This window comes from Arthrobacter sedimenti (assembly GCF_042652025.1).
Lineage (GTDB): Bacteria > Actinomycetota > Actinomycetes > Actinomycetales > Micrococcaceae > Arthrobacter > Arthrobacter sedimenti.
Map to the genome: position 1 here is coordinate 338449 of NZ_JBHSDQ010000003.1, position 114608 is coordinate 453056.

The window sequence follows — 114608 nt, forward strand, 5'->3', positions numbered from 1 at the left end:
GCAGCTTCGGCGCCGGTCATGCGTCCGCCCTGGCGAACTTGGTGGCGGTGAGGCTGAGGACGTCCTCGTACACTTCCGGCACCCCGATGCCGCCCACTACTGAGTCGTCGTGGACACAGCGCGGGGCAGTCCAGCCGACCTGGGTGACGTCGATGCCGCAGGTGGGGCAGGTGGTCACCCAGGAGGCGTGCACGCGGTGCAGGCTTCGGCCCAGGGCACCGGCGTTGATTACATTGCCGGCCCAAAAGATCCCCACCGTGGGCACGCCGAGCGCCTGCGCCAGGTGCCGGGGGCCGCTGTCGTTGGCCACCACGACATCAGCTTCCGCCAGCAGCGCCACCAGTCCTGCCATATCGAGTGCCCCGGCCACGGAGCGGACGCCTGCTGACGCCGCCCGCGCTGCGATGCCTTCCGCCAGGTCCTGCTCGCTGCTGTCCCCAACAATGACCACACGTGAGCCGTCAGCCGCGCAGGCGGCAGCAAGTTCAGCGAACTTGTCCGCCGGCCAACGACGGCGGGGGTCGGTGGCGCCGGGATGGATCACCACCAGCGGCCGGCCGGCGTCGCCGTCGGCAGCTTCCGGGGCTTCTCCCCCTCCGATGGGTGCCAGCCGGGCCTCGAGGTCAACGGGGAAGGCGCCCGCGAAGCCGGCCACCTCCAAGGCCCGCAGCGGTTCGTGCTGGTAATAGAGGTAGGGGATGGTGCGTTCCAGGCTGGCGGCATCGGCTGTCCGGGTGCCCACTGTGTGGCGCGCCCCCAGGCGCAGCAGGAATGGATTCGAATACCGTCCGCCGCCGTGGACCTGGACGGCGAGGTCGAAGTTCCGGCTGCGCATCTGGGCAAAGAACCGCTCCAGCTCTTCCGGATCTTCTTCGCCGGGCCGGACTCCCTCGGCGAAGGGCAGGACCAGCACTTCGTCAACGGGGCTCTGCAGCGCCGCGAGCAGCGCTTTGTGAATGGGCGTGCCCAGCAAAGTGATGGTTGCTGCAGGGTAGGCCGCCTTCAGTGCCGACATGGCCGGGATCGCGAAAATCAGGTCCCCGAGGCCGCCTCCACGCAGGACCACGATCCTGGACACAGCGTCGAACTTCTCCAGCACGGGACCGACACCCACGCCGACTTGTCCCGCACCGCCGAACTCTGCGGTGAGTTGCTCCAAAATCTGCCCCTTCCGTCAAGCAGAGGGAACAGCAACCGGCCGTCCCTCCACTGCCCATACCGCCGCGATACGGTTCCAAACCCGCGGCCGCTCCTTTGAACCTTTACCCAATCGGCGGCGGATCTACGCTTCCTGTTGGGGAATACCGGCTCCATGCTGTACGTTTCATACCCGACAGCCCATCAAAGAAAAGAGAAGCACCCAAAGTGGCAACCGATTACGATGAACTGCGCTCCGACGTCAAGGAATCGCAGGACAACTCACTCGAGCAGCTCCAGTCAGCGAATGCTCCCGATGCCCGCAGCGTCGTGCAGGAGTTGGACGAAGCTGACGGGCTGGACGGCGCCGGGGTCCCTGGTGGCGAATTCGTCGCTGAGGAGCTCGTAGTCCAGGTCATCCCGCAGGCTGAGGACGAGTTCACCTGCTACTCCTGCTTCCTGGTCCGCCACCGGTCCCAGATCGCCCGGCAGAAAGACGGCCACAGCTACTGCACCGAGTGCGAAGGCTAGGGCGACACGCTTCCGCCAGTGGCCAAAACCACGACCTTTGCCCGAAAGGCACGCCGCGCCAGGCGTGCCTTTCGGTTTTAAGCATTCACCCAGTCCGGCTTCGTATCGTTGGGCACAACACTTACGACGTCGGCACCCACTACGCCGGCCCGGCAGCCAGGAGGCAGCGGTGGACAGCCCCGCCAGCTTGTGGAGCGCATTCAGCGCAGCGTTCACCCAAACAAACGTACCCACCGTCACGTGGGTTGAGATGCTCCTGTCCCTGGCAGCCGCCGTCGCCCTGTCCATCCCACGCCGCAGCTGGCGCTACTTCGGGCTCCTCGCCACCGCCACGCACGAACTGGGCCACGCGTTCGCCGCCGTAACCTCCGGGCAGCGGCTGGCAGGAATCCGGCTCCGGCTTGACCATTCGGGGACCACCACCACGTACAGCCGGAGCAGGCTGGCGGCTGCGTGGTCGTGTTTTTGGGGCTATCCGGTCCCTGCCATGGTTGGTGCAGCTTTCGTATGGTGTGGGCTCAACGGTTGGGGTCCGGCAGCCATGGCCACCAGCGCGCTGGTCCTGGCCGCGTCATTGCTCTTCCTGCGCAACGTGGCCGGATTCGCCATCACCGCTGCAGCCATCGCCGGCACCGCGTCCCTGGCGTTCCTTGCACCTGGTTCCGTCGTTGGACACGTGTCCGTCGTCCTCGGCCTGGCACTGCTGGTGGCCGGCGTCCGCGACCTGCTCAAACTCACCAACGTCCACCTCCGCCGCCGCGACCGGCTGGGCAGCTCCGATGCCTACCTCCTGTACCGTGCCACCTCGGTTCCGTCGGGGATCTGGATCGCCTTGTTCACGCTGATTGTCACCGGGGCCTGGATTGTGGCCTGGCAGCCAATTTCGATGATCCTGCTGAAAGGCGCCTAGGCTGGTGGCATGAGCCAGGAAACGGAAAGCACCTCCACAGCGGCCGGCGGCACCAACGGGCACAGCACCCGCGGAGCCTATGTGACAGGCGGCGCGGAATTCACCCGCGATACCAATTACATTGAGGACCGCATCACCAAGGACGCCGCGCCCGGCAGCAACGGCGAGCCGGGCTGGCCGGTGGAGGCGGGGCGTTACCGCCTCGTTGCCGCCAGGGCCTGTCCGTGGGCCAACCGCACCGTAATTGTCCGGAGACTGCTGGGGCTGGAAGAGGCAATCTCGCTGGGCCAGCCCGGCCCCACCCACGATGCACGGTCCTGGACGTTCGACCTCGATCCCGGCGGCGTGGACCCGGTCCTCGGCATCGAGCGCCTCCAGGAGGCCTACTTCAAACGCTTCCCCGGTTACCCGCGCGGCATCACTGTGCCTGCCCTCGTGGACGTGCCCAGCGGCGAAGTGGTGACCAACAACTTCCCCCAGATGACCCTGGACTTTTCCACGGAGTGGACCGAGTTCCACCGGCCGGGTGCACCCCAGCTCTATCCCGAACACCTCCGTGACGAGATCGACCAGGTGAACAAGCGGGTCTTCACCGAGGTTAACAACGGCGTCTACCGCTGCGGCTTCGCGGGCTCCCAGGAAGCCTATGACGCCGCGTACGAACGCTTGTGGACCTCGATGGACTGGCTTGAGGACCGCCTCTCCGGTCAGCGCTTCCTGGTGGGTGACACCATCACCGAGGCGGACGTGCGGCTGTTCACCACACTTGCCAGGTTCGATCCGGTGTACCACGGGCACTTCAAGTGCAACCGGCAGAAACTGAGCGAGATGCCCAACCTCTGGGGCTATGCCAGGGACCTGTTCCAGACCCCGGGATTCGGCGACACCATCGACTTCGTTCAGATCAAGCGGCACTATTACATCGTCCATGAGGACATCAACCCCACCGGAATTGTTCCTGCCGGCCCCGAGTTGGGCGGATGGCTGGAAGAACACGGCCGCGAGTCACTGGGCGGGCGGCCGTTCGGCGACGGTACGCCTCCGGGCCCGGTGCGGCCGGGTGAGGAAGTGGCGCCGGGACACGGCGCCTTCCGCTGAGCTGGACCCACCGAAGGAAACCGCTTTCCTCCTACACTGGGAGGCATGCAGACTTCTCTTGGTTTTGTGGCACCGGGATACGCAAACGTCCTGGCCCTGTTCGAGTCCCTTCTCGCCGAGGATTCCCGCTACAGCGCACAGCTGGCTGCCTACCACCAGGGTTTGCCGGTGGTGCACCTGACCGGCGGGCCGGACATGGCCGCCGACACGCTGACCGGCGCGTATTCGTGTTCGAAAGGCGTTGCCGCCATGGTTATCGCCCTCCTCGTGCAGGATGGAGTCCTTGAACTGGACCGCCCCGTGGCCTACTACTGGCCTGACTTCGCAGTGCATGGAAAAGACCGGCTGCTGGTCAGGGAGGCGCTGTCGCACCAGGCCGGCCTGCCGGGCGTTGAGGGCGGCTTCGCGCTGGAAGAGTTCACAACAGCCGGCGCCGCCGCCAGGCTGGCCGCTGCCGCTCCTGCGTGGGAACCCGGCCGGCAGTTCGGCTACCACGCACTCACCATCGGCATCCTGATGGAGGAGCTGTGCCGCCGGACTACGGGCGAGGCACTGCAGGACCTCTATGACCGGAGGATCCGCAAGCCGCAGGAGGTGGAGTTCTTCCTGGGCCTTCCGGAGGACCAGGAACCGCGGTACCGGGATGTCCTCTACGACGATGCCCCGAACCAGCCATGGGTGGACCCGCTCAGCCTCGAAGGCCTCAACAGCAATGCACCCGTGAGCACCATCATGGAGCTGCCGAACATCCGGTCTGTGCGGGCTGCCGGCATGTCCGCCGCGGGCGGCGTGGGATCAGCGGATGGCCTCGCCCGGCTGTACGCGGCGGCGACCACCGGCGTCGGCGGCGGTGAGCCGTTCCTCACAGGGGGGACCATCGCCGCGATGACGCGGGAGCAGGTGTGGGGACTGGACCGGTCCTCCGGACTGGACAATGCTTTCGCCGTCGTTTTCATGAAACCGCACCCCTCGCGGAACTTCGGCAGCCACCGCGCCTTCGGCCATGAGGGCGCCAATGCGGCCCTCGGGTTCGCCGACCCGTCCTATGGCCTGAGTTTCGGCTACATCCCCCGGCGCGCGGAAGAGGGGCGAACTCCGGGCCGGGCCCACAGGCTGGCAGCTGAGGTAAGGCGCTCAACAGCAGGTTTGTCCTGACGCACCCCCGGCCCTACTGTTATCCGGATGGGCAATACTCAGGCACGGCCGGATGCACGGTGGGCTCGGGGGACCCAACTACTCAAACAATCGGTGGCGGGACTTTCTGCTGCCTTCGCGGCACAGCGGCTGCAACTGGCGGGGAAGGCGGCCATAGCGGCGGGGCTGGCCTTTGCCATTGCGCCGCTCATGCCGGGCGCGGCGTCGCACTACGCTTACTACGCGCCGCTGGGTGCACTGGTGGCGATGTACCACAATGTCGCCGGCTCGGTGAAGCAGGGGGCACAGGCCTTGGCGGGGCTTGCGATGGGTATCGGCCTCGCTTTCGTCCTGGTGAGCATCAGCGAACCCTCACCACTGACGGTCGCCCTGTTCATGGGGGTGGGCGTGTTGCTGGGTGGGTTGCCGGGCATCGGGTCAGGCAGCGATTGGATCCCGACGGCGGCCCTGCTGGTTCTGCTGGTTGGCGGCAGTAATGCGGAAGATTTCTCCTACGGCTACCTGGTGCAGATGGCGGCAGGAGTGGCGGTGGGCATTGCAGTGAATTTCCTGATCTTCCCTCCGTTGCACCTCAACGCGGCTGCCTCAAGCTTGGCTGACCTGCGGCTCGCACTGGGCCGGCAGCTGACGGACATGGGCGCCGCCCTGACGGAAAAATGGCCGCCGGAGCACGAGGACTGGTCGCGCAGATCGGACGAACTGGCGGAAGCGGCACGCTCAGTGCGGCATCTGGTCAAGGAAGCGGACGCCAGCCGCCGCGCCAATCCACGCCGGAAACTGCACCCGCGCGACATCGACCGGGACTACCAGGACCTGAGAAACCTGGAACGGGTCACCTTCCATATCCAGGACATGACAGACGTGCTTTCCGACGTGATCTGGGAAGACGACGTGCCCTACGCCATCCCTTTGCAGGACAACGAACCTCTGGCTGACGCCATCACGGCCACCGGGGAACTGGTGTCTACAGACGACGATGACGCCCAGGAGTGGAAGGACCGCTACGACGCTGCCGTTGCGGCGGTGGAGGCCTGCATGGCCGCCACCGCCGGCAGGCCCGCTTCGCAGGGAACGGTCCCTGCGTCAGAATCGGTCCTGCTCAGCCTTCACCGGATCCTGCGCGCGGTGCGGCCGAAGGACTAAAGCCGGATATCCGGCGACGAACTAAAGGGCAGCAACAGTGCCGGTGAAATGACGCCGCCCGGAGCGCGGACTCCACGCCACAAAGCTGGACTGCTTCCATGCCCCGGAAGCGCTTTGTTCGCTGCCGATCTCCAGGGCCACCCGTGACGGCAGGAAAACGGGCGCCTCGAATTCCACGTCCCAGGTGAAGGAATCGCCCCGGGCCGGACCCACATCTGCAAGGGCCCGCGATGCCAGGTACATGCCATGCGCGATCGAACGGCGCATGCCCAGTGCCTTGGCCGAGAGCACACTCAGGTGGATGGGGTTGAAGTCCCCCGACACAGAGGCATAGGCACGGCCGGCGTCCACACCCAGCTGCCACAGGGCGGTTGGGTCAGGTGCCGTGAAGTCAGCCCTTGCCGGGACGGCGCCGGGCTTGTCAATGCCCGGCAGGAACACCCCCTTGGCCAGGTAGGTGGACACCCCGCGCCAGTGCACCTCGACAGAACCGGCGGGCCGGACCTCCGCCACAACGTCCACCTGGGTTCCCGCACGGTGTCCGCGCAGGTTTTCCACCTTGGCGGTCATGTCCAGAACGTCGGTGAAAACCAACGGCGACCACTGCTCCACGCTGTTGCGCAAATGGATCATGCCCAGCAGGGGAAGCGGAAAGTCGTCCCGGTTCATGACACTCATGGCCAGGGGAAATGCGATCGCGTGGATGAAACCAGCCGGCAGGACGTCGCTGGCCGTCTCACCGATCAGGTGCTGGTACGCGGTGAGGTTTTCGACGTTTACAGCGACGCCCCTGACTTCGTGGCTCTCAGTCGGAAGGACCGAGGTGTCATGGTTTCCCAGGAGCCTGCGCCGTGCAGCCATTGCGGCCGCGTTTACGTAGAGCTTGGACAGGGACGGCATCTCGGTCAGGATTACTGGTTGCTGGAGTGTCATGCCCCCACCAGGTTCTGCCCGCACACCCGCAGCACCTCCCCGTTGATGCCGCCCGCAGCGTCGCTGGCCAGGAACGCGATGGTTTCCGCCACGTCGGAGGGAAGGCCGCCCTGCTGGAGCGAGTTGAGCCGCCGTGCCACTTCGCGCACGGCAAAGGGGATGCGGGCCGTCATCTCGGTTTCGATGAAGCCGGGGGCCACCGCGTTGATGGTGCCGCCACGGGACGCGAACAGCGGGGCGCTGGCCCGGACCATTCCCATCACTCCCCCCTTGGATGCGGCGTAGTTGGTCTGCCCCCTGTTCCCGGCGACGCCACTGGTGGAGGCAACTGAAACGATACGCGGCGCTGGTCCCAAATGCCCGGATTGCAGCAGTGCCTCGTTGATCCGGAGCTGGGCGGCGATGTTGATGTTGATGACGCTGTTCCACCGCGCCTGGTCCATGTTGGCCAGCAGCTTGTCCCGCGTGACACCCGCGTTATGCACCACGATGTCCAGCCGCCCGTGCCGCTGGACGGCGTGGTCGAGGATACGCTGCCCTGCATCCGCCCCGGTGATGTCCAGCTGCAGGGCGGTGCCCCGCACCTCGTTGGCGACCGCTGCCAACTGGTCCCCGGCAGCCGGGATGTCCACCAGGATCAGCGTGGCACCGTCACGGTGCATGGTCCGGGCAATCTGGGCCCCGATGCCGCGGGCGGCGCCGGTGACGACGGCGACTTTTCCTTCCAGCGGCCGTTCAGGGTCGGCCGGAAGCGCGCCGTCCTCCGTTGTGACCGTCAGGAACTGGCCGTCCACGAATGCGGACCGGGCGGAGAGGAAGAACCTGATGGCGCCAAGGGCGCTGGGGCTGGTGGACCTGGTGCCGCCTGCGAGGAGTACTCCGTTTCCTGTTGCCCCGGCCCGCAGTTCCTTGGCAAGGGAGCGTAGGAAGCCATCCACCCCCTGCCGTGCCGCTGCGGCCTGGGGCGAGGACGCCTCCGCCGCGGGACGCGACAGGGTGATGATCCGGCCGCTGGCCCGCAGGTCGCGGAGCGAACCGGCCGCGGCAAGTACGGGCTTTTCCAGGTCCGCCGGGTGCTCCACCTCGTCGAGGACCAGGATGATGGCGCCAAGCTTTTCGGCCGGGACCGCGTGCCGCCTGACATCAAGGTCCCAGGACAGCAGTTCGGCGGCAAGTTTGTCCGCCCCTGCCGTGTCCCCCACGACAACGACGGGGCCCGCCACCAGCGGCTGGCCAGGCTCGTAGCGGCGCAAGACAGCGGGCTGCGGGAGGCCGAGCTTCTTTGCAAGGTTGCGGCCCGGGCCGCTGTTGACCAGTTGCGTGTATGTATCTGCCATGCCGCCCTCCTACAGGGATTCCAGGATCGCGACGACGCCCTGGCCGCCGGCCGCGCAGACTGACACCAGGCCGCGGGCGGGACGGCCGGTGGCGGCGGCCTTGTCGTGCAGCATCTTGGCCAGGGTGCCGACGATCCGGCCGCCGGTTGCGGCGAACGGGTGGCCTGCCGCCAGCGAAGAACCGTTGACGTTGAGGCGCAACCGGTCGATGCTGCCGAACGCCCCGTCCAGGCCCAGGCGGGTCCGGCCGAATTCCTCGTCCTCCCAGGCGGCCAGGGTGCTGAGGACAGTGGCGGCAAAGGCTTCATGGATTTCGAAGTAGTCAAAGTCCGCAAACGTCAGGTTTTGCCTGGCCAGGAGCCGGGGTACCGCGAACACAGGTGCCATCAGCAGCCCGTCCTTGCCGTGCACAAAATCCACTGCAGCAGCCTCGGCGTCAACCACGGCTGCCAGCTTGGGCAGGTCACGGGCATCTGCCCATTCGTCGGACGCCAGCAACACAGTGGAGGCGCCGTCCGTCAGCGGCGTGGAGTTGCCAGCCGTCATCGTGGCATCCGCACCGAGGTTGCGGCCAAAGACCGGCTTCAGGCCGGCGAGCTTCTCCATGGACGTATCAGGGCGGAGGTTCGCGTCACGCGTCAGTCCGCGGTAGGGCGTCATCAGGTCATCAAAGAACCCCGAATCATAGGCGGCTGCAAGGTTGTGGTGGCTGTTCAGGGCCAGCTCGTCCTGGGCTTCGCGGGAGATCTTCCACTGTGCGGTGGTGAGGGCCTGATGCTCGCCCATGGTCAGCCCGGTACGGGGCTCTGCCGTGCCGGGGGCGAGCGGCGCCAGGTCCTTTGGCCGCAGCCGGCTCAGGATCTGCAGCCGCTGGGGAAGTGTCTTGGCCCGGTGGAGGTCCAGGATCACCTCGCGAAGCCCTTCGCTCACAACCACTGGGGCATCGGAGGCCGAATCAACCCCGCCGGCGATGGCGGAATCGATCTGCCCAAGCTTGATCTTGTTCGCCAGTCCCACCACCGTTTCAAGGCCTGTGGCACATGCCTGCTGGAGGTCGTACACGGGGGTCTCGGCCGAGAGTGCCGAACCCAGGACGGCTTCCCTGGTGAGGTTGAAGTCTTTGGAATGCTTGAGCACCGCGCCCGCCGCCACCTGGCCGATCCGCTCTTCCTGAAGTCCGAAGCGTGCAATCAGGCCGTCCAGGGCAGCGGTCAGCATGTCCTGGTTGGAGGACTTTGCATAGGCGCCGCCGGCACGGGCGAAGGGGATCCTGTTGCCGCCGACGATCACCGCCCTGCGGGTTGCCGGGACGGCGGCTGAAACTGATCCATCAGGCGCGGGGGTGGACTGTCCGTCTATGGACATGGAAGGCTCCTCGGGTCACATGCGGTTACCGATACCCAGCGTACCTGATACGCTGGGTATCGTGAACTTTCAGGACACAACCCTCCCTCCTTCCCTTGAGCTTCACCAAACCGCAAGCTCCGATGGGCGTTCCTCGCGCTGGCAGACCCACCGTGAGGAACGGCGCAGGGAGCTGATCAAGCAGGCCCGCCGGGCAGTGCATGCGCTTGGCAGCGACGCATCCATGGAGGACATCGCCAGTGCGGCCGGAACCTCCAAGTCGGTCTTTTATCGATACTTCGGGGACAAGGCCGGGCTGCAGCAGGCTGTGGGCGAAGTGGTCCTGAGCCAGATGCAGCACCGCATCCAGGAAGCCGCGCAAAGCGCCGTCACGCCCCGTGAAGGGCTGCTGGCAATGGTGTCGGCCTATCTGCAAATGGCAGACACCAGCCCCAACGTCTACACGTTCGTCACCAGCTACGCCCCCGCCGACCAGGCCGGCACTGCCCATCCTGCGGCCGCCGGCGGCCCGCTGGGGCACTTCTTCGACGCCATCGCGGACATGATTGCCAAGCCGATGCGCTCGCACCTCGGGGATGTTGGGGAAGCCGTCATCGGCTACTGGCCCAAAGCGGCCATCGGCCTGGTACGTAACGCCGGCGAACAGTGGCTCAGCACCCCCGACACCCCGGCCAAGCCGACCCAGGAGACCATGGCCCGCCAGATCACGGCGTGGCTGTGCGTTGGCATAGTCCCTGAGCTCACCCCCGCTTCACCGACCACCAAGTTATCCGCCAAAGAAGGACAGTGACATGACTGATGTAGTGGAACGCCAAGCCGGCAAGGGCCTCCGCCCCGCGGCAACCCCTGCAGCCACTCCGGACAAAAGTTCCGCACCCGCCGTCGACGTCGAGGCACTGGGCAGGCAGCTCCTGGGAAAGTGGGCCGACGTCCGCCTCCAGGCAAGGGACCTCGCGGCCAAGCCGGAGCTGCACAAAGTGGAGGGCCTGACCCACACGGACCACCGTGCGCGCGTCTTCGGCCAGCTCAAATACCTCGTGGACAATGAGGCTGTGCACCGTGCCTTCCCGTCCAACCTGGGCGGCTCGGACGACCACGGCGGAAACATCGCAGGGTTTGAGGAACTGGTGGTGGCCGACCCATCGCTCCAGATCAAAGCGGGCGTCCAGTGGGGACTCTTCGGGTCCGCTGTGATGCATCTGGGAACGGCAGAACACCACACCAAGTGGCTGCCGGGAATCATGAACCTTGACATCCCCGGCTGCTTCGCCATGACGGAGACCGGCCACGGCTCGGATGTGGCCAGCATCGCCACCACCGCAACCTACGAGCCCGCCACCGAAGAGTTCATCATCAACACCCCGTTCCGCGCCGCCTGGAAGGACTACATCGGCAACGCCGCCAACGACGGACTCGGCGCCGTGGTTTTCGCCCAGCTGGTCACCCGCGGCGTAAACCACGGAGTCCACGCCTTCTACGTCGACCTGCGGGACCCGGACACCAAGGAGTTCCTGCCCGGCATTGGCGGCGAGGACGACGGCATCAAGGGCGGCCTGAACGGCATAGACAACGGCCGCCTGCACTTCACCAACGTCCGCATCCCCAGGACCAACCTCCTGAACCGTTACGGCAACGTCGACGCGGACGGAACCTACACCTCGCCCATCGCCAGCCCCGGCCGGCGCTTCTTCACCATGCTGGGCACCCTGGTCCAGGGCCGGGTATCCCTGGACGGCGCCGCCGTCGCCGCCTCCAAGGTGGCCTTGAAGGCGGCCATCCAGTACGCCACCGAGCGCCGCCAATTCAATGCCTCCTCCCACACGGAGGAGGAGGTCCTGCTCGACTACCAGCGCCACCAGCGGCGGCTGTTCACCAGGCTCGCCACCACCTACGCGGCCGCTTTTGCCCACGAACAGCTCCTGGAGAAGTTCGACGACGTCTTCTCCGGCGCCCACGACACCGACGCAGACCGCCAGGACCTGGAGACCCTGGCCGCAGCGCTGAAGCCACTGAGCACCTGGCACGCCCTGGACACCCTGCAGGAATGCCGTGAGGCATGCGGCGGCGCAGGGTTCCTGATCGAAAACCGCTTCGCCTCACTGCGCGCGGACCTGGATGTGTACGCCACCTTCGAGGGTGACAACACAGTCCTGCTCCAGCTGGTGGCCAAGCGCCTGTTGGCCGACTACGCCAAGGAATTCCGCAACGTGGACTTCGGCGTCCTGGCCCGCTACGTGGTGAACCAGGCTGCCGGTGTCGCAGTCCACCGGACCGGCCTGCGCCAGGTGGCCCAGTTCGTGGCGGACTCCGGATCGGTCCAGAAGGCCGCGAACGCACTGCGGGACGAAGAAAGCCAGCGCGCACTCCTCACGGACAGGGTGCAGACCATGGTGGCCGAGGCGGGAGCCGCGCTCAAGGGCAGCAAGCGCCTCCCGCAGGACAAGGGCGCCGCCTTGTTCAACCGGCACCAGAACGAACTCATCGACGCCGCCCAGGCCCATGCCGAGCTGCTGCAATGGGAGGCCTTCACCGAAGCCCTCCACCAGGTGGCGGACCCGGGAACCAGGACGGTACTGACCTGGCTGCGCGACCTGTTCGGCCTGTCGCTGATCGAGAAGAACCTGTCCTGGTACCTCATGAACGGCCGCCTCTCCATGCAGCGGGCCCGCACCGTGGGCGGATACATCAACCGGCTGCTGGAGAAGATCCGCCCGCACGCCCTGGACCTGGTGGACGCCTTTGGATACGGCGAGGACCACGTCCGTTCAGCCATCGCCACCGGCGCGGAAAAGACACGCCAGGACGAAGCCCGTACGCATTTCCGGAACCAGCGTGCCAGCGGACAAGCCCCGGTGGATGAGAAGGTGCTGATCGCCAGGACCGCCGCGGCGGGCCGTAAAGGCTGACCAGCCAACTCCCGCGCCTTTCGGCAAAGCCGGAAAATAACGACGGCGCCGCTCCCCCGCCAAGGGGAGCGGCGCCGTCGTCGGTTGTACTTGCGGGACGATCAGCCGGCGGCCGGCAGCACCGAACGGTACACCTCGAGGGTGGTCTCTGTGATGGACTCCCACGAGAAGTGCTTTTCGGCCCGCTCCCGGCCGGCGCGTCCCATGGCCCGGGCGCGTTCGGGATCGGACACAACTTCGGTGAGTGCGTCAGCGAATTCCTTGACGAACTTTTCCGGATCCAGGGGTGTCCCGGTGCCGTCCGTAACCTGCTCCAGGTCCACCAGCAGGCCGGTGCGGCCGTGCTCCACCACCTCGGGGATGCCGCCGGTGGCGCTGGCCACCACTGCCGCGCCGCAGGCCATGGCTTCGAGGTTGACGATGCCCAGCGGCTCGTAGATGGAGGGGCAGGCAAACGCGGTGGCGTGGCTGAGCACCTGGATGAGCTCATGGCGCGGCAGCATCCGCTCAATCAGCACCACGCCAGTCCGCTGCTTCTGCAGGTCCTCAATCAGGGCCGCCGTCTCCGCTGCGAGTTCCGGGGTGTCCGCCGCGCCGAGGCACAGGACCAACTGGACGTCCGCCGGCAGCTTCGCCGCCGCACGCAGGAGGTAGGGGACGCCCTTCTGGCGTGTGTTTCTTCCCACAAAGACGACGCTCGGCTTGGCGGGGTCGATGCCCAGGGCGCGGACGGCGTCGTCGTTTTCGTCGCGCTGCCACAGCTCCACATCGATGCCGTTGTGGACCACGCGGACCTTTGCCGGGTCCACGTTGGGGTAGCTGCGCAGGATGTCCTGGCGCATGCCCTCGGACACCGCGATGATCGCGGCCGCAGCTTCGTACGCCGTCTTCTCCACCCAGGAGGAAAGGGCATAGCCGCCGCCGAGCTGCTCAGCCTTCCAGGGGCGCAGCGGCTCGAGGCTGTGGGCGCTGAGAACGTGCGGGATTCCGTGCAGCAGGGAGGCCAAATGGCCGGCCATATTGGCGTACCAGGTGTGCGAATGGACCAGGTCCGCGCCTTGCACGTCCGGCACAATACGCAGGTCCACACCGAGGGTCTGGACTGCCGCGTTCGCTCCGCCAAGGTCCTGCGGGACCTGGTAGGACGTCACGGTCGCGCCGTGGTAATCGGCATCACGGGGAGCGCCGAAAGCACGAACCTGCAGGTCAACGTGCTTACTAAGCACCCTGCTCAATTCGGCCACATGCACCCCGGCGCCACCGTAGATCTCCGGCGGGAACTCTTTAGTCACAATGTCTATTCGCACAAGACCCAAGGTAGTCGTTCACGGATAACTGTTCTAGTGTGAAGGAGTCCGGGCATACCGGACTGTCTTGGGGAGTTACGAAGGCGTACAGGAGCGACCATCATGCCGTTGACCAAAAAAGTCCTGGCCATTGTCCTCGCAGGTGGCGAGGGAAACAGACTGATGCCATTGACGGCAGACCGGGCCAAGCCCGCCGTGCCCTTCGCCGGCAGTTACCGCCTTATCGATTTCGCGATTTCCAACCTGGTGAATTCGCGCTACCTGCAGATTGTGGTCCTCACCCAATACAAATCCCACAGCCTCGACCGGCATATTTCCGAAGCATGGCGTATGTCCACCCAGCTTGGCAACTACGTCGCCTCCGTCCCCGCACAGCAGCGCGTCGGCAAGAGCTGGTTCCTGGGCAGCGCCAACGCCATCTACCAGTCCCTGAACCTGATCCATGACGCCAACCCCGACATCGTCGTCGTGGTGGGCGCGGACCACGTGTACCGCATGGACTTCGCCCAAATGGTGGACCAGCACGTCCGCAGCGGCGCCAAGGCCACCGTGGCGGCCGTCCGCCAGCCGCTGCACATGGCCAACCAGTTCGGCGTCATCGAAACGGACCAGGACGATCCCCAGAAGATCGCTGCGTTCGTGGAAAAACCCGCGAGCACCCCCGGGCTTGCCGCGGACCCCTCCCAGTTCCTGGCCTCCATGGGCAACTACGTCTTTGACGCCGACGCCCTGGTGGCCGCGCTGCACGTGGACGCTGAGCGCCTGGACACCAAGCACGACATGGGCGGGGACATCATCCCCTACTTCGTCAACCGCGGCGAGGCCGGCGTGTACGACTTCACGCTCAACGAGATCCCCGGCTCCACCGAGCGCGACCGCACCTACTGGCGCGACGTAGGCACCATCGACTCCTTCTATGACGCCCACATGGACCTCATCTCGCCGCTGCCGGTCTTCAACCTCTACAACTCCGAGTGGCCCATTTACACCCGGCAAACCATTTCGCCGCCGGCCAAGTTCGTCCGCGGCAAGAACAACACCGTGGGCACGGCGCTGGACTCCATCGTGGCCAACGGCGTGGTGATTTCCGGAGGCGTGGTGGAAGGCTCGGTGCTGTCCAACGACGTCTACGTGGCCACCAGCGGCCGGGTCATCGATTCGGTCCTGATGGACAAGGTGCAGGTGGGTGAAGGGGCAGTGATCAACCGCGCCATCCTGGACAAGAACGTCAAGGTGCCCGCAGGTGCTGCCATCGGACTTGACCCGGACCTGGACCGGGCGCGCGGGTTCAAGGTCACCGAATCCGGAATTACGGTCCTGTCCAAGGGCCAGGAGGTCCCGGAGCCCGGCGAAGAAGAACGGAAGCTTGCCGCGCAGCATGTCAGCGTCCTGCCCAGCGCCATCCGGGCCGCCGCGGAGCAGTATCCCGACATGCGCGAGGCTGCGGACAAGGTTGCCGGCACGCATGCTGCCGCAGCCGCGGAGGCCGCACCAACCGGCAGGCTTTCCTGACGCCCGGGAATCCCCTGCTTTCCGCAGAGCAAGCGAGCAGGCCGGTGTACCACGGTTGGTGCGCCGGCCTGCGGCGTACGCTGTAAAATTTCCCTAATGAGCTCCCCCGATCTGACCCCTGAGGACATCCAGGCCTGCCTCAAGGTCCTGAACACCATCCACGCGTACGACGAGGAGCACCCGGACTACCTCGCGGTGCGCCGTGCGACGGGCAAGATGTTCAAAGCCGTCAAGCGCCACCGCAGGGTCACCAAGCGCGATTCGATCGCCGAGGCTGACAGGGCAGTCATCGCCCAGACCGCCACGGCCGCGCCGGACCGGATCGATGACGAGACCCGCGGCAACAAGCTGGAACCGTCCGCAACCGGCAAGATCGCAGGCCATCTCATCAGGTCCCGCCCCTGCTACATCTGCAAGCAGCACTACACGCAGGTGGATGCGTTCTACCACCAGCTTTGCCCCGAATGCGCCGCGTTCAGCCACAGCAAGCGGGACGCCCGGACTGACCTCAGCGGCCGCCGGGCCCTGCTCACCGGCGGCCGGGCCAAGATCGGGATGTACATCGCCCTGCGCCTGCTCCGCGATGGGGCGCACACCACCATTACCACCCGGTTCCCCAAGGACGCGGCCCGGCGCTTCGCCGCCATGGAGGACAGTGGCGAGTGGCTCCACCGGCTCCGGATCGTGGGCATCGACCTGCGTGATCCTGCCCAGGTCATGGCCCTCACCGATTCCCTCAATGAAGCCGGCCCGCTGGACATCATCATCAACAACGCCGCCCAGACCGTGCGCCGGTCCGGCAATGCCTACAAGCCCCTGGTGGATGCGGAGGACGAACCGCTCCCGGCGGCGCTGGAGCACGCCAACGGCGGCCCGGAGCTGCTGACTTTCGGCCACGCCCATGACAAGCACCCGCTGGCGATTGCCGGCAGCGTCACGGAACATCCCGTCCTGGCAGGCGACGCCGTAACTTCGCTGGCGCTTTCCACGGGGTCCGCGTCCCTGGAAAGGATCGCATCGGGTACAGCCATCGACGCCGGCGGACTGGTTCCGGACCTTGCCACCATCAACAGCTGGACCCAGGTGGTGGACGAGGTGGATCCCCTCGAAATGCTCGAGGTGCAGCTCTGCAACGTCACCGCGCCGTTCCTGTTGGTCAGCCGCCTCCGGGACGCCATGCGGCGCTCCACTGCGCGCCGGAAGTACATCGTGAACGTCTCCGCCATGGAAGGCCAGTTCTCCAGGGCCTACAAGGGACCGGGGCACCCGCACACCAACATGGCCAAGGCTGCGTTGAACATGATGACCCGCACCAGTGCGCAGGAAATGCTGGACACGGATGGCATCCTGATGACGGCGGTGGACACGGGCTGGATCACCGACGAGCGTCCGCACTTCACCAAGGTCCGCCTGATGGAGGAAGGCTTCCACGCGCCCCTGGACCTGGTGGACGGCGCGGCCCGGGTCTACGATCCCATCGTCATGGGGGAAAAGGGCGAGGACCAGTACGGCGTCTTCCTGAAGGATTACAAGCCCAGTCCTTGGTGATGCGCGGTATGCTCACGGCATGAGCAACGAGTCATCTCCCCAAGTGCAGAACCTCGAACACCACGAATGCTGGGCCATGCTGCGGACGGTGTCCGTGGGCAGGCTGGCGGTGCTGGCGGACGGGCGTCCGGATATCTTCCCGGTGAACTACACAGTGGACGGCGGCACGCTGGTCTTCCGGACCGCCCAGGGAACCAAGCTGGCCGCAGCCACCGGCGGTGAGGCCGCCGTTGCCGTCGAGGCGGACGGGGTGGACCCCGACACGGGCCTGGCGTGGAGCGTGGTGGTCAAGGGCACTGCTGCCTTGGTCAAGAGCACCGAAGAAGTGCTGGAAACCTCCCGCCTGTACCTTTTCCCCTGGCAAGCTGGGCGGAAAGACACCTTTGTCCGCATCACTCCGGACTCGGTCACGGGACGCCGCTTCAAGGTCACCGATCCGATGACCTGGTGGACCCAGATCAACGGATCAGCAAAGGCGTCGCAGGAATAGGCCCACGGCCGGTCAACAGCAAATGCACGACAACGGGTTCCCCGGCCTTCCTGGCCGGGGAACCCGTTTGCATCAGGCGAGCTGGGTGATTTCGACGCTCACTTTGAGGGCGGATCCGCCGCCCCCGGACAGGATGCCCTTGAGCGGGGGCACGTCCCGGTAGTCGCGGCCCCTGGCCACCGTGACGTGGAAGTCGCCGGCCGGTTTGTGGTTGGTGGGGTCCCAGCTGCGCCAGTCCCCGTCCCACCATTCGAGCCAGGCGTGTGACTGCCCGGCAACAGTCTCGCCGATGCCGGCGCTGGAGCGCGGGTGCAGGTAGCCGGAAACGTAGCGCGCGGGAATGCCGCAGCTGCGCAGGGCGCCGATGGCCAGGTGGGCAAGGTCCTGGCACACGCCCTTGCGCTGGCCCCAGGCCTCCTCGGCGTTGGTGGTGACGGCCGTGGAGCCGGACATGTACGTCATCTCCCCGCGCATCCAGGCAAAGACGGCCATGGCGGCCTCGTGCGGGTTCTTCCCCGCCACGACCTCCGGAATGATGCCCAGCACTTCGTCGCCCGGGCCGCTCAACCGGGACTGCGGCAGCCAGTCGCTGAAGGCGTCCAGGGTCTCCGGGGACTTCAGGTCCTCCCAGCCCACGATGTCGGCTTCAGCCGGAATCTTCTCCGCCCGGTGCACCTCCACGGTGATGTTGGAGACCACCTCAAGGCTTTCGTGCGGCATCTGCATGTCGAAGGCCGTGACCCTCGTCCCCCAGTAGTCCCGGTACGTGCTCACGGCCGCCTGCGACGGGGCCACCTTCACCACGGATTCCAGGACCACCTGCTGCGAATCGGTCAGCGGTGTCATGCGGGCCTCGTTGTAGGACAGGGTCACCCGCTTGTTGTACTTGTAGGCCGTCCTGTGGACGATGCTCAACCGGGTCATGACACTTCTCCCACCCAGGCAAGTTCATCCGCCTGATTGAAGTACTTACGGGAAATGGCGTCCGAGGCCTGGGACACGGCCTTCTGCACCCGCTCCATGTGTTCGGGCAGCTCGGACATGAGGTCGTCCGTCCGGTGGAATTCCAGGAAGGTCCGGGCCTGCCCCACGATGCGGCGGGCATCGTTGATGAAGCCGACGCGCTGCGCGGACGGATCAAGCTTTGCCAGGCACTCGTCGGCGTCCCGCAGCGCATAGACGATGGACCGCGGAAAGAGCCGGTCCAGGAGCAGGAATTCGGCAGCATGCTGGTCGCCGAATGCCGCGCGGCGGGTGCGGAGGAAGGATTCGTAGGCGCCGGCGCAGCGGAGCATGTTGACCCAGGACATGCCCGCGGAGAGCACGTCGCGGGTAGAGAGCATCCGCGCCGTCATGTCCGCTCGTTCCAGGGAGCGGCCCAGCACCAGGAAGAGCCAGCTTTCGTCGTGGCTCACCGTGGTATCGGCAAGGCCGCTTACCATGGCGGTGCGCTCCAGGGTCCAGTTGCAGAACCGGTACGTCCCCACCACGTCCTTGCGGTGCTGGCTCAGCCCGTAGTAGGTGGTGTTCAGGCTCTCCCACAGTGCAGAGGAGACGGTCTCCCGGGCCCGGCGCGCGTTTTCGCGGGCAGCACCCAGGGAGCCGGCAATGGAGGTGGCGCTGGTCTTGTCATAGGCCAGGGCGTGCAGTAGTTCCGGCAGGCCGAAATCCTCGCTCTGCGGCCTGGCACCCATGACGGCCAGGAGTTCCTGCGCCACGCTCTTGCGCTCCTCCATGGGGAGGTGGTTCAGGCGTTCCAGGTGAACGTCGAGGATGCGGGCGGTGCCATCCGCCCGCTCCACGTAGCGGCCGATCCAAAAAAGGGACTCGGCAATTCGGCTAAGCATTCGCGGCTACCTCCTGCGCGCCCGGAACGTTGGAAAAGAGATGCCCGACGGCGGCAACGTGATCAAGTGCCCCGCTCACTGCTGCTGCTCCGACTGGCGGTCGCGCCAGTTGCTCTCCACCGGCCAGACGGAGACCCGCTCGCGGAGGGTGACGGACTGCCGCGGCACGGTTTCCACCGGCATCTGCGGTGAATCGGCCAGGACCCAAGTGTCCTTGGACCCGCCGCCCTGGCTGGAGTTCACGATCAGTGAACCCTCCTTCAGGGCCACGCGGGTAAGCCCGCCCGGGAGCACCCAGACGTTGTCGCCGTCGTTCACCGCGAAGGGCCGCAGGTCCACGTGCCGTGGGCCGAACTTGTCCCCGCCCAGGGTGGGAACCGTGGAGAGCTGCAGGACCGGCTGGGCGATCCAGCCGCGGGGGTCGGCGATGATCCGCTGGCGGAGGGCGTCCAGTTCGTCGTTGGAGGCGTCGGGGCCGATGACCAGGCCCTTGCCGCCGGAGCCGTCCACGGGTTTGACCACCAGTTCCGCGAGGTTGTCCAAGGTGTACTCCCGGGCTTCCTTCTCCTCGAGGCGGTAGGTGTCCACGTTGGCGATAATGGGCTCCTCGCTGAGGTAGTAGCGGATCAGGTCAGGCACGTAACTGTAAACCAGTTTGTCGTCGGCAACGCCATTGCCCACCGCATTGGCGATGGTGACACCGCCGGCACGGGCCGCGTTGACCAGTCCGGGGCAGCCGAGCATGGAGTCCGAGCGGAACTGCAGCGGGTCCAGGAAGTCGTCATCGATCCGCTTGTAGATCACGTCCACCCGCTGCTCGCCGGCGGTGGTCCGCATGTAGACGCGGTTTCCGCGGCAGATCAGGTCGCGGCCCTCCACGAGCTCCACGCCCATGAGGCCGGCCAGGAGAGTGTGCTCGAAGTAGGCGCTGTTGAACACGCCGGGAGTCAGGACGACGACGGTGGGATCGTCAACCCCGGCCGGCGCGGTTTTGCGCAGGGCAGAGAGCAGCCGGCGGGGGTATTCCTCCACCGGGCGGATGAGCTGCTGGCCAAAGGCTTCGGGCAGGCCCTTGGCCATGGCTCGCCGGTTCTCCAGCACATAGCTGACGCCCGAGGGCACGCGGACGTTGTCCTCAAGGACGCGGAAGGTGCCCGCGGCGTCGCGGACAACGTCGATGCCGGAGATATGCACCCGGACCCCACCCGCAGGCTCGAAACCGTGGACCTGCCGGTGGAAGTGGGCGCTGGTGGTCACCAACTGGCGTGGAATCACGCCGTCGGACACCACCGTCATCTTGTCGTAGACATCGTTCAGGAAGGCTTCCAGGGCGCGCACCCGCTGGGCGACGCCGCGTTCCAGGACATCCCACTCGGCAGCGGGGATGACCCGCGGCACAATATCAAGCGGAAAGGGGCGTTCCTCACCCGCGTAGTCGAACGTGACACCGCGGTCCAGGAAGGTGCGGGCCATGGAGTCCGCGCGTGCGCTGACGTCCGCCAGGGAGAGCTTCCGGAGTGCCTCGGCCACCTGCCCGTACGAGTCCCTGGCCTGTTGCCCGGGGGCGAACATCTCGTCGTAGGCCCCGGTGCGGCCAGCGGCCTCGGAGTAATCCTGGAATAGGTCTGACATGTCCAATAGCCAACCATCTTTTTGTTTCGAATTCATTTACAGCCACCCATCGTGGCGTGTTGACGCAAAAGGCCCGGTTCGTACTTTACTGGCCTCTTCGGGCACAGTAGATGAGTGCCAGTCAGCAGAAGCCTCCCCGAGCCGGGCCATGGCCGTTTCCGGCCCCTCCTGCTGCGGCTGGCGCCGGGCCTGCTGACCGCGGCAGCCGCCGTCGGCGCGGCATTCCTGGTGCATGGACTGCTGCCTGCACTCCCCGCGATGACCCTGGCCGTGGTGCTGGGGGTGCTCGCCGCCAACCTTCCCGGCGCCGCCGGATGGACCGAAGGGCGGGCACGGCCGGGGTTGGACTTCGCGGGCAAGCACCTGATGCGCGCTGGCATTGTCCTCCTGGGATTGAAGGTCAGCGTCATGGACGTCCTCGGTTTGGGGTGGCTGTCGCTGCTGCTCATCGTGGCGGTGGTGGCCGCCAGTTTCGGCGGGACGTACGCCATCTCGCGCCTCTTCCGCCTCCCGCCGGTGACCTCGCTCCTGGTGGCCACCGGGTTCTCCATCTGCGGGGCTTCCGCCATCGGCGCCATGGCCGCCGTCCGCCGGATCCGGCACGCCGAAACCGTCCTGCCCGTGGCCCTGGTGACCCTCTGCGGAACGCTCGCCATTGGTGTCCTGCCCCTCGTCGCCCATCCCCTGGGGCTGACGGCGGCCGTGTTCGGCGCCTGGACCGGCGCGTCCGTGCACGATGTGGGCCAAGTGGTGGCCACGGCGCAAACCGCCGGGACCGCTGCCCTGGCGATCGCCGTCGTCGTCAAACTCACCAGAGTGCTGCTCCTGGCGCCGGTTGCCGCCATGGCGGGCGCGCACCACCGGCGGGCTGCGCGGTCCGTTGGCGCCGCAGAGGGCAGCACGGCGAAGATGCCGCCGGTAGTGCCGCTGTTCGTGGTGGGATTCGTCGCCATGGTGGCGCTCCGCTCCACGGGCTGGCTCCCCGGAGGCTGGCTTGAGGCCGGGGCCACGCTGCAGGACATCCTGTTGGGCGCGGCGCTGTTCGGACTGGGCTCGGCGGTGCGGATCCGCAGCCTCCTCCATACGGGTGGCCAGGCGCTCCTGGCGGCACTGGCCTCCTGGTTCCTGATTGCCGCGCTGGGCCTGGGGGCCGCATTCCTCATCGCCGGATAATCGAGCCCAACAGCCCGTGATTAGATAGCCGGGTGTCGAATGAGAATCTACAGCGCCGTGAAGCCGCCGAACGTTCAGCCCTGATCAGCACCACCAGCTACGACATCTCCCTGGATGTACGGCAGGCAGCTGACCCGGCCGTCCCGGGCTACACAAGCCGCAGCGTCATCACCTTCACGGCAGAGCCCGGCTCCAGCACGTTCCTGGACTTCATCGGCAGCAGCGTGCACAGCGTGCTCCTCAACGGCAAGGGACTGCCGGTGGAGGACGTGGTGCACGGGGCACGGATCCGGCTGGACAACCTGCGGGCCGAAAACCAGGTGACTGTCACCGGAACGGCTCTGTACAGCCGCTCAGGCGAGGGCATGCACCGGTTCGTGGACCCCGCCGATGGCCAGTGCTACCTGTACACCCAGTACGAACCCGCCGATGCCCGACGGGTTTTCGCCAATTTTGAACAGCCCGACCTCAAGGCCACCTACACGTTCCACGTCACGGCCCCCGCGGACTGGCAGGTGGCCTCCAACGGCGCCGAGGCGAACCGCACACTGCTCACCAGCGACCCCGCCACCGCCTGCTGGGACTTCGCCACCACCCTGCCCATGTCCACCTACATCACCACCGTCCTGGCCGGCCCATATTTCAAGGCCGAGGACCGCTGGCAGGCAACGCTCGACGACGGGACCCGCCTCGACGTCCCGTTGGCCCTCTACTGCCGCGCCTCCATGGCCGGATCCTTTGACACGGACCACCTCTTCGATCTCACCAAAAAGGGCCTGGACTTCTTCAACCGGCTCTTCGACTACCCGTACCCCTGGGGCAAGTACGATCAGGCCTTCGTCCCCGAGTACAACCTCGGCGCCATGGAGAACCCGGGCCTGGTCACCTTCACCGAAAGCTACGTCTTCACCTCCCGGGCCACCGACGCCCAGTACCAGGCGCGGGCAAACACGCTGCTGCACGAGATGGCCCACATGTGGTTCGGGGACCTGGTGACCATGCAGTGGTGGGACGATCTATGGCTCAAGGAATCGTTCGCCGACTACATGGGGACGCTCGGCGTTGACCGGGCCACGGACTGGGACACGGCGTGGGTGAACTTCGCCAACAAACGCAAGGCCTGGGCCTACGTGCAGGACCAACTGCCCACCACCCACCCCATCGTGGCGGACATCCCGGACCTCGAGGCGGCCAAGCAGAACTTCGACGGCATCACCTACGCCAAGGGCGCCTCGGTCCTCAAGCAGCTGGTGGCATACGTGGGGTTTGACGCCTTCATCGCCGGCTCCCGGGAGTACTTCCGGAAGCACGCCTACGGGAACACCTCGCTGGCCGACCTGCTGGCCGCACTGGATGCAGCCTCCGGGCGCGAGCTGTCCGGCTGGGCCAGGCAGTGGCTGCAGACGTCAGGGATTTCCACGCTGTCTTTGGACTTCGGTTCGGAAGATGCGGCGGAAGGCACAACAACGGACGACGACGGCACGCTGGGCGGGGTGGCCATCGTCCAGGAAGCAACGGACCCGGTCACGGGACGGGAGGACCTGCGACCGCACCGCCTCCGCGTTGGTTCCTACGACTTTGACGCCGACGACGCACTGGTGCGCACGGGCAGCATCGAAACCGATGTAGCCGGTGCCCGGACGGAGCTCCCCCAGCTCGCCGGACAGCCGAGGCCTGCGCTCCTGCTGGTCAACGATGACGACCTGACCTACGCCAAGGTGCGGCTGGACCCGGCCTCCGAGGCAACGGTCCGTGCATCGCTGGACAGGATTACCGATCCCATGACCCGCGCCCTTTGCTGGACGTCGCTCTGGAACTCCGCCAGGGACGGCGAAAGCCCCGCATCGCTGTACGTGGACGCCGTGGCCGCCTTCGCCCCGGCCGAAACCGGCATCGGCGTCCTGCTGAACGTCCTCGACAACGCGACGACCGCCGTCGAACGCTACACGCCCCTGGACAGCAGGGATGAGGTGCGTTCCGCCTTCCTGGCAGCGGCCGCTGCCGAACTGGACCGGGCCACGCCTGGCTCGGACCAGCAGTTGGCCTGGGCCCGCACCCTGGCCACCCTGAGCCGGCATGACGGGAGCATGCTCCCCCGCCTCCGCGGCCTGTTGGACGGCAGTGCTGCCGTGGAGGGGCTCGCAGTGGACGCCGAGCTCCGCTGGCACCTGTGGCATGCCCTTGCCGCCAATGGGCAGGCCGGCGCGGAGGAACTGGACGCTGAATTGGCCCGGGACACCACCGCGTCGGGCCGGGCAGGACATGCCACCGCCATGGCGTCCCGGCCGGACCCTGCCGTCAAGGCCGCGGCCTGGGACGCGGCAGTCCACGGGACAGAGCTCTCCAACCAGATCCTCACGGCGACCATCAGCGGCCTGGTTACCGCCCCGGCGGCTCTGCTGGAACCTTACGTGGAGCCCTACTTCGACTGCCTGCGCACGGTGTGGGCCGGGCGCAGCATCGAGATTGCCAGCCGGATTGTCCGCGGCCTTTACCCGGCGGCGCAGGACCTGGCAGCGGGCACCCGTCCCGAAGAGCATCCGGTGGTCCAGCGGACGGATGAGTGGCTCGCCGCCAACCTGGACGCGCCGCATGCCCTGCGCCGCATCATCATCGAGCAGCGCAGCCACCTGATGCGCGCACTCACGGCCCAGGCCGCCGTCGTGAACTCATCGACACCGAACCAGCCTGCGCACTGACGCCCGGCTTCGGTGCGCAGGGACAGTCCCCGCGCACCGACCGGGGCCGTCCCTGTACGGGTAAGGTTGCGGAACCTGAACTCAGGGGACGCGGTGGAGCCACTCCTCCGTGCCGAACTTGCTTGCCACCAGTTCCTCTGCGGCTGCCAGCTCGTGTCCGGCCAGCTGTGATGGCGTAGCTCCGTAGCGCTGGCTGAACACCTCGATCATCGCCTCGATGATGGCCATCCGGGCAAGGCCCGTCTGGCGGCGCAGCGGGTCCACACGCTTCTTGGCGCTGCGGGTGCCCTTGTCGGAGAGCTTCTCCTTGCCGATCCGGAGGACCTCCACCATTTTATCGGCGTCGATGTCGTAGCTCATGGTGACGTGGTGCAGCATGCCGCCGTTGGCCAGGCGCTTCTGGGCGGCTCCGCCGATCTTGCCCTGGTCGGTGGCGATGTCATTGAGCGGGATGTAGAAGGCGTTGATGCCGAGTTTTTCCAGCGCGGCCATGACCCAGGCGTCGAGGAACGGGTAGGAGTCGGCGAAGCTCAGGCCGTCCACCAGGGTCTGGGGCAGGTAGAGCGAGTAGGTGATGCAGTTGCCGGCCTCCATGAACATCGCTCCCCCGCCGCTTATGCGCCGGACCACGTTGATGCCATGCTTGGCCACGCCGTCGGGATCCACCTCATTCTGCACGGACTGGAAGCTGCCGATGACCACCGACGGCTCCTGCCAGTCCCAGAAGCGCAGGGTGGGGGTGCGCTCGCCCGCGCCGACAGCCTCCGTGAGCACCTCGTCCAGGGCCACGTTGATTTCGGTGGGCAGCACGGTGGGCGCGATGATGTTCCAGTCGTGGTCTCCCCACGAGGTGGCCTTGGCCAGGGCGCGGCGGACGGTGACGGCCACTGCATCAGCAGAGAAGCCGAACAGCACCGCCCCGGCCGGCAGCGCGGCGGTGACGGCAGCGGCGAGGTCCTTGGCAGGGGTGGTCTCCGGGAGCCCGGTGAGGGCGCGGTTGATGTCCGCCAGTGCCTCGTCCGGTTCCAGGAAGAAGTCGCCGCTGACGGAGACGTTGGCAAGGGCGCCGTCCACGACGTCGAGGTCCACCACCACGAGTTTGCCGCCCGGAACCTTGTACTCGCCGTGCAGGCGCTGTTTGGCGGCGGCATCACGGGCGGGGAAAGCTGACTCAGTCATGCTTCCCATCCTGCCCCAAGAAGGCAGCGTCCCGTTAACGCGGAAAGCCCGCACCGTTTCCGGTGCGGGCTTTCCGTTGAAAGCTTGGGCGAAGGAATTACTTCTTGCCGCCGAAGCCCTTGAAGCGAGCGTTGAAGCGCTCGACGCGGCCTGCAGAGTCCATGATGCGCTGCTTGCCCGTGTAGAACGGGTGGGACTCGGAAGAGATTTCGACGTCGATGACCGGGTAGGTGTTCCCGTCTTCCCACTCGATGGTCTTGGAGGAAGACACGGTGGAGCGGGTCAGGAACTTGGTGCCGGAGGCCAGGTCGTTGAAGACAACAGCTTCGTACTTCGGGTGGGTATCAGACTTCATAATGGGACCTTTGTTCGCGCAGCTGGATTTTGCCAGCTGCCAGGTATGAATGGGATGGCTGGGCTCTGTTGCATCAGCCGAAGCTGAAAAAGCAGGACAACCAGCTATCCATCATAGCCGATGCCAGTGGGGCTGACGAACCCTGCAGCCTGCGCTAGGTCCGCGCGCGGAGTTCCCAAAAGGCTACGGCGGACGCGGCGGCCACATTGAGCGAATCCACGCCGTTGCGCATGGGAATTTTGACGGCGAGGTCGACGGCGGCAAGCGTCTTCGGGCTCATGCCTGCGCCTTCGGTGCCAAGCACCAGGGCGAGCTTGTCCAGGTTGCGGGACGCGACGGCGTCCACGTCCTCCGCATCCGGCGTCAACTCCAACGCCGCAACGGTGAAACCGTGATCCTTCAGCACCTGCAGCTCGCCGGGCCAGTTGTGCAGGCGTGCCCAGGGAACCTGGAACACCGTGCCCATGCTGACCCTGACGCTGCGGCGGTAAAGCGGATCGCCGCACCTCGGGGAAACCAGGACGGCGTCGATATCCAGCGCAGCTGCGGAGCGGAAGATGGCGCCCACGTTGGTGTGGTCCACGATGTCCTCCAACACCGCCACTCGGCGGGCCCCGGCCAGGAGGTCCGGCAGCGGCACCGGGGCGGGTCGCTGCATCGCCGCCATAGCCCCGCGGTGGAGGTGAAACCCGGTGATTTCCTCCAGCAAGGCAGCCGAGCCGATGAACGCCGGAACGTCGGGGTACGCCGTGAAGACGTCGTCGAGGTCCGCCATCCACTTTTCGGCGAGGAAGAACGACCGTGGCTGGTGTCCGGCGGCCAGAGCCCGGCGCAGCACCCGTGAGGATTCGGCGATGTACATGCCTTCCGCCGGTTCGCGGAGCTTCCGCAGGTGTACGTCAGTCAGGGTGGTGTAGTCGCTGACGCGGGGATCGTCGGCGGATTCGAGGTAGTGGAAAGTCACCGGGTGATTATTGCAGCAGGTTGGCGATCATGACGGCCAGGGCCACGATGCCCAGGCTGAAGATCACGGCACGCAGGACCCGGGGCGACAGCTTGCGGCCCACTTTTGCGCCCATGAGGCCGCCGATGGTGGAACTGACAGCGATGAGGAGCACCACCAGCCAGTTGACCCGGTCGAAGGCGAACAGCAGGTAGGAGATGGCTGCCACCATATTCACGCCGAGGACCAGGAAGTTCTTCATGGCGTTGGCGTTCTGGATGGTGCCCTTGAGGAACACGCCCAGGATGCCCACCAGCAGGATCCCCTGCGCTGCCACAAAGTAGCCTCCGTACACGCCGGCCAGGTACACCAGCACCACCAGGAGGATCCCGTGGCGTTTATCCTTGGCGGCCTGCGCCGGATCGGCCTCGCGCCTGCGGACCCAGTCCTGCAGCCGCGGCTGGAACACGACCATCAGCATGGCCAGGACCAGCAGGACCGGGGCCACGTAGTGGAAGACCTTTTCGGGCAGGTGAAGCAGCAGATATGCCCCCGTGATGCCGCCCAGCACAGACGCCGGCAGCAGGCGCATGACCTGCCGTCCGCGGCCGGCCAGTTCCCGCCGGTACCCGAAGGCCCCGGCGCCCGTGCCGAAGACCAGGCCCATGGCGTTGCTCATGGAGGCCGTCACCGGGGCCACGCCCAGGGCGATGAGCACCGGGAAGGTGACCAGGGTGCCGGAGCCCACCACCGCATTGATGGTGCCGGCCCACAGCCCGGCGATGAACACAATGATGCTGCTGAAGAATTCCAAGGTAGTTGCGCAGGCCTCTGCTAGCGGCGTGCTGTGGCGGTGTAGCGTCCCGCGTTCTCGCTCACCGCAAGCGGCAGTCCAAAGGTGGTGCTGAGGTGTTCTTCGGTCAGGACCTCGGTGATGGGTCCGGCAGCCACCACTCCGCCGTCGCGCAGCAGCATGGCGTGGGTGAATCCCGGCGGGACCTCCTCGAGGTGGTGCGTGACCAGGACCATGGCCGGAGCGGCCTCGTCCCGGGCAAGCTCGGCGAGCTTGTGGACCAGCTCTTCGCGGCCGCCCAGGTCCAGTCCGGCTCCCGGCTCGTCCAAAAGAAGCAGTTCCGGGTCGGTCATGAGGGCGCGGGCGATCTGGACGCGCTTGCGTTCGCCTTCGGACAGGGTGGCGAAGGTCCTGTTCAGCAGCGGGCCCATGCCCCAGTCGTTCAGCAGCCGGAAGGCGCGCCGTTCGTCGTCGCGCTCGTAGCCCTCCCGCCAACGGCCCGTGACGCCGTAGGCGGCCGTAACCACGACATTCAGGACGTTTTCGTGTTCGGGAATCTGGGTGGCAAGGGCTGCGGAGGAGAGCCCGATGCGGGGCCGGAGTTCGAAGACGTCAACGCGGCCCAGGATTTCGTCGAGGATGCCGGCCGTGCCACTGCTCGGGTGGAGCCGGGCCGCCGCGATCTGGAGGAGGGTGGTTTTGCCGGCGCCGTTGGGGCCGAGGATGACCCACCGTTCACCCTCGTTGACCTGCCAGTCAACCTTGTCCAGCAGGGTCTTCTTACCTCGGACAACGCTGACGGAGTCCAGTTCCAGAACATCACTCATAGGAGTAGACACTAGGACAAAAAAGAAGATGACTGATAACCGGTGTGAAGGGTGCCTAACGGCCTTGCGGCAGCGGCCCGCAATGAATTCAAGCCGCCCGTTCACCGCTGGCTAAGATTGCAGGCATGACTTCGAACGTGACTGCGGTCAGCTATGGCCTGAATGTGACCTCCGCCGGGTTGGAGCAGCTGCGTTCCGTCCTTGCCTCCCAGGGCGCCGAGGTGCTGGCTGAAACGGCGTCCGGCGACGACCGCTACCAGGTCCAGGTTCTTGAACTGGTCCTTCCCGACGCGACCGCTGCGAGGCTTGCCGCCCTGCGCCGGGCTGTGGCGGAGGCTGCAACGGAGGGTCTTGACACTGCCATCGTCCCCGCCGACCTTCGCACCGCGGGCCGCAAGCTGCTGATCATGGACGTGGACTCCACCCTGATCCAGCAGGAAGTCATCGAGCTCCTGGCCGCCTATGCGGGCAAGCGGGAGGAGGTCGCGGCAGTAACCGAAGCTGCGATGCGGGGTGAGTTGGACTTCGCCCAAAGCCTCCACGCCCGTGTGGCCGTACTCGCGGGGCTGCCTGCCGACGTCGTCCATTCCGTCCGCAAGGAAGTGAAGCTCAGCGAAGGCGCCGACCAGCTGGTGTCCGCGTTCAAGGCCGCGGGCCACGCCGTTGCCGTGGTGTCCGGGGGATTCAACCAGATCCTCGAACCGATCGCCGCCGACCTGGGCCTGGACTACTGGCAGGCCAACGAGCTGGAAATCGTGGACGGGGCGCTGACCGGGAAGGTGCTGGGCGCCGTGGTGGACAGGGCGGCCAAGGAAAAGTACCTGCGGGAGTGGGCTGCCGCCGAAGGGATCGCCCTTGAGCACACCGTGGCGGTGGGCGACGGCGCCAACGACCTGGACATGCTCGGCGCCGCCGGCATCGGAGTGGCCTTCAACGCCAAGCCTGCGGTCCGCGCCGTGGCCGACGCCGCCCTCAACATGCCATACCTGGACGCCGTCCGCCACGTCGCCGGCGTCTGACTCCCCTCTAACTGCAGATGGCCCCGGCCACCGGGTTAACCGGCGGCCGGGGCCATCTGCAAACTACTGTTAGCTGGAAGCTTCCGCGCTCTTGCCGAAGTAATCCGCTCCGCCGGCGTATTCGGTGTGGCCGGACTCGACGTCGGCCGTTGCCATCCCTGCCACAACCTGCGCGAACTCCTCCACTGAGTACAGCTTCCCGGCTTCCGCGCGCCGGGCCTCGATGGCGCCCGGGGTGGAGCGGTCCAGGAGCGTGGCGGTGACCGTGCCTTCGATCATGTCGCCGGACACCACCACCAGGGAGATGCCCTTCTCCGCCAGGTTCGGGATCAGTTCACGCAGGGCGTCCTCGCCGGCGCGCTTGCTGCGGGCCACCGGCTCGTAGGCCGGCATGGTGGGGACGGTGTTGATGAAGTGGGCCTGGTGGCTGGTCACGAAGACCACCCGCGACCCTTCCTTCATCAGGGGCACTGCCGCATTGAGCATGTTGATCTGCGCGTCGCGGTTCAGCTTGAGCGCATAGTCCTCGCCCATGCCGGTTTCCATGCCGCCGGAGGCGTTCAGGACCAGGATGTCCAGGGACCCGAAGTTCTCCATGGCGGCGCTGACAAGGGCCTGCACGCCTTCCTGGGTGGTGAGGTCCGCACCCACGGCAACGGCCCGGCCGCCCGCGGCTTCGATCCCTTGCACCACTTTGTTGGCACGTGGTGCCTTCTGGCGGTAATTGACCACGACGGCGGCGCCCTCCGATGCCAGGATCTTGGCTACGTCAGCGCCAATGCCACGCGATGATCCAGTGACGATCGCCGTCTTGTTATCCAGCAGTCCCATACAAGCTTCCTTTGTTCGAAACATCTAAATCGTTGTGGCCTGCAGTCCATCATGCCAGCGGCCCCTGCCGATATCCCCTGTCTGATTTCGACAAAGAAGGACGCAGAGACTAGTTTCCTGCGGCGCCTGCCCTGCGGAGGCGGAGACCGGCAGGGTCAGTGGCCCATGCCCAGGCCGCCGTCCACCGGAATAACAGCGCCGGAGATGTAGGCGGCCTCGTCACTGGCGATCCAGCGGACCACGTTGGCCACCTCTGCGGCCTCAGCGAAGCGGCCGGCCGGGATGCTGGCCAGGTACTCCTTCTGGGTGGCCTCAGGCAGTTCCGCGGTCATGTCGGTGTTGATGAAGCCGGGCGCCACCACGTTGGCGGTGATGCCGCGGGAGCCCAGTTCGCGGGTAAGGGACCGGGCGATGCCCACCAGGCCGGCTTTGGAGGCAGAGTAGTTGATCTGGCCGGGCGCGCCATAGAGGCCGGAAACCGAGGAGATGAGGACCACACGGCCCTTCCGGAGCCGGATCATGCCCTTAGAGGCGCGCTTGATCACCCGGAAGGCTCCGGTCAGATTGGTATCGATGACAGACGTGAAGTCGTCCTCGCTCATGCGCAGGAGCAGGGTGTCCTTGGTGATGCCGGCGTTGGCCACCAGGACTTCCACGGGACCGTGGGCCGCTTCCACTTCCTTGAATGCGGCGTCCACCGAGGCTTCGTCGGTGACGTCCGCCTTGACGCCGAGGATTCCTTCCGGAAGCTGCGTTTCGCTGCGGTAGGTCACGGCCACTTTGTCGCCATTGGCCAGGAACGCCTGCGCGATGGCCAGGCCAATACCGCGGTTGCCGCCGGTCACCAGGACGCTGCGGGGGGCGGACGCTGTTTCTGTCATAGGGGTGCTCCGGAATTCTGCGGCAGGCTGGGCCGCGGTAGCGGGGTGTGGTTTGGGCTGCCTCCGATCTTAGCGGCAGGGCCGCGGCGGGTTTGGGCAGCACTGCCGATGGTGCGAGAATTAAGGGAAGCCTTTGGAGCGTGATCATCCACCGTGACCCTTGAAAACCATGCGGGACGTTCCGCGCCCGGAGAACCGGGCCGGTTCTCCGGCGACGCCGAGGTCCACAGCATTACGGACGCCGCGGCCGCACATTCGGAAGATATGCGCCAGCGGATGATCAAGTACGCCCTGGCCATGGGGATCCGCATGGTCTGCCTGATCCTGATTTTCGTGGTGGACGGGTGGTTCAAGGTCATACCGGTTATTGGCGCGGTCTTCCTCCCGTGGTTTGCCGTGATTATTGCCAACGGCAGCGACAAGGCGGAGACGCCCAGCGACCTGCTGCTGGATTCGGCTCCGCTGGCCGAGCTTGAAAGCCCGCCTCCCCCGGCCAGCACAGACGAACCGGAAAGCGCCGTGCTCCAGGGCGAGCTGGTGAAGGACGATGACCAGGAGCGCGGAGAGCAGGGGCAGGCTAAATGAGCATTTTCGATTTCGCAGCAGGATCTGACGTCGCGTCGGAGACCGCGCTGTGCTCGCGGAAGGCGTGCAGGGCGCAGGCGTCCTGGCAGCTTCTCTGGAACAACCCCAAAATCCACACGCCGGAGCGGCGCAAGACCTGGCTGGCGTGCGCCGACCACCGGGATTGGCTGGAGGACTACCTGCAGACGCGCGGGCTATGGAAGGAAACCCTTCCCCTGGCCGGGGACGGCGGATCGCTGGAGCAGGACATCTGAATGTATCGTTTCCTTTTTTCCAGCAAGTGGCTGGGCTATCTCCTGCTGGCCGCCATCTTTGCCACCGCCTGTGTTTTCCTGGGCCGCTGGCAGATGGACCGGCGCGCGGAGACCCTCGCCGAAATCAACCGTGTGGTCAGCAATTACTCGGCCGCGCCCGTCCCCTTCGCCCAGGCACGGGACCAGTTCAACCAGCTGGACCCGGCGAAGGAGTGGACCCAGGTTGAGCTGAAGGGAACCTACGACACCGCCGGAGAACGGATTGTGCGCAACCGGCCGCTCAACGGCCAGCCAGGCTACGAGATAGTGGTCCCTTTCCGCCTCACCACGGGTGAGACAGTCGTCATCGACCGGGGTTGGTTGCCCATCGGCAACAAAAATCCGGGCAGCCCCGATTCGGTGCCTTCCCCTCCCCCAGGTGAGGTGACCGCCGTCGTGCGTTTGAAGCACGGTGAGCCCGAGCTTCAGCGCGGAGCCCCCGAAGGGCAACTGGCGTCCATCGACCTCCCCACGTACGCTGCGCAGCTGGGCTACCCGCTGATGACCGGCGCATACGGCCAGCTTGCCTCGGAAACGCCGCCGGCCGCCGAGATGCCCGTTGCCTTCCCTAAACCGTCCACGGATGAAGGGACGCACCTGTCCTACTCCCTGCAGTGGTTCGCTTTCGGCGTGCTCATGTTCGTCGGGTTCGGCTATGCGGCGCGGCAGCAGGCGCGGAACGCAGCGATCGACGCCGAGGATGAGGAGTTGCTTGATGATGGGGCCGTGCACGCCGCGGTGACCCCCCGCCGTCGGCCGCCTGCCCCGCGCAAGCGGAAGAAGGCCACCGCCGAGGAAGAAGAAGACGCCCTCCTGGACGCGCAGGGCTACTGAGGCATGGAGAAGTACGACGGCGGCCCGGTCGCCTTGGTCCGTTCCGCTTTGGTGAGGGCGGGGCTCGACGACACCGTGCGCACCTTTCCGTCGGGAGTGCCCACGGCGGCCGCAGCAGCTGAGGCCCTGGAATGCGACCTCGCCGCGATCACCAACAGCCTGATCTTCGAGCTCAGCGGGGAGCCCCTGCTGATCCTGGCCAGCGGCGCGGCCCGCGTGGACACTGCGCTGGTCGCGGCGCAGCTCGGCACGGGCAGAATCCGCCGCGCCTCCCCTGCCTTCGTGCTGGAACACACCGGCCAGGAGGTAGGTGGCGTGGCACCTGTGGGCCACCCGAAAAAGATCCGGACCCTGCTTGACGAATCCCTGCAGCCCCACGAACTGCTGTGGGCCGGAGCGGGAGACCACAACTCGATGTTCAGCATCACCTACACCCAGCTCCGGAGCATTACCGGGGCGCTGGAACTGCAGGTGCGCTAAGCCAGCGTGATCAGGTCCAGGTAGTCCTCGTTCCAGAGGTCCTCGACGCCGTCCGGAAGCATGACGACGCGTTCCGGGTTCAGGGCTTCAACGGCGCCTTCGTCGTGGCTTACCAGGACGACGGCGCCGGTGTAGTTGCGCAGGGCGCCCAGGATTTCGGCACGGCTGGCGGGGTCCAGGTTGTTGGTGGGCTCGTCGAGGAGCAGGACGTTGGCGCTGGAGGCGACGATGGTTGCCAGGGCCAGGCGGGTCTTCTCGCCGCCGGAGAGCACTCCGGCGGGCTTGTCGACGTCGTCACCGGAGAACAGGAATGAGCCCAGGATGCCGCGCACCTCGGCGTCCTTCATGTCGGGTGCGGCTGAGCGCATGTTTTCCAGGACAGTCCGGTGGTGGTCCAGGGTCTCGTGTTCCTGGGCGTAGTAGCCCACCTTGAGGCCGTGGCCGGGGATGACTTCGCCGGTGTCGGGGGCGTCCACTCCGGCGAGCATCCGCAGCAGGGTGGTCTTGCCGGCACCGTTGAGGCCCAGGATGACCACCTTGGAACCGCGGTCGATGGCCAGGTCCACATCGGTGAAGATCTCCAGGGACCCGTAGGACTTGCTGAGCCCGTCCGCTGTGAGCGGGGTTTTGCCGCAGGGTGCGGGGTCCGGGAACCGGAGTGCTGCCACCCGGTCCTGCTCGCGGACCGCTTCCAACCCGCTGAGCAGGCGCTCGGCGCGCTTGGCCATGTTCTGGGCTGCCACAGCCTTGGTGGCCTTGGCCCGCATCTTGTTGGCCTGGTCCATGAGGACCTGCGCCTTCTTTTCGGCGTTGGCACGTTCGCGCTTCCGGGCGCGCTCGTCGGTCTCCCGCTGCAGGAGGTAGCGCTTCCAGTCCATGTTGTAGAAGTCGATCTGGGCACGGTTGGCGTCCAGCAGGAACACCTTGTTGACGGTGGCTTCCAGCAGGTCCGTGTCGTGGCTGATCACGATCAGGCCGCCCTGGTGGTTTTTGAGGAAGTCACGCAGCCAGGCGATGGAGTCGGCGTCGAGGTGGTTGGTGGGTTCGTCCAGGAGCATTGTCTCGGCGTCCGAGTAGAGGATGCGTGCCAGCTCGACACGGCGGCGCTGGCCACCTGAGAGTGTTTTGAGCGGCTGGTTCAGCAGCCGGTCCGGGAGTGCCAGGTTGGAACAGATTGACGCAGCCTCGGCTTCGGCCGCGTAGCCGCCGGCCGCGAGGAATTCGGATTCCAGCCGGTCGTACCGGCCCATGGCCTTCCGCTGGACCTCGGCGTCCTCGCTGGCCATTTCGTCGTGCGCCTTCCGGAGCTTGCCGACAACGATGTCCAGGCCGCGGGCGGAGAGGATGCGGTCCCGTGCCAACTGCTCCATGTCCGGGGTACGGGGGTCCTGGGGCAGGTAGCCGATCTCGCCGCTGCGCGTGACCTTACCGGCGGCGGGAAGCCCTTCGCCTGCAAGGACACGGGTCAGTGTGGTCTTGCCGGCACCGTTGCGCCCCACCAGGCCGATCTTGTCCCCCTTGTCGATGCGGAAGCTCACCTGGTCCATCAGGAGCCGGGCGCCGGCACGCAGTTCAAGATCCTGGACAGTAATCACAGCAGGTAAGGCCTTTCACAACAGGGAACGCCACGGTCCGCACACGGAGTGCCAGGGGACGCTGGGGCAGAGTGGCCGTGAGAACGGCACAGTCCAGTCTACCGTCCGGCAGGCGGCGGACCATCCATACTGCATCCAGGGGAAGGATGCCGTCGGCTTAACTGCCATTTCGGGCCCGGTCCGTCAAGGACAATGAGGACATGGAATTCGACCGGCTGCTGCAAATCCGCCGCATCTACGCGCAGCCTGCAGCCTTGGAGCTGCCGCGCGGGCGGGAGATCGTGGCACGGTGGCCGGGAGCCGACGTCGTTCCCGTGGAGAACCATTGGAACATCCCCGACCTCCACGGCGACGAAACCAACGTGCCGCGGTGGTCCCGGATCAAAACCGAGGCGCTAGTCCTCGGGGTCAAGAAGTCGCTGACCGTGAAGCCGAACGGCAGGTCAGCGGACTTCATTGCCCCCTCCACGGCCAACGGATGTGCCATGGCGTGCGCCTACTGCTATGTTCCGCGGCACAAGGGCTACAGCAACCCGGTCACCGTTTTCGCCAATATCGAGCAGATCGCCGGGGCGCTGGAACGGCACGCCACGCGCCAGGGACTCAAGCTGGAGCCTAACCAGTGCGACCCCGAGCTCCGGGTCTATGACATTGGTGAAAATAGCGACTGCTCGGTGGACGCGCTGATCAGTGACAACGTGGAGGACCTTGTCATGCTGTTCCGGGAACTGCCCAATGCCAAGCTGTCCTTCGCCACAAAGTTCGTCAACCGGCACATGCTCGGCTGGAACCACGGGGGCCACACCCGGGTCCGCTTCTCGCTGATGCCGGCGGACCTGGCGAAGTCGGTCGATGTGCGGACGTCCCCGGTGGCGGAGCGGCTGGCGGCCATTAACGACTTCGTCGACGCCGGCTACGAGGTACATGTGAACTTCTCCCCCGTGATCATTACTGACACGTGGCTGGCCGACTGGGAGGAGCTGCTGCGCCAGTTGGACGCCGCCCTGACCCCTGCAGCCAAGGCGCAGCTGGCCGCAGAGGTCATTTTCCTGACCCACAATGAGCAACTGCACGAGGTCAACCTGGGCTGGCACCCGCAGGCCGAAAACGTCCTGTGGCGCCCTGACCTCCAGGAGGCCAAAGTCTCCTCGAATGGTTTTAGCAATGTTCGGTACCGGGCGCGTGCCAAGGCAGGCTACGTCCAGCAACTGACTGCGCTGATTGGCAGGATCGCGCCTTACTGCCGGATCCGGTACGCGTTCTAAGCACTGCGCTCCCCGGCCGGCTGGCCCGCCCGCGATGGAACGGAAGACTAATGGCCTGCCGGACCACCGCCGTCGGGCGTTTCTCCTGCCGCGCCGTGCCCGTGATCCTTCGCCTTGCCGAAGGGCAGCACTTTCAGGAGCGGGCCAATTACAGCCATGACCACCAGGCCCCACGCGAGCCCGATCACCGCTGAGCACAGGGTGTCCACGAGCCAGGCCAGGAAGCCGCCAACGACGGCAACGCCCGCCACCGGGTGCTCGAGTGCGTGGATCAAGTCATAGGGCGCGTGCCAGCCAAGGTCGTGTGCCCCCTGCACCATAATGTGGCCGCCTACCCAGAGCATCGCGATCGTTCCCACGAAGGTAATCGCAGCCAGTACGGCCGGCATGCCCCTTACCAGCAGGTGGCCAAAGCGCTTGGCGCGCGCAGAATCCTTGGCGGCAAGATGGACTCCAATATCGTCCATCTTCACGATCAGCCCGACGGCGCCGTACACAAGCACTGTGATGGCAATCGCCACCAGGACCAGAATGAAAGCCCGGACCCAAATGGATTCAGTCGCCACCTCGTTCATGGAGATGACCATGATTTCGCAGGACAGGATGAAGTCGGTGGTGATAGCGCCCTTGACGACAGTGGCCTCCGCGTCATGCCCGCGTTCCACAGCCGGCGCTTCCTCGGCCTCATGGTGGCCGCCGCGCAGCTTGTGCCAGACCTTCTCCGCGCCCTCATAGCAGAGGTAGGTGCCGCCCAGCATCAGGATGAACGGGATGATCCAAGGGATGAAGGCGCTGATCAGCAGGAGCGCCGGAAGAATGATCAGGAGTTTGTTCCGGATGGAGCCCCAGAAGATCTTCTTGATCATGGGCAGCTCGCGCGACGGGTCCGCCCCGGACACATACTGCGGGGTGACGGCGGCGTCGTCAATTACGACGCCGGCGGCCTTGGTACCAGCCTTGGCGGCACCGGCTGCCACATCGTCTACCGAGGCTGCCGCGATGCGGGCCAGGGCGGCGACGTCGTCCAGCAGGGCGACGAGCCCGCCGCTCACAGGTCGCCTCCGCCTGGCTGGGGACCGGACGGTTGTGCGTGGGTGGGTGCGTGCGTGATGGGCATGTTCGGAGTATATGGCAGCAGGGCGTAGGCCCTCTCACCCGCTCGGGGGCGAGGTGCTCAGTTTCCGGTGGACTTCTTGAGTTCCTGGGCGAACATCACAATGATGCCGCTGGGACCACGGACGTAAGTCAGCTTGTAGATGTCTCCGTAGGTTGCGACGCCCCGCAGCGGGCGGCATCCATGCTTCGCCGCGATCTCCAGCGAGGCGTCAATGTCGTCGACCGAAAAGGCAACGCGGTGCATGCCGATTTCGTTCGGCAGTGTGGGGTGTGTGTCGATGGCGGCAGGATGGATGTACTCGAAGAGCTCAAGCTGGCCTCTGCCGTCCGGGGTCTGGAGCACGGCGATTTTTGCGTGGTTGCCGTCAAGGCCCACGGCGGTGTCGGCCCACTCCCCGCTGACGGTGTCACGGCCCAGGACCGTAAGCCCGAGGTCAGTGAAGAACGCGATGGCCTCTTCCAGGTCACGAACCGCGATTCCGACGTTCTCAAGTTTGATCGGCATGTGCCACAGGCTACCAACTCACGAACTCCTGGTCAGTGGACCGAGTACCTGACAAACCGGCCGAAATAATGCGTCTCCGTAAGAACCATTAGCTGATTCAGATCATTCTTCGTCCTGATGATCGCCTGCGTTACGGTGCAGGAAAACATCACCTACGGCTTCGAGAACGCCCTGAACTACAGCAGCGATGACTTCCACGAGCACGGACATGCGAACAGAATACGACGGCGCGCACGGAAGTTGCGCGGAGTCCAGTCCGTACCCGATCGGCATATGAGCAGGCCGTGGGCTCGTGAATTGGACGCTCGCAGGGCCGCGGCTTGCTTGCCGACTAATCTTTGTTCAACGAGAAAAACTTCCTTGGGGGATGTATGCAAAGCCCACTGTTCCCTCGGTCTTCAGGCTGACGGTTATTTTACCGAGGTCCGCGAGGTCTCCACCGAAAACAGCCTCAAGGCATAAGCCCATTCTTTGCCGGACAACCACTCGCTGCCTGCAGCCGGAGGGCAATGAGTTCTGCCCGCCCTCGCGGTCGGTCCAAGACCTGGAACGGGAAAAGCTGCAGCAGCACTAAAGGTCCTCGACTCAGTACTTGTAGAAGCCCTCCCCCGAGGCGACCCCCAGCTTGCCCTGGTCGATGTAGTGCTCCTTCAGGTACTGGGCGAACGCCTGGGAACCGGCATCCGGCGAGGAAGAGGCGATGTTGTACGCCGTGGTGAGGCCGACGACGTCGTAGATCTGGAACGGTCCGGTCGGGGCCCCCGTGGCGATGCGCCATGTCTTGTCAATGGTGTGCGGGTCGGCGACGCCCTGCAGCAGCAGTCCGGCGGCCGCGTTCAGCAGCGGAACCAGCAGCGAGTTCAGGACGTATCCGGCCTTCTCCTTCCTGATCTCGATCGGTTCCAGTCCGCTGTTCCGGGCAAAGTCCACAACAGCGGCGAACACCGCCGGGTCCGTCTCCGCGGTGCCCATGACCTCGGCGATGTTCTGCGCCCAGATGTTGTTGGCGTAATGGAGCGCGAGGAAGCGGTCCGGGCGTCCGGTGAAGTCTTTCAGGTCACTGGGCAGCAGGGTGGACGAGTTGGTCGCGAAGATGGCTTTGGCCGGCGCCAGCTCCGCGAGCTTGCGGTAGACGTCTCGTTTGAGTTCCAGCAGCTCGGGAACGGCTTCGATCACGAGGTCCGCGTCGACGACGGCGTCCCCCAGGTCTGCGGTGAGGCGGAGGTTTGCCAGGGCTGCTTCGGTCTTGCCCCCGGTAGCGCCGGCTACCTGTGCCCGGTAGACCCCGGCGAGGCGGGTGAAACGGTCCCGCGCCTTGGCAAGCGCGTCCTCGTCGACGTCGTAGGCGGTGACTGCGAAACCGTGGAATGCGGCCTGGAAGGCGATCTGGGAGCCGAGCACTCCGGTGCCGAGCACGGTGAGTACCTTGATGGAGGACATTATGATTTCCTTTCGGCGCGGGCCCTAGCGGCCGCCGGGATTGTCGGACCCGTAAATACTGCGGATCCAGATGGTCGACAGGACGTCCAGGGCTGCGGTCTCCGCGATGGCGGGACTCTCCCGGTTGAGGACAGCAGTAATGACCCGTTCGTTCATCAGGTTCAGGCTCACCGCGAGGTCGTGCGCGTCGATGCCCGCCGGCGCCGCCCCGCGGGCCTGCTCGGCACGGATGACGTCGCTTGAGAAGTCCACCCAGGACTGCATTGATCTGGACCACAGCCCGCGCACCTCGTCGTTGCGGGCGCGCGCCCCGATGGCGGCGGTCGACACACCGCGGTGCGAGACAAACACCTCAACGAACATTCCGATGGAACGGGTCCACGCACCCGCGGGGTCGCTCTCGAAATCGCGCGGCAGGTGCCCCACCCGGTGCTCGACCTCGGTGATTACCCGGTCCAGCAGGGCCAGCAGCACGGCATCTTTCGAGGGGAAGTAGAAGTAGAACGTGGGGCGCGATATGCCGGCACCCCGGGCCAGGTCCTCGATGGAGACGTCGTCAAAGGCACGGTTTGCCAGGAGGGCCTCGGCGGTGACCAGGATTGCGTCCTGGCGCTCATCGCCCGAAACCCTCGCGGTGCGTCTTCCTCTTTGAGCCATGCGCCCATCCTAGCCCCGGCTCTCAACACGGTGTTGACTATCTCAACATTGAGTCGATAGCTTGGCGGCATGAGCGAGCACGTAGATGTGTTGATTGTCGGCGCCGGGCTGAGCGGTGTGGGTTTCGCCAGCCGGCTGAAGCGCGAGGTACCCGGAAAAACCTTCACCGTACTGGAGTCGAGGAACGCCGTCGGGGGTACCTGGGACCTGTTCCGGTACCCCGGGATCCGGTCCGACAGCGACATGTACACGCTCGGCTACTCCTTCCGGCCCTGGGCCGGCGCCAAGGCGATCGCGGACGGCGAGTCCATCCGCGAGTACATCGAGGCAACGGTCGCCGACGAGGGCCTGGCGCCGCGGATCCGGCTGAACACCAGGGTCATTTCCGCCTCATGGTCAAGCGAAACCGCACTGTGGACCGTGACGGCGGTCCACACGTCCGGGGGCGAGTTCCGGTCCGGCGACACCGCCTCCTCCCCCGAGCCACTCACCTTCACCTGCTCGTTCCTGTCCGTCTGTTCCGGCTACTACCGCTATGACGAGGGCTTCACCCCGGCCATCGACGGGGCCGATACCTTTGCCGGAACGATCGTCCACCCGCAGCACTGGCCGGCCGACCTCGACTATGAGGGAAAGCAGGTGGTGGTCATCGGCAGCGGCGCCACGGCCGTGACGCTGGTGCCGTCCATGGCAAAGTCGGCGGCCAAGGTAACGATGCTGCAGCGCTCCCCCACCTACATCGCCCCCGTGCCCGCGCGGGACCACCTGGCCGACCGCCTCCGGGGCAAGCTGCCCGCGCAACTGGCGTACGACGTCGTACGTTCCAAGAACATTCTTTTCTCCATGTTCACCTACCAGCTCAGCCGACGGCGGCCCGAGACGATGAAGGCGATCCTGCGCAAGTCGGCAGTAGCCAAACTGCCGGCGGGCTTCCCGGTGGACACGCATCTGGCCCCGTCGTACCAGCCGTGGGACCAGCGGGTCTGCGCGATCCCCAACGGAGACCTGTACCGGGCCATCAGTGTCGGCACTGCCGAAATCGTGACCGACACGATTTCCCGGATCACCCCGGACGGGATTGACCTGGCCTCCGGCACGTCGCTGCCCGCCGACGTCATTGTCACGGCCACGGGACTGAACCTGCTGGTGATCGGCGGCATGAAGCTCTCCGTCGACGGCGAGTCCGTGGACGTCGGCAAGACCCTCACCTACAAGGGCATGATGCTGGAGGGGGTCCCGAACTTCGCCCTCACCATCGGCTACACCAACGCGTCCTGGACCCTGAAGGCGGACCTGGTCGCCGGCTACATCTGCAGGCTGATCAAGCAGCTCGACCGCCGGAACCTCCAGTGGGTGGTACCCGTGGCACCCGCCGACGTCGCCAACGGCACGCTGTCAAAGCTGATCGACCTGAAGGCCGGCTACATTTTCCGTGGCGCCGACCAGTTGCCCCGGCAGGGCGCCGCCTCGCCATGGCGGCTGCACCAGAACTACTTCCGCGACTTCGCCCTGCTCCGGGCCGGCAGACTGACCGACCACGTCCGCCTCGGCCGGCGCGGGCAGCCGGTGCGGAAAACCGCCCGGCAACCCGCGACCCCGGCCCGGGATCCCCTCGCGCTGCCGGGGACGGGCCATGTCACCGTCGCGGGGTCACGGCTGCGCTTCCGGAAGACCGGCAGCGGGGATCCGGTCCTGCTGCTGCACGGCATCGGCCAGAGCCTCGAGGACTGGAACGAACAGCACGATCGGCTCTCGGACCGCCACACGGTCTACAGCGTCGACCTGCCAGGCTTCGCGTACTCCGAACGGCTCCCCGGCACGACCACGCTCGCAAAGCTGGCCGGGATCCTGCCGGCCTTCCTGGACGCCGTCGGGGTTACCGGGCCGCTGCCCGTGATGGGCAACTCGCTCGGCGGTGCCGTGGCCATGAAGCTGGCCGCCGACCATCCGGACCGCGTCTCCGCGCTCGTGCTGGCCAACAGCGCCGGATTCGGCCAGGAAGTGGCACTGGTCCTTCGCCTCCTTGCGGTCCGCCCGCTCGCGGCCCTGCTCCTGCGGCCCGACGAGAAAGCATCACGCCGGACGGTACAGTCGCTCTTCTACGACAAAACGCTGGTCACGGACGACCGCATCGGCCACGCGCTCGCCCTGTCGCAGCGGGAGGCGCACCGCCGGACGCTGGTCGACGTCGCCCGCGACCTAGGAACGATTTCCGGTGTCCGGGCCGAGTGGCGCACCGCTCTGATCGGCTCGCTGGCCAAGTCCGACGTTCCGGCGCTGGTGGTGTGGGGCGACCACGACCACATCCTGCCGTTCAGCCACCTTGAAGCGGCCGCCGCGGCGCTGCCCCGCGCCGAGTCCCACGTCTTCGCCAAGACCGGACACATGCCGCAGATCGAACGGCCTGACGAGTTCGCGGCCGTCGTCGAGGACTTCCTCACGAGGATCTCCGCAGACCGTCAGGCGGCAAGCATCTAAGGGCGCTTCCCGACGACGGCAAGGACTTCGGGCGCCACGTCCAACGCCGGCATTGTGCCCACCCCAAAAGCAACAAGCCTCCAGGTTAGTGGAACCCCTACAAAGTGGCGTGCGTTCTGCCCCGGTAGCGTCGGCTGTACATTAGATTCCGCTTGTACAACCCCGACAGGACCGCCATGAGCAGCACCACAACCAAGACCACTCCCACAACGGACCGCCACCGCTGGAACGGCACTGACCTCGGGCTGATCGCCGTCTTCGCCGCCCTGGTCGCAGCCGCAGCCTTGGTGCCGGGCCTGGCCCTGAACGGTTTCGGCGTCCCCATCACCTTCCAGACCCTGGCGGTGATGCTCACCGGACTGGTGCTTGGCCCCGCCCGCGGGTTCGCCGCCGTCGGGCTTTACACGCTCCTTGGCCTGGCCGGCCTGCCCATTTTCAGCCAGGGCCGCAGCGGCCTGGCCATCCTCGCCGGGCCGTCTGCCGGCTACATCATCGCCTTCCCCATCGCCGCATTTGTCGTGGGATGGCTGGCCACCCTGGTGATCCGGCGCACCACCAAGGCCCGCGCCCTCTGGTTCTTCCTTGCCGCGACAGCCACGAGCATCGTCTTCGTGCACACGCTGGGGATCATCGGAATTGCGATGAACTCCAAGGCCACCCTGGAGCAGGCCTTCATGAGCGACCTCGTCTTCTACCCCGGCGACATCGTCAAGAACGTCCTGGCAGCTGCCATCGCCGTCGCCCTTCACCGGGCCTTCCCGGACGTCCTGGTGCGCCGCGTCCGGCGCCGTGCCCTGCCCGCCGAGAGCGCCTAGGCCGCCATGCCCGCCGTGGCCTTCGCCCAGGCGTCCGTCGCCGTCGAACGGGAGGACACCCCGCACCCCAAAGTGCTCCTTCACCCGGTCGACCTCCGGCTGGAGGAAGCACGCATCGGCATCATCGGTGCCAACGGTTCCGGGAAATCCACCCTGCTGCGCCTGGTCAACGGACTCATCCAGCCCACCACAGGGACAGTAACGGTCGACGGCGACGACACAGTCCGCGCCGTCCGGAAAGTCCGGCGCAACGTGGGGTTCGTCTTCACCGATCCGCTGTCCCAGCTGGTGATGCCCACAGGCCGCGAGGACGTGGAACTGTCCCTGCGTCGATCTGTCCGGAACGCGGCCGAGCGGCGCAGCCAGGCCGAAGCCGCACTGCAAAGACTGGGCCTGCTGCACCTGGCGGACCAGAGCATCTACGAACTGTCCGGCGGCGAACGGCAGCTCATGGCGCTCGCCGCCGTACTGGCCGTCGACCCTAAAGTGCTGGTCCTGGACGAGCCCTCCACCCTCCTGGACCTGCGCAACCGCGAACTGCTCCGCAGGACGCTGGCGGGCCTGGACCAGCAGGTCATCCTGTCCACGCACGACCTCGAACTGGCCCTGGACATGGACCGGGTCCTGGTGATCGCAGACGGACGCGTAGCCTTCGACGGCGCCCCTGCAGAAGCAGTGACTGCCTACCGTTCCTGGTGCATGCAGGGGCTCAACACGGCGCGGGATGTTCCGTGAGGGGCCACGGCTTCCTCCTTGCCAACTATGTGCCCGGCGATTCGCTTCTGCACCGGGCACCGCTGGCACTGAAGTTCCTCCTGGTCGTAGCCTGCGGCCTGGTTTCCTTCATCATTGTGGACTGGCGCATCTCCGCAGCGGTACTGGCTGCGCTGTGCGTTCTCTTTTTGGCTTCCGGAGCCGGAGTGAAAAGGCTCTGGCGCGCCATCCGGCCGCTTGCCCCCGTGCTGTTGGTGATTGGTCTCTTCCAGTGGTGGCAACTCGGCGGCCCCACGGCGGGGCGGATCGTGTTGAACATCCTGCTCTGCGTGGTGGCCGCGTCCCTGCTCACCGCCACCACGCCGATTCAGCGGCTCCTCGACGGCGTGGTCCGGGCTGCCCGTCCCTTTACCAGGTTCGGCGCGGATCCGGAGCGCTTTGCCCTGACCATCGGCATCATGCTCCGCAGCATCCCGTTCATCGCCGGCACCTTCGCCGACGTCCGTGACTCCGCCAAGGCCCGCGGCCTGGAGCGCAATCCGCGGGCCCTGGTCCTGCCCGTCCTCATCACCTCGGTGGCATACGCACGCCAAACGGGTGAAGCGCTCGCGGCCCGTGGCCTGGGCGAAGCCGAGGACTAGAGCCGGCCTAGAGGCGCCGGTACTCCAGCAGTGCGGCCGTCCCCATTCCGCCCGCCATGCTGATCATGGCCAGCGCCAAGGCTTTCGACGTCCCTGCCCTCCGCGCCTGCGCGAGCAACCGGGTCACCAGCACCGCCCCCGAGGCACCATAGGCGTGCCCCAGCGCCAGCGCCCCGCCATCGAGGTTGGCCCGGTCCGGCTCGATTCCCAGCTGGTCCAGGCACGCGAGGGTCTGGGACGCAAAGGCCTCATTGAACTCCACCAGGTCCACGTGTTCTGCGGTCACACCGGCCTCCGCGAGTAGCCCACCGGCGGCCCGCACAGCACCGATCCCCAGCACCCTGGGCTCGACGCCGGCGGTTGCGGTTCCGCGCACCAACAGCGCGTCGCGTGCCCCAAGTTGGCGGGCACACTCCAGGGACGTGATAGCGACGGCGGAGGCACCATCCGCGTCAAAGCAGGAGTTCCCGGCGGTGACAGTTCCTCCTGGCACGAAGGCGGGCGGGAACCGTCGCATGACGGCCGGGGTGAGGCCGCGCCGGGGGCCACTGTCACAGGAGATCATGCCTGCGGCCGTGGCCAGCGGGACGATTTCGCCGGCAAAGCGTCCGTCCCTGATTGCCGCCAGGGCTTTCCGGTGGCTGGCCAGCGCGAAGTCATCCTGCCGCTCCCTGCCGATGCCGTATTCCTGCGCCACCGTCTCCGCCGCAACGCCCATGTCCGGATCGCCGAAGCTTTCCGGCACAAACTGGGCGCGCCGGTAGAAGTCCGCGCCGCCGTCGTCCGTCCTGTGGGCCCGCAGGGGTGCGGTGCTAGTGCTCTCCACTCCCCCGGCCAGGTAAAGCGGGTTGCCGCCTGCTGCAACCAGCCGGCCGGCGAGGACAATGGCGTCCAGCCCGGAACCGCACTGTCGGTCGACGGTGATCCCGGGGACACTAACTGGGAGTCCGGCCTCGAGCAGGGCCAGCCGGGCCACGTTGCCGCCGCCGCCTACTGCGTTGCCGATGACAACGTCGGAGACGGAGGCGGGATCGAGTGCAACCTCCGAGACCAGCTCCCGCAGGACGGGTGCCAAAAGTTCATGGGCGCGCAGGCTCCGCAATGCGCCGTTGACGGGGCACACCGGGGTCCGGCGCGCGGCGATGATGACGGGCTGGCGTTCCGGCGGCAACAGGTCAGCCGGCAAGGAGCCGCGCCCTTGGATCCCGGGAACTGATCCACTCCAGCAGCAGGCTCCGGCTGACCTTGCCGCGGTCCGTGGTGGGCAGTTCCGGCAGGAGGTAGTACTGCAGGGGACGCTTGTGCCGGGACAAGAGGTCTTCCAGGCCAGCCCTGAGCTGGGTTGCCGTGATCCCGCCGTGGGACGCAACCACGCCGGCCACCACCCGCTGGCCGCGCAGATCGTCCGGCATTCCGGCGGCGAGGGCAGCCGCCACACCGGGGACTGCGGCCAGAGCCAACTCCACCTCGTGGGGGTACACGTTCCGGCCGGCGGTAAGGATCATGTCGGCGCGCCGGCCGAGGATGTGCAGTTCCCCGTCCTCGAGATAGCCCTGGTCCCCCACCGTGTACCAGTTGCCGAAGGACCGCAGAGCCTGGCCGTCATCGCCCCACAGGTAGCCGTTGCTGACCATGCCGCTGCTGACGCAGATGTTGCCGTAGCCGCCGTCCGGGACCTGGGTGCCGGAGTCGTCCAGGATCCGGACTTCGACGCCGGGAAAGGGACGCCCGATTCCGGTTCCACCGGGGGCCGCAGCCTGGCCGGGTGCCAGTCCCAGGCCGGAAACGAAGCTCAGTTCGGAGGCGCCGTAATACTCGTAGATGGTGGCGTTCGGGGCCCAGCGCCGGGCCGCTTCCAGTGTGCGGGCATCCAGCTTCGAGCCGGCGCAGATGATGCTGCGGATCCCCGACGCATCCACGCAACCCGTCATGCCGCGTTCGCTGAGCATCCGCAGCATGGTGGGCACCAGGACCAGCCGGGTGACGCGGTCGTGCGTGATGGCGGCGTGGACGTCGCCGACGTCGAACGTCTCCAGCGTCTGGAACTCGGAACCGGCGTAGAGGCATTCAGCCAGGGCGTAGAGATTGAGGCTGGCGGCCAGCGGCCCCGGGGCAAGGGTGACGTCATCCTGGCGAAGGCCGAAGAACTCAATCGAGGCATCGAAAGACTGCTGCCAGGACTGGCGGGAGCGGGTGAAGGCCTTGGGTACCGACGTGGTCCCGGAAGTGAGGCCGATCAGGAAGGTGGACTCCGGCGGTCCATCCACGAGGTCCTCGTCCGGGGACACCGGCGCCGCAATACTGTTCGCCTCCACATGCCTGACGATGTCCTCCTGCAGGGGCGCGGGCCAGTCCGGATCGAGGACCGCGCACTGCCGGTTGCCGGCCACAGCAGCGGCGAACCTCACGGCAAAATCCACGGAATTGGCTTCGCGGAGCGTGGTCACCGACTTCGTCCCGGCCACCAGCCCGGCGGCCGCATCGCACAGCCCTGCCCAGTCAAGCCGGCGCCCGCCAACCACGACGGCGGTCTCGTGCGGCCGGTGATCAGCCCAGCGCTGGATCTTGTTCAGGAATGGCACGGACCAACTTTACCGGCCGGCACGGATTGAGGACCGGGCCCGCGGGTATTGTGACGATATGAGTTTCAATGACAACGCGCAGCTTGATCCCAGCCAGGTCCAGGACCGAAGGGGCATGGGGACCGGTGTGAAGGTCGGCGGCGGAATCGGCGGCGGCCTGGTCTTGCTTGTTGCGCTCCTCCTGGGCATCAACCCGAACATGCTCGGCGGCCTGACCGACGGCGGCACCGCCGGGCAGTCCCAGGGCACGGCTCCGGCCTGTAAAACCGGAGCGGATGCGGATGCGCGGCTTGACTGCCGGATCACCGGCACGGTGAACAGCCTCAACGCGTTCTGGCCGGGCTACCTCCAGCAGTACAAGGTGCAGTACCCGCGGCCGGAGGCAGTGATCTTCAACGGCAGCACCAACACCGGCTGCGGGCCCGCCACTTCCGACGTGGGTCCCTTCTACTGCCCGACGGACACCACCGCCTACTTCGATCCCGGATTCTTCCAGGAACTCGTGGACCGGTTCGGCTCCTCCGGTGGTCCCCTGGCCCAGGAATACGTGGTGGCCCACGAGTTCGGCCACCACGTGCAGAACCTGCTCGGTGACCTGAAGCGGGCGCAGCAGGATCCGCAGGGACCGGAGTCCGGGTCCGTCCGAACCGAGCTGCAGGCCGATTGCTATGCCGGGCTCTGGGCCAAGTACGCTTCCACCACCAAGGACCCCGCCACCGGGCAGCCCTACCTGGAACCCCTTACCCCGCAGGATGTGAATGACGCCCTCTCTGCGGCGGCCTCCGTGGGCGATGACCGGATCCAGAAGGCAGCCACCGGCCGTGTCTCCCCCGAAGGCTGGACCCACGGATCCAGCGAGGAACGCCAGCGCTGGTTCTCCCGGGGCTACCAGTCGGGCGACATCAAGCAGTGCGACACCTTCTCCGCCGCCACCCTCTAACCCCCGGTTCACCCCATCGATTGCTCCGCACTTGTCGTTTAGATCGCTGAAAACGACAGTTACGCAGCAATCGATGAGCCAACGACGACGGCGGGCCACCTTTCCTGCGAAAGGTGACCCGCCGTCGTCGTACTTATTTAGATGTTGAAGCCGAGGGCCCGCATCTGGTCCTTGCCGTCGTCGGTGATCCGTTCGGGACCCCATGGCGGCATCCATACCCAGTTCAGGCGCCAGTCGTCCACGACGCCGTCCAGGGCCTGGCCAACCTGCTCCTCGAGTACATCGGTGAGCGGGCAGGCGGCGGTGGTGAGCGTCATGTCGATCAGGAGCGCACCGTCGTCGTCGGAGTACTTGAGGCCGTACAGCAGGCCCAGGTCCACAACGTTGACGCCAAGCTCAGGGTCGATGACGTCCTTGAGCGCCTCTTCGACGTCCTCCAAGGCCGTGCGGCCCGGCGTAATTTCGGTCATGACAATGAGTCCTTACTAAGCCTGTACTGGGGCCGGAGCCGCGACGGTGGCTGCGCCGGCGCCCTTGGCGTAACGGTCGTAGCCTTCTTCTTCGAGGCGGTCGGCCAGCTCGGGGCCGCCTTCCTCAACAACCTGGCCGTCCACGAACACGTGCACGAAGTCCGGCTTGATGTAGCGCAGGATACGCGTGTAGTGCGTGATGAGCAGCGTGCCCATGTTCCCCTCGGAGTGTGCACGGTTGACGCCCTCGGAGACGATCTTCAGCGCGTCGACGTCCAGGCCGGAGTCGGTCTCGTCCAGCACGGCGAACTTGGGCTTGAAGAGTTCAAGCTGCAGGATCTCCACGCGCTTCTTTTCGCCGCCGGAGAAGCCTTCGTTAACGTTGCGCTGGGCGAAGTCGGCGTCGATGCGCAGCTTCTCCATGGCGTCCTTGACGTCCTTGGTCCAGGTACGCAGCTTGGGTGCTTCGCCGTCGATGGCGGTCTTGGCGGTGCGCAGGAAGTTGGTCATGGTGACGCCAGGAACCTCCACCGGGTACTGCATGGCCAGGAAGAGGCCGGCGCGGGCGCGCTCGTCAACGCTCATGGCCAGCACGTCTTCGCCGTCCAGGGTGATGCTGCCGCTGGTGACGGTGTAGCGGGGGTGGCCCGCGATGGTGGAGGCCAGGGTGGACTTGCCGGAGCCGTTGGGGCCCATGATGGCGTGCGTCTCGCCGGTCCTGATGGTCAGGCTGACGCCCTTCAGGATCTCCTTGGTGCCCTGTTCCGTCTCAATGCTGACGTGCAGGTCCTTGATCTCAAGAGTTGACATGCTCTTCTTTCTTTTTCGCTCGTAAGTCTGGTGCTGCGGGGCGCTCAGTTGACTGCTGCGCCGTTCAAAACGTTGGTGACGTCCACGTAGACGTCGTCTCCGTCGAGTTCGACGGCGAACACGGGGACAGGATCGTAGGCGGGGAGCTGCAGGGGCTGGCCGCTGCGCAGGTCGAACTGGGAGCCGTGGCCCCAGCACTCGATGGCGCAGCCTTCCACGTCGCCCTCGGAGAGGGAAATGTCCGCGTGCGAGCAGGTGTCACCGATGGCGTGGATCTCGCCCATCGAGTCCCGCACCACAGCAACGGGGTAGCCGTCGATCAGGATCCGCAGTGCCTGCTTGACCTGGATGTCATTGGCGCTGCAGACCAGTTCGCCCTTGGGTGTGCCGCTCATCCGTTCCTGCCCGTTCCTAGTTCTCGGTTGCCGCGAGTTCGCGCTCAACAGCCTCGGTCAGGCGCTCTTCGAGGGCCGGGACCTTGATCTGCTGGATGATCTCGTTGAGGAAGCCGCGGACCACCAGGCGGCGGGCAACATCCTCGGGGATGCCGCGGGCCATCAGGTAGAACAGGTGCTCGTCGTCGAACCGGCCGGTAGCGCTGGCGTGGCCGGCACCCTCGATCAGGCCGGTCTCGATCTCGAGGTTGGGCACGGAGTCCGCACGGCAGCCGTCGGTGAGGACCAGGTTCTGGTTCTTCTCGTAGGAGTCGGTGCCTTCGGCCTGCTTCTGGATCAGCACGTCACCCACCCACACCGTGTGCGCACCCTTGCCCTGCAGCGCGCCCTTGTACAGGACGTTGGACTTGCAGTTGGCCAGGTTGTGGTCCACGAAGGAGCGGTGCTCCAGGTGCTGCCCCGCGTCGGCGAAGTAGAGGCCCAGAAGCTCGGCCTCGGCGCCTTCACCGGCGAACCGGACGTTGGAGTTCAGGCGGACGATCTTGCCGCCGAGCGTTACTGCGATGTGCTTGTACACGGCGTCCTTGGCAACCTCGGCGTCGTGCTGGGCCAGGTGCTTGGCGTCGTCTTCCCACAGCTGCACGGAAACCACCGTCAGCTGGGCGCCCTCGCGGACCAGGACCTCGACGTTGCCGTTGTGGTCGGCGATGCCGCCGTGCTCCAGGATCACTAGGCCGCGGCTGTTGGCCCCGGCCTCGATCACCACGTGGGAGTTGCTGCGGCGGCCCGCGCCGTTGCCGGTCAGGACGACGCGCACGGGAGCGTCCAGCTCGGCGTTGGCCGGGATGGAGATCAGCTGGGCGCCACTGGCGTTGGCGGAAGCGACGACGGCGGCACGGTCGGCGGGGACCAGGGTGGCACCACGGGGGGCCTCGCCTGCGCCGAGGGTACGCTGCACGACGGCGGCGGGCGCCTCGACGGAAACGTCCAGGCTGCCGTCTTCCGACGGAGCGTCGGACAGCAGGTTGGCGAGTTCACGCACCGGGGTGAAGCGCCATTCCTCTTCCCGGCCGTTGGGCAGGGCGAAGTCGGCCACGTCGTGGCTGGTGAGGCGTTCGGCGCGGGAGGCCATGACCTGCGTGCCGTGGCTGTGGTGGCGGTCAACCTTGGAGGCGACCAGGTGTTCGCCTTCCTCGGTGAAACCGGCGATCGACGGTGCGCCGATGCGCGCCTTTTCGGTAGTTGCTTCGGCAGTCATTAACCGACGGATCCTTCCATCTGGAGTTCGATGAGGCGGTTCAGCTCAAGGGCGTATTCCATGGGCAGTTCGCGGGCGATCGGCTCGATGAAGCCGCGCACGATCATGGCCATGGCCTCGTCCTCGGGCATGCCGCGGGACATGAGGTAGAAGAGCTGCTCCTCGCTGACGCGGGAAACGGTGGCCTCGTGTCCCAGCTGGACATCGTCCTCGCGGATGTCGATGTACGGGTAGGTGTCTGAGCGGGAGATGGTGTCCACCAGGAGGGCATCGCAGCGCACGGTGTTGGCCGAGTGCTTGGCGCCTTCACGGACCTGGACCAGGCCGCGGTAGGCGGCACGGCCACCGCCGCGGGCAACGGACTTGGAGATGATGGAGCTCTTGGTGTTCGGAGCGATGTGCACCATCTTGGAGCCGGTGTCCTGGTGCTGGCCCTCGCCGGCGAATGCGATGGACAGGGTCTCGCCCTTGGCGTGCTCACCCACCAGGTACACGGCCGGGTACTTCATGGTGACCTTGGAGCCGATGTTGCCGTCAACCCATTCCATGGTGGCGCCGGCTTCGCAGACAGCGCGCTTGGTCACCAGGTTGTACACGTTGTTGGACCAGTTCTGGATGGTGGTGTAGCGGACGCGGGCGCCCTTCTTCACGATGATCTCCACGACGGCGGAGTGCAGCGAGTCCGAGGTGTAGATCGGAGCCGTGCAGCCTTCGATGTAGTGGACGTAGGAGTCCTCGTCGGCGATGATCAGGGTGCGCTCGAACTGGCCCATGTTTTCCGTGTTGATGCGGAAGTAGGCCTGCAGCGGGATGTCCACGTGGACGCCCTTGGGCACGTACACAAAGGAGCCGCCGGACCACACTGCGGTGTTCAGCGACGCGAACTTGTTGTCGCCCACCGGGATCACGGTGCCGAAGTACTCCTGGAAAATCTCCGGGTGTTCCTTCAGGGCAGTGTCGGTATCCAGGAAGATGACGCCCTGGGCCTCGAGGTCCTCGCGGATCTGGTGGTAGACCACCTCGGACTCATACTGGGCGGCAACGCCCGAGACCAGGCGGCTGCGCTCGGCTTCCGGGATGCCCAGCTTCTCGTAGGTGTTGCGGATGTCTTCGGGGAGGTCTTCCCAGCTGGCAGCCTGCTTCTCGGTGGAGCGGACAAAGTACTTGATGTTGTCGAAGTCGATGCCGGAGAGGTCTGCACCCCAGGTGGGCATGGGCTTGCGGTCGAAGTACTTCAGGCCCTTGAGGCGGAGGTCGAGCATCCATTCCGGCTCGCTCTTCTTGGCCGAAATGTCCCGGACTACCTCTTCATCGAGACCACGCCGTGCATTGGCGCCAACGTCGTTCTTGTCGGCCCAGCCGTACTCGTAGTTGCCGATGCCGTGGAGCTCGGGATTCTTTTCCAGAATCTCCGAGATCACAGTGTTTTCAGCTACTGCTTTCTCTGATAGTTGGTCCGTCATCACGGCCTTTCTTGCTGATGGTTGATTACTTCGTCCAGGCCGGCGGGGGCTGCCGCCGGCGCGGGCGCCGGTTTGGCAGACAGCCTGCCTGTAGGTATGTGGGTGGTGCAGACGTGGCCGCCCCGCGCCAGGGTGGAAAGCCGACGCACGTCCACTCCCACCAGCCTTGAAAAGACTTCGGTTTCGACGTCGCAGAATACCGGGAACCGGGCTGCGAGCTGTTGGATGGGGCAATGGCCCTGGCAGAGCTGCACGCTGGACAGCGCCGCCGGAAGCGGTGCCTTCGCTTCGATGGTCGCGGCGGAAGCCACGAAGTTGTCCCGGCTCAGTGCGGCTGAAAGTGCGGTGGCACGGTCGCGGATGTCCGGCCCGGCCTGTTCGATTTCAGGCGCGTACCGGCGCTCCATGTCCGCGAACCGCTCCTCGGCGAAGGCCCGCACCGCATCCGGGCCGGCAACCTTCTGCAACTCCTGGAGCGCCAGCGCGGCGATGTCCAGGTAGTCATTGCCCAGGCTTGACTGGCCCTGCGAACTGAGGACGTAGCGGCGGGCCGGGCGGCCGGCACCGGCACCGGGCTTGGCAACCCGTTTGACTTCGATGACGCCGGCGCGTGAGAGGTGGTCCAGGTGGCGCCGGACTGCCGCCGGGGTGAAGCCCAGCATGTCCCCCAGTTCGGCGGCGCTGACCGGTCCGTGTTCCAGGACGGCAGCAAGCACCCGGTCCCGGGTGCGCTCGTCCGCATCAGCCACAGGGCTGGATGCGGCACGACCGGGCCCGGCCACGGGCACAGCGGTGGTGTTGGTCATGGAATACACAACACAATCATGTCGTAATTTAGTCCCGGGCTCCAGTAAGGGCAGGCTGACCTGGGGCGTTTGAACCGATTATGACTGGGCAACATTTCGCGCGCCCACGCCCGGTACCCGCGCAGGGTTGGCGGGACAGCGCTAAATACTACATCCCGTAGAATACTGTGGTGCGATCCCCCCAGTCCCCCGTCCTGTCCATCCATGGGCTTATCAAGGACGTAGGCCCCTTGTCCAGCATGGACGGCAAGATGCTTCGGGTTGTCAGCGGCGTTTCCCTCGTTGCGGAGCGCGGACAGGTAACTGCCCTGCTCGGCGCGAACGGCGCCGGGAAGACGACAACCCTCGAATGCGCACAGGGCCTGCAGAAGCGAACCGGCGGCAGCATCTCGCTGCTGGGCCAGGACCCGGCGACGGCCGGCGCTGAACTGCGCTCCCGCGTAGGTGTGATGCTCCAGGACGGCGGCCTCCCGCCGTCGGCCAGGCCCCTGCCGCTGTTGCGGCACATCGCCGGGCTGTACGCCCGCCCCTGGCCGCTGGAGCACCTGGTGGGCCGGCTGGGGATCGATACCTTCAGCCGCACGAGCGTCCGCAGGTTGTCCGGGGGCCAGAAGCAGCGGCTGGCGCTTGCGGCCGCCCTGATCGGACGGCCGGAAGTCCTGTTCCTTGACGAGCCCAGTGCGGGCCTGGACCCACAGTCGCGGCAGCTCGTGTTCGACCTGATCGCCGAACTGCGCGACGGCGGGATGGGGATCATCCTGACCACCCACCTCATGGATGACGCCCAGCGCCTGGCGGACTACGTGTACATCATCGACGGCGGCCGGAACGTCGCCGAAGGAACCGTCCAGGAACTGCTGCAGCGCAGCCCGGCCACGGAACACGGCGCAGACCACGTCCGGACGCTCGTGTTCGAGGCCCCGGCCGGACTGGACCTGGCCGCGGTGCTCCCGGACGACGTGGACTTCTCCGAAGCCCGGGCCGGCAGCTACACCGTGACCGGCGCGCTCACGCCGCGCCATCTGTCTGCGCTGGCGCAGTGGTGGGAGGCGAAGGGCATCATGCCGGCATCACTGAGCCTTGAGGCGCGTAGCCTTGAAGACGTCTTTTTGGATATTTCGGGAAAGGACATCCGATGAGCGGGGCAGCATTGCAGGAGACGCAGCAGCCGGCGTCCCTGGCGCGCCGCGTCCTGCTGCAGGGCAAGTACGAGGCACTGACCATGCTGCGGAACGGCGAACAGCTGATCCTGGCAATCGTGCTGCCGCTGCTGGCACTCGTCGGCCTGACCGTGACTCCCTTCCTGGACGGGATGGGGTCCAGCCGCATCAACGTGGCCGTTCCGGGAATCCTGGCCCTGTGCGCCATGTCCACCGCCTTCACCGGGCAGGGCATCGCCACCGGTTTCGACCGCCGCTACGGTGTGCTCCGCTTTCTGTCCACCACGCCCCTGGGGCGGAGCGGCCTGATTGCCGGTAAGGTCCTTTCGGTCCTGGCCGTCCTGTCCATCCAGGTGGTGGTGGTGGGCCTTGTCGCCCTGGCCCTGGGGTGGCAGCCGACGGCGGCCGGCTGGCTTCCGGGGCTGGCCCTGCTCGCGCTTGGGGCGGCGGCGTTCACCGCGCTGGGGCTGCTGGTGGCCGGGACCGTCCGGCCGGAGGCGACGCTGGCCATCACCAACCTGCTGTGGATCCTGCTGGGCGCCATGGGCGGCATCGTGATCCCGGCCGAAAGGCTGCCCGCCGCGGCGCAGGCGGTGGTGCATTTCCTGCCGTCCGGCGCTTTGGGCGAATCGATGCGCGCCGCCTTCCTGGGCGGGGCCGTGAACGGCGGCGCCGCCCTCATCCTGCTGCTCTGGACGGTTATCGCCGGGGCTGCAGCCATCCGTTGGTTCAAGTGGAATTGAGATAATCGTGACCACGGCTTCACGCCTTCCCAAGCTCGCCGGCCGCCTGGCCTCGCGGCTCCCCCGCACCGTGGATGTCCGCATCCGCCGGCTCGCCGTAGCTTCCCTGATCGGCCAGACGCTTTTGGTGGTGACCGGAGGCGCAGTCCGCTTGACCGCATCAGGCCTGGGCTGCCCCACGTGGCCGCGCTGCACCTCGGACTCGATCGTGAACACCCCCGAGATGGGCATCCACGGCTTCATCGAGTTCGGGAACCGGCTCCTGACCTTCGCGCTGGCTGCCGTCGCCGCCCTCATGCTGATGTACCTGTGGAACCTGCGGAAGGAACGCAAGGACCTCTTCCTGCTGGCCCTCGGACTGCTCGCCAGCATCCCGGCCCAGGCCATCATCGGCGGGGTCACGGTCCTCACCAACCTCAACCCTTGGGTGGTGGGACTGCACTTCCTGGTGTCGATGGCCCTGGTGGTGTTCGCAACCCTGCTGGTGAACCGCGCGTTCGGCCGCACCGGCCGCTTCCCTGCCGCCCGGCCCGTCGCACTGCCTTCCGTACTGCGCCCGGTGACGGCCGCCGTCGCCCTTTTCTCAGCCGTCGCCGTGATGCTCGGCGTGGTGGTCACGGGGGCCGGGCCGCACGCGGGTGACGCCAATGCTCCCCGCAACGACCTGGACTGGGACCTGTTTTCGCACATCCACGCCGTGCCGGCCTACCTGGTCACCGCCGGAACCGTGGTGGCCCTGGTGGTGGTCTTCAGGCGCCGCATCGCCGGCCCGTTCCGCACCGCCGTGCTGATGCTCCTGGGCGTCACCATCCTCCAGGCCATCATCGGCTTCACGCAGTACTACAACGGCATCCCGGCGCTGCTGGTTGCCGCCCACATGCTTGGCGCGGCACTGCTGATGGCCGCCTCCACCAACGCCTGGGACATCGCACATTCCAGCGCGGTGGAAACGCGCAGCTCCGCAAGGTAGACGGTTGCAGTAAGCGGCCCGCCCAGGATTAAGCGGCAGGCGCCCCGGCCCCGATTGGGACCGGGGCGCCTGCCGTTAATGTGCTGCCCGTGCTACCGGTCGGCCAAGGCCCTCCCCTGCAGCCCGGCGTCGAACTCCGCCTCCAGGTCCTCGAGACCGTCGGCATTGATGCGCAGAACCTTCGCCGTGGCAATGTCGTAGAACAGACCCACGGCCTGCACCTTTCCGGCCGCCAGCGCCGGCCCGGCCACCGGGTGTTCCTGCAGCTTGGCCAGCTGCAGGGCCACGTTGACCATGGCCAGCTGGTCCACCCTGCTGTAGCCGGCCGCCGCAGCCTGCCTGCCCACCGGATGTCCGGCCAGCAGTTCCGCGTAGCTCGGGCGGACGTGATCCAGCCAGCCCGTGAAGGCCTGCCCCAAGGCGCTGTTATCGCCGCCGTCAGCCTCTGCAAGCATTGCCTTCATGGCACCGCAGTTGGAATGGCCGCAAATGACCAGGGATTGCACGCCAAGGCCGTTGACGGCGAACGAAAGGGTGGCGTCGATCGAGGCCTCCCGGCCTTCGCCCGTGCACACCACATTGCCAATATTCCGCAGGGTGAGCAGGTCCCCCGGACCACTGGTGGTGATCAGGTCCGGATTGACCCGCGAATCGACGCACGCCACGAACAGGCTGTCCGGGTTCTGCCCTTCCGTGAGTTTGTGAACCAGCGGCCGCACCTGGTGCGCGAACCGGCGGTGGTACCTGTTGACGCCCAGCAAGAGCGGCACCTTGCGTGGCGGCAGCGGCAGTTCGACGGGGTCCTCACGGCGGGGAGCCTGGTTGGCGGCGTCCCGGAACACGGTGTTGCCGTGCTCTTCAAGCATCACGGCGCCGGCCGTGGCCTGGTGCTGGGACTGCCAGGCCAGCAGGGCCTCGCGAAACGAGTGGTCCACGTAGTCGGCGTTCAGCTCCACCACCACATCCGCGCCGGCGGGAACGGACTGGAGGACACCGCTGAGCTTTGGCAGCGCGAAGAAACTGCACGAGCCGCCGATAGTCACCCGCCAGGGCGACGACGGCGCTGCTGGGCGGTGGGCACGGATGGGGCTGCGGAGGACACGCCACAGGACGTTGGCGGCGGCCAGGGCCAGGCCAATGATGACACCTTCAAGCAGGTTCAGGAACACGACGCACACGAGGGTCACGGCGTAGATTGGGAGGTCTCCGGTCCGCAGGCTGGTGCGGATGTCCGCCAGTTTGATGAGCCGCGCGCCGATCACCACCAGCAGCCCGGCCAGGACCGCCAGCGGGATCAGCTGGAGCAACCCGGCGAAGAGGGCCGAAAAAGCGAGGACCCAGACGCCATGCAGGATTGCGGAACTGCGGGTGGCGGCCCCCGCCTCCACATTGGTGGCGCTGCGGACAATAACTCCTGTGACAGGCAGTCCACCGAGTGAACCCGAAACGACGTTGGCGGCGCCCTGGCCAATAAGTTCCTTGTTGAAGTTGGTCCGTGGGCCCGTTTGCATCTTGTCCACGGCTACCGCCGACAGAAGCGATTCAATGCTCGCGATCAGGGCCATGGTCAGGATGGCGAAAGCGAAGGCACGCCAGTTCCCGTCGGGGAGTTGCGGCAGCGCGATGGCATCGATGATGGAGCCGTCCAGGGAGATCCGCTCAACCCCTGGAGCGAAAGCCACGGCGAGGGCAGTACCCGCAGCGACGGCGGCAAGGGGGCCGGGGACACGCCGCACAACGGCCGGCAGGAACTTCCAGCAGAGCAGGATCGCCACCACGGCCAGTCCCAGCAGGGCTGCATGTAGTTCCAGGTTGGTAATGGCTGCCGGCAGCGCCGCGAGGTTTTCAAGCGCAGATCCAGCGGGCTTGGAGCCAAGGAGCACGTGCAACTGTTGCACGATGATCGTGACGCCGATTCCGGCGAGCATGGCCTTGACCACCACCGGCGAGACAGCCAGGGCGGCGCGGCCCACACGGCTGATCCCGAGGAGGAGTTGTACGACGCCGGCCGCTGCGGTGATGGCGCAGGTCACCTGCCAGCCGAATTCCTGGACCAGGCCCGCCACGACGACGGTCAGCCCCGCTGCCGGCCCGCTTACCTGCAGGGGCGAACCGCCAAGGCTTCCGGCGACAATGCCGCCAATGGCGGCGGCGATCAGGCCCGCCATGATCGGAGCGCCGGAGGCGGCCGCAATGCCAAGCGAAAGCGGGAGGGCCACCAGGAATACCACCAATGACGCCGGCACGTCGGCCCCCAGGTGGCGATAAAAGTGCCGGGGCCCGAAGGGGAAGCGGCCACGGCTCTCTTGACCCGGCGGCGTGTTATCCCCTGGCGGACTGTGGCTTGGAGCGGGGACTGCGGAGGGATGGGCTTCCATGGAGTTTCCTTTGCGTCAGCGTACGGGTCCGACCCACCGTAAGCAGGATTTCCGCTCTAATGACAGGAAACGTGATTGATGTGACAAATATGTCATATGGTTGACTGGGGCAACAGAAGTTTTGTGCACCCCGCCCATCCGGACCCGCTCCGGGGATCTGGGCAAGCCGTTGGGATCCGGGGCGGCAGGCTTAAACAGAACAGCGGCCCCCACGCAAAGTGGGAGCCGCTGGTCCAGTCCGGGCTGGATAGCGGTGTCAGCCGATAATGGCATGCCCGATAAAAGGGTCCACCGCGAGGGCGATGAAAAGCAGCGTGAGGTAGCTGATGGAGCCGTGGAACACCTTCATGGCGCGCTTGTCCGGGATGTCCTCACGCTGGGCGCGGCCGTAAAGGGCGTGGGACTCGTAGAGGAACCAGGCACCTGCCAGGACGGCGGTAAGGGTGTAGACCCAGCCGGCGCCACCTGCCGGGATCATCAGCAGCGAGCAGGCCACCATGGCCCAGGCATACAGGACCACCTGGACGGACACCACCTTTGCGCCGGCGATGGCGCCGAGCATGGGGACGTTGGCGTTCCGGTAGTCCTCGCCGTAGCGCATGGACAGAGGCCAGTAGTGCGGCGGGGTCCACAGGAAGATCACCATGAACAGGATGATGGCGGGCCACTCCACGGAATTCGTAACAGCGGCCCACGCAATCAGCACGGGGAAGCAGCCCGCTGCACCGCCCCACACAATGTTCTGCGCGGTGCGGCGCTTAAGGATCATGGTGTAGATGACCACGTAGAAGAAGATGGCCCCCAGCCCCAGCCAGGCAGACAGCGGGTTGGCGCCGAACCAGAGGATCGCGATGGCGGCCGCGCCAAGCAGCCAAGAGAACACCAGTGCCTCGCGCGGGGTGACCTCACCGGTGACCAGCGGCCTGTTTTCCGTGCGGTGCATCAGCTTGTCGATGTCACGGTCGATGTAGCAGTTAAAGGCCCCGGCACTGCCGGCGGCGAAGGCTCCACCCACCAGGGTGGCGAGAATCAGCCCGATGGACGGGAAGCCACGCTCCGCGTAGATCATGGTGGGCAGGGTGCTGACCAGGAGCAGCTCGATCACCCGCGGCTTGGTGAGGGCGAGATACGCCTTGGCCTTACGGGCAAACCCGGTGCCCGAGGCCCGGGATGCTTTCAGCGGCGTATCTGTTGTGCTCACGGTGGCAGTCACCCGTTCTGTGTGGCAGTTTGAGGCTGGCGGTGCAGCTCCGGTCGTGCGGCCCGGGCCCGGGCACGACACTAAGGAAGGAAATGCATCAGGTGCGTGCAACAGCCGGGGAACCCCGGACGGCGATAGAGATGCACGCCCGGCGTTGGCCTCCAAATATCATACCGCGCCGAGGGCCGTGTCCCCGCCCGGTGATATGCGCATTTGATCGCTCACGCGCCCATTCGAGCAGATTAACTCACGGCGCCGAGATGGTGATTCACAAAAGGGGAAATTGCGTCCACAACGTGAGATTTGGCCTGCCCGGAGTATGGATAAGAGCTAAGCTGTCACCAGATCAGCACACAGCAAGAAAGCGGTGGAAAACGCATTCCCGCAGCTGTCCGTGACTGAATGCAAGGATCAACGTTTCGATGGTGGACGGCTGGTACACACCGCAGCGGGCGCCACATGCGCGCCTTCAACCGGACCGGTGTACCGCCGCCGCCAGCACAGAGAGGGGCCCGGTTTTCGTGCCACATTTGGAAGAGCAAGAACTGTCATGGACCAGCTTGGACCAGAAGGCGGTGGACACCATCCGCGTCCTGGCTGCCGACGCCGTGGAGAAGGTGGGCAACGGACACCCGGGAACCGCCATGAGCCTGGCCCCGGCCGCCTACCTTCTCTTCCAGAAGCTGATGCGCCATGATCCGCGCGATCCGCAGTGGCTGGGCCGTGACCGCTTCGTCCTGTCCCCCGGCCACACGTCGCTCACCCTCTACATCCAGTTGTTCCTCTCCGGCTACGGGCTGGAACTGAAGGACCTGGAGGCGCTGCGCACTTGGGGCTCGCTGACTCCCGGACACCCGGAGTACAAGCACACCGCCGGCGTGGAGATCACCACCGGCCCGCTGGGCCAGGGCCTGGCATCCTCGGTCGGCTTTGCGTACTCGCAGCGCCGCCAGCGCGGCCTGTTCGACGCCGACGCTCCCGCCGGCCAGTCGCCGTTCGACCACACCATCTGGGTCATCGCCTCCGACGGCGACCTCCAGGAAGGCGTCACGGCCGAAGCCTCGTCGCTGGCCGGGCACCAGGAACTCGGCAACCTCGTGGTCATTTACGACGAGAACCACATCTCCATCGAAGACAACACAGACATCGCCTTCACCGAGGATGTCCTGAAGCGTTACGAAGCCTACGGCTGGCACACCCAACGCGTGGACTGGACCCGCACCGGCGAATACAAGGAAGACGTCCAGGAGCTTTACAGCGCCCTGCTGGCGGCCAAGGCCGAGACCTCCAAGCCGTCCATCATCTCGCTGCGCACGATCATCGGCTACCCGGCCCCCAAGAAGCAGAACACCGGCAAGATCCACGGCTCCGCCCTCGGTGGCGACGAGGTCGCGGCGCTGAAGGAAGTCCTCGGCTTCGACCCGGCCAAGTCCTTCGAGGTGGACCAGGAAGTCCTGGACCACGCCCGCCAGGTGGTGGAACGCGGCGCCGCAGAACGCAAGGAATGGGAAGAGTCCTTCACCGCATGGCAGGAAGCCAACCCCGAAGGCGCCGCACTCCTGCAGCGCCTCGAGGCCCAGGAACTGCCCGACGGCGTCGACGCAGCCCTCCCGGTCTTCCCGGCCGGAAAGGACGTTTCCACCCGCGCGGCGTCGGGCAAGGTCCTGAACGCACTCGGCCCGGTCATGCCCGAACTATGGGGCGGTTCGGCCGACCTCGCGGAGTCCAACAACACCACCATCGAGGACTCGCCGTCCTTCGTCCCTGCCTCCAAGCAGACCGATGCCTGGTCCGGCAACCCTTACGGCCGCGTCCTGCACTTCGGCATCCGTGAGCACGCTGCCGCCTCGATCGTGAACGGCATCACCCTGGCCGGCAACACCCGCGCTTTCTCCGGCACCTTCCTGATCTTCTCCGATTACCAGCGGCCCGCCATCCGCCTCGGCGCCCTGATGGGTGTGCCGTCCCTGTACGTCTGGACCCACGACTCCATTGGGCTCGGCGAGGACGGCCCCACCCACCAGCCGGTTGAGCAGCTCGCCTCACTGCGCGCCATCGTGGGCCTGGACGTTGTCCGCCCCGGCGACGCCAACGAGGTGGCAGCGGCCTGGAAGACGATGCTGGAAAACCACGCCAACCCGGCAGGCATCGTCCTGACCCGCCAGAACATTCCCACCTGGGAACGCGGCGAGGGCGACGCCGACGGCAATACCTTGGCATCCGCCACGGGTGTGGCAAAGGGCGGCTATGTCCTGGCCGAGGCATCCAAGGACGGCGCCACCGTTCCGGCCGACGTCATCCTGATTGCCACCGGTTCCGAGGTCCAGCTCGCAGTCCGGGCCCGCGAAGCGCTGCAGGCCGAAGGCATCGCAGCGCGGGTCGTGTCCATGCCATGCGTTGAATGGTTCAAGAAGCAGGACGCCGCCTACCGCGAATCCGTCCTGCCCGCCGCCGTCAAGGCACGTGTTTCGGTTGAAGCCGGACTGGCCTTGGGCTGGCGCGAATTCGTCGGTGACGCCGGCCGTTCCGTCAGCCTTGAGCACTACGGCGCTTCCGCCGACTACAAGCGGCTCTTCCAGGAGTTCGGCATCACGGCAGAGGCAGTTGCCGCCGCCGCCAAGGACTCCCTCGCCGCCACCCAGGCCTAAACCCAAATTTCAGGAGAAACAGCAATGACTACTCCCACCCAGCAGCTCTCCGACGCCGGAGTTTCCATCTGGCTCGACGACCTTTCCCGCGGACGCCTGGAAACGGGCACCCTCCGCAAGCTCATCGAGGAGAAGAACGTGGTTGGTGTTACCACCAACCCGTCGATCTTCCACGCCGCCATCACGTCCGGCACTGACTACGACCAGATCATTGCCGGCAAGGCAGCAGAAGGTGCCAGCGTGGAGGACACGATCTTCGAGATCACCACCACCGACGTCGCTGACGCGTGCGACCTGTTCGCCCCCGTTGCCGCCGCCACCAAGGGCGTGGACGGGCGCGTTTCCATCGAAGTGGACCCGCGCCTCGCCTGGGACACCGCAGGAACCATCGCAGAGGCCAAGCACCTCTCCCAGCGCGTCAATAGGAACAACGTCCACATCAAGATCCCCGCAACCATCGAGGGCCTCGAAGCCATCACAGCAACCCTGGCCGAAGGCATCAGCGTCAACGTGACCCTGATCTTCTCCCTGGAGCGCTACCGTGCGGTCATCAACGCCTTCCAGTCCGGACTGGAACAGGCCAAGGAAAACGGCCATGACCTGTCCAAGATCCACTCCGTCGCCTCGTTCTTCGTCTCCCGCGTGGACACCGAAATCGACAAGCGCCTCGACAAGATCGGCACCGACGAAGCCAAGGCCCTGAAGGGCAAGGCCGGCCTGGCAAACGCCCGCCTGGCCTACCAGGTCTATGAGGAGCTCTTCGCCACCGAACGCTGGGCCCTGCTGGCCGACGCCGGCGCACTCCCCCAGCGCCCGCTGTGGGCCTCCACCGGCGTCAAGGACCCGGCCTACCCGGACACCCTGTACGTCACCGAACTGGTCGCGCCCGGCGTCGTGAACACCATGCCGGAGAAGACCCTGGACGCCACGTACGACCACGGTGTGGTCACCGGCGACACCGTCAAGGGCACCTACGAAGACGCCAACGCCACGCTCGATGCCCTGGAGAAGCTCGGCGTCTCCTACAACGAGGTCGTCGCACTCCTCGAAACCGAGGGCCTGGACAAGTTCGTGGCCAGCTGGAAAGAACTGCTGGCCGACGTCGAAGGCGCCCTCGCCTCTGCACGGAAGGCTTCCTAACACCCATGAGCACTCTCAGCTACGACGCCACCGGCGCAGCGCAGAAGGCGCTTGAACAGCACCTTCCCGCCCTCGTTGAGGACCGAATTGCCACGCGGATATTCGCCAAGGACCACACGCTGTGGGGTCCCGACGCGGAGTCCGAATCGGCAATCCGGCTCGGATGGGTGGAGGCAGCCACAGTCTCCCAGCCCTTGGTCAAGGACATCCTGGAACTCCGTGATGCCCTGCGTGCCGAAGGAGTCAGCCGGATCGTGCTTTGCGGCATGGGCGGATCCTCGCTGGCCCCCGAGGTCATCGCAGGCACCGCCGGCGTCGAGCTGACAGTGCTGGACAGCACTGACCCGGACCAGGTCAGGGCTGCCCTCGCGGACCGGCTGGCCCAGACCGCCATCGTGGTCTCGTCCAAGTCCGGTTCCACCCTGGAGACCGATTCCCAGCGGCGAATCTTCGAACAGGCCTTCACCGAGGCCGGCGTGGATGCCAAGAGCCGGATCATCATTGTCACGGACCCGGGGTCGCCGCTGGACAAGGCCTCCCGGGAGGCCGGCTACCGGGCCGTCTTCAACGCCGACCCCAACGTCGGCGGCCGCTACTCCGCCCTGACCGCGTTCGGCCTGGTCCCCTCCGGCCTGGCCGGCGTGGACATCCAGGCCTTCCTGGACGAGGCCGAGGAAGCTGCGGAAATCCTCAACGATGACGCACCCGAGAACATCGGGCTGGCCCTCGGCACCGCCCTGGGCGGTACCAATCCGTTGCGGAACAAGATCGTCATCGCCGAAGACGGGTCCGGCATCGTTGGCTTCGCCGACTGGGCGGAACAGCTCATCGCCGAATCAACCGGCAAGCTGGGCACCGGCATCCTTCCGGTGGTTGCAGGTCCGCAGGCCCCCGAGGTCACGTCGGGCGCGCCCGACGTCCTGGTGGTCCGGCTCGTGGCAGCGGACGCCGACGTCGAACTCGGCGAAAACCAGGTGGCCATCGCCGGCGGCCTCGCCACCCAGATGATGGTGTGGGAGTTCGCCACCGCCGTGGCCGGCCGCCTGCTCGGCATCAACCCCTTCGACCAGCCCGACGTCGAGGCCGCCAAGGTGGCAGCCCGCGGACTTCTGGACGCGCAGCCCGAACCCACTCCGGCCGCGTTCGTTGACGGCGCAATCGAGCTGCGCGGCGGCGACTGGCTCGGCGACGCCGCCACGGCGGAAGCTGCCGTCAAGGCTCTGCTGGACACGCTGGCCTCCGACAGCTACCTGAGCGTCCAGGCCTACTTTGACCGTCTGGCGTTCGCCGGGCTGGAGGGCATTCGTGACGAACTGGCCGCCACCACCGGCCGCCCGGTCACCTTCGGCTGGGGCCCGCGCTTCCTGCACTCCACCGGCCAGTTCCACAAGGGTGGTCCGGCCATTGGCGTCTTCCTCCAGGTCACCGCCGCTCCCGCCGAGGATCTGGGGATCCCGGACCGCCCGTTCACCTTCGGCGAGCTGATCGCCGCGCAGGCTGCAGGCGACGCCCAGGTCCTGGGCGAACACGGCCGTCCCGTGCTGCGCCTCCACCTCACTGACCGTGCCGCCGGTGTGGCCCAGCTGCAGGACGTCGTCGCTGCACTGTCCACCCGCGCATCCGCAACCGAAAACTAAGGCGCAAAAGCAATATGCCAGAAACTGAATACGGCCGGAAGGGCGCAGGCCGCGGGCGTAATCCGTTGCGTGATCCTCGTGACCGTCGTTTGAACCGGATCGCAGGTCCGTCGTCGCTTGTGTTGTTTGGGGTGACGGGGGACCTCGCCCGGAAGAAGCTGATGCCGGCGGTGTATGACTTGGCCAATCGTGGGTTGTTGCCGCCGAGTTTCGCGTTGGTGGGTTTCGCCCGCCGGGAATGGGACAAGGAGGATTTCGCCGCTGAGGTGAAGGCCTCCGTGCAGGCACACGCCCGGACGCCGTTTGATGAGGCGGTCTGGAACCAGTTGTCCGAGGGCATCCGGTTTGTCCAGGGCGAGTTCGACGACGACGCAGCCTTTGAGCGTCTGGGTGAGACGATCAAGGAACTCGACGACGTCCGCGGCACCCGCGGGAATCACGCGTTCTATCTGTCGATCCCGCCCAAGGCGTTCGAACAGGTCTGCCGGCAGCTGTCCAAGCACGGCCTGGCGCAGGCCGAGGGCGACAAATGGCGGCGCGTGGTGATCGAGAAGCCGTTCGGCCACGACCTGGAATCGGCGCGGAAGCTCAACGACATCGTCGAATCGGTGTTTCCGCCGGATGCAGTGTTCCGGATCGACCATTACCTGGGCAAGGAAACGGTTCAGAACATCCTGGCGCTGCGGTTCGCGAACCAGTTGTTCGAGCCGTTGTGGAACGCCAACTACGTGGACCATGTCCAGATCACGATGGCCGAGGACATCGGCACCGGCGGCCGGGCAGGGTACTACGACGGCGTCGGAGCGGCACGGGACGTGATCCAGAACCACCTCCTGCAGCTGCTGGCGCTGACGGCGATGGAAGAGCCGATCTCGTTCAACGCCGATGACCTGCGCGCGGAAAAGGAAAAGGTCCTCGCCGCGGTCAAACTCCCCGAAGACCTCTCCACGCATTCGGCGCGGGGACAATTCAGCGGTGGCTGGCAGGGCGGGGAGCAGGTCCTGGGCTATCTGGAGGAGGAAGGCATCCCGGCGGACTCCACCACGGAAACCTATGCGGCGGTGCGGGTGGACATCCACACGCGGCGCTGGTCAGGAGTGCCGTTCTACCTGCGTGCCGGCAAACGCCTGGGCAGGCGGGTGACGGAGATTGCGGTCGTATTCAAGCGCGCCCCCAACCTGCTGTTCCGTGACCATGGTGAGGACGACTTCGGGCAGAACGCGGTGGTCATCCGTGTACAGCCGGACGAGGGCGTCACCATCCGGTTCGGGTCCAAGGTCCCGGGCACCCAGATGGAAGTCCGGGATGTCACGATGGACTTCGGCTACGGGCACTCCTTCACCGAATCCTCCCCCGAGGCCTACGAGCGGTTGATCCTGGATGTGTTGCTGGGTGAGCCGCCGTTGTTCCCTCGGCATGAGGAAGTGGAGCTGTCCTGGAAGATCCTCGACCCGTTTGAGGAATACTGGGCGTCGCTGAACCAACAGCCTGAACCCTACGCCCCCGGCTCTTGGGGCCCCGCCAGCGCTGATGAGCTGCTGGCCCGTGACGGACGAACCTGGAGAAGGCCATGATCGTTAACCTGCCCGATACCACCACGTCCAAGGTCTCCAAGAAACTCATGGCCCTGCGCGAGCAGGGTGGAGTGATCGCCCTGGGCCGGGTCCTGACCCTGGTGGTGGTCACCAAGTCCGGGCTCGAGGAAGAAGCGATCGAGGCCGCGAACGACGCCTCCCGTGAACATCCCTGCCGGATCATCGTGCTCGCCGACGCCGGGAAAGACGCCAAGGATCGGCTGGACGCGCAGATCCGCGTTGGCGGGGATGCCGGGGCCTCGGAGGTCATTGTGCTGCGCGGCTACGGTCAGCTCGCGCACGAATCCGAGTCCCTGGTCGCGGCGCTGCTGCTCCCGGACGCACCCATCGTGGCCTGGTGGCCGCACGGCGCCCCCGAGAACGCCTGCGAAACCTCCATCGGCGCCATCGCACACCGCAGGATCACCGACTCCGCGAACGAACCGGATCCCCAGGCCGCCCTGGAACGCATCCACCAAACCTACAAGGCCGGCGACACCGACCTCGCTTGGACCCGCCTTACCAACTGGCGCATCCAACTCGCTGCGGCCCTTGATGAAGTGGACTCCTCCCCGGTGACGGCCGTCGCCGTCGAGGGTGCCTCGGACTCACCCTCCACCATCCTGCTCGCGGCCTGGCTCACGCTGACCCTGGATGCCCCCGTGACCATCGTGGCGGACCCGGCTGGAACCGGAATCCGGCGCGTCCGCCTCACCCGCCCAGGCGGCGATGTCCAGCTGTTCCGGCCGGGACTGTCCGTGGCGGAACTGACCCAGCCTGGCCAGCCGGCCCAGCGGATCTCCCTCCCGCGCCGCAGCCTGCGCGACTGCCTCGCAGAGGAACTCCGCCGTCTGGACCCGGATGAAGTGTTTGGTGAAGTGATTACTATTGGACTGCCACGTACCAATCTAAGGAGCGTCCGACCCAGTGAGCGTTGACCCACGAGTAAGCATCCATCCTGATTCGTCCGTCCTCATGGCCGCCATCGCCGCACGCCTGATCACCAAGCTCGTCGATGTGCAGGACAAGTACGGCGAAGCCACCGTGGTGCTCACCGGGGGAACCGTGGGGATCGGCACACTGAAGGCCGTTGCGGACTCACCGGCGGCGCCCGCCGTCGACTGGTCCAAGGTCAACTTCTGGTGGGGTGACGAACGCTTTGTTGGTTCTGCTGATCCGGACCGCAACACGAAGCAGGCGTTTGATGCGTTGCTCTCCCATATTCCGGTGGACCCGGAACGCATCCATTCGCCCGGCTCGTCTGACGATTTCGACACTCCCGAGGAGGCCGCGGATGATTACGCCCGGCAACTGAGGGAAGCGGCAGCGGCCGAGCATGCGGCCGATATGTCCGACGACCGGCCAGAGGAGCCTTCGTCGCTGCCCCGGCTCGACGTGGTGCTGCTCGGTGTGGGACCCGACGCCCATATCGCATCGCTGTTCCCGGAACAGGCTGGGATCCGGGAAAAAGACCGCACGGTGGTGGGCGTCCGGAACTCTCCCAAGCCGCCGCCGCTGCGAATCTCCCTTACCCTTCCCGCCATCAACACGGCGGCCGAGGTGTGGATGGTAGTAGCCGGCGAGGACAAGGCCGGCGCCGTGGGACTTGCCCTGGCCGGGGCCAACCCGGTGCAGGTGCCTGCCTCGGGCCCCCGCGGTACGTCCCGCACTCTGTGGCTGATTGACGAGAACGCGGCCTCACGTGTCCCGCAGCAGCTGGTCCGGAAGGACGCCGCGGGCGCGTAGCTTTTCCAGCGCTCCGGCCAGGACGTCTTCGGCGTCCTGGCCGGAGCGCCGCTCTTTAACGTATTCCAGATGGCTCTTGTAACCGTCGTCGAAGGGGTCGTCCGGAGCTACCGCCTGGCTGTCACGGGTAGCAGTGCCGCCGCAGCGCCGGCAGTCCCATGTCCGGGGAATCTGGTCCTCAGGCATCTTCAAGAACACGGGCTGGGTCTCGTGGCCCTTGGCGCACCAGTAAGACACCCTGATGCGCGGCAAAGGCTGGGAGGACGAGTCATCATTCGATTGCAGCGTCGAGCCGGAACCTGCGATCACGCCCGCGCGGGTGCCCCGGAAGCCTGATGCTGGGTGGACCATGGCAACTCCTGCCTCATGTCTGCGTTCAGGAACAAAAAAAACTGTGGCTGACGGATTCCGTCAGCCACAGTTTAGTTGGCAGTCCCAGCGGCCGGCAGGGCCGAAAGGACCTTGTGTCGCGTTGCCCAGCGCCTAGGAGTCCCCGCCGCTGAACCGCATGATCAGGCCGAGCGCGATGATCACCACGCCCCAGGTGACGCCCAGGATGATGGTGAAGCGGTTGAGGTTCCGTTCTGCCACACCTGAAGAGCTGAGTCCTGAACTCATGCCGCCGCCGAACATATCGGACAAGCCGCCGCCGCGTCCCTTGTGCAGGAGGATCAGCAGCGTCAGCAGGAGGCTGGTGATGCCCAGGAGGATCTGCAGAATGACATGAAGAACGTCCACGACGGCCTTTCAGAAGTTGGATTTGCGGGAGTGTGCGCTGGTTGCGGGTTAGTCCGCGACCAGGTGGCTCTCGAACCTGACAATATTAGCAAACTCCGCCGGGTCAAGGCTGGCGCCGCCCACCAGGAGGCCGTCCACGTCGCGCTCCTGGAGGATGGCAGCGGCGTTGTTGGCCTTGACCGAACCGCCGTAGAGGAGGCGGGTCTTGGCGGCCACGTCGGCGCCGAAGAGGCTTTCGAGTTCTGCCCGGATGGCGGCGCACATTTCTTGTGCGTCCTCCGGTCCGGCGACCTCGCCCGTGCCGATGGCCCAAACGGGCTCGTACGCAACCACCAGTTCGGCGGCCTGTTCGTTGGTTAGCCCAGCCACTCCGGCCCGCAGCTGCTGCAGGGTGTGGTCAACGTGGGTTCCGGCCTGGCGGATCTCCAGGCCCTCACCGACGCAGAGAACCGGGATAACGCCGTGCTTGAAGGCGGCCTTGACCTTGGCATTGAGGACGTCGTCGGATTCGTTGTGGATGGTGCGGCGTTCGCTGTGGCCCACCAGGACGTACTTGCAGCCGAGCTTGTTCAGGAACTGGCCCGAAATGTCGCCGGTGTAGGCGCCGGAATCGAACTGCGAGAGGTCCTGGCCGCCGTAGGCGACCTGCAGGTCGTCACCCTGGACCAGGGTCTGCACGCCGCGGAGGTCGGTGAACGGCGGGAAGACGGCAACCTCCACGCGGCTGTAGTCGTGCTTGGCATCGGAGAGGGTCCACGCCAGTTTCTGCAGGAGGGTGATGCCCTGCACGTGGTCCATGTTCATTTTCCAGTTACCCGCGATGAAGGGTTTGCGGTCGAAAGCGCCGTTCGTTGACGTAGTCACGTAATCTCCAAAAGGTTCTTGATATGTGTGCGGCCGGCAGGCTGCCGCGGGCAACCTGCCGGCCGGAGGACTGCGGGGCCGTACTACCGGTCCAGGACGCTGAGGCCCGGGAGTTCCTTGCCTTCAAGGTATTCCAGGCTTGCGCCGCCGCCCGTGGAAATGTGGCCGAACTGGTCGTCGGCGAACCCCAGGGTGCGTACTGCTGCAGCGGAGTCGCCGCCGCCCACCACTGTGAAGCCGTCGGTTTCGGTCAGGGCCTGCGCAATGGCGCGCGTGCCTGCCGAGAATGCTTCGAACTCGAAGACACCCATGGGGCCGTTCCAGAAGACGGTGCGTGCGCCCTTGATCTGTTCAGCAAAGGCGGCGGCGGTATCGGGTCCGATGTCCAGGCCGATGCCCTGCGCGCCGAAACTGCTGCCCTCAATGGCGTCGGCGGCAACCGTTTCGTGAGCGGCGTCGGCGGCAAACTTCTCCGCCACGACCACGTCCGTGGGAACCACGAACACGGTCCCTGCGTCCGCGGCCCGCTTCAGGTAGTCCTGGACCACGGGGATCTGGTCTTCCTCGAGCAGGCTCGAGGCGACCTTGTGGCCCCGGGCTGCCAGGAAGGTGAACAGCATGCCGCCGCCCACCAGGATGGTGTCAGCCTTGCCGATCAGGTTGGCGATGACCGCGAGCTTGTCCGAGACCTTCGAGCCGCCGAGCACCACGACGTAAGGGCGCTGGGTGTCGGTGGTCAGCTTCCGGAGGACCTCCACCTCGGTGTGCACCAGGTCGCCCTGGTACGACGGCAGCCGGGTGGCGACGTCGTAGACACTGGCGTGCTTGCGGTGCACGGCGCCGAAGGCATCGTCCACGTAAGCGCCGTTGCTGCCGGTGAGGGCTACCAGTTCATCGGCGAAGGCGCCGCGTTCGGCGTCGTCCTTGCTGGTTTCTCGGGCGTCGAAGCGGACGTTCTCGAGGACCAGGGCTTCGCCGTCCTGCAGGGACGCCGCCGCAGACTTGGCGGCATCACCGACGGTGTCGGCGGCAAGGGTCACCTTGAAGCCGGCCAGTTCGGCGAGCCGGTCCGCTGCGGGCCGCAGGGAGTACTTGTCTTCCGGAGCGCCCTTGGGGCGTCCAAGGTGGGCTGTTACCAGCACGCGGGCACCGGCGTCCGTGAGCTTTGCCAGCACTGGCAGTGAGGCCTTGATACGGCCGTCGTCAGTGACTGTAGAGCCGTCGAGCGGCACATTCAGGTCACTTCGAACCAGAATGTACCGCCCGCGGACACCTTCAGCGATCAGTTCGTTGAGGGTGTGAGATGTCATGTGTCTAACCCTAGCCCAGCTTGGATGCCACAAGCTCCGTGAGGTCGACGAGACGGTTGGAGTAGCCCCATTCGTTGTCATACCAGGAAACAACCTTGACCTGGTTGCCAATGACCTTGGTCAAGCCGGAGTCGAAGATGGAGGACGCGGGGTCGCCCACGATGTCGGAGGAGACGATGGGCTCGTCCGTGTAGGTCAGGAAGCCCTGGAGCTCTTCGGACTCCGCGGCGCGCTTGAGGGCAGCGTTGACTTCCTCAACGGTGGTCTCGCGGGACACGGTGACGGTGAGGTCGGTGGCGGAGCCGGTGGGCACGGGAACACGGATGGCGTAGCCGTCCAGCTTGCCCTTGAGTTCCGGCAGCACCAGGCCGATGGCCTTGGCGGCACCGGTGGAGGTGGGAACCATGTTGATGGCGGCAGCGCGGGCGCGGCGCAGGTCCTTGTGCGGTCCGTCCTGGAGGTTCTGGTCGGCGGTGTACGCGTGGACGGTGGTCATGAGGCCACGTTCGATGCCGAATTCGTCGTTGACCACCTTGGCCAGCGGGCCGAGGCAGTTGGTGGTGCAGGATGCGTTGGAAATGATGTTGTGCTTGGCGTTGTCGTAGAGGTTGTGGTTGACACCCATCACGATGGTGATGTCCTCGTCCGAGGCCGGAGCGGAGATCAGGACCTTCTTGGCCCCGGCGGCGATGTGCTTCTGCGCGTCGGCCGCCTTGGTGAAGAAACCGGTGGATTCGATGACGATGTCCACGCCCAGTTCGCCCCAGGGGAGGTTGGCGGGGTCGCGCTCGGCCAGGACCTTGACCACGTTGCCGTTGACGACGATGTTGCCGTCCTTGACCTCGATGGTTTCCTTCAGGCGGCCGCCGACCGAGTCGTACTTGAACAGGTGCGCCAGGGCTTCGGGGCTGGTGAGGTCGTTGACTGCAACGATCTCCAGGTCCGCGCCTTGGGCAAGCGCTGCGCGGAAGTAGTTGCGGCCGATACGGCCAAAGCCGTTGATACCAATACGGGTCGTCACTTTTACAGTCTCCTTGGTGCTTTGAGAAGCACTACTAGTTGAGCGGGCGTTGAAGCCAACTAACAGATCCCGCACGCCATTGGGCAGAGATGATTTACACGGAGGGCGACCAGCCTCATTGCTGAAGGCTAACCGCCTTCCGTGACCTATCTTACGTTCAACTGGGTCCGCCCCCGCAAGTGCGGGGGCGGACGGTCCACATCCCGGCCGGTTTAAGTCGGAATGTGAAGTTTGTTACAGCGATGTATAACGCGCATCACTACGGGAGGGTGATGAGTCCCGTGGCGTTGGCGCGTGCTGCCTCGAAGCGCTGGGCAACATCTGCCCAGTTCACGATGTTCCAGAACGCCTTGACGTAGTCGGCCTTGACGTTGACGTAGTCCAGGTAGAAGGCGTGCTCCCACATGTCCAGCATCAGCAGCGGGATGGTTCCCAGTGCCGTGTTGCCCTGCTGGTCGTAGAGCTGCTCGATGACCAGGTTTCCGCCGATGGGCTCGTAGGCCAGGAAGCCCCAGCCCGATCCCTGCAGGCCGAGGGCTGCGGCGGAGAACTGGGCGCGGAAGGCATCGAAGGAGCCAAAAGCGTCATCGATTGCGGCAGCCAGCTCACCTTCGGGCTTGTCGCCGCCGTCCGGGGAGAGGTTCTTCCAGAACACGGAGTGGTTGACGTGGCCGCCGGTGTGGAACGCGAGGTCCTTGGAAAGCCGGTTGATGTTGGCGAAGTCGCCCTTTTCACGAGCCTCGGCCAGCTGGGCCAGCGCGTTGTTGGCGCCTGCCACGTAGGCGGCGTGGTGCTTGCTGTGGTGCAGCTCCATGATCCGCGCAGAAATGTGCGGTTCAAGGGCGGCGTAGTCGTAGCTGAGTTCCGGCAAAACGTACTCGGTCACAAAATCCTCCAATATCGTGGACCCGGAGGTCCGGTTGGTAACTCTCGGATTGTGCATCCGGGCAGCTGGTGCCCGGAATTCTTCTTGATTCTATGGGGCGCTTACTCGTCCAGCATTTCGGGCGTCACATTGGCGTCCGTTCCGGGAACGCCGAGGTCAAGTGCGCGTTTGTCAGCCATGGCCAGCAGCCGGCGGATGCGCCCGGCAATGGCGTCCTTGGTCATGACGGGGTCGGCCAGCCGGCCAAGCTCGTCGAGGCTGGCCTGCTTGTGCGCCACGCGAAGCTCGCCGGCGTATTTCAGGTGGTCCGGAACGTCGTCGCCCAGGATCTCGAGCGCCCGCTCCACGCGGGCACCGGCGGCCACGGCGGCTTGGGCAGAGCGCCGCAGGTTGGCGTCATCGAAGTTGGCAAGCCGGTTGGCGGTGGCCCGGACTTCCTTGCGCATGCGGCGTTCCTCCCACACCATCAGCGCGTCGTGCGCGCCCATGCGTGTCAGGAGCGCCGCGATGGTGTCCCCGTCGCGGATGACCACGCGGTCCACTCCCCTGACCTCCCGCGCTTTGGCCTGGATGTCCAGCCGGCGGGCGGCGCCAACCAGGGCCAGGGCAGATTCGGGCCCGGGGCAGGTGACCTCCAGCGACGACGATCGGCCAGGTTCGGTCAACGAGCCGTGGGCCAGGAACGCACCGCGCCACACGGCTTCGGCGTCCGCCGCGGAACCATTGACGACGGCGGATGGCAGCCCGCGCACGGGGCGGCCCCGTCCGTCCAGGAGGCCGGTCTGGCGGGCCAGCGCCTCGCCGTCACGGACAACCCGCACCACGTAACGGCTGGCGCGCCGCAGTCCGCCGGCGGAGACTACGATGATTTCGCTCTGGTGGCCATAGACCTCGGCGATGGCGGCGCGGAGCCTGCGGGCAGTGGACGCCAGGTCCACTTCCGCCTCGATGACGATCCTGCCGGAGATGATGTGCAGTCCCCCGGCGAACCGGAGCATTGCGGAGACTTCAGCCTTGCGCACTGATGACTTCTTGATGTCCAGACGGGACAGTTCTTCCTTGACTGATGCTGTCAGTGCCATGGCACCTTCCTAACTGTTCCCAAAAATGTCCTGGTACGCCGTGGCCAGCCGAAGCGGCTCGTGGACGGGCCGGCGTCCCGACGCCCCTACTTTACCCAAGACAACTTCCGCTCCTAGCATGCCGGCAGCCTTCTCGAACTCCTGCCTGTCCGGCACCGACGCCGGATCGGCCAGGACCACGTCCACGCTGAACTCCGGGGCGTAGCGCCGAAGGACGTGCAGGTGGTCCGCGGCCGTCATGCCGCTGGTTTCCTTGGTGTCCGTGGCAAGGTTCATGGTCAGGCAGCGCTTGGCCGGCGTGCTGCACAGGGCCTGCCGCATCTCCGGCAGGAGCAGGTGCGGCAGGACCGACGTGTACCAGGAGCCGGGGCCGAGGACCACCCAGTCCGCCAATTCGATGGCCGTCAGGGCATCAGTGCACGCCGGGGCTGCCTCGGGCAGGAGCCGGACTTCCTCCAACGAACCGGCCACGGCACAGCGCGCCTGGCCGCGGATGGTCTGGAGGCTGGTGCCACCGTCCGGGGCGGTCACGCGCACATCGCCTTCGATGGTGAGCGGAACGGTTGACATGGGCAGGACCTGCCCCCGTGCCCCGAGCAACGCTCCGGCCCACTTGAGCCCTGCGACGGCGTCGCCCAGCAGTTCCCAAAGCGTCACGATCAACAGGTTGCCCATGGCGTGCTCGTCAAGGGAGCCGCCCGGGCCCTTCCCGGCTCGGAACCGGTGCTGCATGACATCGCGCCAGGTGCGGCCCCAGTCTGTGTCGTCGCAGAGCGCGGACAGTGCCATGCGGAGGTCTCCCGGCGGAAGGACGCCGTACTCCTCGCGCAGACGCCCGGACGAGCCGCCGTCGTCCGCTACCGTGACCACCGCGGTGAGCTCGGAGGTGAGCAGCCGCAGTGCCGAGAGCGAGGCCGCCAGGCCGTGGCCGCCGCCCAAGGCCACCACGTTGGGACCCTTGTCCTGCTGGCCCGGGCCCTTACCAGCGGCCGGCGGCACCAGGGGCAGGGCTCCGGTGAACAGGGCCATTACTCGCGGCCCAGATCCCGGTGCGCGGTGGTCACCGTGACCCGCGGATACTGTGCGAGTTTCTTCGAAAGTTCCACGGCCACGGCAACGGAGCGGTGCTTCCCGCCGGTGCAGCCCACGGCGATGGTGGCGTAGTGCTTGTTTTCCCTGCGGTACCCCTCCAGGACGGGTTCCAGGGCAAGGACGTAGCGGTCCACGAAGTTCTTGACGCCCTCGGCCTCCAGCACATAGTCGCTGACGTCCTTGTCCAGGCCGGTCTGCGGGCGGAGCTGGGGCACCCAGTGCGGGTTGGGGATGAACCGGACGTCGGCCACGTAGTTCGCGTCCACCGGCAGGCCGTACTTGAAGCCGAAGCTCATGACGTTGAGCCGCAGGGCGACGGGGCCAGTTTCGCTGAACAGTTCCGTAATGGCGGTGGCCAGGCCGTGGACGTTGTAGTTGGAAGTATCCAGGACGACGTCGGAGCTGTCGCGCAGTTCCTGCAGCAGCTCACGTTCGGCCGCTATACCGTCAAGGATGCGTCCACCACCCTGCAGCGGGTGCGGACGGCGTCCCTGTTCAAACCGCCGGACCAGGACGTTGTCGCTGGCGTCAAGGAACAGGACCCGGAAGGTGACCCCGCTGGCGGCAAGTGCATGCAGAGCCGAACGGATATCGGCAAAGAGACCTTTGCTGCGGACGTCGATGACCACTGCCAGCCGGGGAATGGACTGCGGTGCGTGCGAGACCAGTTCCGCCAGCGTGCCCAGCATCTGCGGCGGCAGGTTCTCTACGACATACCAGCCGTGGTCCTCCAGTGCGTCGGCTGCCGTGCTTCGTCCGGCGCCGGACATTCCGGTGACCACCAGCAGCTCCGCTTCGACCGGTTTGACGGGTTCCATCCCGTCGTGGCCGGCCCCGGATTCCGCCGTCGTGTCTGCCATGAAGCCTGCCCCGTTTCCTCGTTGTCCCCTTGGGCGGCGATGGCGCTGCCCCGCCCTTTACCCTAGCTAAGATTCAATGATTTCGCCGGTGGTCATGTTGATCGCCGGCACTGTGACCGCTTCGGGCCCGTCGGCAGCGAAGTGGTGCACGATGGCATTGGCCAGTGCCGGGCCAATGCCTTTCGCCTGGGCAAGCTCTTCCACGGTGGCAGCCTTCACGCCCTTGACCGAGCCGAAGTGCGCCAGCAGGGCCTTGCGCTTGGAGGCACCCAGCCCCGGAACGGCGTCCAGCGCCGAGACGGTCATGGCCTTGCCGCGCTTTTGGCGGTGGAACGTGATGGCGAAGCGGTGCGCCTCGTCACGGATCCGCTGCAGCAGGTACAGCCCCTGGGACGTGCGGGGCAGGATAACCGGGAAGTCGCTGTCCGGAAGCCACACTTCCTCCAGGCGCTTGGCCAGCCCCACGACGTACACATCATCGACGCCAAGATCCTTCAGGGCTCGGGCCGCGGCGTTCACCTGGGGCTGGCCGCCGTCCACCACCACCAGGTTGGGCGGGTAGGCGAACTTTGCCTTGGGCGCCGGGGTGGTGGTGTCGAGGGCGGCAGCTTCGGTTTCGGCCGCCTGGTCAGCCTCAGGCTGGCCATCCGCCACCAGCCCGTCCACCGCCAGCCCGTCCGCCGCCAGGACGGACTCATCCACCTGCGCGGACTTGTCCTGCAGGTAGTGGCGGAACCGGCGGGTGAGGACGTCGTGCATGGCGGCCGTGTCATCGGACGCCGCGGGACCCGTGATGGAGAACTTGCGGTAGTCGGACTTCTTGGGGAGTCCGTCCTCCACCACCACCATGGAGGCCACCACGTTGGTGCCCTGTACGTGGGAAACGTCGAAGCACTCGATCCGCAGCAGCGGAACGGGCAGGTCCAGCGCTTCCTGGAGTTCCTGGAGGGCCTGGGACCTGACGGTGATATCGCCCGCGCGCCGCGTCTTGTGGAGCCGCAGCGCGTGCTCGGCGTTCTCGCGCACGGTGGACATCAGCGCCGCCTTGTCCCCCCGCTGGGGTACCCGGATGTCCACCTTGGCGCCGCGGATGCCGGCCAGCCACTTCGCCAGGTCCTCCATATTGCTGGGCGCCACAGGCACCAGGACTTCGCGTGGGAGCCGACCGTGCGTATCGCCGTCCTCGCCGTAAACCTGCTGGAGCAGGTGCTCCACCAAATCAGGGGTGCTGAAGTCCTCCACCTTCTCCACCACCCAGCCTCGCTGGCCGCGGATCCTGCCCCCGCGGACGTGGAACACCTGGACGGCGGCCTCGAGTTCGTCCTCATGCAGGGCGAAGACGTCGGCGTCGGTGTCCTCTGACAGGACCACCGCGTTCCGTTCGAAGACCTTGCGCAGCGCGGTGATGTCGTCCCGGAGCCTGGCAGCGTGCTCATAGTCGAGCTTCGCCACGGCGTCGCCCATCTGCTTCTCGAGCTTGTTGATGAACCTGGTGGCCTCACCGCCCATGAAGGCGCAGAAGTCGTCAGCCAGTGCCCGGTGGTCCTGTGGCGAGATCCGGCCCACGCAGGGCGCTGAGCACTTATCGATATATCCCAGCAGGCACGGCCGCCCGCTGGCCTCAGCCCGTTTGAAGACACCGGCGCTGCAGCTCCGGACAGGGAAAACGCGGAGCAGGGTGTCCATGGTTTCCCGGATGGCCCCGGCTGTGTACGGACCGAAGTAGCGCGTCCCCTTCCGCTTGTCGCCGCGCATCACCTGCACCCGGGGGTACTTTTCGCTCATGGTCACGGCAAGGTACGGATAGGTCTTGTCATCCCGGAACACCACGTTGAACCGGGGCTTGAATTCCTTGATCCAGGTGTATTCCAGCTGCAGCGACTCCAGCTCACTGCCCACTACGGTCCACTCGACGCTGCTGGCGGCGTGGACCATCGCATAGGTCTTGGGCAACAGCCCGGCCGGGTTGGCGAAATAGGAGTTCAGCCGCGACCGCAGGCTCTTGGCTTTGCCTACGTAGATGACCCGGCCGTGCGGATCGCGGAACCGGTAGACGCCTGGGTTGGTGGGGATTTCACCGGTTTTGGGGCGGTAACTTGCTGGATTTGCCACCTATCAAGTCTACCGAGTCGCGCCGGGTCTCCCTGCCAGCCCCGGCTATTCGGCGGACTTGCTCTGGTTGTAGCTCGCAGAGCGTTCCTGGCCGCTGAGTTCGGCGATGGCGTCCATGATCCGATCCGTAACCTGACGGCGGGCCGGAAGGGAGTGGTCCGGACCCGTCTTGTCGAAGTACAGCGGCTCCCCCACCTTCATGGTGAAGTGCTGCGGCCGGACCCCTTTTTCGCCGGCGCGCTGGAGCTGCTCGGTCCCGATCAGGCCCACGGGAATCACGGGAGCCCCAGTGGTGAGCGCCAGCCAGCCAACCCCGGTGCGCCCCCGGTAGAGGATGCCGTCACGGGAGCGGGTGCCCTCCGGGTAGATGCCGATGCCGCGCCCGGCTTCCAAAATGTCCAGCAGGGTCTTGAGGGCCTGCACGCTGGCAGCCTGTTCCCCGCGCTCCACCGGGATGGAGCCCACGGACTCGAAGAAGGCCTTCATGACCTTGCCCTTGACGCCGCCGGTGGTGAAGTATTCAGCCTTGGCGAAGAAGGCGACGGGCCGGGGCATCAGCGCCTGGACGATCACGCTGTCGAAAAAGGACAGGTGGTTGGGTGCAACGATAAAGGGGCCATCGGTAGGGACGTTGTCGAGGCCGACGACGGTGGGCCGGCAGGTGCCGGCGATCAGGTTGCGGGTGGTCCAGCGGACGGCATCAAACATTTCCATCGTTGCTCACCCCGCTCATGGCCGCAGTGTGGATCGACTGGAGCCGCTCGATCACGGCTACGAGTTCCTCGCCGGTATTGACGACCGCCACGGAGCCGGCTTCCTCCAACTCCCCGTCCGGCGCGAAGCCCCAGACAACCCCGATGCAGTCCAGCCCGTTGGCGATTGCACCGGAAACGTCCTGGGCACGGTCCCCCACCATGATGGCGTGCCGGGTGTCCAGGTCCCGGAGGGCGGCGGCGATGATCTGCGTCTTGCCGAGCGGGACGCCTTCCACCAGCGTTTCGTCGTCGGCGGACCCGTGGATGCCGTGAAAGAAGCCGTCGATGCCGTGGTGGGCAAGGACCTTGTGGGCAAGCCGCTGCGGTTTTTGGGTGGCAACGGCCACGGGGCGTCCAGCCTCTGCGAACGATTCGAGGATTTCGCGGATGCCCGGGTACAGCCGGCTCTGGGCGATGCCTGTGGCGACGTAGTAGTCGCGGTAGCGGCGGACCACCTCTTCCAGGCGGTCCGCCGGCACCTTTGCCACGTTGAGCAGTGAATCGCTCAGCTTGGGGCCGATCATCGAGTCCAGCAGGTCCTGGCCGGGAACGGGGAGCCCCAGCCCGCGGAGGGCCGACGCAATCCCCCCGGTTATTCCACCGGCCGGGTCGACAAGAGTGCCGTCCAGGTCAAAGATCACGGGCACTGTTGTTGAAGTCACCGGGTTAGTTTCTCACGACAGCAGGAGTGCCTGAAACTCGCATTCCCGGCGAGGAATACTTCTCTTGTAATTCCTTCGCTCAGCCCAGTATTTCGGCGAGGAACTTCCCCGTGTGGCTGGTGCTGGACTTCGCCACCTGTTCCGGCGTCCCTGCGGCGACAATCTGGCCGCCGCCCGAACCGCCGTCAGGCCCGAGGTCAACCAGCCAGTCCGCGCTCTTGATGACATCCAGGTTGTGCTCAATGGTGATCACGGTGTTGCCCTTGTCCACCAGGCCCTGCAGGACCATGAGCAGCTTGCGGATGTCTTCGAAGTGCAGGCCGGTGGTGGGCTCGTCCAGGACATAGATGCTGCGTCCGTTGGAGCGCTTCTGCAGTTCCGCCGCGAGCTTGACCCGTTGCGCTTCGCCGCCGGACAGGGTGGTGGCCGGCTGGCCCAGCCGCACGTAGCCCAGTCCCACGTCCACCAGGGTGTTCAGGTGCCGTGCGATGGGTGAGAACGCCGCGAAGAATTCGGCGGCCTCTTCGATGGGCATGTTGAGGACATCCGCGATGGTTTTGCCCTTGTAGTGCACTTCCAGGGTCTCCCGGTTGTAGCGGGCCCCGTGGCACACCTCGCAGGGGACGTAGACGTCAGGCAGGAAGTTCATCTCGATCTTCAGCGTGCCGTCGCCGGAGCACGCCTCGCAACGGCCGCCCTTGACGTTGAAGGAGAAGCGGCCGGGGAGGTAGCCACGGACCTTGGCTTCGGTGGTTTCCGCGAAGAGCTTGCGGATGTTGTCGAAGACGCCCGTGTACGTGGCCGGGTTGGACCGCGGAGTCCGGCCGATGGGGCTCTGGTCGACGTGCACCACCTTGTCCAGCTGCTCCAGGCCCTGGACCGTCTTGTGCCGCCCGGCCACCTGCTTGGCACCATTGAGCTTGTTCGCCAGGACTTTGTAGAGGATCTCGTTGACCAGCGTGGACTTGCCCGAACCGCTCACGCCGGTAACCGCAGTGAAGAGGCCCAGGGGGAAAGCGGCATCGACGTTCACGAGGTTGTTCTCCCGCGCGCCCACTACCTTGATCTCGCGCTTCTTGTCGTACTTGCGGCGCTTCTTGGGTACCTCGATGGCCTTGCGGCCGGACAGGTAGTCACCGGTCAGCGATTCCCTGTTGTCCAGCAGTTCCTTGTATGTGCCGGAGTGGACCACCTGGCCGCCGTGCTCGCCGGCGCCGGGTCCGATGTCCACGATCCAGTCGGCCACGTGGATGGTGTCTTCGTCGTGCTCCACGACGATCAGGGTGTTCCCCATGTCGCGGAGCCGGGTGAGGGTTTCAATGAGCCGGCGGTTGTCGCGCTGGTGCAGGCCGATGGACGGTTCGTCGAGGACATAGAGGACACCCACCAGGCCGGACCCGATCTGTGTGGCCAGCCGGATGCGCTGGGCTTCTCCGCCTGACAGGGTGGCCGAGGGCCGCTCCAGGTTGAGGTACTCCAGGCCGACGTCCAGGAGGAAGGTCAGCCGTGCCTGGATCTCCTTGAGGACCTGGTGGGCGATCTGGGCTTCGCGTCCGGTCAGCACCAGGTTGTTCAGGAAATCTGCGCATTCCCGCATGGGGAGGGCGGCAACCTCGGCGATGGACTTGCCGTTGATGAGGACGGACAGTGATGCCGGGTTGAGGCGGGCACCATTGCACGCGGGGCAGGGAACCTGCCGCATGTACTCTTCGTATCGGTCGCGGGCCCAGTCGGAGTCGGTCTCGCCGTGCTTACGGTGGACGTACTGGATGGCACCTTCGAATCCGGTGCTGTACTTGCGTTCACGGCCAAAGCGGTTGCGGTACTGCACAACCACTTTGTGGTCCTTGCCGTGCAGGACGATCTGGCGCACGTCCTTGCCCAGCTTCTCCCACGGCGTGGTCATGGAGAAACCGACTTCCTTGGCCAGGCCCTCCAGCAGCCGGTTCCAGTACTCCGCGGTGGCGGTTCCCATGGACCATGGAGCGATGGCGCCCTCGGACAGGGACAGTTCCGGGTTGGGAACGATGAGTTCCTCATCCACCTCCAGCCGGGTGCCGATGCCGCTGCAGGCCGCGCAGGCGCCGAAGGGATTGTTAAAGGAGAAGGAGCGGGGCTCGATCTCGTCGATGGCGAGCGGGTGCTCGTTGGGGCAGGCGAGATTTTCCGAGAACGCCCGGATCCGCTCGGGGGCATCCGCATCAACGTCAACGAACTCCGCCAGGACGCGGCCCTCGGCCAGTCCCAGGGCGGTCTCGATGGAGTCTGTCAGCCGCTGGCTGATGCCTTCCTTGACCACCAGGCGGTCCACCACCACCTCGATGGTGTGCTTGAACTGCTTGCCCAGCTTGGGCGGATCGCTCAGCTGGATGAGATTGCCGTCCACGCGCGCCCGCGAGTAGCCCTTGGCGGTGAGGTCATTGAAGAGGTCAACGAACTCCCCCTTGCGTCCGCGCACCACCGGGGCCAGGACCTGGAAGCGCGTGCCCTCGTCGAGTTCAAGGAGCTGGTCGACAATCTGCTGCGGGGTCTGCTTGGACACCGGTTCACCACAAACGGGGCAGTGCGGCCGGCCGACGCGCGCCCAGAGCAGGCGCATGTAGTCGTAGATCTCGGTGATGGTGCCCACCGTGGACCGCGGGTTCTTGCTGGTGGATTTCTGGTCGATGGAGACCGCCGGGGAGAGGCCCTCGATGAAATCGACGTCGGGCTTGTCCACCTGGCCCAGGAACTGGCGTGCATAAGCGGAGAGTGATTCGACGTAGCGCCGCTGGCCCTCGGCGAAGATGGTGTCGAACGCCAGGGACGACTTGCCGGATCCGGAGAGGCCGGTGAAGACGATCATGGCGTCGCGCGGCAGGTCGAGGTCCACGTTGCGCAGGTTGTGCTCCCGCGCGCCCTTCACCACGAGGCGGGAGAGGTCCGGGCGTTCCAGGGCGGCCGCGGAGGGTACGGCGAGGGAAGCGGAGGGGGCAGGGGTTTCTTCAGCTAAGGCTTTAGGCACCCCATAATGCTAATCGAAAACTTTTTCGAACACTGACCGTTCCGCCCTCAGGGAACATCGTAGGCGGCGGCCAGCAGCTTGACCGCTTCGGCGAAGCTGGCGCCCTGGGATTTTGCGACGGCGGCATATGCGGCCGCGGCGTCGGAGAGGCCTCCCAGCCGCTCATCACGGGCACAAACAACCGTGCCGTTGCGGCCACGGGTGGCGACGACGCCGGCCGCCTCCAACTCCTTGTAGGCCCTGGCGACGGTGTGCGGGGCGACGTCGAGTTGTTCCGCGAGGGCCCTTACCGCAGGGAGCCTGGTTCCGGGCGCCAGTGCACCGCTGTCCGCCAAGTGGATGACCTGCAGCCGAAGCTGCTCGAACAGCGCTACGCTGCTGGCCTGGTTGGGCCGCCAGGACCCCGGGAAGTCGGTAGCAGCTTTCACAGGCCGCCCTCCAGGACGCCCGCCTTGCCTTCGCGTTCTGCAAACTGGGCGTTGTACAGCCTGGCGTAGTAGCTGTTGGCGGCAAGGAGCCTTCCATGCGTGCCCTGCTCGACGATGCGTCCGTGGTCCATGACGAGAATTAGATCAGCGTTACGGATGGTGGACAAACGGTGGGCGATCACGAAGCTTGTCCGCCCGTGGCGCAGCCGCTGCATCGCCTGGCGGATGAGCAGCTCAGTCCTGGAGTCCACCGAACTGGTTGCCTCATCCAGGACGAGTACGGAGCGCCCGGCGAGCTGCGCCCTGGCGATGGTCAGGAGCTGCCGCTGGCCCTGGCTGAGCGGATCCCCTCCGTTCTCCAAAACAGTGTCGTAGCCGTGCGGCAGGGATCTGATGAAGCGGTCCGCATGCGTGGCCTCTGCCGCGGCGACGATGGCAGCATCCGGGGCGTCGGGCCGGCCGTAGGCGATGTTGTCGCGGATGGTGCCTCCGAAAAGCCAGGAATCCTGCAGCACCACGCCAAACCGGGCACGAAGGTGGTCCCGGGGGATGTCCGCGATGTTGAGTCCACCCATGGTGATCCTGCCGGACGTGGGCTCCAGGAACCGCATCAGCAGGTTCACCACTGTGCTCTTGCCCGCGCCGGTGTGTCCCACGATTGCCACCGACTGTCCCGGTTCCACGGTGAAGGCGAGGTTGCGGACCGCGGGAACGGAGCCGGGGTAGCCGAACGTGACGTCGTCGAAAACGATGGCGCCCCCGGCCGCAGCGCCGGAAGGCCGCCCGTCCTGCTCCGGCGGGTCCTGCTGCTGCAGGTTTGGCTCCTGCGGATCCTCACGTGCATCCAGGAGCACGAAAACCCTGCCCGCGGACGCCGCGCAGGACTGCATGACGTTGAGGAGCCCCCCGATCTGGCCCACCGGCTGGGTGAACAACCGGCTGAACTGGATGAAGGCCTGGACGCCCCCGATGGTCATGGCCCCCGCGATGACCTGCAGGGCTCCCACCACTGCAACCGCTATGTAGTTCAGGTTGGACATCAGCACCATCAGCGGCTGGACCACTCCCGCCGAATACTGCGCTTTGGCAGCTGCCCGTGCCAGGCGCCCGTTGCTGCGGCTGAATACTTCCACCGCATGTCCCTGCCGGCCGAAGGCCTTGATGACCTCGTGCCCGCTGACGAATTCCTCTACGTGGGCGTTGAGTTCGCCGGTCTCCTTCCACTGCACCGCGAAGTGTTCCTGCGACCGCCTGGCCACCAGGAACGTGATCCAGGTGGAGATGGGAACGGTGGCAACGGCAATGGCTGCAAGCAGCGGCGAGATCCACAGCATCATGGCCAGCGAACCGAAGAGCATCAGCACCGACACGATCAGCTGGGTCAGGACCTGGTTGAGGGCCTGCGCAATGTTGTCGATGTCGTTGGTGGCCCGGCTCAGGACGTCACCCCGGGAGCGCTCCCGGAAGTAGGTGGAGGGAAGGCGGTGAAGTTTGTCCTCGACCGAGGCGCGCAGGCCATACATGAGACCTTGTACGGCATGGGCTGTCAGTGCGCCCTGCACCCAGTTGAACAGGGAGGCGAAGACATACATTATGGCCACGGCCGCCAGCAGGATTCCAAGGCGCTGGTCCAGGGTGCCTTGGAAGACGCCCTCCACCACCACGTCGGTGGCATCACCCAGGTACTTTGGGGCGGCAACGTTAAGGCCCGCGAACGCGCAGGTGGCCGCCACTGCCCCCAGCACGTGCAGCCGGAAGGGGCGCAGGAGGCCAAGGAGCCTGCCGGCAGTCGGCCAGAACTTCTGCGCCGCCTCCCCGGATTCCTCCCCGGCCGTCACAGCGTGCCGTCCAACGCGAGCTGGGATTCGGCAATCTCCCGGTAGGTGGCTGAGGTTTCCAGCAACTCCTGGTGCGTCCCCTGCGCAACGAGCCCGCCGTCGTCGAGCACCAATATGAGCTCCGCGTCCTCCACGGCGGAGATCCGCTCGGCAACCAGGATGGTCGTTGCCGCGGCGAGCTGCTCGTCCAGGGCCTGCCGCAGCCTGGTGTCCGTGTCGTAGTCCAGCGCCGAAAAGCTGTCATCGAAGAGGTAAAGGGGCGCTTTGCGCAGCAGGGCCCTGGCAATGCACAGCCTTTGCCGCTGCCCGCCGGACAGGCTGGCGCCCCCCTGGCCAACAGGGGTGGCAAGCCCCAGCGGGAGGTCACGCATGAAGCGCATGGTCTGCGCCGCCTCCAGGGTGGCCCAGAGTTCTTCGTCCGTTGCGTCGGGGGCGCCCATCCTCAGGTTGTCGGCGATGGTTCCGGTGAACAGGTGGGAGTGCTGGGGCACGATGGCCATGGCGGCGCGGAGCTGGTCCAGGGGCAGGTTCCGGATGTCCTGGCCGGCCAGCGTGATCCGGCCTTCCGTGGGGTCAAGGAAACGCGGAACCAGGTTCAGCAAGGTGGTCTTGCCGCTGCCCGTGGAGCCGACAATCGCGGTGGTGGTACCGGGAGCGGCGGTAAAACTGATGCCGGCAAGCACAGGGGCTTCTGCACCCGGATAGGAAAAGCCCACGTCCTGGAATGTCAGCGGCGCCGGGCGGGACGGGTCCAAACGGGTGTGGTCCAGCCGGGGGTGATGGAAACGGGGCTGGTCCAGCAGGGCGTGCGGCTGCGCTGAGCTGCTGACGGACGGCTCGGTGTCGAGGACCGCCTGGATCCGTTCGGCGCAGACGGCGGCGCGGGGCGCCGTCATCAGGACGTACATGGACATCATGATCGCGAGCAGGATCTGCATGATGTATGCGATGAACGCCGTAAGCGCCCCGAGGTTCATCAGTCCTGCCTGGATGCGGTGGCCGCCGAACCAAACAACGGCAACCGAACTGATGTTGACCACCAGCATGATCATCGGCAGCATCCCGGCCACCAGGAGCGCGGACTGAAGATTGTTGGCCGTCAGGCCCGCGTTGGTCGCCGCGAACCGCCGCACTTCGTGGCCCTGCCGGACGAAGGCACGGATGACATCAGCGCCAATGATCTGCTCGCGGAGAATACCGCCGGACCGGTCCAGCAGGTCTTGGCCTTCCCGGTAGAGCGGAATCAACCGGCGGACGATCAAGTACATGATGAGCAGGAGCAAGGGCACGATGACGATCACGACCACGGAGAGCGCCACGTCCTGCTGCACGGCAAGTACGATCCCTCCGATGCCCATGGCCGGCCCGGCAAAGAGCATGGTGAAGACCAGCACGGCAAACGCCTGGACCTGCTGGACATCGTTCGTTGCGCGGGTGGTCAGGCTTTGCGTTCCAAACAGGGCCACATCCTGCGAGGACAGCGACTGGATCCTGCTGAACACCTCCGCCCGCAGGCGGTGCCCGATCCTCATGGCCACCACGGCGCCAAGGTAACCCGCGGCGATGGCCGAGACGGCCTGCACCACGGCGATGACGGCCATGAGCACCCCGAGCCGCGAGATCACCTCAGGCCTTCCGGCGACGATGCCGTCATCGATGATGGCTGCGTTCACCGTGGGCAACAGCAGGTTCGCGGCCGCCTGGACCAACTGGAGGAAGACGATGGCGCCGACCCGCCCGTATTGGCCCGCAAGCTGCCGCTTCATGAGTCCGACCAGCAAAATACCCCCTGTATGTGCGTTTGGCCGAAGAGGGGGCCAGCAGCTTGACCCCTAAACCACAGACGCCATTGTAAGCCACATCACTTTTCATCGCTGTCACGGCATGTGACGGTTTTGAAAACTATCAGCCCACAGCCTTGCGGCCTACTGCGAAGATCCGGCGGAACGGGAAGACCGTGCCGTGGACGCCCTGGGGATAAGCGTCCCGAAGGGCGGCGGCGTACTCGGATTCGAAGCGCTTGGCGTCATCCTCGCTGAGGGCGCCCATGACCGGGCGCAGCGCGGTGCCCCTGACCCACGCCAGCACCGGGTCCTGGCCATGCAGCACCTGCTGGTAGCTGGTTTCCCATGCATCCGCCGCGAAGCCGGCGTCGAGCAGGATGCCCAGGTAGTCTCCGGGCTCCCCCACTGTTTCCCCGCCCCGCAGCACCCCGTCCAGCTTGGACGCCCACCGGTCCGAGGCGGCCAGTTCCCGCATCAGGGCGTGCGACGGGGCGTTGAAGTTTCCGGGCACCTGCATGGCAAACCAGGCGCCGGGCCGGAGGGCTTCGAGCCACTTCCGCATCAGGTCCTGGTGGCCCGGGACCCACTGCAGGGCGGCGTTGCTCACCACGACGTCGGTCACGGGAGCGGGCATCCAGGCGGCAATGTCCGCCTGCTCGAATGCCAGGGCGGGGATCTTCGCCGCCAGCGGGGCAGCCTGTGCCAGCATCTCCGCGGACGAGTCCACGCCAACCACCCGCCCGTCCGGCCAACGTTCGGCCAGGGTTGCCGTGAGGTTTCCGGGCCCGCACCCAAGGTCCACCACGTGCGCCGGCCCCTCCGCATGGATCCGGGCCGTGAGGTCGAAGAACGGCCTGTTCCGGTAGTCGCCAAACTCGGCATACTTTGCGGGGTCCCATTTCATGAATATCTCCAGGTTCTGACGCGCACACGGGCAAGCCGTAGCGTAACCCGGCAGCACCGCCCTGCCGGTATGCCACGTGGCACTAAGGTTGAAGTCAATGAAACTCGTTGACCAGCTGAGCGACCTGTCCACCCCCAACCCGGCCGCCGCCGTCGACCCCGACGCCCTGTACACCCGGTTCGTGGAGTGGACGGAAAGCCGGGGCCTGTCGCTGTACCCGGCGCAGGACGAGGCCATCATGGAGCTGGCAACGGGGGCCAACGTCATCCTGGCAACGCCCACGGGATCGGGGAAGTCGCTTGTGGCGATCGCCGCGCACTTCCAGGCCATGGCCCAGGGTCGCCGCAGCTACTACACGGCGCCCATCAAGGCCCTGGTCTCCGAAAAGTTTTTTGCACTGTGCGACATTTTCGGTGCGGAGAACGTGGGCATGATCACCGGCGACTCCGGGGTCAACCAGGACGCGCCCATCATCTGCTGCACCGCAGAGATTCTGGCCAACATCGCATTGCGGGAAGGCTCGGCCGCGGAGCTCGGCGCGGTGATCATGGACGAGTTCCACTTCTACTCCGACCCGCAGCGCGGCTGGGCCTGGCAAGTCCCCCTCCTGGAGCTTCCGCAGGCGCAGTTCCTGCTCATGTCCGCCACCCTGGGCGACGTGACCCGGTTCGAGGAGGGGCTGACCGCGTTGACCGGCCGCGCCACCACCACGGTGAGCTCGGCGGAGCGGCCCATCCCGCTGCACTACTACTACCACCAGACTCCCGTCCACGAGACCCTGGAGGAGCTGCTGTCCACCAAGCAGGTGCCTGTCTACGTGGTGCACTTCAGCCAGCTCGAAGCCATTGACCGCGCCCAGAACCTGATGAGCATCAACGTGTGCACCAGGGAGGAAAAGGACAAGATCGCGGAGCTGATCGCCAACTTCCGGTTTGCGGCGGGGTTCGGGAAGACGCTGAACAGGCTGGTCCGCCACGGGATCGGCGTGCACCACGCCGGCATGCTGCCAAAGTACCGCCGGCTGGTGGAGCAGCTGGCACAGGCGGGACTGCTGAAGGTGATTTGCGGGACGGACACACTGGGCGTGGGCATCAACGTGCCCATCCGGACGGTGCTGCTCACGGCCTTGAGCAAGTACGACGGCGTCCGCACCCGGCTGCTCAACTCACGTGAGTTCCACCAGATTGCGGGGCGGGCCGGCCGGGCGGGCTACGACACCGCCGGGACCGTGGTGGTGCAGGCGCCCGAGCACGTGATCGAGAACGTGAAGGCCATGGCCAAGGCCACCGCCAAGTTCGGCGACGACCAGAAGAAGCTGCGCCAGGTGGTGAAGAAGAAACCGCCCGAGGGTTTCGTGTCCTGGGGCGAGCCCACGTTCAACCGGCTGGTGGAATCAGTCCCGGACCCGTTGACGTCAAGCTTCACGGTGACGCACGCCATGCTGATGAACCTGATGGAACGGCCGGGCGACCCGTTCGCGGCGGCCCGGCGGCTGCTCACCGAGAACCACGAGCCGCGCCCCAACCAGCTGCGGCTGATGAAGAAGGCGCTGGGCATCTACCGGGAACTGCTGGCTGCCGAGGTCATCGAGCGGATCCCGCCGGACGAGCAAGGCCCCGATGGCCGCACTGTCCGGCTGACCGTGCACCTGCAGCCAAACTTCGCCCTCAACCAGCCGCTCTCCCCCTTCGCACTTGCTGCGCTGGACCTCCTTGACCCGGAGTCGCCGTCGTACGCCCTGGACGTGGTGTCCGTCATTGAGGCGACCCTGGAGAAACCCCGCCAAATCCTCTCCGCACAGCAAAAGAAGGCCCGCGGCGAAGCGGTGGCCGCCATGAAGGCCGACGGCATCGACTACGACCAGCGGATGGCCATGCTGGATGAGGTGACCTACCCCCAGCCGCTGGCAGAGATCCTGGGTGAGGCGTTCGAGGTGTACCGGAAGGCTGCGCCATGGGTGGGCGACTTCGAGCTGGCACCCAAGTCGGTGGTCCGCGACATGTACGAACGGGCCATGAACTTTGGTGAATTCGTCCAGTTCTACGGCCTGGCGCGCTCGGAAGGCATCGTGCTGCGGTACCTCGCCGACGCCTTCAAGGCGCTGCGCCAGACCGTCCCGCAGGACGCCCTCCGAGAGGACCTGGCGGATCTCATCGCCTGGCTCGGCGAGCTGGTACGGCAGGTGGACTCCAGCCTCCTGGACGAGTGGGAGGAACTCACGTCCGGGAAGGCCCCGACGCCGCACGACGCACCGCCGCCCCCGCCGCCGTCGCTCACCTCAAACATCCGCGCATTCCGGGTGATGGTGCGCAACGAGATGTTCCGCCGGGTGGAGTTGTTCGCCGACGAAGATTCCGCGGCTTTGGGAGAGCTCGACGGCGGCTCCGGCTGGGGTGCCGACCGCTGGGAAGATGCGCTGGACGACTACTTCGACGAACACGACGACATTGGGACGGGCCCAGATGCCCGCGGCCCCGGCCTGCTGATGATCACCGAGGAACCCGGCACCTGGAAGGTTCGCCAGATCTTCGACGATCCGGCGGGCAACCACGACTGGGGGATCTCGGCGGAGGTGGACCTGGCGGAGTCCGATGCGACCGGAACGGCCATGGTCAGGGTGACGGAGGTAAACCGCCTCTGACGCGGGCCGCCTGCGCTCCTGCGGGCTCTCCACGGCCCTGCGGTGGGCGTGCCGGTACCGGCGGTAAGCTCGAATCATGAGTGTAATCCGTCCCGCAACCCGGCATGACGTCCCCGCCATCCTCCGTATGATCCACGAACTGGCTCATTACGAGAAGGAACCCGACGCCGTCCGGAATTCACCCGAGCTGTTGGACCAGGCGCTCTTTGGCGACAACCCCAGCGTGTTCGCTGTCATGGCCGAAGATGATGCGGGGGACGTGCAGGGCTTCGCACTGTGGTTCCTGAACTACTCCACCTGGGAGGGCGTGCACGGGATCTACCTGGAGGACCTCTACGTCAGCCCGGAAGCGCGCGGCGACGGGCACGGCAAGGCGCTGCTGCAGCACCTCGCCGCGACCGCCGTAGAGAACGGCTACGCCCGGGTGGAGTGGAGCGTGCTGGACTGGAACGAGCCCTCCATCAATTTCTACCGCCGCCTCGGGGCCCGCCCCATGGACGGCTGGTCCACCTTCCGGCTCACCGGCGAGGCGCTGGATATGTTCGGCCGGGCAGCCTCCCTCCCGGCTCCCGCCCGTGGTTGACGTGCAGCGCGGCACTGCCGCGGCGGTCCGGCACGAGGTCAGGGCCAGGCACGAGTTCCGCGGCATGCGCACCGTGGAGCACTACTTCACGGTCCCACTGGACCATTCGGAGCCGTCCGGCGAGTCCATCACAGTTTTCGCACGCGAGTACGTCTCCGCGGCACACAGCGAGGAAGCCGCCGGCGCGCTGCCATGGCTTCTGTTCCTGCAGGGCGGACCCGGCGGACGCGGGAACAGGTGGGGTTCCCTGGGCGGCTGGAGCAAGGCCGCGGCCCAGGACTTCCGGATCCTGATGCTGGACCAGCGCGGCACTGGGCTCTCCACACCCCTCGACCGCACCACCCTGCCTGGCCGCGGCTCCGCGCCCGCCCAGGCCGCCTACCTGGAACATTTCAGGGCAGACTCGATCGTGGCGGACGCGGAGCTGATCCGAGCGGCCCTTGGCTCCGGCCCCTGGACCATCTACGGCCAAAGCTACGGGGGCTTTTGCGCCCTGACGTACCTGTCCTTCGCACCGGAGGGACTGCGCGAAGTGCTCATCACCGGCGGCCTTGCACCGCTCACCGGCAGCGCGGACGACGTGTACCGCGCCACCTACCAGCGCGTGGCGGCACGCAACGAGGAATACTTCGGCTGGTATCCGGAGGACCGGAAGACGGTGGAGCGGATTGCCCGGCACCTGCGCTCAACAACCGAGATGATGCCCGACGGCGTGCCCCTGACGGTGGAACGGTTCCAGATGGCGGGGGCATTCCTGGGCGGCAACACCCGGGTGGACAGCCTCCACTACCTGCTGGAGGACGCCTTCGTGCAGACCCCCGGCGGGCCAAGGCTTTCGGACACGTTCCTGGAGCAGCTCCAGGGCGTCGTTTCCCGCCGTTCCAACCCGCTGTATGCCCTGATGCACGAATCCATTTACGGCCAGGGGCAGGCCACCAATTGGTCCGCCTGGCGGATGCTCGCCGAGAACCCCTGGTTCAGGCCGGATGCCGAGCCGCTGCTGCTGACCGGCGAGATGGTGTATCCGTGGTACTTCGAGCAGGACCCGGCCCTCGAGCCCTTGCGGGAGGTCGCGGAGCTGCTGGCTTGCAGGCAGGATTGGCAACCGCTCTACGATTCCCGGGTGCTTGCCACCAACACCGTCCCCGTGGCGGCGGCGGTGTACTCGGACGATATCTACGTGGACCGGGACCTCTCCTTGCGCACCGCGGCAGCAGTGCAGGGCCTGCAGGTGTGGGAGACCGCCGACTTCCATCACGACGGGATTGCCGACGACGGTGAGAGGATCTTCGCCCGCCTGTTGGGAATGGCCCGGTCAAGCGGCCGCTGACTGCCGGTGCGACGTGCGGGTGACAACGGCGGCGGCCAGGACAGCAGCGCCGATGGTTCCGCCCAGGAGGTTCAGGCCCAGGTAGCCGGCGTAGCCCAGGACCAGTCCGGACAACGCGCCGCCCAGCGCTCCCGCGGCGCCCATCAGCATGTCGGAGACGCCCTGCACCGCCACTTTGGCGTCCCGCCCGACGCTGTCAGCCAGCAGCGTGGACCCCGAGATGGTGGCCGCAGACCAGCCCACGCCCAGCAGGACCAGCCCGATGGCTACGGCGGTGGTTGAGGACTGCCCGAATCCGGCAACCGCGACGGCGGCCACCAGCACCGTGAAGCCGATCATGATGGTCTCGATCCGGCCTGCCCTGTCCGTCAGCCAGCCCATGACCGGGGAGAGCGCGAACATCCCGGCGATGTGCAGCGAAATGGTGAAGCCGATGATGACCAGCACGTCACCCTCGGCATGTCCGGTATGCGGACCGGGCCCCTCCACGAGGTGCTGCAGGTGCAGCGGAGTCATGGACATCACGCCCACCATGACGGCATGGGCAGCGACGATTCCGGTCACGGCCAGCAGCGCCGTCCGCGAACTGCGGATGGCCCGTAGTCCACGGCCAAGGGAGCCTCCGACGGCCGGTGGCGCGCCGGGGACGCCCTGCCCGGGGACATCTGCCGAAGGGCCGCCGGTGTGCGGGGCGTCCAGATGGCCCGTCGCGACGTTCTTGCCGGCAGCGGCAAGTTCGCGTGCCAGCAGCAGCGGGTCGGGACGGAGGCCGGCGAACACGAGCACGGTGGCGATCAGGAGCCCGGCCCCGGAGATCACGAAGGGGCCTGCGATGGGCGGCAGGCCCAGTGCGGTGCCAACAGCCGTACCGGGCTGGATGAGATTGGGCCCGGCGACGGCGCCGACGGTGACCGCCCAGACGACGGTGGACAGCGCCCGGCCACGGTGCTCGGCGGCAGCGAGATCGACGGCCGCGAACCTGGCCTGCAGGCTCGCGGCAGTCCCCACGCCGATGCCTGCCGCCCCCAGGACCAGCAGGATGAAGGAACCGGATATCACTGCCAGGACCATGAGCACTGCGCCGGCAAGGGCGGCGGAGAGTCCGGCCACCTGACCGGTGCGGCGGCCGCGCCGTTCGGCCAGGGACGCCAGGGGCAGCGCTGCGGCTGCGGCGCCGAGGGTCATTACGGTGGCAACGGATCCCGCCCACGCGCTGGACCCCGAGAGTTCGACGGCCAGGATGGAGCCGATGGACACGGTTGAACCCGTCCCGAGTCCACCGAACACCTGGGCCGCGCTCAAGAGCACAACGGTGCGCCGCTGCACCTGGCGCACGCCCTGATCCTTCACAAGTGTGCGGGCCATGTTCCGAGCATAGACCCGTGCCGGGGTGCCCTGCAGGGGGTTTTGGTCGCTGTTTCTACCAGGGTTTAAAACGGGTAGTCCCGGCCGCGAAGAAGGCCGGGACTACCGTGATGGGATCGTGCGGCGCGGCCCTATTCGGCGTCGCTGTGGCTCTTCCTGGCGTCCTCTTCGAGCCGGGGATCAACTTCCGCAGCCTGCGCTTTGGAGCTGAGCAGGCTCGCGGCCACGGCAATAATGATGGTGCCCACAATGACCGCAAGCGATACGAAGGTGGGGATCTCCGGCGCCCACTCGATGTGGTGCCCACCGTTGATGAAGGGCAGCTCGTTGACGTGCATGGCGTGCAGGACCAGCTTGACGCCGATGAATGCCAGGATGACGGACAGCGCGTGCTTCAGGTATATCAGCCGGTTCATCAGGCCACCGAGGAGGAAGTACAGCTGCCGCAGGCCCATCAGGGCAAAGAGATTGGCGGTAAAGACGATGAAGGGGCTCTGGGTCAGGCCGAAGATCGCCGGGATGGAGTCCACCGCAAACAGGAGGTCCGTCAGGCCGATGGTGATGAAGACAATCACCATTGGGGTGAAGACCTTCTTGCCGTTGACCACGGTCCGCAACTTGCCGCCGTCGAACTTCTCCGACATGGGGATGACCTTGCGGATTTTGGCAATCAGCGGGTTCTCGCGGTCTTCTTCCTCTTCGCCCTCGTCCTGGGCCTGCTTCCACGCCGTCCAGAGCAGGAAGGCGCCGAAGATGTAGAACACCCAGCTGAACTGGTTGATGACCACGGCGCCCAGCAGGATGAAGATGCCGCGCAGGATGAGCGCGATGATAATGCCTACCATCAACACTTCCTGCTGGTATTTCCTGGGCACGGAGAACCTGGCCATGATGATGATGAACACGAAAAGGTTGTCGATGCTGAGGCTGTACTCCGTGACCCAGCCGGCAACGAACTGGCTGCCAAATTCAGGGCCGGTGAAAGCGAACATGGCGCCGGCGAAGGCCAGGGCCAACGTGACGTAGAAGGCCACCCACAGTCCGGCCTCCTTCATGGACGGCTCGTGCGGCCGCCGCACCACCAGGAGGAGGTCGATCAGGAGAATCAGGCCGAGGACGGCAAATGAGCCAACCTCGAACCATACAGGCAAGTCGAGCACAGGGCAGCCTTTCGCAGGGTACACAAAAATGGTGTAAGTCTCTCCGGCCTGCCTGTGCACTTGGTGCTGATGTGGCGGCCCGCTACGCCCGGCGGGGCAACTGTGCCCTGCGTGTTGACGATCGTAGCGCTTGGGATACTCCCCTACGTGCCTTTAACTGTACCCCAGCGCATACAACCTGATGTTTCACGCAAACCGCCCCGGCCGTTTCGGATAACGGTTTCCCATACCCTATTGACCCGCCCTGCGGTGCTTGTAATAATCATCCGCAGTGAGAAAGCGCTTTCTCACCTCGACCTAGTATTCGTCCAGAAAGTCAAGGTTGGTCAATGAAGACTCCGCTTCGCACTGGCATGGTGGCCAAGGCCCTCGCCACCGCCGCCGCCGTGGCCCTGCTGGCTACCGGCTGCTCCTCCGCCTCCTCATCCAGCGACAGCGGCGGCAACGTCACCGTCCGGTTCACGTGGTGGGGCAACGACCTGCGGAACAAAGAGACGCAGCAGGTTATCGACGCTTTCCAGGCCTCACATCCCAACATCAAGATCCAGGCCGAGCCCGGCGTCTGGAGCAGCTATTGGGACAAACTGGCCACCACAACCGCCGCCAATGATTCCCCCGACGTGATCCAGATGGACCAGGCCTACATCGCTGAATACGGTGGCCGTGGAGCACTGCTGGACCTCTCGAAGCAGGGCAACATCGACACCTCCAAGATTGACCAGGATGCCCTGAAGTCCGGCCAGGTGGACGGCAAGCAGTATGGCCTGAGTACGGGCCAGAACGCCAAAGCGGTGATGATCAACACCAAGATGTTCCAGGACTACGGGGTCCCCATCCCGGACGACAAGACCTGGACCTGGGACGACTACACAAAGACCGCCGCCCAGATTGCTGCTGCGGCATCCAAGGCCGGCCAGACGAACTACGGCAGTTCCTACTCGCTGACCGACTCCGACCTCAACACCTGGGCCATGCAGCACGGCGAGTCGCTGTACTCTGCGGACGGCGGCCTCGGCTTCAAGGAAGGCACCGCCACGTCCTTCTTCGAGAACGTGCTGAACCTGCGCAACAAGGGGGCAGCCGCTCCTGCCAACATCGCCACGGAGGACATCAGTGCCCCGGTTGAACAAACCCTCTTCGCCACCGGCAAGACTGCCATGTCGTGGTGGTGGACCAACCAGGTCAACGCGCTCCAGTCCGCACTGAAGAGTGAGGTGAAGATCCTGCGCGCGCCGAGCTCCACCGGCAGCGCCAAGGACAACGGCATGTCCTACAAGCCGTCCATGTTCTGGTCCGTTTCCTCGCGCAGCAAGCATCCGAAGGAAGCCTCCGAGGTGGTCAACTACCTGCTCAACAACCTGGACGCGGCGAAGACCATCCTGACGGAACGCGGCTTCCCCACCAACTCCGAGGTCCAGACGGCGATCGACCCGCAGCTGACGCCCGCGGATAAGGCAGCCGCGGCATTCCTGAAGGACATCAAGCCGGACCTCAAGGACGTTCCTCCCGTACCTCCCACGGGTTCCTCCGGGGTACAGGCACTGATCCAGCGGTACAGCAGCGATGTCCTTTTCGACCGCAGGTCACCTTCGGACGCGGCCAAGGGCCTCATGCAGGAAGCAAAGGACATGATCGACTCGGCCAGGAAGAAGTAGGACCCGGGACCGGCTCAAACAGCGAAAACGGCGGGCATCCCCTGATGGGATGTCCGCCGTTCCCGGTGAAGCAGTTGCCCAGAAACCAAGCCGCTGCCCGAAGGTAATTCCGGGCCTAGGCGTGGCCTGCGGCCTGCATCTGGCGCAGCTCCTTCTTCAGTTCGCTGACTTCGTCGCGGATCCGGGCCGCCACCTCAAACTGCAGGTCGGCGGCCGCTCCGTGCATTTGTTCCGTCAGCTGCGCGATCAGGCCCACCAGGTCCTCGGCCGGAGCGGCGGCCAGGCCGTCCGCCCGGACGGTGGCCGCGGCCTTCTTGGCCCCCTTGGCACCGGACTTGGTTGCCCCGGTGATACCGCGCTTGCCCTTGCCGTAGTCGAAGCTGTTCAACAGCGCATCGGTGTCGGCGTCTTCCTTGGCCAGTTGGTCGGTGATGTCGGCGATCTTCTTCCGCAGCGGCTGCGGGTCCACGCCGTGTTCCTTGTTGTAGGCCACCTGTATGGCGCGCCGCCGGTTGGTCTCGTCGATGGCGTTGGCCATGGAGTCGGTGATGCGGTCCGCGTACATATGCACCTCGCCGGACACGTTGCGGGCGGCACGCCCGATGGTCTGGATGAGCGACGTGGATGACCGCAGGAAGCCTTCCTTGTCCGCATCCAGGATGCTGACAAGGGATACCTCGGGAAGGTCGAGTCCTTCACGGAGCAGGTTGATGCCTACCAGTACGTCAAAGGACCCCATGCGAAGTTCGCGCAGCAGCTCCACGCGGCGCAAGGTATCCACGTCCGAGTGCAGGTACTCGACCTTGACGCCGTGGCCCAGCAGGTAGTCCGTGAGGTCCTCCGCCATGCGTTTGGTCAGGGTAGTCACCAGGACCCGCTCATCCTTCTCCACCCGCGTCTTGATTTCACCAAGCAGGTCATCGATCTGGCCCTTGGTGGGCTTGACCACCACCTCGGGATCGACAAGGCCGGTGGGCCGGATGATCTGCTGGACGAACCCGTCCGCCTTGCCCAACTCGTATTTGCCAGGGGTGGCCGAAAGGTAGACCGTTTGGCCCACCCGTTCCAGGAACTCGTCCCACTTCAGCGGCCGGTTGTCCATGGCCGATGGCAGCCGGAACCCGAAGTCCACCAGGTTCCGCTTCCGCGACATGTCGCCTTCGTACATGGCCCCGATCTGGGGAATGGTCACGTGGGACTCGTCCACCACCAGCAGGAAGTCGTCCGGGAAGTAGTCCAGCAGGCAATGGGGGGCGGTGCCCGGCCCGCGCCCGTCAATATGGGATGAATAGTTCTCGATGCCGTTGCAGAACCCCATCTGCTGCATCATTTCAAGGTCGTACGTGGTGCGCATGCGCAGTCGCTGTGCTTCCACCAGCTTGTTCTGGCTTTCCAGCACCTTGAGGCGGTCGGCCAGTTCATCCTCGATCCGCTTGATGGCGCGCGCCATCCGCTCCGGCCCGGCCACATAGTGCGAGGCCGGGAAGACGTACATCTCCTCTTCGTCGCGGATGACCTCGCCCGTGAGCGGGTGAAGGGTGTGGATGTTCTCGATCTCATCGCCAAAGAACTCGATCCGGATGGCCAGTTCCTCGTACATGGGAATGATTTCCACGGTGTCGCCGCGCACCCGGAACGTTCCACGGTGGAAGTCCATGTCGTTGCGGGAGTACTGCATGGCGACGAACTTGCGGAGGAGGTCGTCCCGGTTCATCTCCGCACCCTTCCGCAGGGTGACCATCCCGGCGATGTACTCCTCAGGGGTACCCAGGCCGTAAATGCAGGAGACAGTGGCCACCACAACCACATCGCGGCGGGTCAGCAGCGCGTTGGTGGCCGAGTGCCGGAGCCGTTCGACTTCCTCGTTGATGGACGAATCCTTCTCGATGAAGGTGTCCGTCTGGGCCACGTAGGCCTCAGGCTGGTAGTAGTCATAGTAGGAGACGAAGTATTCCACCGCGTTGTTGGGCAGGAGTTCGCGGAACTCGTTGGCCAGCTGCGCGGCGAGCGTCTTGTTCTGCACCATCACCAGGGTGGGGCGCTGCACCTGCTCGATCAGCCAGGCGGTAGTGGCGCTTTTACCAGTTCCCGTGGCACCGAGCAGCACCACGTCCTTCTCGCCGTTGTTGATGCGCTCCGTCAGCTCCTTGATGGCGGCCGGCTGATCGCCCGCAGGCTGGAATTCGCTGATGACTTCGAAGGGCGCTACAACACGGTTGACTTCCTGCGCAAGGCTCATGGATCTAATTTACAACCGGGCACTGACAGTGGACTGCCACGTCCGTTACCGGCGAACAACCTCCCGTGTGGGGCCCGGCTTCAGGACGCGTACGACGGCGGTTCCCACCCGGTTGCCTCGGCCCAAGCCGACATCCGCGGCCAGGCTTCGTCCGTGAACCAGGGTTCCTTGGCGTCGGCGTATGCCCTGGTGGTCGGCGAACCGGCGTACCGTGCTGCGAGGTCCGCCTTGTGCTCGGCGTAGAGCTCCAGCGCGGAGGGGTCGTTCCGCAGCCAGTCCCGGAACATCAGGGCGTAACGCCAGCCTGCCGAACCGGCCGCACGGACATGCACGTTGACGGCACAGCACGGGTCCGCGTTGGCGTGGAACCGCTTCAACCAGGCCGACCGGTCAGGATCGCCGGGCTTCGGGGTGTCGGCCTCCACTCCCCGGACGGCTGGAAAGCCTGCCGCGGCAAGGAGCGGGGCAAGTCTTTCCGCCGCTTCGAGATCCGGCACGGCCACCTGCAGGTCGATGACGTCCTTGGCGGCCAGGCCGGGCACGGAGGTGGATCCGATATGCTCCACCGCCAGGATGAGGTCCGGCGCGGCCGCAGCAATCCTCGCTGCAATCCTGCCTGCCTCCTGCGCCCACCTTGCGCGGTGTGGCTCCAACACCGCTCCCCCGCGCCGCGGCGCGCGTTTCCCTTCCGCCAGGTTATGGGCGAACGGCACCAGGCGCCCGTCCCAGAGCCCATCAACCTGGTCCAGCAACTGCTGCACGGTCCCTGAGTTGTCAAGGACGGCGTCGGCGGCGGCCAGCCGTTCCTCCCTGGTGGCCTGGGCAGCCATGCGGGACAGCGCGGCCTCCGCGGTCATCCCCCGCAACTCCTGCATCCGGTGCAGCCGCACGTCGTCGGGGGCGTCCACCACGACGACCAGGTGGAAGGCGGCCCCCTGCCCGGTTTCCACCAGCAAGGGAATGTCCTGGACCACCACGGCGTCAGCGGCGGCGGCCGCCGTGATGGCAGCGGCGCGGGCACGCACCAGGGGATGGACGATGGCGTTCAGCGCAGCCAGCCGCTCGGGGTTGCCGAACACCGCCTCCCCGAGCCGCGGCCGGTTAAGCCGTCCCCCGCCGTCGAGTATCCCTGCGCCAAATTCCGCGACGATGCGCTCCAGCCCCTCGGTCCCGGGCTCCACCACCTCACGGGCCAGGGCGTCCGCGTCCACCAACACGGCGCCGCGTTCCTTCAGGCGCGCAGCCACCACCGATTTCCCAGAGGCGATTCCGCCTGTCAATCCGATCTTCAGCATCCTCCCACCCTAGGGCACGCCTTCCGGACCGCCGAGGGGTCCGGGCTGCCGCCGCATGCGATCATGTGCGTCTCTCCGCGCGGGTTCTGATCCCCTGAAGCATCCGCCGCGACATGATGTAGCTTGCCACCTCCACTGCTTCGACCATCCAGACTGTCCACCATCGACGGTAGGCATACCGCTCCCGCACCAGCAGCCGGGTACTGCCGTCGGGCTGCGGCCGCAGTACGAACGCCCAGGTGAAGTGGAAAGGCCCGGGAGGTGTATCAGGTGGAACGCCCAGGACCAGTGCGCTTCCTGTGTCAACGCGGACCACCTCCAGGTCCGAGGACGCCGCCGGGGCCAGGTGGACATGGTCCCCCGCCTGGATGTCCTGCCACTCCTGGTGGATCCGGTCTGTGCTGTGGATGTCGAGGCCCAGGAGGTTTTCCAGGAAGTCGTAACTGTAGAAACCGCCACGTCCCTGGCCTATTTGCGCCAGCCAGGGCCACACAGCCCCGGCCAGCGCCACTGCCGGCGCGGCCAGCTGCCTGAATTTGCCTGACATGGGTCGATTTTCCAGCCGGCCGCCTGCGCTGTCATGGGCCGTTAGCCCCAACGTGCTTCTCCACTAGACTGAAGCGGTGTTGAACCCGGCGGACCCACCACAGGACCCGGACAGCCGGGCCACGTCCTACACCACCCTGGCTGCGGGGCCGGACTTCCGGCACGAGCTCGAGGTCAAACGGTCCAGATTCATCACCGTACTCCGCCGGGCCGGCACCGAGGACGAAGCCCGCGACCTGGTGGCAGGCCTGCGCCGCGAGTTCCATGACGCCCGCCACCATTGCTCCGCGTTTGTCATCGGCCCCGACCGGAACGTCCAGAGGTCGAGCGACGACGGCGAACCCGCGGGTACCGCCGGCATCCCCATGCTCGAAGCCCTGCTGAAGAGGGAAACCGGTCCCGGGGTGACGGACCTCAGCGACGTCAGCGCCGTCGTCGTCCGTTATTTCGGCGGGGTTCTGCTCGGGGCAGGAGGGCTGGTCCGGGCATACTCTGAATCAGTATCGACGTCCCTGGACCTTGCCCCGCTGGTCAGGCGCAGGCGGCGGCGCGTGTGTTCCACCGCCGTGCCGCACGCCGCAGCAGGGCGGCTGGAGAATGACCTGCGCGCCGCCGGCATGGTCATGGCGGACACCACCTACCAGGACCGGCACACCGTGCTGCGGGTTGCCGTGCCCGACGACGCCGACGCCATCGCCGCCGCGTCCGATCGCATCCTGCAGCTCACGGCAGGGTCCGCCAGGCTGACACCCGACGGAACGGAATGGGTGGATGAACCCCTCGGCTGACGTGACCCTCGTGGACGTCGACCGGGCAGTGGCGGACCAACTGCTCGAGCTGGCCAAACGTGACGCCTCGCCCGATGAGGTGGCGCCCCCGCTGGGCGGCCCCGGCTGGAACCTCGAACGGACCGCCTGGTTCTTCAGCTACCATCACGCTGCAGCCGGCGGGCTGGACGGCCCCGCGGCGGAAAAGTCCTGGGCTGTCTACGCCGGCGGCCACATTGCCGGTTCCGTGCGCCTGAAGCGCGACCCTGACGCCGGCATCCCCTCGGCGGAAACCGGCATCTGGCTTGGCCGCAGCTTCCGTTCCCGGGGTGTCGGCAGCGCCGCGCTGGAGCTGGTGCTGGCGGAGGCCCGCCGGGCGGGCCTGAAGCGCGTCACTGCCCGCACCCTCGTGGGAAACCGGGGCGCCCAGCGGCTGCTGGCGGCCGCCGGGGCGGAACTGACGCAGGACGACGGCACCGTCCTGGCCGTCGTCGAGCTCTAGCGCCGGCACGCCGGAAAGCCAGTAAGCCGTCACGCCGGAAAGACCGGCGGTACCTTTCAGGTGAACTGGCCGCATGTCCGGCATCCGCGCAACGGTTTAAAACAACAGACCCCCTGCCTTGTGGCAGGGGGTCTGTTGCTTTCAGCCCGGGAATCCGGGCCGGCGGCAATTAGTTGCCGGTCAGCTTCTCACGCAGGGCAGCAAGTGCCTCGTCCGAAGCCAGGGTGCCGGCACCGGAATCCGTGGCAGCAGGCTCGGAGGAGTAGCTGGTGGCGCCGGAATCGCTGTCACCGGACGTTGCAGCTGCAGCGTCGTCGGCAGCGTGCTGGGCAACCTGCTTCTTGTGTGCTTCCCAACGGGCCTGGGCGTCAGCGTACTGCTGCTCCCAAGCTGCGCGCTGGTTCTCGTAGCCCTCGAGCCATTCGTTGGACTCGGGGTCGAAGCCCTCGGGGTACTTGTAGTTGCCCTCTTCGTCGTACTCTGCGGCCATGCCGTACAGAGCGGGATCGAATTCGGTGCTGTCGGCGTCGACGCCCTCGTTGGCCTGCTTGAGGGACAGCGAGATGCGGCGGCGTTCCAGGTCGATGTCGATGACCTTGACGAACAGTTCGTCGCCAACGGAGACAACCTGCTCGGCCAGCTCAACGTGGCGCACGGCGAGCTCGGAGATGTGGACCAGGCCTTCGATGCCGTCTTCGACGCGGACGAACGCACCGAACGGAACCAGCTTGGTGACCTTACCGGGAACAACCTGGCCCAGGGCGTGGGTGCGGGCGAAGGTCTGCCACGGATCTTCCTGCGTAGCCTTGAGCGACAGGGAGACGCGCTCGCGGTCCAGGTCGACCTCGAGGACCTCGACGGTGACTTCCTGGCCAACTTCGACAACCTCGGACGGGTGGTCGATGTGCTTCCAGGACAGCTCGGAAACGTGAACCAGGCCGTCTACGCCGCCCAGGTCCACGAAGGCACCGAAGTTGACGATGGAGGAAACGACGCCGGGACGGACCTGGCCCTTTTCCAGCTTGTTGAGGAAGGTGGAGCGGACCTCGGACTGGGTCTGCTCGAGCCATGCACGGCGGGACAGGACCACGTTGTTGCGGTTCTTGTCCAGTTCGATGATCTTGGCTTCGATCTGCTGGCCGATGTACGGAGCCAGGTCGCGCACGCGGCGCATCTCGACCAGGGATGCGGGCAGGAAGCCGCGCAGGCCGATGTCGAGGATAAGACCACCCTTGACAACCTCGATGACGGTACCGGTGACGACGCCATCTTCTTCCTTGACCTTCTCGATGTCGCCCCAGGCACGCTCGTACTGAGCACGCTTCTTGGAGAGGATCAGACGGCCTTCTTTGTCTTCCTTGGTGAGCACCAGGGCTTCGACCTGATCGCCAACGGAGACAACGTCCCCGGGGTCAACGTCGTGCTTGATGGACAGCTCGCGGGAGGGGATGACACCTTCGGTCTTGTAACCGATGTCGAGCAGGACTTCATCGCGGTCGACCTTGACGACGGTACCTTCGACGAGATCTCCGTCGTTGAAGTACTTGATGGTGGCGTCGACAGCTGCGAGGAAGTCCTCAGCGGTACCGATGTCGTTAATGGCGACCTGCGGGGTACCGGGCTTCTCGGTGGAGGTGATGGTCATGTAGTAGGGGCTCCGTTGTGGATAGTTAGTCGGTCAGGCAAAACCGGCGCGCCCGCGTCATGGAACGCAGGCGCGATTCGCGGTGAATCCGAACGGATCCTCCGGGTCATCCTGATTTGTGGATTGCTTTTCAATGCCGCCCCCAAGGAGCAGCAAGCGCGTGCACGTGGTACACGCCCGTTTATTCTAGTCGCTGCCGGCAACGCGGGTCAAAGCGGAAGCCGGGCAGGTACGGGGCCGCTCAGAAGTGCGTCAGGCAATGGGTGGGCCGCTCCACGGAGAACATCTGCTGCGCTTTGAAGGCGGCCCCGGGTGTTGCTTCGGAAACCGCACCTGCCGCCTTGAGCGTCACGGGGCTGATTCCGCCGAGGTAGATTGAGGACAACGCCGAGACGTCCAGGACCAGGTCCTCTGGGTCCCCGGCGGGAACGCGTTCGACGGCGGCCTGGCCGCCCTTGACCTCCAGGATGAAAGTTCCAGCGGTGAGGCCCAGCGGGTCCGTCACCTCGAGGACCAGCCGTCCATCCGCAGGATAGTGCCGGGCGGCCAGCGCCCGCGGGACGTCGAGGATGCGGAGCCAGAGCATGTCGCGGCTGTCCGACGCGTCGATGCAGCGCGGGTCCGCCAGTGCCCAGGCCAGGGGATCGTCCACCGGGGCCTCGTTCCAGGAGACCCGTTCCACGAGGTCGATGGCGGCAAGGTATTGCCACAGCTCCAGGTAGGCGTGCTCCGTTGCGGCAACAAGGTCCACCACCTCCACCGTGGCGGGCGTGGTGTCCCAGCCGGCGAACTTGTAGGAGACGTAGCCGTCCACGCCGCCGTCCGGGCCGTAGTGCAGCGCCGCCTTGATGGCGGGGTCCTCCTTGCCGTCACGGCCCATCGACCCCGAAGCGAGCAGCCAGTACCACTCCTGCCGCCCGAGGGAGCCGGGTGTGTTGCGATGCACGCGGTCGAAGACTTTGGGGGCAACGTCGAGCAGGACTTTGGGATCCGCAACCTCCACCGTCCCCGTGGCCTGGTGCCGCAGGTTGAACCGGGCCGTGGTGTCCACTTTGATGGTCCGCTCCAGGCTGGCCACCCCGTACCCGAACCGCCCGTAAATACTTCCCTCGGAGGCGGTGAGGGCGGCCACCGCGACGCCGTCATCCTTGGCCGCCTGCAGGTCCGCGGTCATCATGCGGCGCAGCAGTCCGCGGCGGCGGTGCGAGGTCCGCACGGTGACGGCGGTAACCATCTGGGCTTCCAGCATCCGGCCAAAACCGATGTTGAGGGTTTTCCGCAACGTCCCAAACGTGGCTACGGGGACCTCGGCCGGGAGCGAGTGCTGCGCCGGTGTTCCCGTCTGGTAGGCGCCGGTAAAAATCCTGCCATCGGCCTCGTAGGTGGCCATTGACCGCGCCACATGCTCAGGGGTCCGGGTGGAGTCGTGGAAACCGAAACCTACCGCCCTCCCCCAGGTTTCGGCTTCGGCGTACCCGTCCTTGCCTTTGGACACAGCAGGAAAGCGCCGGATTTCATAGTTTCCGCTCAGATCACCCATTTACCCGAGCCTAGTCAATGAATCCGGCGCCTGACCAGCAAAAACGCTGCGGCATATCCCCAGCGCCCGCAGCGGACCTAGTGGCCGGCGTCGTACCAGCTAGGTCCCACGCCGATCTGGACCTCCAGGGGGACGCTGAGGTCTGCCGCAGCAGCCATCTGCTCGGTCACCAGCTTCTCCACGGCAGCCCGCTCCCCCGCAGCCACCTCGAGGACCAGTTCGTCATGGACCTGGAGGAGCATGCGGGACTTCAGGCCCTGCGCCTGCAGTTCGGCGTGGACCCCCAACATGGCGCGTTTGATGATGTCCGCGGCCGAACCCTGGATGGGGCTGTTCAGTGCGATGCGTTCTGCGTTCTCACGCAACTGCCGGTCCGTGCTGGTGAGGTCCGGCAGGTAGCGGCGGCGCCCCTCGATGGTGGCCGTGTACCCATCCACCCTGGCCTGGTCCACCACGCCGCGGAGGTAGTCGCGGACGGCGCCGAAGCGGTCGAAGTAGTCCTTCATGAGGGTACGGGCCTCATCCACGGAGATTTCGAGCTGCTTGGACAGGCCAAAGGAGGTCAACCCGTAGGCAAGGCCGTAGGACATGGCCTTGACCTTGGAACGCATGGCGCTGGTGACCTGGTCCGTGGGGACGTGGAAGATGTTGGAGCCGACGAACCGGTGCAGGTCCTCGCCGTCCTTGTACGCCTGGATCAGCCCCGCGTCTCCGGAGAGGTGGGCCATGATGCGCATCTCGATCTGGGAGTAGTCGGCAGAGAGGAGGCATTCGTAGCCGTCGCTGACGACGAAGATGCCGCGGACCCGCCGGCCTTCCTCACTGCGGATGGGGATGTTCTGCAGGTTGGGGTTGTTGGATGAGATCCGGCCCGTGGCGGCAACGTTTTGCGCGTACGTGGTGTGGATGCGGCCGTCCTCCGCCACGGACTTCTTCAGCGACTCGATCATCTGCCGCAGCTTGGCGGCCTCGCGGTGCGCCATGAGCTGGACCAGGAACTCGTGCCCGGTTTTTTCCAGGAGGTTCTTGAGCGAGGCGGCGTCCGTGGTGTAGCCGGACTTGATCTTCTTGGTCTTGGGCAGCTGCAGCTCCTCGAACAGGACGGTCTGCAGCTGTTTGGGCGACCCCAGGTTGACCTCGTGCCCGATGGCGGCGAAGGCCTGTTCCTGGGCCTGGTCGATCACCCTGGCGAGGTCGGCAAGCTGGTCGTCCATCTTGTCCATGTCGATGGCGATGCCCGCGAGCTCCATGTCCGCAAGGACGCGGCTGACCGGCAGCTCAAGGGTGGACAGCAGTTCCTCTGCCTTGCGGCTCTTGAGTTCGTCCTCGAAGTAGCGGCTCAGGGCCAGCACGACGGCGCCGGCCTGGACCAGGGAATCGGCTGCGGCGTTGTCGTCGCCGTCGAAGGACAGCTCCAGCTGCCCGGCTTTGGCAGTGGCCGCGGGGATCCCCACATTGAGGTGGTGCTGGGCGAGCTCGGCGAGTTCGTAGGTGCGGCGGTCGGGCTGGATGAGGTAGCCGGAAATGGACGTATCGTCCACCACGCCCTCCAGCTCCAGGCCGCGGGCCGTCAGCGCCTTGAGCGCAGCCTTGAAACCGTGCATGACCTTGGGCGCTTCAGGATCGCGCAGCCATGCCGCGAGCACGTTCTCGGTCTCCGCGTCCTGACCTGACAAGCTGACGTAGGCTGCGGCGTCGCCACGGACGATGGCCACCGCATCGGCGTCCTCGCCGATGCGGCCCGGCACGAGGTCGACGGCGAGGGCGGACCGCTGCCCGGCGCCTGCAGCCAGGAAGGCGGCCAGTTCAGCGGCATCGGCAGGAACGGTGTAGTCCGGGGTGTCGATGCTTTCGCGTTCGGCGGCGGGGGTGTCGGCGTCGCCGTAGAGGGCGAACAGGCGGCCGCGGATGGCTTTGAACTCAAGCTGGTCGAAGAGGTCTTCCATGGCTGCCTGGTCCGGGCGGGGCTGGTGGAGGTCCTCCAATGTGACCGGGAGTTTGAGGTCGGTGTGGAGTTGGTTGAGCCGCCGGTTGCGTTTGACGTTTTCGATGTTCTCCCGGAGGGCGTCGCCCACCTTCCCGCCGATGGAGTCGAGGTGTTCCAGGACGCCTTCCAGGCCGCCGTACTGGTTAATCCACTTGGCCGCTGTTTTGGGTCCGACGCCGGGCACGCCCGGGAGGTTGTCCGCCGTCTCCCCCACCAGCGCTGCGAGGTCGGAGTAGCGGGACGGGCTGACGAAGTACTTTGCTTCGATGGCTGCGGCGTCCATCCGGGGGATGTCGCTCACGCCCTTCCGCGGGTACAGCACGAAAACGTTGTCCGTGATCAGCTGGAAGGCGTCCCGGTCGCCGGAGACGAGCAGCACCTCGAAACCTGCCCTTTCCCCCATGGCGGCAAGGGTGGCCAGGATGTCGTCGGCCTCGTAACCCGGCATCTTGATGGTCTTGATGCCCCAGGTTTCCATGACCTGGGCGATGAGGTCGATCTGCCCGCTCATCTCGCGGGGAGTTTCGTTCCGGCCACCCTTGTATTCGCTGTACTCGGTCTTCCGGTGGGTGGATTCGTCCGAGACGTCGAAGGCCACCGCGATGTGCGTGGGCTGCTGCTCCTTGATGAGGTTGATCAGCATGGAGGTGAAGCCGTGGATGGCGTTGGTGTGCTGGCCGTTGGAGGTGGAGAACTTGTCCGCGGGCAGCGCGAAGAACGCACGGAACGCCATGGAGTGGCCGTCCAGCACCAGCAGCCGCGGCTGGTCCGTAATGGGAATGACGGGCGCTTCGGTAGCTGAAACAGACCCTCCGGCAGCGGGGGCGGCGCTCTTGGCAGCAGGCTTCGGGGCGGCGGAGCGGGGCTGGGCGGCAGCCCCCTCATCGATGGCCTGGGACGGGAAGGGAGCCGGTTTGGTTGTTTCACTCACAGGTGCCAGCCTAGTTGCCATGACAGACAATTTCACGCCGGGCGCTTTCGCCGAAGAGCTGGCAGCCGCCGGCATTCCCGACCACATGCACGGCTGGCTGGGCAGGTTCGGCGTTGGCGCATTGGTGGTGAAGATGGGGATCCATTTCCTGGAGATGAGCCCGGAACGCACGGTTGCCACCATGCCCGTCGAGGGCAACACGCAGGTGGCGGGAATCCTGCATGGCGGTGCACACGTGGTGCTGGCAGAAACCCTTGGCTCCTTCGCGGCGGGAATGCACGCCGGCCCGGACCGCCACGCAGTGGGCATCGAAGTCAGCGCCACCCACCACCGGTCCATCGCCGGCGGCCTGGTGACCGGCACCTGCAGCGCCATCCACCTGGGACGTACCCTGACCACGCACGAGGTGGTCATGACCGACGGGCAGGGACGCCGCCTTTCAACGGCCCGGATCACGAACATGCTCCGGGACAACGCCGGCTGAGCCAGGCCGGCCCCAGGGCTTGCCTCAGGCCTGCGGGGCCGATGCCGCGGGAAGCAGATAGCGCAGCTCGACGATCCCCCTGCCCAGGGTGCGGCAAGCAGCCAACTCAAGTGCCGGCGTCGGGCCCTTCATCGGCAGCAGCCGCTTCCCTGCGCCCAGGACCACCGGAATGACGGAGAGGATGATCTCATCCAGCAGTCCGGCGTCCGCAAACTGGGCCGCGAGGCTGCCACCGCCCACCACCCAGATGTTCCTGTCCCCGGCGTCGCGCCGGAAGTCCGCCATGAATTCCTGGACGTCCCCGCGGACAAAGGTGATGTCGGCGCCGTCCGGGGCTCGGTATTCGTGGTGGGTGAAGACGTAGCTGGGCGTGCCGGTGTAGGGCCACTTCCGCGGCTCGTGTTCCATCAACCATGCGAACGTTTCCCCGCCCATGACGATGCAGCCCACACCGGACATGAAGTCGTTGTAGCTTTCCGCCCCGCCTTCGAAACCGTCGAACTGCAACAACCAGCCCAGGTCGTCCGTGGTGGTGGCGATGAAGCCGTCAAGGGACGCTGCAACGAAGTACTGGATGCGTGGCATGGGCCCAGCCTAGCGAGCCCGGGTAACCCCGCCAATCAGCAGGCCCGGCGAACCGTCCGGCAGTGCTGCGTGGGGGGCGCTACTTCGTGAAGTACGGGATGATCAGGTACAGCCCAAAGAGGACTGCCACACCGCAGAACCCGAAGCATACGTAGGCGAAGGAGCGCTTGACGCCGGGAGACGCCTGCTGGGCGTCAGCCGCAATGGCCGTAAACCGGACCCCAAGCGAGTAGAGGGTCACCACAATTGCCGCGGACACCAAAGTGGCGCCTGCAACGGTCAGGAGTTCCAACCACTTCATCGTTGAGTCTCCTTGCGGTTGTTTGCTGTTGCTCTTGCTTCTGCCCTGGCCCTGGCGTCGGCCTTGGCTTTCGCTTTGGCTTCGGCCCGGGCCTTCTTCTTGGCAAACCGGACGGCCTGGCCGGCTTCCTCCACCTCGACGGCGTTCTGATGGCTCACGGAGGACTTGCGTGAGTAGAAGAACATGAACAGGACAGCCGCGCTGCCTGCCACGGCGGCGATGAGGACGCCCACGGCGCCGGTCTTCACCAGGAGGGCGGTCAGGGCGCCGACGACGCCCGCGGCCGGAAGGGTGAAGAGCCAGCCCAGCGCGATCTTACCCACCATGTTCCAGCGGACCGTGGTCCCGCGGCGGCCCATTCCGGAACCGATCACTGAGCCCGAGGCCACCTGCGTGGTGGAAAGGGCGAAGCCGAGGTGTGAGGACGCGAGGATGGCGGACGCGGTGCTGGTTTCCGCCGCGAAGCCCTGGGCAGGCTTGACCTCGGTCAGGCCCGAACCCATGGTGCGGATGATGCGCCATCCGCCGGCGTAGGTGCCGATGGCGATGGCCATGGCGCAGGCTGCTATCACCCAGAGCTGGGGGCCGGAGCCGGGAGCCTGGGTTCCGGCGGCGATCAGGACCAGGGTGATGATGCCCATGGTCTTCTGGGCGTCATTGGTGCCATGGGCCAGGGCCACCAGGCTGGAGGTGAAGACCTGGCCGGCGCGGAAGCCGCCGCGCTTCTGCGTGAGCTTGGTGCCCGTCTCGGGGTCATGGCGGGAAGTCAGGGCGTAGGCCAGGCGCGTGCAGACATAGGCAGCAAGGCCGGCAATGACCGGGGCGAAAACAGCCGGAAGGATGACCTTCTGGAGCAGGGTTTCAAGGTTGACGGAGTTGAATCCCGCGCCGACGACAGCTGCACCGATGAGGCCGCCGAACAGTGCGTGGGACGAGCTGGACGGCAGGCCCTTGAGCCAGGTGATCATGTTCCAGAGGACGGCTCCCATCAGCCCGGCGAAGATGATTTCCGGGGTGATCTGGACGCCGCCGGATCCCTCCCTGATGATGCCGCCGGAGATCGTCTTGGCAACCTCGGTGGAAAGGAATGCGCCAACGAGGTTCAGGACCGCTGCCAGGGCCACCGCCGTCTTGGGCTTGATGGCACCTGTCGCAATGGGCGTTGCCATGGCGTTAGCGGTGTCGTGGAAGCCGTTCGTGAAGTCGAAAAATAGTGCCAGTGCGATGACCAGCGCCACCATGAAGGTGATATCCACCTGTTGCCCAATCTGCAGAGACGACGTTCAGCAGTTTCACTTGCCAGGCTGCCTTGCACAGCATAGTTCACCAGCTGTTTGCGTGGAATGACTTGCGGCGCTGGCACAACCGGCGGGAAACCCTATCGATCGTACGCGTACCGGGCATGAGGTCAAAACACGGGTTGGAGCCGGAAAGACCGGACCCGGTCCAGTTCCGGCGGGGATATTCCACACCGGGGATGCAGCGGGACGTGCACCCGGAGGGATTCAGCCCTGGTGGAACTGGGGCGGCCGCGGCCCGGCATCCAGTTCCGGCGCGATCTTCTCTTCGAGGGCCGCCACGGTGACGTCGGGCAGGACGATGAGGCCGTCCAGCTCCCGGCGCGCCCGTTTGTAGGCGGCCTGCCGTTCTGCCGGGGTGGCAGCGTCGTTCTCGGCAATCATCAGCAGTTTCCGTGCCGTGGCCAGCCGTTCGCGTTCGGGCCCACTGAACTTGCTGTCCCTGACGCGCCGGGCTTCGCGCTCGGCCACGTCAAGCGCCACCGCGAAGTTGTTGACCGCCTGCCGGTAGGCGTCAAGGCCGGACACCGACCGGAGGTCTTCGGCGGAGGCGGGGCGTTGGCCGTCCGCTTCCCGCTTGGCGCGAAGGAAGGCCACCGTGAGGGGTTCGCGGACGTCGGTCATCATGGGGAAATCGATAAGCTTGCCGACGTCCAGCTCGTATTCGAGCCACCGCCGGTTGGTGGCCTCATGGGTATTCATCAGCGCCTGCACCTCTGCCACGGAGGCCTTTTCGGCCTCCAGTGCCTGGTTCCTGAGTGTGTACAGTTCAACCCGGCGCCGGTGCCGGCGTTCGCCTGCCCCCCGCCAGCCGCTTGCCCAGCGGCCGGCGAACGCCATCAGCGGAAACACCATCCACCATTTGTCGGACAAGAACTCCATGACGGGCCTCACCCCTTAATCCTCGCAGTCCGGCGGCCCGGCCTCAAGAAGCACGGGAAGATCGCCCGGCCAGCCGGCAGGCGCACGGACGTCAAGAGGCCGGTGCCACCTGGGCGGCATTGACGTTGACCAGCCACGAGACACCGAACCGGTCGGTGCACATGCCAAAGACATCGCCCCATGGAGCCCTTTCCATGGGAACAGTCACTGCTCCCCCATCGCCGGTGAGCTTCTGGTAATAGCCGCGAAGCTCAACCTCATCCTCGCCGCTGAGCGAAATGGATATGGAGGAGCCAGGGTGGTACTGCATGTTGTTGGGAGTATCGGCGCCCATGAGCACCAGGCCATGGGTGGTGACCAGCATGGCGTGCATGATTTTCTCCGCTTCCGCGGGATCGTCGCTGGCCTGGAAGTCGCCAAAGGTACTGAGCGTCAGTTCGCCGCCGAACACGGACTGGTAGAAGTTCATCCCCTCGCGGGCATTGTCGCGGAAGCTCAGGTAGGGGTTGAGGACTGTTGGCATGGCAGGGTCTCCTTCTCAGGGGCCGGAACCGCATCGGCCGGAACTGGGGCAGACAACATCCTGCCCCATCCGGCGCCCGGCAAGGGAACGCTCCCCTGTCGATCCCCGGGTTCACGGCACGAAGCGGTAGCCCGCGCCGGCCTCGGTCAGCAGGTGGCGGGGGTTGCCGGGATCGTCCTCCAGCTTCCTTCTCAACTGGGCCATGTACACGCGGAGGTAGTTGGCTTCCTTGCCGTAGGCCGGGCCCCAGACATCGGCCAGCAACTGCTGCTGGGAGATGAGTCGGGACGGGTTGCGGACCAGGATTTCCAGGATGTTCCATTCCGTGGGGGTGAGCCTCACCGGCTGCCCGGAACGCAGGACCTGCCTCGCCAGGAGGTCAACGGTAAAGCCGGCGGAGCTGACCAGGGGGTGTGTTTCGGCTTGGGGCACCCTCCGCAGCAGGGCACGCAGCCGCGCCAGAAGCTCATCCAGGCCGAAGGGCTTGGTGATGTAGTCGTCGGCGCCCGCATCAAGGGCACCCACCTTGTCCGGGGATCCATGCCGGGCGGACAGGACCAGGACGGGCGCAGCGCTCCAGCGGCGCAGGTTCCGCAGGACCTCGGTCCCGTCCATGTCCGGCAAGCCGAGGTCCAGGACCAGCACGTCCGGCGCCAGCCGGGAGGCCGCCGTGAGGGCGGAAGCGCCGTCCCCGGCCGTCTCCACGGCGTAGCCGTGCGCGGCGAGCGTGATCCGGAGCGCCTTCAACAGGTGCGGATCGTCGTCGATCACCAGCACCTTCGCCTTGGCCTGGCCACTGCCGGGAGTGCCGGCGTCGTTCCCCCTCATGGCCGGGCCCCGGCGGCTGCGTGGGCCACGCCGGGTCTGCCGCCGGCGGGGTCGCCTGCCGGTACGCCGGTGGAGAGGGGCAGGCGGATCACCATGGTCAGGCCGCCGTCCGGGGTTTCCCTGGCGGTGAGGGTTCCCCGCATCGACTGGACGAAGCCCTGCGCCACCGAAAGTCCCAGCCCAATCCCCGTGGACGGGGAGGTGTCGTCGAGCCGCTGGAACGGACGGAACATCTCCACTACTTTGCTGGCCGGAACGCCCGGACCGTGGTCAATGATCTGCAACTCCCCGCAGGGATGACCGTCCAGGACACTGCCGCCGGCACCGCCCGTCACCACCACAGCCGTCCCGGCGGCATACTTCAGCGCGTTCTCCAGGATGTTGGCCACCGCCCTCTCCAGCAGGCCGGGATCGGCGTCCACTGGGGGCATATTGGCGGGCAGCGCCACCCGCACCGTTCCTTGGGGCAGGCCCCGCAAGGCGGCCTCAACGGCCTCGGACCAGCGGACCGGGCCCAGCAGCGGTTCCACCGATTGCGCGGTGATCCGCGACATGTCCAGGAGGTTGGCCACCAGCAGGTCCAACCGGTCCGTGCAGGCATCGATGGTCTCCAGCAGGTCATGCTGCTCGGCCGGGGTGTAGGAGACGCCGTTCTGCAGGAGTCCGCCGGCAGCCAGCTTGATGCCGGCCAGGGGCGTGCGGAGGTCGTGCGACACGGCCCGGAGGATGGCCGTACGCATGGCGTTCCCCTCGGCGAGGCGGAGCATTTCGGTCCGGGTGGCTGCCAGCTGGCGGCGCTCGAGCTGGGCTTTGACGTGGACCGCGAACGCAGCCAGCAGCCTGCGCCCGGACGGTGGAACGTCCCGGCCCAGCAGCACCAGCGTGGTCTCCTCATCCACCTGCTCGACGGTGGTTCCAGGAGCCCCGGTGCCAGGGAGCCCGCCAAGTGGCCCTCCCAACCGGCCCACTGCATTCCCGGCCGCGGCAAGCACCTGCCAGCCGCCCGGCCCAAGGTCCGCTCCGGCGTCGTGCTTCATCCCGGTGTCCGCCCCATCACCGCTCCCCGCGGACCCGGTGGCTGCAACGGACCCGGCGCTGGGTCCGGCACCGGGCCGGGCCAGGACAGCGGCGCCCGTAACGCCGAAAACACTGACCGCTTCCGCCAGGAGCCCTGTCAGGTTGTCCTCGTCCCGGGACGCCGCAAGGGCCAGATCGGCCAGGGTGGCGGCTTCTGCCCGCGCCGTGGCAGCCTCCTTGGACCGCCGGGCGGAGCGGTCCACCACCCCGGCCA

At 66.2% G+C, this 114608-nt stretch carries 102 protein-coding genes (2 of these 102 only partly in view); 39 read left to right on the top strand and 63 right to left on the bottom strand.

Annotation, left to right across the window (positions count from 1 at the left end):
- Positions 1-20 carry the beginning of a glycosyltransferase family 9 protein gene (locus ACFO0G_RS09670; protein WP_286404157.1) on the bottom strand. The gene continues 952 nt to the left of window position 1, outside the view, so the window shows 20 of its 972 coding nt (coding positions 1-20); the start codon lies at positions 18-20; its stop codon lies off the left edge, out of view.
- Positions 17-1159, bottom strand: a complete 1143-nt coding sequence (locus ACFO0G_RS09675; RefSeq protein ID WP_286404153.1) for a glycosyltransferase family 9 protein — start codon at positions 1157-1159, stop codon at positions 17-19. Before ACFO0G_RS09675 ends, ACFO0G_RS09670 begins: the two co-directional genes overlap by 4 nt.
- A gap of 206 nt (positions 1160-1365) precedes the next feature.
- Between ACFO0G_RS09675 and ACFO0G_RS09680 the strand changes: the two genes are divergently transcribed.
- The 5 genes from ACFO0G_RS09680 to ACFO0G_RS09700 all read left to right on the top strand — a co-directional run bounded on the left by ACFO0G_RS09680 (position 1366) and on the right by ACFO0G_RS09700 (position 5974).
- Positions 1366-1668, top strand: coding sequence for a DUF4193 domain-containing protein (locus ACFO0G_RS09680; RefSeq protein WP_018761323.1), 303 nt, complete (start codon positions 1366-1368; stop codon positions 1666-1668).
- A gap of 169 nt (positions 1669-1837) precedes the next feature.
- The gene (locus ACFO0G_RS09685) at positions 1838-2578 is read left to right on the top strand and encodes a M50 family metallopeptidase (protein ID WP_286404146.1); all 741 of its coding nucleotides are present in this window, start codon (positions 1838-1840) and stop codon (positions 2576-2578) included.
- A gap of 9 nt (positions 2579-2587) precedes the next feature.
- Positions 2588-3676 (top strand): glutathione S-transferase family protein, encoded by a 1089-nt coding sequence (locus tag ACFO0G_RS09690; RefSeq protein WP_376977264.1) that lies wholly within the window; start codon positions 2588-2590, stop codon positions 3674-3676.
- A gap of 45 nt (positions 3677-3721) precedes the next feature.
- Positions 3722-4831: a serine hydrolase domain-containing protein gene (locus ACFO0G_RS09695; RefSeq protein ID WP_286404143.1), complete on the top strand. Its 1110-nt coding sequence runs from the start codon at positions 3722-3724 to the stop codon at positions 4829-4831.
- A 93-nt stretch (positions 4832-4924) separates the two neighbouring features.
- The gene (locus ACFO0G_RS09700) at positions 4925-5974 is read left to right on the top strand and encodes an FUSC family protein (protein WP_286404140.1); all 1050 of its coding nucleotides are present in this window, start codon (positions 4925-4927) and stop codon (positions 5972-5974) included.
- A gap of 21 nt (positions 5975-5995) precedes the next feature.
- Here the strand turns inward: ACFO0G_RS09700 and ACFO0G_RS09705 are convergent, their stop codons facing one another.
- The 3 genes from ACFO0G_RS09705 to ACFO0G_RS09715 are packed head-to-tail and all read right to left on the bottom strand — an operon-like array spanning position 5996 to position 9609.
- Complete coding sequence (locus tag ACFO0G_RS09705; protein WP_286404137.1) at positions 5996-6907, bottom strand: MaoC family dehydratase; 912 nt, start codon at positions 6905-6907, stop codon at positions 5996-5998.
- Positions 6904-8244, bottom strand: a complete 1341-nt coding sequence (locus ACFO0G_RS09710; RefSeq protein ID WP_286404134.1) for a 3-oxoacyl-ACP reductase — start codon at positions 8242-8244, stop codon at positions 6904-6906. The genes ACFO0G_RS09705 and ACFO0G_RS09710 overlap by 4 nt, the downstream gene beginning before the upstream one ends.
- A 9-nt stretch (positions 8245-8253) precedes the next feature.
- Complete coding sequence (locus ACFO0G_RS09715) at positions 8254-9609, bottom strand: acetyl-CoA C-acetyltransferase (RefSeq protein ID WP_286404131.1); 1356 nt, start codon at positions 9607-9609, stop codon at positions 8254-8256.
- Positions 9610-9628: 19 nt separating this feature from the next.
- Here ACFO0G_RS09715 and ACFO0G_RS09720 point away from each other — a divergent pair, with 19 nt between their 5' ends.
- The gene (locus ACFO0G_RS09720) at positions 9629-10399 is read left to right on the top strand and encodes a TetR/AcrR family transcriptional regulator (RefSeq protein WP_376977269.1); all 771 of its coding nucleotides are present in this window, start codon (positions 9629-9631) and stop codon (positions 10397-10399) included.
- Between the two features lies 1 nt (position 10400).
- The gene (locus ACFO0G_RS09725; RefSeq protein ID WP_286404126.1) at positions 10401-12515 is read left to right on the top strand and encodes an acyl-CoA dehydrogenase family protein; all 2115 of its coding nucleotides are present in this window, start codon (positions 10401-10403) and stop codon (positions 12513-12515) included.
- Positions 12516-12616: 101 nt separating this feature from the next.
- Here the strand turns inward: ACFO0G_RS09725 and glgA are convergent, their stop codons facing one another.
- The gene (gene glgA / locus ACFO0G_RS09730) at positions 12617-13822 is read right to left on the bottom strand and encodes a glycogen synthase (RefSeq protein WP_286404123.1); all 1206 of its coding nucleotides are present in this window, start codon (positions 13820-13822) and stop codon (positions 12617-12619) included.
- Positions 13823-13924: 102 nt separating this feature from the next.
- Here glgA and glgC point away from each other — a divergent pair, with 102 nt between their 5' ends.
- The 3 genes from glgC to ACFO0G_RS09745 all read left to right on the top strand — a co-directional run bounded on the left by glgC (position 13925) and on the right by ACFO0G_RS09745 (position 17372).
- A complete protein-coding gene (gene glgC, locus ACFO0G_RS09735; RefSeq protein WP_286404120.1) occupies positions 13925-15334 on the top strand; it encodes a glucose-1-phosphate adenylyltransferase in 1410 nt (469 codons plus the stop codon).
- A 96-nt stretch (positions 15335-15430) separates the two neighbouring features.
- On the top strand, positions 15431-16882 hold the full coding sequence (locus tag ACFO0G_RS09740; RefSeq protein WP_376977273.1) for an SDR family NAD(P)-dependent oxidoreductase: 1452 nt from the start codon (positions 15431-15433) through the stop codon (positions 16880-16882).
- A gap of 19 nt (positions 16883-16901) precedes the next feature.
- Complete coding sequence (locus ACFO0G_RS09745; protein WP_286404115.1) at positions 16902-17372, top strand: pyridoxamine 5'-phosphate oxidase family protein; 471 nt, start codon at positions 16902-16904, stop codon at positions 17370-17372.
- A gap of 72 nt (positions 17373-17444) precedes the next feature.
- Here ACFO0G_RS09745 and ACFO0G_RS09750 read toward each other — a convergent pair whose 3' ends face one another.
- The 3 genes from ACFO0G_RS09750 to ACFO0G_RS09760 all read right to left on the bottom strand — a co-directional run bounded on the left by ACFO0G_RS09750 (position 17445) and on the right by ACFO0G_RS09760 (position 20851).
- Entirely contained in the window at positions 17445-18296 is an 852-nt protein-coding gene (locus ACFO0G_RS09750; protein ID WP_286404112.1) for a transglutaminase family protein, read from the bottom strand.
- Positions 18293-19219 (bottom strand): alpha-E domain-containing protein, encoded by a 927-nt coding sequence (locus ACFO0G_RS09755; protein WP_142133862.1) that lies wholly within the window; start codon positions 19217-19219, stop codon positions 18293-18295. Before ACFO0G_RS09755 ends, ACFO0G_RS09750 begins: the two co-directional genes overlap by 4 nt.
- Positions 19220-19294: 75 nt before the next feature.
- Complete coding sequence (locus ACFO0G_RS09760) at positions 19295-20851, bottom strand: circularly permuted type 2 ATP-grasp protein (RefSeq protein WP_286404109.1); 1557 nt, start codon at positions 20849-20851, stop codon at positions 19295-19297.
- Positions 20852-20965: 114 nt separating this feature from the next.
- Here ACFO0G_RS09760 and ACFO0G_RS09765 point away from each other — a divergent pair, with 114 nt between their 5' ends.
- Positions 20966-22024, top strand: coding sequence for a YeiH family protein (locus ACFO0G_RS09765; RefSeq protein ID WP_376977276.1), 1059 nt, complete (start codon positions 20966-20968; stop codon positions 22022-22024).
- Positions 22025-22056: 32 nt separating this feature from the next.
- Positions 22057-24723 (top strand): aminopeptidase N, encoded by a 2667-nt coding sequence (pepN, locus tag ACFO0G_RS09770; RefSeq protein WP_376977278.1) that lies wholly within the window; start codon positions 22057-22059, stop codon positions 24721-24723.
- 81 nt (positions 24724-24804) lie between these two features.
- Here pepN and ACFO0G_RS09775 read toward each other — a convergent pair whose 3' ends face one another.
- From ACFO0G_RS09775 to ACFO0G_RS09795, 5 genes are all read right to left on the bottom strand, one after another.
- Positions 24805-25902 (bottom strand): lipoate--protein ligase family protein, encoded by a 1098-nt coding sequence (locus tag ACFO0G_RS09775; protein ID WP_376977280.1) that lies wholly within the window; start codon positions 25900-25902, stop codon positions 24805-24807.
- Positions 25903-25999: 97 nt separating this feature from the next.
- Complete coding sequence (locus ACFO0G_RS09780; RefSeq protein ID WP_018761303.1) at positions 26000-26257, bottom strand: type B 50S ribosomal protein L31; 258 nt, start codon at positions 26255-26257, stop codon at positions 26000-26002.
- 154 nt (positions 26258-26411) lie between these two features.
- Positions 26412-27221, bottom strand: a complete 810-nt coding sequence (locus ACFO0G_RS09785; protein ID WP_376977283.1) for a TrmH family RNA methyltransferase — start codon at positions 27219-27221, stop codon at positions 26412-26414.
- A 7-nt stretch (positions 27222-27228) separates the two neighbouring features.
- The gene (locus ACFO0G_RS09790) at positions 27229-28014 is read right to left on the bottom strand and encodes a sulfite exporter TauE/SafE family protein (RefSeq protein ID WP_286404094.1); all 786 of its coding nucleotides are present in this window, start codon (positions 28012-28014) and stop codon (positions 27229-27231) included.
- Positions 28015-28034: 20 nt separating this feature from the next.
- Complete coding sequence (locus tag ACFO0G_RS09795) at positions 28035-28820, bottom strand: ABC transporter ATP-binding protein (RefSeq protein ID WP_286404092.1); 786 nt, start codon at positions 28818-28820, stop codon at positions 28035-28037.
- A 125-nt stretch (positions 28821-28945) separates the two neighbouring features.
- On the opposite strand from ACFO0G_RS09795, the gene serB reads away from it, so the two are divergent.
- Positions 28946-29839 (top strand): phosphoserine phosphatase SerB, encoded by an 894-nt coding sequence (gene serB, locus ACFO0G_RS09800; protein ID WP_376977285.1) that lies wholly within the window; start codon positions 28946-28948, stop codon positions 29837-29839.
- Positions 29840-29908: 69 nt separating this feature from the next.
- Here serB and ACFO0G_RS09805 read toward each other — a convergent pair whose 3' ends face one another.
- Together ACFO0G_RS09805 and ACFO0G_RS09810 are read right to left on the bottom strand one after the other, a co-directional pair.
- The gene (locus tag ACFO0G_RS09805; protein ID WP_376977287.1) at positions 29909-30670 is read right to left on the bottom strand and encodes an SDR family oxidoreductase; all 762 of its coding nucleotides are present in this window, start codon (positions 30668-30670) and stop codon (positions 29909-29911) included.
- A gap of 155 nt (positions 30671-30825) precedes the next feature.
- Positions 30826-31551: a beta-ketoacyl-ACP reductase gene (locus tag ACFO0G_RS09810; RefSeq protein ID WP_376977289.1), complete on the bottom strand. Its 726-nt coding sequence runs from the start codon at positions 31549-31551 to the stop codon at positions 30826-30828.
- A gap of 153 nt (positions 31552-31704) precedes the next feature.
- On the opposite strand from ACFO0G_RS09810, the gene ACFO0G_RS09815 reads away from it, so the two are divergent.
- Genes ACFO0G_RS09815 through ACFO0G_RS09830 form a run of 4 tightly spaced genes read left to right on the top strand, consistent with a single transcriptional unit; the run spans position 31705 to position 33743 of the window.
- Positions 31705-32136 carry a DUF3099 domain-containing protein gene (locus ACFO0G_RS09815; protein ID WP_286404082.1) on the top strand — a complete coding sequence of 144 codons (432 nt, stop codon included), beginning with the start codon at positions 31705-31707 and terminating at the stop codon, positions 32134-32136.
- A complete protein-coding gene (locus ACFO0G_RS09820) occupies positions 32133-32390 on the top strand; it encodes a hypothetical protein (RefSeq protein ID WP_286404081.1) in 258 nt (85 codons plus the stop codon). The genes ACFO0G_RS09815 and ACFO0G_RS09820 overlap by 4 nt, the downstream gene beginning before the upstream one ends.
- Entirely contained in the window at positions 32391-33263 is an 873-nt protein-coding gene (locus ACFO0G_RS09825; protein ID WP_286404079.1) for an SURF1 family cytochrome oxidase biogenesis protein, read from the top strand. It abuts the gene before it with no gap.
- Between the two features lie 3 nt (positions 33264-33266).
- The gene (locus tag ACFO0G_RS09830; protein ID WP_286404076.1) at positions 33267-33743 is read left to right on the top strand and encodes a YbaK/EbsC family protein; all 477 of its coding nucleotides are present in this window, start codon (positions 33267-33269) and stop codon (positions 33741-33743) included.
- On the opposite strand, the gene abc-f is transcribed toward ACFO0G_RS09830, so the two are convergent.
- A complete protein-coding gene (gene abc-f / locus ACFO0G_RS09835; RefSeq protein ID WP_286404074.1) occupies positions 33740-35338 on the bottom strand; it encodes a ribosomal protection-like ABC-F family protein in 1599 nt (532 codons plus the stop codon). The genes ACFO0G_RS09830 and abc-f overlap by 4 nt on opposite strands.
- A gap of 200 nt (positions 35339-35538) precedes the next feature.
- Between abc-f and ACFO0G_RS09840 the strand changes: the two genes are divergently transcribed.
- Positions 35539-36603 carry a spore photoproduct lyase family protein gene (locus tag ACFO0G_RS09840; protein WP_376977295.1) on the top strand — a complete coding sequence of 355 codons (1065 nt, stop codon included), beginning with the start codon at positions 35539-35541 and terminating at the stop codon, positions 36601-36603.
- 47 nt (positions 36604-36650) lie between these two features.
- Here the strand turns inward: ACFO0G_RS09840 and ACFO0G_RS09845 are convergent, their stop codons facing one another.
- From ACFO0G_RS09845 to ACFO0G_RS09860, 4 genes are all read right to left on the bottom strand, one after another.
- On the bottom strand, positions 36651-37655 hold the full coding sequence (locus tag ACFO0G_RS09845; protein WP_236802673.1) for a DUF808 domain-containing protein: 1005 nt from the start codon (positions 37653-37655) through the stop codon (positions 36651-36653).
- Between the two features lie 122 nt (positions 37656-37777).
- Positions 37778-38224, bottom strand: coding sequence for a VOC family protein (locus tag ACFO0G_RS09850; protein ID WP_286404066.1), 447 nt, complete (start codon positions 38222-38224; stop codon positions 37778-37780).
- A gap of 585 nt (positions 38225-38809) precedes the next feature.
- The gene (locus ACFO0G_RS09855; RefSeq protein WP_286404065.1) at positions 38810-39664 is read right to left on the bottom strand and encodes a 3-hydroxyacyl-CoA dehydrogenase; all 855 of its coding nucleotides are present in this window, start codon (positions 39662-39664) and stop codon (positions 38810-38812) included.
- A 24-nt stretch (positions 39665-39688) separates the two neighbouring features.
- Complete coding sequence (locus ACFO0G_RS09860; RefSeq protein WP_286404063.1) at positions 39689-40321, bottom strand: TetR/AcrR family transcriptional regulator; 633 nt, start codon at positions 40319-40321, stop codon at positions 39689-39691.
- Between the two features lie 69 nt (positions 40322-40390).
- On the opposite strand from ACFO0G_RS09860, the gene ACFO0G_RS09865 reads away from it, so the two are divergent.
- From ACFO0G_RS09865 to ACFO0G_RS09880, 4 genes are all read left to right on the top strand, one after another.
- Positions 40391-42799, top strand: coding sequence for an alpha/beta fold hydrolase (locus ACFO0G_RS09865; protein ID WP_286404060.1), 2409 nt, complete (start codon positions 40391-40393; stop codon positions 42797-42799).
- A 176-nt stretch (positions 42800-42975) separates the two neighbouring features.
- Complete coding sequence (locus tag ACFO0G_RS09870) at positions 42976-43614, top strand: biotin transporter BioY (RefSeq protein ID WP_286404059.1); 639 nt, start codon at positions 42976-42978, stop codon at positions 43612-43614.
- A gap of 6 nt (positions 43615-43620) precedes the next feature.
- Positions 43621-44349, top strand: coding sequence for an energy-coupling factor ABC transporter ATP-binding protein (locus ACFO0G_RS09875; RefSeq protein WP_286404058.1), 729 nt, complete (start codon positions 43621-43623; stop codon positions 44347-44349).
- The gene (locus ACFO0G_RS09880; RefSeq protein WP_286404056.1) at positions 44346-44969 is read left to right on the top strand and encodes an energy-coupling factor transporter transmembrane component T family protein; all 624 of its coding nucleotides are present in this window, start codon (positions 44346-44348) and stop codon (positions 44967-44969) included. Before ACFO0G_RS09875 ends, ACFO0G_RS09880 begins: the two co-directional genes overlap by 4 nt.
- Before the next feature lie 7 nt (positions 44970-44976).
- Here ACFO0G_RS09880 and ACFO0G_RS09885 read toward each other — a convergent pair whose 3' ends face one another.
- Complete coding sequence (locus ACFO0G_RS09885; RefSeq protein ID WP_286404055.1) at positions 44977-46155, bottom strand: thiolase family protein; 1179 nt, start codon at positions 46153-46155, stop codon at positions 44977-44979.
- Positions 46145-47551 (bottom strand): class I adenylate-forming enzyme family protein, encoded by a 1407-nt coding sequence (locus ACFO0G_RS09890; RefSeq protein WP_376977299.1) that lies wholly within the window; start codon positions 47549-47551, stop codon positions 46145-46147. The genes ACFO0G_RS09885 and ACFO0G_RS09890 overlap by 11 nt, the downstream gene beginning before the upstream one ends.
- Positions 47552-47609: 58 nt before the next feature.
- On the opposite strand from ACFO0G_RS09890, the gene ypfJ reads away from it, so the two are divergent.
- Positions 47610-48491 carry a KPN_02809 family neutral zinc metallopeptidase gene (gene ypfJ / locus ACFO0G_RS09895; protein ID WP_236802647.1) on the top strand — a complete coding sequence of 294 codons (882 nt, stop codon included), beginning with the start codon at positions 47610-47612 and terminating at the stop codon, positions 48489-48491.
- Between the two features lie 137 nt (positions 48492-48628).
- Here ypfJ and ACFO0G_RS09900 read toward each other — a convergent pair whose 3' ends face one another.
- The 6 genes from ACFO0G_RS09900 to ACFO0G_RS09925 are packed head-to-tail and all read right to left on the bottom strand — an operon-like array spanning position 48629 to position 53693.
- Positions 48629-48961: a metal-sulfur cluster assembly factor gene (locus tag ACFO0G_RS09900; protein ID WP_058267279.1), complete on the bottom strand. Its 333-nt coding sequence runs from the start codon at positions 48959-48961 to the stop codon at positions 48629-48631.
- A 15-nt stretch (positions 48962-48976) separates the two neighbouring features.
- Positions 48977-49771 (bottom strand): Fe-S cluster assembly ATPase SufC, encoded by a 795-nt coding sequence (gene sufC / locus ACFO0G_RS09905; protein ID WP_286404049.1) that lies wholly within the window; start codon positions 49769-49771, stop codon positions 48977-48979.
- Between the two features lie 44 nt (positions 49772-49815).
- Entirely contained in the window at positions 49816-50166 is a 351-nt protein-coding gene (locus tag ACFO0G_RS09910; RefSeq protein WP_376977302.1) for a non-heme iron oxygenase ferredoxin subunit, read from the bottom strand.
- A gap of 16 nt (positions 50167-50182) precedes the next feature.
- A complete protein-coding gene (gene sufD, locus ACFO0G_RS09915; protein ID WP_376977304.1) occupies positions 50183-51424 on the bottom strand; it encodes a Fe-S cluster assembly protein SufD in 1242 nt (413 codons plus the stop codon).
- Positions 51424-52887, bottom strand: a complete 1464-nt coding sequence (gene sufB / locus ACFO0G_RS09920) for a Fe-S cluster assembly protein SufB (RefSeq protein WP_286404038.1) — start codon at positions 52885-52887, stop codon at positions 51424-51426. Before sufB ends, sufD begins: the two co-directional genes overlap by 1 nt.
- Positions 52887-53693 (bottom strand): helix-turn-helix transcriptional regulator, encoded by an 807-nt coding sequence (locus ACFO0G_RS09925; protein ID WP_286404036.1) that lies wholly within the window; start codon positions 53691-53693, stop codon positions 52887-52889. Before ACFO0G_RS09925 ends, sufB begins: the two co-directional genes overlap by 1 nt.
- A gap of 170 nt (positions 53694-53863) precedes the next feature.
- Here ACFO0G_RS09925 and ACFO0G_RS09930 point away from each other — a divergent pair, with 170 nt between their 5' ends.
- From ACFO0G_RS09930 to ACFO0G_RS09940, 3 genes are read left to right on the top strand one after another with little or no spacing between them, the layout of a single operon-like run.
- A complete protein-coding gene (locus tag ACFO0G_RS09930) occupies positions 53864-54832 on the top strand; it encodes an ABC transporter ATP-binding protein (protein ID WP_376977306.1) in 969 nt (322 codons plus the stop codon).
- A complete protein-coding gene (locus tag ACFO0G_RS09935) occupies positions 54829-55596 on the top strand; it encodes an ABC transporter permease (protein ID WP_286404031.1) in 768 nt (255 codons plus the stop codon). Before ACFO0G_RS09930 ends, ACFO0G_RS09935 begins: the two co-directional genes overlap by 4 nt.
- A 7-nt stretch (positions 55597-55603) precedes the next feature.
- Positions 55604-56566: a COX15/CtaA family protein gene (locus ACFO0G_RS09940; protein WP_376977308.1), complete on the top strand. Its 963-nt coding sequence runs from the start codon at positions 55604-55606 to the stop codon at positions 56564-56566.
- A 92-nt stretch (positions 56567-56658) separates the two neighbouring features.
- Here ACFO0G_RS09940 and ACFO0G_RS09945 read toward each other — a convergent pair whose 3' ends face one another.
- Entirely contained in the window at positions 56659-58944 is a 2286-nt protein-coding gene (locus tag ACFO0G_RS09945) for a SulP family inorganic anion transporter (RefSeq protein WP_376977310.1), read from the bottom strand.
- 256 nt (positions 58945-59200) lie between these two features.
- The gene (locus ACFO0G_RS09950; protein WP_286404024.1) at positions 59201-60157 is read right to left on the bottom strand and encodes a heme o synthase; all 957 of its coding nucleotides are present in this window, start codon (positions 60155-60157) and stop codon (positions 59201-59203) included.
- Positions 60158-60675: 518 nt separating this feature from the next.
- Here ACFO0G_RS09950 and tkt point away from each other — a divergent pair.
- From tkt to pgl, 6 genes are read left to right on the top strand one after another with little or no spacing between them, the layout of a single operon-like run.
- Positions 60676-62793: a transketolase gene (gene tkt, locus ACFO0G_RS09955; protein ID WP_376977312.1), complete on the top strand. Its 2118-nt coding sequence runs from the start codon at positions 60676-60678 to the stop codon at positions 62791-62793.
- A gap of 24 nt (positions 62794-62817) precedes the next feature.
- Positions 62818-63933: a transaldolase gene (tal, locus tag ACFO0G_RS09960; protein WP_376977314.1), complete on the top strand. Its 1116-nt coding sequence runs from the start codon at positions 62818-62820 to the stop codon at positions 63931-63933.
- Positions 63934-63938: 5 nt separating this feature from the next.
- On the top strand, positions 63939-65570 hold the full coding sequence (locus ACFO0G_RS09965; protein WP_376977316.1) for a glucose-6-phosphate isomerase: 1632 nt from the start codon (positions 63939-63941) through the stop codon (positions 65568-65570).
- A 14-nt stretch (positions 65571-65584) separates the two neighbouring features.
- Complete coding sequence (gene zwf / locus ACFO0G_RS09970; RefSeq protein ID WP_376977318.1) at positions 65585-67144, top strand: glucose-6-phosphate dehydrogenase; 1560 nt, start codon at positions 65585-65587, stop codon at positions 67142-67144.
- Positions 67141-68082 carry a glucose-6-phosphate dehydrogenase assembly protein OpcA gene (locus ACFO0G_RS09975; RefSeq protein ID WP_286404011.1) on the top strand — a complete coding sequence of 314 codons (942 nt, stop codon included), beginning with the start codon at positions 67141-67143 and terminating at the stop codon, positions 68080-68082. Before zwf ends, ACFO0G_RS09975 begins: the two co-directional genes overlap by 4 nt.
- A gap of 37 nt (positions 68083-68119) precedes the next feature.
- A complete protein-coding gene (pgl, locus tag ACFO0G_RS09980) occupies positions 68120-68890 on the top strand; it encodes a 6-phosphogluconolactonase (RefSeq protein WP_235009573.1) in 771 nt (256 codons plus the stop codon).
- On the opposite strand, the gene ACFO0G_RS09985 is transcribed toward pgl, so the two are convergent.
- From ACFO0G_RS09985 to ACFO0G_RS10065, 17 genes are all read right to left on the bottom strand, one after another.
- Positions 68843-69241, bottom strand: a complete 399-nt coding sequence (locus ACFO0G_RS09985) for an RNA polymerase-binding protein RbpA (protein ID WP_286404006.1) — start codon at positions 69239-69241, stop codon at positions 68843-68845. The genes pgl and ACFO0G_RS09985 overlap by 48 nt on opposite strands.
- 132 nt (positions 69242-69373) lie before the next feature.
- Entirely contained in the window at positions 69374-69628 is a 255-nt protein-coding gene (secG, locus tag ACFO0G_RS09990; protein ID WP_142133911.1) for a preprotein translocase subunit SecG, read from the bottom strand.
- Positions 69629-69676: 48 nt separating this feature from the next.
- A complete protein-coding gene (gene tpiA / locus ACFO0G_RS09995; RefSeq protein WP_286403999.1) occupies positions 69677-70492 on the bottom strand; it encodes a triose-phosphate isomerase in 816 nt (271 codons plus the stop codon).
- An 83-nt stretch (positions 70493-70575) separates the two neighbouring features.
- Entirely contained in the window at positions 70576-71802 is a 1227-nt protein-coding gene (locus tag ACFO0G_RS10000; protein ID WP_376977321.1) for a phosphoglycerate kinase, read from the bottom strand.
- Positions 71803-71812: 10 nt separating this feature from the next.
- Positions 71813-72823, bottom strand: a complete 1011-nt coding sequence (gene gap, locus ACFO0G_RS10005) for a type I glyceraldehyde-3-phosphate dehydrogenase (protein WP_142133914.1) — start codon at positions 72821-72823, stop codon at positions 71813-71815.
- A 259-nt stretch (positions 72824-73082) separates the two neighbouring features.
- Positions 73083-73709 (bottom strand): superoxide dismutase, encoded by a 627-nt coding sequence (locus ACFO0G_RS10010; RefSeq protein WP_286403994.1) that lies wholly within the window; start codon positions 73707-73709, stop codon positions 73083-73085.
- 101 nt (positions 73710-73810) lie between these two features.
- Positions 73811-74791: a DNA-binding protein WhiA gene (whiA, locus tag ACFO0G_RS10015; protein WP_142133916.1), complete on the bottom strand. Its 981-nt coding sequence runs from the start codon at positions 74789-74791 to the stop codon at positions 73811-73813.
- A 9-nt stretch (positions 74792-74800) separates the two neighbouring features.
- Positions 74801-75820, bottom strand: coding sequence for a gluconeogenesis factor YvcK family protein (locus tag ACFO0G_RS10020; protein ID WP_376977324.1), 1020 nt, complete (start codon positions 75818-75820; stop codon positions 74801-74803).
- Entirely contained in the window at positions 75820-76743 is a 924-nt protein-coding gene (rapZ, locus tag ACFO0G_RS10025; protein WP_142133918.1) for an RNase adapter RapZ, read from the bottom strand. Before rapZ ends, ACFO0G_RS10020 begins: the two co-directional genes overlap by 1 nt.
- Positions 76744-76809: 66 nt before the next feature.
- Positions 76810-78855, bottom strand: coding sequence for an excinuclease ABC subunit UvrC (gene uvrC / locus ACFO0G_RS10030; RefSeq protein WP_376977326.1), 2046 nt, complete (start codon positions 78853-78855; stop codon positions 76810-76812).
- Between the two features lie 45 nt (positions 78856-78900).
- Positions 78901-79569, bottom strand: coding sequence for a lysophospholipid acyltransferase family protein (locus ACFO0G_RS10035; protein ID WP_286403985.1), 669 nt, complete (start codon positions 79567-79569; stop codon positions 78901-78903).
- A complete protein-coding gene (locus tag ACFO0G_RS10040; RefSeq protein WP_286403983.1) occupies positions 79556-80272 on the bottom strand; it encodes an HAD hydrolase-like protein in 717 nt (238 codons plus the stop codon). Before ACFO0G_RS10040 ends, ACFO0G_RS10035 begins: the two co-directional genes overlap by 14 nt.
- Before the next feature lie 79 nt (positions 80273-80351).
- Positions 80352-83276 carry an excinuclease ABC subunit UvrA gene (gene uvrA / locus ACFO0G_RS10045; protein WP_376977329.1) on the bottom strand — a complete coding sequence of 975 codons (2925 nt, stop codon included), beginning with the start codon at positions 83274-83276 and terminating at the stop codon, positions 80352-80354.
- A gap of 47 nt (positions 83277-83323) precedes the next feature.
- A complete protein-coding gene (locus ACFO0G_RS10050) occupies positions 83324-83704 on the bottom strand; it encodes a GntR family transcriptional regulator (protein WP_286403977.1) in 381 nt (126 codons plus the stop codon).
- Complete coding sequence (locus tag ACFO0G_RS10055) at positions 83701-85542, bottom strand: ABC transporter ATP-binding protein (RefSeq protein WP_376977331.1); 1842 nt, start codon at positions 85540-85542, stop codon at positions 83701-83703. The genes ACFO0G_RS10050 and ACFO0G_RS10055 overlap by 4 nt, the downstream gene beginning before the upstream one ends.
- Positions 85539-87308: an ABC transporter ATP-binding protein gene (locus tag ACFO0G_RS10060; protein WP_376977333.1), complete on the bottom strand. Its 1770-nt coding sequence runs from the start codon at positions 87306-87308 to the stop codon at positions 85539-85541. Before ACFO0G_RS10060 ends, ACFO0G_RS10055 begins: the two co-directional genes overlap by 4 nt.
- A gap of 139 nt (positions 87309-87447) precedes the next feature.
- Positions 87448-88230, bottom strand: coding sequence for a trans-aconitate 2-methyltransferase (locus ACFO0G_RS10065; RefSeq protein ID WP_286403969.1), 783 nt, complete (start codon positions 88228-88230; stop codon positions 87448-87450).
- Between the two features lie 97 nt (positions 88231-88327).
- On the opposite strand from ACFO0G_RS10065, the gene ACFO0G_RS10070 reads away from it, so the two are divergent.
- The 3 genes from ACFO0G_RS10070 to ACFO0G_RS10080 all read left to right on the top strand — a co-directional run bounded on the left by ACFO0G_RS10070 (position 88328) and on the right by ACFO0G_RS10080 (position 92784).
- Entirely contained in the window at positions 88328-90871 is a 2544-nt protein-coding gene (locus ACFO0G_RS10070; RefSeq protein ID WP_286403966.1) for a DEAD/DEAH box helicase, read from the top strand.
- Positions 90872-90947: 76 nt separating this feature from the next.
- Entirely contained in the window at positions 90948-91454 is a 507-nt protein-coding gene (locus tag ACFO0G_RS10075; RefSeq protein WP_376977336.1) for a GNAT family N-acetyltransferase, read from the top strand.
- 64 nt (positions 91455-91518) lie between these two features.
- Complete coding sequence (locus tag ACFO0G_RS10080; protein WP_376977479.1) at positions 91519-92784, top strand: alpha/beta fold hydrolase; 1266 nt, start codon at positions 91519-91521, stop codon at positions 92782-92784.
- On the opposite strand, the gene ACFO0G_RS10085 is transcribed toward ACFO0G_RS10080, so the two are convergent.
- Together ACFO0G_RS10085 and ACFO0G_RS10090 are read right to left on the bottom strand one after the other, a co-directional pair.
- Positions 92770-94149, bottom strand: coding sequence for an MFS transporter (locus tag ACFO0G_RS10085; RefSeq protein ID WP_376977338.1), 1380 nt, complete (start codon positions 94147-94149; stop codon positions 92770-92772). The two genes, ACFO0G_RS10080 and ACFO0G_RS10085, sit on opposite strands and share 15 nt — an antisense overlap.
- Positions 94150-94280: 131 nt before the next feature.
- A complete protein-coding gene (locus ACFO0G_RS10090) occupies positions 94281-95309 on the bottom strand; it encodes a TerC family protein (RefSeq protein ID WP_286403957.1) in 1029 nt (342 codons plus the stop codon).
- 329 nt (positions 95310-95638) lie between these two features.
- Between ACFO0G_RS10090 and ACFO0G_RS10095 the strand changes: the two genes are divergently transcribed.
- Positions 95639-96964 carry an ABC transporter substrate-binding protein gene (locus ACFO0G_RS10095; protein WP_376977341.1) on the top strand — a complete coding sequence of 442 codons (1326 nt, stop codon included), beginning with the start codon at positions 95639-95641 and terminating at the stop codon, positions 96962-96964.
- A 115-nt stretch (positions 96965-97079) separates the two neighbouring features.
- Here the strand turns inward: ACFO0G_RS10095 and uvrB are convergent, their stop codons facing one another.
- The 3 genes from uvrB to ACFO0G_RS10110 form a co-directional block, all read right to left on the bottom strand.
- Positions 97080-99203, bottom strand: a complete 2124-nt coding sequence (gene uvrB / locus ACFO0G_RS10100) for an excinuclease ABC subunit UvrB (protein ID WP_286403952.1) — start codon at positions 99201-99203, stop codon at positions 97080-97082.
- Positions 99204-99283: 80 nt separating this feature from the next.
- On the bottom strand, positions 99284-100498 hold the full coding sequence (gene coaE, locus ACFO0G_RS10105; protein WP_376977343.1) for a dephospho-CoA kinase: 1215 nt from the start codon (positions 100496-100498) through the stop codon (positions 99284-99286).
- A gap of 61 nt (positions 100499-100559) precedes the next feature.
- A complete protein-coding gene (locus ACFO0G_RS10110; RefSeq protein WP_376977345.1) occupies positions 100560-101045 on the bottom strand; it encodes a hypothetical protein in 486 nt (161 codons plus the stop codon).
- A 76-nt stretch (positions 101046-101121) separates the two neighbouring features.
- On the opposite strand from ACFO0G_RS10110, the gene ACFO0G_RS10115 reads away from it, so the two are divergent.
- The gene (locus tag ACFO0G_RS10115; RefSeq protein WP_376977347.1) at positions 101122-101832 is read left to right on the top strand and encodes an IMPACT family protein; all 711 of its coding nucleotides are present in this window, start codon (positions 101122-101124) and stop codon (positions 101830-101832) included.
- Positions 101816-102313, top strand: coding sequence for a GNAT family N-acetyltransferase (locus ACFO0G_RS10120; RefSeq protein WP_376977349.1), 498 nt, complete (start codon positions 101816-101818; stop codon positions 102311-102313). The genes ACFO0G_RS10115 and ACFO0G_RS10120 overlap by 17 nt, the downstream gene beginning before the upstream one ends.
- A 169-nt stretch (positions 102314-102482) precedes the next feature.
- Here the strand turns inward: ACFO0G_RS10120 and rpsA are convergent, their stop codons facing one another.
- From rpsA to polA, 3 genes are all read right to left on the bottom strand, one after another.
- Entirely contained in the window at positions 102483-103958 is a 1476-nt protein-coding gene (rpsA, locus tag ACFO0G_RS10125) for a 30S ribosomal protein S1 (RefSeq protein ID WP_142133935.1), read from the bottom strand.
- 241 nt (positions 103959-104199) lie between these two features.
- Positions 104200-105498, bottom strand: a complete 1299-nt coding sequence (locus ACFO0G_RS10130) for a GNAT family N-acetyltransferase (RefSeq protein ID WP_376977351.1) — start codon at positions 105496-105498, stop codon at positions 104200-104202.
- Between the two features lie 77 nt (positions 105499-105575).
- Complete coding sequence (polA, locus tag ACFO0G_RS10135) at positions 105576-108218, bottom strand: DNA polymerase I (protein WP_376977481.1); 2643 nt, start codon at positions 108216-108218, stop codon at positions 105576-105578.
- A 217-nt stretch (positions 108219-108435) separates the two neighbouring features.
- Between polA and ACFO0G_RS10140 the strand changes: the two genes are divergently transcribed.
- Positions 108436-108900 (top strand): hotdog fold thioesterase, encoded by a 465-nt coding sequence (locus tag ACFO0G_RS10140; protein ID WP_142133938.1) that lies wholly within the window; start codon positions 108436-108438, stop codon positions 108898-108900.
- Between the two features lie 24 nt (positions 108901-108924).
- Here the strand turns inward: ACFO0G_RS10140 and ACFO0G_RS10145 are convergent, their stop codons facing one another.
- From ACFO0G_RS10145 to ACFO0G_RS10175, 7 genes are all read right to left on the bottom strand, one after another.
- The gene (locus tag ACFO0G_RS10145) at positions 108925-109485 is read right to left on the bottom strand and encodes a dihydrofolate reductase family protein (RefSeq protein ID WP_376977353.1); all 561 of its coding nucleotides are present in this window, start codon (positions 109483-109485) and stop codon (positions 108925-108927) included.
- 79 nt (positions 109486-109564) lie between these two features.
- Positions 109565-109786 (bottom strand): hypothetical protein, encoded by a 222-nt coding sequence (locus ACFO0G_RS10150; RefSeq protein ID WP_376977355.1) that lies wholly within the window; start codon positions 109784-109786, stop codon positions 109565-109567.
- A complete protein-coding gene (locus ACFO0G_RS10155) occupies positions 109783-111042 on the bottom strand; it encodes an inorganic phosphate transporter (RefSeq protein ID WP_376977357.1) in 1260 nt (419 codons plus the stop codon). The genes ACFO0G_RS10150 and ACFO0G_RS10155 overlap by 4 nt, the downstream gene beginning before the upstream one ends.
- 249 nt (positions 111043-111291) lie before the next feature.
- Positions 111292-111966: a hypothetical protein gene (locus ACFO0G_RS10160; protein ID WP_286403926.1), complete on the bottom strand. Its 675-nt coding sequence runs from the start codon at positions 111964-111966 to the stop codon at positions 111292-111294.
- Positions 111967-112057: 91 nt separating this feature from the next.
- Complete coding sequence (locus ACFO0G_RS10165) at positions 112058-112489, bottom strand: VOC family protein (RefSeq protein WP_376977359.1); 432 nt, start codon at positions 112487-112489, stop codon at positions 112058-112060.
- A gap of 111 nt (positions 112490-112600) precedes the next feature.
- A complete protein-coding gene (locus ACFO0G_RS10170) occupies positions 112601-113317 on the bottom strand; it encodes a response regulator (RefSeq protein WP_286403921.1) in 717 nt (238 codons plus the stop codon).
- Positions 113314-114608, bottom strand: the 3' portion of a protein-coding gene (locus tag ACFO0G_RS10175) for a DUF4118 domain-containing protein (protein WP_376977361.1). 721 nt of this gene lie beyond the right edge of the window; only the last 1295 of its 2016 coding nucleotides appear in the window; its start codon lies beyond the right edge, outside the window — the gene reads right to left on this strand; its stop codon occupies positions 113314-113316. The genes ACFO0G_RS10170 and ACFO0G_RS10175 overlap by 4 nt, the downstream gene beginning before the upstream one ends.

What these genes read in the sequence shown, in the direction of transcription:
- ACFO0G_RS10130 (WP_376977351.1), bottom strand. Translation starts at nt 105,498, where the DNA reads ATGGGTGATCTGAGCGGAAACTATGAAATCCGGCGCTTTCCTGCTGTG.
- ACFO0G_RS09985 (WP_286404006.1), bottom strand. Translation starts at nt 69,241, where the DNA reads ATGGTCCACCCAGCATCAGGCTTCCGGGGCACCCGCGCGGGCGTGATC.
- ACFO0G_RS10110 (WP_376977345.1), bottom strand. Translation starts at nt 101,045, where the DNA reads ATGTCAGGCAAATTCAGGCAGCTGGCCGCGCCGGCAGTGGCGCTGGCC.
- glgC (WP_286404120.1), top strand. Translation starts at nt 13,925, where the DNA reads ATGCCGTTGACCAAAAAAGTCCTGGCCATTGTCCTCGCAGGTGGCGAG.
- coaE (WP_376977343.1), bottom strand. Translation starts at nt 100,498, where the DNA reads ATGCTGAAGATCGGATTGACAGGCGGAATCGCCTCTGGGAAATCGGTG.
- ACFO0G_RS10160 (WP_286403926.1), bottom strand. Translation starts at nt 111,966, where the DNA reads ATGGAGTTCTTGTCCGACAAATGGTGGATGGTGTTTCCGCTGATGGCG.
- ACFO0G_RS09860 (WP_286404063.1), bottom strand. Translation starts at nt 40,321, where the DNA reads ATGGCTCAAAGAGGAAGACGCACCGCGAGGGTTTCGGGCGATGAGCGC.
- tal (WP_376977314.1), top strand. Translation starts at nt 62,818, where the DNA reads ATGACTACTCCCACCCAGCAGCTCTCCGACGCCGGAGTTTCCATCTGG.
- ACFO0G_RS10095 (WP_376977341.1), top strand. Translation starts at nt 95,639, where the DNA reads ATGAAGACTCCGCTTCGCACTGGCATGGTGGCCAAGGCCCTCGCCACC.
- ACFO0G_RS10065 (WP_286403969.1), bottom strand. Translation starts at nt 88,230, where the DNA reads ATGAAATGGGACCCCGCAAAGTATGCCGAGTTTGGCGACTACCGGAAC.
- ACFO0G_RS10165 (WP_376977359.1), bottom strand. Translation starts at nt 112,489, where the DNA reads ATGCCAACAGTCCTCAACCCCTACCTGAGCTTCCGCGACAATGCCCGC.
- ACFO0G_RS09875 (WP_286404058.1), top strand. Translation starts at nt 43,621, where the DNA reads ATGCCCGCCGTGGCCTTCGCCCAGGCGTCCGTCGCCGTCGAACGGGAG.
- ACFO0G_RS09850 (WP_286404066.1), bottom strand. Translation starts at nt 38,224, where the DNA reads ATGCCGATCAAACTTGAGAACGTCGGAATCGCGGTTCGTGACCTGGAA.
- ACFO0G_RS09745 (WP_286404115.1), top strand. Translation starts at nt 16,902, where the DNA reads ATGAGCAACGAGTCATCTCCCCAAGTGCAGAACCTCGAACACCACGAA.
- ACFO0G_RS09720 (WP_376977269.1), top strand. Translation starts at nt 9,629, where the DNA reads ATGCGGTTACCGATACCCAGCGTACCTGATACGCTGGGTATCGTGAAC.
- ACFO0G_RS10145 (WP_376977353.1), bottom strand. Translation starts at nt 109,485, where the DNA reads ATGCCACGCATCCAGTACTTCGTTGCAGCGTCCCTTGACGGCTTCATC.
- ACFO0G_RS09760 (WP_286404109.1), bottom strand. Translation starts at nt 20,851, where the DNA reads ATGTCAGACCTATTCCAGGATTACTCCGAGGCCGCTGGCCGCACCGGG.
- ACFO0G_RS09690 (WP_376977264.1), top strand. Translation starts at nt 2,588, where the DNA reads ATGAGCCAGGAAACGGAAAGCACCTCCACAGCGGCCGGCGGCACCAAC.
- rpsA (WP_142133935.1), bottom strand. Translation starts at nt 103,958, where the DNA reads ATGACCATCACCTCCACCGAGAAGCCCGGTACCCCGCAGGTCGCCATT.
- ACFO0G_RS09965 (WP_376977316.1), top strand. Translation starts at nt 63,939, where the DNA reads ATGAGCACTCTCAGCTACGACGCCACCGGCGCAGCGCAGAAGGCGCTT.
- ACFO0G_RS09975 (WP_286404011.1), top strand. Translation starts at nt 67,141, where the DNA reads ATGATCGTTAACCTGCCCGATACCACCACGTCCAAGGTCTCCAAGAAA.
- pgl (WP_235009573.1), top strand. Translation starts at nt 68,120, where the DNA reads ATGGCCGCCATCGCCGCACGCCTGATCACCAAGCTCGTCGATGTGCAG.
- ACFO0G_RS10140 (WP_142133938.1), top strand. Translation starts at nt 108,436, where the DNA reads ATGACAGACAATTTCACGCCGGGCGCTTTCGCCGAAGAGCTGGCAGCC.
- ACFO0G_RS09755 (WP_142133862.1), bottom strand. Translation starts at nt 19,219, where the DNA reads ATGCTTAGCCGAATTGCCGAGTCCCTTTTTTGGATCGGCCGCTACGTG.
- ACFO0G_RS09865 (WP_286404060.1), top strand. Translation starts at nt 40,391, where the DNA reads ATGAGCGAGCACGTAGATGTGTTGATTGTCGGCGCCGGGCTGAGCGGT.
- ACFO0G_RS10170 (WP_286403921.1), bottom strand. Translation starts at nt 113,317, where the DNA reads ATGAGGGGGAACGACGCCGGCACTCCCGGCAGTGGCCAGGCCAAGGCG.
- sufC (WP_286404049.1), bottom strand. Translation starts at nt 49,771, where the DNA reads ATGTCAACTCTTGAGATCAAGGACCTGCACGTCAGCATTGAGACGGAA.
- sufB (WP_286404038.1), bottom strand. Translation starts at nt 52,887, where the DNA reads ATGACGGACCAACTATCAGAGAAAGCAGTAGCTGAAAACACTGTGATC.
- ACFO0G_RS10080 (WP_376977479.1), top strand. Translation starts at nt 91,519, where the DNA reads ATGCGCACCGTGGAGCACTACTTCACGGTCCCACTGGACCATTCGGAG.
- ACFO0G_RS09840 (WP_376977295.1), top strand. Translation starts at nt 35,539, where the DNA reads ATGGAATTCGACCGGCTGCTGCAAATCCGCCGCATCTACGCGCAGCCT.
- ACFO0G_RS10150 (WP_376977355.1), bottom strand. Translation starts at nt 109,786, where the DNA reads ATGAAGTGGTTGGAACTCCTGACCGTTGCAGGCGCCACTTTGGTGTCC.
- sufD (WP_376977304.1), bottom strand. Translation starts at nt 51,424, where the DNA reads ATGACTGCCGAAGCAACTACCGAAAAGGCGCGCATCGGCGCACCGTCG.
- ACFO0G_RS09855 (WP_286404065.1), bottom strand. Translation starts at nt 39,664, where the DNA reads ATGTCCTCCATCAAGGTACTCACCGTGCTCGGCACCGGAGTGCTCGGC.
- ACFO0G_RS09935 (WP_286404031.1), top strand. Translation starts at nt 54,829, where the DNA reads ATGAGCGGGGCAGCATTGCAGGAGACGCAGCAGCCGGCGTCCCTGGCG.
- ACFO0G_RS09705 (WP_286404137.1), bottom strand. Translation starts at nt 6,907, where the DNA reads ATGACACTCCAGCAACCAGTAATCCTGACCGAGATGCCGTCCCTGTCC.
- ACFO0G_RS09695 (WP_286404143.1), top strand. Translation starts at nt 3,722, where the DNA reads ATGCAGACTTCTCTTGGTTTTGTGGCACCGGGATACGCAAACGTCCTG.
- serB (WP_376977285.1), top strand. Translation starts at nt 28,946, where the DNA reads ATGACTTCGAACGTGACTGCGGTCAGCTATGGCCTGAATGTGACCTCC.
- ACFO0G_RS09825 (WP_286404079.1), top strand. Translation starts at nt 32,391, where the DNA reads ATGTATCGTTTCCTTTTTTCCAGCAAGTGGCTGGGCTATCTCCTGCTG.
- ACFO0G_RS09710 (WP_286404134.1), bottom strand. Translation starts at nt 8,244, where the DNA reads ATGGCAGATACATACACGCAACTGGTCAACAGCGGCCCGGGCCGCAAC.
- ACFO0G_RS10120 (WP_376977349.1), top strand. Translation starts at nt 101,816, where the DNA reads ATGAACCCCTCGGCTGACGTGACCCTCGTGGACGTCGACCGGGCAGTG.
- ACFO0G_RS09925 (WP_286404036.1), bottom strand. Translation starts at nt 53,693, where the DNA reads ATGACCAACACCACCGCTGTGCCCGTGGCCGGGCCCGGTCGTGCCGCA.
- ACFO0G_RS10035 (WP_286403985.1), bottom strand. Translation starts at nt 79,569, where the DNA reads ATGGAAATGTTTGATGCCGTCCGCTGGACCACCCGCAACCTGATCGCC.
- ACFO0G_RS09910 (WP_376977302.1), bottom strand. Translation starts at nt 50,166, where the DNA reads ATGAGCGGCACACCCAAGGGCGAACTGGTCTGCAGCGCCAATGACATC.
- ACFO0G_RS10070 (WP_286403966.1), top strand. Translation starts at nt 88,328, where the DNA reads ATGAAACTCGTTGACCAGCTGAGCGACCTGTCCACCCCCAACCCGGCC.
- ACFO0G_RS10020 (WP_376977324.1), bottom strand. Translation starts at nt 75,820, where the DNA reads ATGGCCCTGTTCACCGGAGCCCTGCCCCTGGTGCCGCCGGCCGCTGGT.
- ACFO0G_RS09715 (WP_286404131.1), bottom strand. Translation starts at nt 9,609, where the DNA reads ATGTCCATAGACGGACAGTCCACCCCCGCGCCTGATGGATCAGTTTCA.
- ypfJ (WP_236802647.1), top strand. Translation starts at nt 47,610, where the DNA reads ATGAGTTTCAATGACAACGCGCAGCTTGATCCCAGCCAGGTCCAGGAC.
- polA (WP_376977481.1), bottom strand. Translation starts at nt 108,218, where the DNA reads ATGGCGTTCCGTGCGTTCTTCGCGCTGCCCGCGGACAAGTTCTCCACC.
- ACFO0G_RS09945 (WP_376977310.1), bottom strand. Translation starts at nt 58,944, where the DNA reads ATGGAAGCCCATCCCTCCGCAGTCCCCGCTCCAAGCCACAGTCCGCCA.
- ACFO0G_RS10000 (WP_376977321.1), bottom strand. Translation starts at nt 71,802, where the DNA reads ATGACATCTCACACCCTCAACGAACTGATCGCTGAAGGTGTCCGCGGG.
- rapZ (WP_142133918.1), bottom strand. Translation starts at nt 76,743, where the DNA reads ATGGCAGACACGACGGCGGAATCCGGGGCCGGCCACGACGGGATGGAA.
- ACFO0G_RS09870 (WP_286404059.1), top strand. Translation starts at nt 42,976, where the DNA reads ATGAGCAGCACCACAACCAAGACCACTCCCACAACGGACCGCCACCGC.
- ACFO0G_RS09750 (WP_286404112.1), bottom strand. Translation starts at nt 18,296, where the DNA reads ATGACCCGGTTGAGCATCGTCCACAGGACGGCCTACAAGTACAACAAG.
- ACFO0G_RS09725 (WP_286404126.1), top strand. Translation starts at nt 10,401, where the DNA reads ATGACTGATGTAGTGGAACGCCAAGCCGGCAAGGGCCTCCGCCCCGCG.
- whiA (WP_142133916.1), bottom strand. Translation starts at nt 74,791, where the DNA reads ATGGCACTGACAGCATCAGTCAAGGAAGAACTGTCCCGTCTGGACATC.
- ACFO0G_RS10060 (WP_376977333.1), bottom strand. Translation starts at nt 87,308, where the DNA reads ATGAAGCGGCAGCTTGCGGGCCAATACGGGCGGGTCGGCGCCATCGTC.
- ACFO0G_RS10085 (WP_376977338.1), bottom strand. Translation starts at nt 94,149, where the DNA reads ATGGCCCGCACACTTGTGAAGGATCAGGGCGTGCGCCAGGTGCAGCGG.
- ACFO0G_RS09775 (WP_376977280.1), bottom strand. Translation starts at nt 25,902, where the DNA reads ATGACTGAGTCAGCTTTCCCCGCCCGTGATGCCGCCGCCAAACAGCGC.
- ACFO0G_RS09900 (WP_058267279.1), bottom strand. Translation starts at nt 48,961, where the DNA reads ATGACCGAAATTACGCCGGGCCGCACGGCCTTGGAGGACGTCGAAGAG.
- ACFO0G_RS09830 (WP_286404076.1), top strand. Translation starts at nt 33,267, where the DNA reads ATGGAGAAGTACGACGGCGGCCCGGTCGCCTTGGTCCGTTCCGCTTTG.
- ACFO0G_RS09820 (WP_286404081.1), top strand. Translation starts at nt 32,133, where the DNA reads ATGAGCATTTTCGATTTCGCAGCAGGATCTGACGTCGCGTCGGAGACC.
- ACFO0G_RS09795 (WP_286404092.1), bottom strand. Translation starts at nt 28,820, where the DNA reads ATGAGTGATGTTCTGGAACTGGACTCCGTCAGCGTTGTCCGAGGTAAG.
- ACFO0G_RS09805 (WP_376977287.1), bottom strand. Translation starts at nt 30,670, where the DNA reads ATGGGACTGCTGGATAACAAGACGGCGATCGTCACTGGATCATCGCGT.
- ACFO0G_RS10075 (WP_376977336.1), top strand. Translation starts at nt 90,948, where the DNA reads ATGAGTGTAATCCGTCCCGCAACCCGGCATGACGTCCCCGCCATCCTC.
- ACFO0G_RS09810 (WP_376977289.1), bottom strand. Translation starts at nt 31,551, where the DNA reads ATGACAGAAACAGCGTCCGCCCCCCGCAGCGTCCTGGTGACCGGCGGC.
- ACFO0G_RS09740 (WP_376977273.1), top strand. Translation starts at nt 15,431, where the DNA reads ATGAGCTCCCCCGATCTGACCCCTGAGGACATCCAGGCCTGCCTCAAG.
- uvrB (WP_286403952.1), bottom strand. Translation starts at nt 99,203, where the DNA reads ATGAGCCTTGCGCAGGAAGTCAACCGTGTTGTAGCGCCCTTCGAAGTC.
- zwf (WP_376977318.1), top strand. Translation starts at nt 65,585, where the DNA reads ATGCCAGAAACTGAATACGGCCGGAAGGGCGCAGGCCGCGGGCGTAAT.
- ACFO0G_RS09780 (WP_018761303.1), bottom strand. Translation starts at nt 26,257, where the DNA reads ATGAAGTCTGATACCCACCCGAAGTACGAAGCTGTTGTCTTCAACGAC.